Consider the following 115,343-nt stretch of genomic DNA (forward strand, 5'->3'; position numbering starts at 1 on the left):
AATCTGATCCTTTTACCCAACCGGCTCCGGAACGAAACTCATTACCAGGTAAGGCATGTGTGCAATCATTACTTTTTCGTCCGGTAGCAGCAAGAATAAAACGGACAATAGGCTCAGGATTATTAAGAGAATGAGGATGATGACCGATTCCGGGTTTATGAATTACGGTAATGGGAGCATTAAAATTTTTCATACGCTCTTCAAAAACAGCCGTATTTTCATCAACAGGAACCACTACATCAGCGTCACCTACTACATGGATAATCGGAATTTTTGCTTTTGCAATAATTTCCGCCCAATCTAACGGATTATGCTTCCATTCAATCGCTTGATTTTCATTCATAAAACCGTAAGCTGTGAAAAGTTTTTTTGTATCGTCTTCAGACTTGGTTGGTTTACCTTTACCCATTGGCCAGCTTTTAAAATCCATTACCGGGGCATCGGCATAAATACAAGCTACTTTATGTGAGTTTTTTGCTGCCCAGTTATAAACAATTAGACCTCCCCGACTCATTCCTTCCAAAACTACCTTTTTGTTTAATCCGGCTTTGACCATTTTTTTATAAAATCTATTCCATCGCTCAACAGCTTTATTTGAACCATAGAGATCAGCTACGTCACAATACGTAATATAGAAACCCTGCTCAAGAAGATCAATATCTGTTTGGGGTTCATGCCCCCAGAAACGTGCACGAATCACCCATGGTTTTCCATTAGCATCACGATACGGTCTAACAATTTTACATAGGACGCCTCTATCATAGAATTCATAACCTTGGTACCCATGAAAATTAAATTTCTTGGCGTTTTGAGGAATGAGTGATTTGATAGGTTTTGTTTGAGTATAATGTGGTAAAGAAAGATAATTATATATTTTTTTTGCCATTAATCCAGCCCCAATGGAAGAAGGATGGAGCTTATCGGGAGTAAGATAATCCTTAAACTCATCACCGAATATGTTAAACATATTGATGATCTCCAGATTATTTTTCCAGGCTAATTCTTCAACCATTGGCCTTACCTCTTTTTCAATGAATTGTGCATTAATAGATGAACCTTCCGGCAGGAAGCAACGTATCGGTGTGAGCAAAATAATACGAGGATGTGAACTTAGCATTCGATAACTGTCAATAAGCGCTTGATAATCTTCCAAGAAATCATCTTGATATTTCCAATTCTGAGGTTTAGTGTCGTTAGTACCCAGTTTAATCAAAACAACATCCGGTTGATATGCGAGGGATTGTTTATAAACATCCGTTTCTACATAAGGATAATCGCCTTTGATTAATACTGTCCGAGCAGATACCCCAAAATTTTTCACTTCATAATTATCGCCTAAATATTCCTGAAGCTGTGCCGGATAGGAGTTCTTCTCTCTGTTTACAATGCCAGCACCGTAGGTAATACTGTTTCCCACGCAGGCTACTTTAATTGTTTTTTGGGCAAAAATTGTTTCAGTAGAAAATGATAATATTGCAAAGAATAAGTAAAGGATATTTCTTTTCATTTTGATTAGATAGTATATTTTATGAAATCCACCAATTCTTCTATGGTGTATGTCTTCAACCTTAAGTTTACCCCTGCAAGTTTAGTTAAATTATTTTTAATAGATTGGTTTTAGGATAATTTTCTTTTCAAAACCCTCTTTTTTTGTGTGAGAGCGTTCGAAAAGAGAAATATTAGTGTTACGAGCATGACACAGTTTATCCTGTTCGTAAATTTTTCTCCTTAAAAGTATCGACTCTTTTTTATTTGTTTCCTGATTGTTAAAATCTTCTCTCCTCTGCCCAGATAAACGTCGGCAGACTTGAACAGCGATATCCGGGTAATATGGAAATTCCGGAATGAGGGATGACTTAGTATGTTTTTAGGAAGATAGATAAGGTAACCCGATGAGATATCGGCTACCGGCTCAAATAATTAACGTTTTTTAATTTACTAATTCATCCATAAATTACTAAAATAGTATCCATTTGCATAAAATGTAAACAAAATTAGGGATGAAATCGGAAAACCAAGAATCGTTTCCTGTAGTTTTTCATTTACACAATTTTTCGGATAGTGTCTTTAAAACATTAATTATCAACTATATAAAATTTCTATTATATATAGTAGGGTGCTTTCTTAATACACTTTTACTTCACAAAGGGGTAATTAATAGCGTTGAAATGTTTACCGGATACTAATCAATATTTATTTATCAACGCAAATAATTTACAAAAGAGGACACATTTTGTACATTACTGCAAAATATTTATGAGTCTCTTTTATTATTCTTATTTCCTTTGATTCTCTTTATTTCTTTATCAAAGTCGGAAAGATAATATTCGTCTTGAATCTTTCGGAACGTTTCATATTCCTGTTCTGCTTTTAGCTTTGCTTCTAAAGCAGAGACCTTACCTTTGTCCTGTAAAATAGGATATTGAGACAGCTCCAAAAAGAGATTTAAAAAGTTAGCCCAATCCTGCATATTTGTTGTTATTCCCCGTTCCGCTCTGTTTTCCGCCAAATCCAGATAAGCAGATACTATCCGGTTTAATTCCCTGATGTGTGCTTCATTGAGGTAATTTTTAGCAATGGTAACATCCGATTTTAATATTTTTCCATCAGGAGCTTGTTTCCAGTTGGTTAATCCCATGTATAGTTTGGTTGCATCAGCTGAAGTATAAATAATTTCAGCAGCCGTTTTTCCTGTGATTGCCCAATGTAACTTATTCTGTACAGTGGCAAAAAAGTCTTTGGTTACAGGAGCGTTTTTATCATAATCCGCAGCAGTAGCATAGATATCTGTAATTTTCTGATAAAACCTGCGTTCACTTGCCCGAATCTCCCTGATACGTTCAAGCAACTCGTCAAAATAGTCTTTACCAAACGAACGTCCGTTCTTCAGCATCTCATCGTTTAAAACAAAACCTTTGGTAATGTACTCTCTAAGCGTATTCGTAGCCCAGATCCGAAATTGTGTTGCCTGATAACTATTGACACGATAACCAACAGCAATGATTGCATCCAAATGGTAAAAGTCCAGTTCACGGGAGACTTCTCTGGAACCTTCCCGTTGAACTATCCGGATTTTCCGGATAGTTGACTCTTTAACTAATTCTTCTGAGTTGTAAATATTCTGTAAATGTTCATTGATCGTTCTCACATTTACTCCAAATAGTTCTGCCATACGCTTTTGCGTAAGCCAAAATGTATCATCTTCGAATTGAACTTGTACATTCACATATCCATCAGGAGTCGTGTAAAGAATAATATTATTTTCCATATTATTTTCTCAGTTTATTGTAATACCTATTTCTTTGCTTGAACATCTTATCAAAGTAATCTATTTTAGAATCCCGGTAATCAAATATTACAGGAGGTTTACCGGAACGCTGTATACGACCTATGTATTGCACTAATTTCCCTTCAAACGCAAAAGGATAAACGATAAATAAGCATTCTAATGCATTGATATCTATTCCCTCTCCAAAGTATTGTCCGGTAGATATAATAATTTGAAAATGTCCTTGTTCTATTTGTTCCAACTTGCTTTTCCGACTTCGCTCCGGATCATCACCGGATATGGCAATTGTTTCGTACTTTTCCTTCAGATATAAATTTAGAACGTTTACATGAAATTTCCTTTCCGTAGGAATCAAAATAGACTTAAACATTCGTTTGGGATATCATCACTGCTTGTCTTTTAATTGTCGAGGTTTAGATTCTCCCACCCTTTACCCGCTCCCTTTTGGAGTGATTTTTAAGAGAATTTTTCCTCTTTAAGTGATAAGGTAAAGATAGGAAAATTAGTTGAAATAAGTACTCATTTATTTTAAAAGTGTCGCCAAAGTAAACGATTTTATTTATGTGTATTTTTGCCAAAAGAGCTAAATTTATGGATAGTCGTATCAACATACTAAAAGGCATTCATCCCGGAAAACTAATAGAAAGGGACTTGAAGAAACAGGATATTACCCAACGCAGTTTGGCAGAGAAAATAGATGTTCCCTATCAAGCCATCAATGCAATTATTATGGGAAAGCGTAATCTTACAACAGAGTAAGCGTTAAAAATAGAAACAGCTTTGGGATATGAAGAAGGATTTTTGTCGATTCTTCAATCCTATTATAATATAAAGTTTAACCTATGTTTAACCCAAAGAAAAAAGCACTCACCGAAAATTATCGATAAGTGCTTGATCATTAGGTGTGGGCGTTGACGGATTCGAACCGCCGACCCTCTGCTTGTAAGGCAGATGCTCTGAACCAGCTGAGCTAAACGCCCGGTTACTTCTTCTGCTTTTTGTCCGCTCCCGGAGGTTGCTTTCTGAAAAAGTGATGCAAAGATAAGTCGTTTTTCGTTTGCTGCAAAATAATTCGTAAATATTTTTACAAAAATTTTTACGGCACTGTATTTATCACTACTTTTGTACTCTCAATAAAAAGAAAGATAAAAATTTACTGATTCGGCACGTACTGAAAATCAAAATTATGATGAGTGAAGCAGGGTAGGAAGTGATTTTTCGCCTGTTTCGAAATCTATAAAACCAATGCGTTAACAATGAAACTCGACGAACTTTCCGCCATATCTCCTATTGACGGACGATACAGGGATAAAACCCGCGAATTGGCTCTTTATTTCTCGGAATATGCACTGATAAAATACCGCACGCAAGTGGAGGTGGAATATTTTATTGCACTTTGTGAACTGGGCATCTCCCCGCTCGATAAAGTGGAAAAGCCCGTTTTCGGTGTGCTGAGAAAAATGGCGGAAGACTTTTCGGAACAGGACGCGCAACGGATCAAGGAGATAGAGAAGGTTACCAACCACGACGTTAAGGCAGTGGAATATTTTCTGAAAGAGAAATTCGACGAGCTGCACCTTGATGCATTCAAGGAGTTCATCCATTTCGGGCTCACCTCGCAGGACATCAACAATACGGCTACGCCGATGATGTGGAAAGAGGCGCTACAGAACACGTACATCCCGCAACTGGAGGAGCTGACCGCACTGATCGGCAAGTTTGCCGAAGAGTGGAAAGAGGTGCCCATGCTGGCACGCACACACGGGCAACCGGCATCGCCTACACGGCTGGGAAAGGAAATACAAGTTTTTGAATATCGGCTGAGGAACCAGACCGAAGTGCTGAAACGAATCCCGGCGAAAGCGAAGTTCGGCGGCGCGACAGGGAACTTCAACGCTCATCGGGTGGCTTATCCGCACATCGACTGGAAAGAGTTTGCAAACAGTTTCCTGTCGAACAAGCTGGGACTGGTACGCGAGGAGTATACCACACAGATATCCAATTACGATGCGCTGGCGGCCTCCTGCGACGCCCTGAAGCGGATTAACACCATCCTCATCGATTTCACACGCGATGTGTGGCAGTATATATCGATGGAATATTTTAAACAATGTATCCGGGAAGGGGAAGTGGGCTCATCGGCCATGCCGCATAAGGTAAATCCCATCGATTTTGAAAATGCCGAAGGGAACCTGGGGATTGCCAATGCATGGCTGGAACACCTGGCGGCTAAACTCCCGATCTCGAGGCTGCAACGGGACCTGACCGACTCAACGGTGATCCGCAACATCGGAATGCCACTGGCGCACGGATTAATTGCGATAAAAAGCACAACAAAAGGGCTGCATAAATTGTTGTTAAATGAGGAGGCGATAGAGCGGGATCTGGAAAACAATTGGGCAGTGGTGGCAGAAGGGATTCAAACCATCCTGCGCCGGGAAGGCTATCCAAAACCTTATGAGGCACTGAAAGCGTTGACGCGCACAAACCGGCACATAACGAAAGAAAGCATTTCGGACTTCATCGATACGTTGGAGGTAAACGAAGAAATAAAAAAAGAACTCAAGGCGATTTCGCCAAAAAACTATACAGGTATTTGATTGACAGAAAGACTTTTTTCTGCAAGGAACATGGAAACGAAAAAGTTTTAGGTATTGTTTAAAAGGAAACCGTGAGGTTATTGAAAATTAAAATTTAAAAAAGAAAAATGGCAACGAACAACAACGATTCGCGACCCAGCCGGAGTTATGGCAACGCGAACAATGAGAGACACTCTTCTTCAAACAGAAATTACAACGTAGAAAGAAGACCACAGCGGGAAGATGGCAACTATCGCCCATCGTATGAAGAAAATTACAACAGAAACTATGAAAGCAACCCCAATAGCCCTGAAGGTAGCAGAAAACGCCGTCCGAGAGTGGGGGAGAGAGTCTCTTCGGGTGCCCATGGCGGAGGAGGTGAAAGAAATTATAACGCTTACGGCAACGCGCCGGGAAGGCCCCGTAACGCACAACCTGTGAACCAGGGACCGAAAAAGCTGGTGAAGAAGAAGAAAATCTTCAAGCAGATCAAATACAAGGAAAATGCCGATCCAACGGCACCGATCCGTCTCAACAAATACCTGGCCAATGCCGGAGTTTGCTCGCGCCGTGAGGCCGATGAGTTTATCCAGGCTGGAGTTGTGAAGGTGAACGGCGAGGTGGTTACCGAGCTGGGCACAAAGATCACCCGTGCCGATGAGGTGATGTTCAACGACCAGGTAGTATCGTTGGAAAGCAAGGTTTACGTGCTGCTGAACAAACCCAAGGGTTTTGTCACCACTACCGATGATCCCGAGAACAGGAAAACGGTCATGGACCTGGTGAAAGCTGCCTGCAAAGAGCGGATTTATCCTGTTGGCCGCCTCGATAGGGCTACTACCGGAGTACTGCTGCTGACAAACGACGGCGACCTGGCATCAAAGCTGACCCACCCCAAGTACGAGAAACGGAAAATCTACCAGGTATGGTTGGATAAACCCGTGGCTATGGAGCATATGCAAGCTATCGCCGACGGTATTGAACTGGAGGACGGTGAAATCCATGCTGACGCCATCAGCTACGTTACCGAAGAGGACCTGAGCCAGATAGGCATCGAGATCCACTCGGGAAAAAACCGCGTTGTACGCCGTATTTTTGAAAAGCTGGGTTACCGGGTGCTGAAGCTCGACCGGGTGTACTTTGCCGGACTAACAAAGAAAAACCTGTCGCGTGGAAAATGGCGTTACTTGTCGGAAAAAGAGGTGAACATGCTGAGGATGGGTGCATTTGATTAGCTCCCGGCCTCCTGCAGGCCGGCTCGCCAGATGGCGGGGAGATATCTGTAAAACGAATATTTAAATTATATTCCCTTGAATCTGACGAGGATACAAGGGATTAGGAGTAATATGAAACAACTGAAAAGAACAACGATTGCCGATGCGTTAAAATCGGCGCAAACCGGAACAGAAGTAAACGTAAAGGGATGGGTGCGTACCCGCCGCGGAAATAAAAATGTGAGCTTTGTAGCGTTAAATGATGGGACGACCATAAACAACATACAGGTAGTCATAGATATAGCCCAGTTTGGTGAAGAATACCTTAAACCTATCACCACCGGGGCCTGCCTGAATGTGAACGGCAAACTGGTGGAATCGCAGGGACAGGGACAGTCTGTGGAGATCCAGGCAACCGGGATCGAAATCTACGGAACGGCAGATCCGGCAACGTATCCGCTACAGAAGAAGGGTCACTCGCTGGAGTTCCTGCGGGAGATCGCTTACCTGCGCCCGAGGACAAACACGTTTGGAGCTATTTTTCGCATGCGTCACCACATGTCATACGCCATTCACAAGTTCTTCAACGACCGGGGATTCTACTATTTCCACACGCCCGTCATCACGGCTTCCGATGCCGAGGGTGCCGGCTCCATGTTCGAGGTGACCACACTGGATATGAACAATGTGCCCAGGACGGAGGAAGGAAAAATTGATTATTCGCAGGATTTCTTCGGCAGGCAAACGAACTTGACGGTTTCCGGACAGCTCGAAGGCGAGCTCGGTGCGATGGCGCTCGGTGCCATTTATACGTTTGGGCCCACTTTCCGTGCCGAAAACTCCAATACGCCGCGCCACCTGGCCGAGTTCTGGATGATTGAACCCGAAGTGGCGTTCAACGACAATACCGATAACATGAACCTGGCGGAGGATTTCCTGAAATACCTTATCCGGTACGCGCTGGATAACTGCATGGAGGATATCGAGTTTCTGGCAAAGATGTATGACAATGAGCTGATAGACCGCCTGAACTTTGTGGTGAACAACGATTTTGTACGCCTTACCTACACCGAGGGTGTGAAGATCCTCGAAGAATCGGGCCACTCCTTTGAGTTTCCCGTGTACTGGGGAGCCGACCTGCAGTCGGAACACGAACGTTACCTGGTGGAAAAACATTTCAAGTGCCCGGTGATCCTTACCGATTATCCCAAGGAGATAAAATCGTTCTACATGAAACAGAACGATGACGGAAAAACTGTCCGGGCCATGGATGTCCTTTTCCCGAAAATAGGTGAGATCATCGGCGGGTCTGAACGTGAAGAGAACTACGACAAGCTCATGCAGCGTGTAAAAGAAATAGATATGCACATCGACCCGATCTGGTGGTACCTGGAGATCCGTAAATTCGGCACGGCACCGCACGCCGGCTTTGGCCTCGGCTTTGAAAGGCTGATGCTTTTCGTTACCGGCATGACAAACATCCGCGACGTGATCCCGTTCCCGAGAACACCCAATAACGCAGATTTTTAAGAATAGGTTTTTAAATGAAGAATATACGTAATTTTTGTATCATCGCTCATATCGATCACGGGAAAAGTACCCTGGCCGACCGGTTGCTCGAGTTTACCAAAACCATCGATAGCAAGGACCTGCAGGCGCAGGTGCTCGACAGCATGGATTTGGAACGCGAGCGCGGCATCACGATAAAGAGTACCGCCGTTCAGATGATTTACGAGTATGGTGGTGAAAAATATACATTGAACCTGATTGATACTCCGGGACACGTGGACTTTTCGTACGAGGTGTCCCGATCCATCGCCGCCTGCGAAGGCGCTTTGCTCATTGTGGACGCTGCCCAGGGAATCCAGGCGCAAACCATCTCCAACGTCTACATGGCCATTGAGCATGATCTGGAGATTATTCCCATCATCAATAAGATTGACCTGGAGAGTGCAATGCCCGATGAGGTGGAAGATCAGATCGTGGAGCTGCTCGGCTGCCCGCGTACCGATATCCTTCGCGCAAGCGGAAAAACGGGAGTCGGCATTGAAGAGATTCTGGCGGCCGTTATCGAACGTGTCCCTGCGCCAACAGGCGACCCCGATGCTCCGCTCCAGGCTTTGATCTTCGATTCGGTTTTTAATCCGTTCCGGGGAATCATTGCGTACTTCAAAATCATGAACGGCAGCATTGCCAAAGGTGACCTGGTGAAGTTCGTAAATACCGGGAAAGAGTACGATGCTGACGAGGTGGGTATCCTACGCCTTGGCATGGATCCCCGCCAACGGGTTGAGTGCGGTAACGTGGGATACATCATCTCGGGAATCAAAACGTCGAAAGAGGTAAAGGTGGGGGATACCATCACGCACGTGAAGAATCCCTGCGACAAGGCCATCGCCGGCTTCGAAGAGGTGAAGCCAATGGTTTTTGCCGGTGTTTACCCCATCGAAAGCGAGGAATTTGAAAACTTGCGTGCGTCGCTGGAAAAACTCCAGCTGAATGATGCTTCGCTCACTTTCCAACCCGAGTCGTCGGTCGCCCTGGGATTTGGGTTCCGCTGCGGTTTTCTCGGATTGCTGCACATGGAAATCATTCAGGAGCGGTTGGAGCGCGAGTTCGATATGGACGTAATAACCACTGTCCCCAACGTTTCGTACAAGGTGTACGACAAGAAAGGCAACATGAAGGAGGTGCACAACCCCGCCGGATTGCCCGATCCCACACTGATCGACCATATCGACGAGCCTTATATCCGTTCGTCCATCATTACAAGCACGACATACATCGGCCCGATCATGACCCTGTGCCTGGGCAAGCGGGGTATCCTCATCAAGCAGGAGTACATTTCGGGAGACCGGGTGGAGATTATTTTCGACTTGCCGCTGGGAGAGATCGTTATCGATTTTTACGATAAGCTGAAGAGCATCTCCAAAGGGTATGCATCGTTCGATTACCACATCCACGATTTCCGGCCTTCGAAACTGGTGAAGCTCGATATCCTGCTCAACGGAGAGCCGGTGGATGCACTTTCCACACTCACCCATGCCGACAACGCACAATCTTTCGGACGCAGGATGTGTGAGAAGCTGAAAGAACTGATCCCCCGACAGCAGTTCGATATCGCCATACAGGCGGCGATCGGGGCCAAGATTATTGCCAGGGAGACTGTAAAGGCAGTCCGGAAAGATGTAACGGCCAAGTGCTACGGTGGGGACATCTCCCGTAAGCGCAAGCTGCTCGAAAAACAAAAGGAAGGGAAGAAGCGCATGAAGCAGGTAGGTAACGTGGAAGTTCCGCAAAAAGCGTTTTTAGCGGTACTGAAGCTCGACTAACCGTTGGATTCAGCGGTTTTCTTTGTCTTTTGCCGATGAAGGGGGGGAGAGGGTTGCATGGATAGATTTCCGTTGTACTTTCCTCCCATTTCTATTTCAACATTGTCTGCCTGGATGTTGCCGTTCACGGTTCCCGAGCTTTTGATGTTCAACTCTTTGCATTCGATGTCGCCGGAAATGCTTCCGTAGATGATGATGCGGTCGCTTTTCAGGTTCCCGGTCACCTTGGCTTTTTCCCCAACAACAATGCCTTTCGACAGGGAGAGGTTGCCCTCCACGGTTCCATCGACGCGGATGATGCTTTCCCCCCGTATGTCTCCCTTGAACAGGATATCCGTGCCAATCACCGTGTCTATCGGTTGTGACTCAATGGAATGATCGCTTTTGCTTTTGCTTTTGCTTTTGCTGTTTCTCATCGGATATTCCATTCGTGAAAATTAATGTAGTCGCCCGGGTTCACTTTCTCGTCGTCTTTTATGATCTCGTAATGCAGGTGGGGGCCTGAGCTTCGCCCCGTGCTCCCGAGTCTGCCGATAACCTGTCCGCTCTCTATCTCATCGCCTTCGCGGACGGTTATCTCCGATAAATGGCCGTACAGCGTTTTCAGCTTGTTTTCGTGTTTTACAATCACGCATTTTCCGTATCCTCCGTACCATCCCGCAACTTCTACCTTGCCGTTTGCCGTTGTTTTAACCGGAGTACCCCTTTCGCCCTTGATGTCGATCCCGGAATGATACTCTGCACCGCGGCCGGTGAACGGGTTCCTCCTGTAACCGTAGGATGAAATGATCTTGTCGGATGGGGTGGGGTTCCCGATGGGAACATTCTTCAGTGTCTTCTCCAGGTTATCGAGCTGCTCCCTGTAAAAGTCCGCCAGCTCGTTTATTTTTACCACTTCTACGTTTTCCGGGCCGCCCAGGTTCTCAACCTCCATCTGGACCAGCCCCCTCGATTTCAGCAGTTCGTTTATACGGAAAATACTTTCATCGATCGACTGGAAGGTCTGTTGCGCTTTGGGGACGTCAACGAGGCTCTTGATCTTGTCTGCCTTGGCGATCTCATGTTGGTAGATTTTGCTTGTTTTGTGAAACACCGTCACCCCCAGGGCGGCAATGAGGCAAAGCACCACAAGCACCGCTACGGCTGCGTATTTTTTCCAGTGCAGAAGTATCCTGGTTGGAACAAGAAGGGTTTTGTTTCTTTTTCCCTCGGTATTGATAATCAGAATGGATGTTTTGTGACTACGCATGTTGATTTTCCGGAAATAGCACAACGATATTGCAAAGATAAATTTTTTTTTAAAAGAATGTTAACTTTTAGGATAAAAAATGCGGGATCCCCTCAAAGCAGTTCCGGTTTAACGTATTGTTTTTTTGTTTACTTTTGTTCCAGGAACGGCCGGCTTAACCCATTGATTCCCGGCCCTGATCATTTTAATTATTACGGACATGAAATCAAAACTTTTTCTACTGACACTTTTTCTTATCGGCAGCGTATCGTTTGTCGAAGCACAGTACGTGAATGAAGTAGCCATAAGCGATATTGACGCGGACTACGTCATGATCTGGTCGGATTCGGGCCCGATCCTGACATCGAAGATCACGGTGCGGGTAGACTATGGGCAGGGCGGCAGAACGCCGCAGATAACTGATGAACGCCGACGTCCGATGTCGTTCAACGGAATGCTTGCTGTGCTTAACCTGATGAGCCGCAACGGTTTCGAACTATTTGAGATCATGCGCAGCGAAAAAGACAACCGGGAATTCTTCCTGCTGCGGAGGAAAAATTCGTTTTCCGGTAACGGCAGCCGGGACGCTGTGGATTATGACACAAACGTCCGGAGCCGGTAACCGTTAGTTCAGAAACAGCACCCTGTTAGGCAGGTAACCCGGGTTCTCGAGCGTGAACTTACGCTTTCCTGTTTTGTCGTAGCAGTAGACATTTCCCAATATCTTCACGTATTCAACGGCGTCGGTCAGGTAAATATCGCCGTTAAAGGGGTCTACGGTAATGGAGTAGGGAATAGCTATCGATTTGTCGGCAATGAGCTTGCCGGTGAGTAGCTTGTCGTTCAGGCAGTCAAAAACAGAAACCACGGTTTCAGAGGTGGCGTAATCCTTGTAATAGATAAATGCCTTGTCGCCGGACAGGGTGAAATCCATTATGTTCTTCACTTCATCAAAAGCGGCTACCTCGCCTTTTGGGGTGATCTTTTGAAACGTTGCCGGCACCGTTGTATAGTTGCCTACCGAGTACACATAAACGTCGCCTTCCTTATCGGCATAGACCCTTTTGGGATTTAAACCGACCTCAATCTTTTTCGTTTCCGTAAAGCTCTTCAGGTCGATTACGCTAACGGTTTTGTCGTAGTTGGGAAAATTCATCCCTCCCGAGTTTGCCACGTAAATGTTGTTGTTGGCGATACAGATGCCTTCGGGATCTGCTCCCACCTGCACCGAACCGTCTATGCTCAGCGTTGTGGTGTCGATGCGGGTGACGGTGTCATCGTGTGAAGTGACATACACTTTTCCTCCGTAAGCCGCGGCATACCGGGGTTGCTTTGCCTGGTTAGTAGCGGTTTTCATCGGGATCTGTTTCAGTGATTTCCCCGTGTTAGCGGCAATCACCTCAACGGTGCTGGACGAGTTGACCACAACGTAGATTTTGGCTCCGTACCGGATGGCGTCGTTGGCTGTGTCGCCCAAACCCCTTTGGTTGACAGACGTGAAATAATCCTTGGTCAATACCTGTTTATCAAAGTCGTAATGCGCAAGCGACGCGCTGTTGTCTCCGTAAAATCCTTCGGAAAGGATCAGAATACGCTTGGCTTCCTTTGCCGGAAGTTCAGTTTCATCGATAACGGTCTCGGGCGTGCAGGCCGTAAAAAACGCAGTTGTGAGCAGCAGAATAAATACAAAATACTTCTTCATTTATTTAAATATTTAAAAGTTTATGGAAATGGTTCCCCTGAATGACCGTCCCGGCATCGGGAAGTTGCGGACGATCTCGTAGTTCTTGTTTCCCAGGTTGAGGGCCTCGACCGACAGGCCGATCCTGTTGTGTTTTATCTCAACACTCTTCGACAGCGAAATGCCGTGATCGGCATACCCGCTCAACCTGTTCTCCGGCATGTTCTGTGCCGAGGTGTACCGTGTTCCCGACCACAGCAACGTGTAAGCCGCGTTTAGCCAGGGCGTTTCCACAACAGCCCGGCCCGAACCCGAGAAGCGGGGCGTATAGGGCAATTGATGGTTATAGGCTGGGCTGCCGGGGTTGGACTTGTTTCGGGAATCCTGAAAGGTGAACGAACTTCCGGCAAGCAGCTTTACCTTGGAGGAAAGCGCAAAAGCACTTTCCAGCGCAATGTCCACGCCGCAAATCTCCACCGAGCCAAAGTTCATCATGCTCCACTCGAAGATGTTCCGGTTGGGGTAGGCGACAATCTTGTTGTTGATCTTGTTGAAATAGGCATCTGTGGTCATTGTCAGCAGCAGGAGCCGGTCGCCCGCGGACGTGGAATAAGTGAACCCTATGTTGACCTGATGCGTATCTTCGGGTTTCAGGTCCCGTTTCCCCACGCGCGAATAATACAGGTCGTTGAAGGTGGGTAGCCGGAAAATATTTTTGTAGAACGCCCTCAGGCGGAAATCGATCGCTTCGAAAGGCTGGAACGTTAGGCTGGAGTATGGGGAGAGCCTGTGCCGGTTGTCTGCAGCCGTACCCGACCGTACGTGCTCCGATGTCTGTGTGTAAAGGAGGCTGGCCGTGGCCAGGAGCCGGTCGGAGACGTACTTCGCGGCAAGGCTCGAGAGTGAGGTGTAGCGGGTGGGGTAGGCAAAATCCGGCAGATTGGCCGACATGTTGTTCATCACGACATCCGTTGATGCTGAGAAAGAGAGGTTCTCCAATGCCCTGAACAGGGCCGAAACCGATCCGTAAAACTCGTTTTGCCGGTACCTGTTTTCCAGTTTCCCTTCCGCATTTAAAAATTCCGGATCGAGGTAATACACATAGCCGTGGTTATACTTGGCATTTGCCTGTAAGGCCCACCGCCCGGAGAGGTTGTTGAGGTAGTGTGCCTGCGTGAAAAAGGTGTTGTCCCGGAGCCGTTGTTTGGAAAAGCCGGACGTGTTGTAGAGGATGGTGGCTCCGGGCAGTCCGCGTTCCGACTGGTAGTAGTAGGTGCGCAGGTTTCCGCTGCTTTTATCGGAAAAGTTGGCGAACAGGGCACCCTCCAGCCGGAGGTTCTTCACATCGGTATTTTCGCGTTTCTCTACCGATGAGCTGTCTCTTCCGGCCTCACCGTAATGCAAGATGTACGGGTACTCACCGTTAGCGGACAGCCATTCGCCGCTCAGCGATGCCGATAGCTTTTCGTTAAGTTTCAGGTTGGTGGAGACTGCCGGGTTGAACATGCCGAACGATCCGGCTTTGAGCGAAGCCCTCCCGTTGACCTTTTTTCCCGGGCCTACCTGTGGTGCGGCGCTCTGGATGTTCAGTACCGAGGCTGACGCGAACAGCCGGGCCGGTTGAAAGATGTTATCGCTTTGTCCCGAGTTCAGGGAGATCATATCGACGTTGTCCAGGGCAAACCGGCCGATATCTATTTGTCCCGTTTGTATGTCGTTTATGGTAAAGCCGTTGTAGTTCACCGCCGTGTGGCTGGCACCGAGGCTACGTACCGATACGGCCTTGAGCCCGCCGATACCCCCGAAGTCCTTCACGGTAACGCCGGGAAAGTGTTTAACCACGTCGGACAGCTGCAACGCATTGAGGTTCCGGATCGATTTTCGCAATAAAATACGCATCGGAGCCGATGAGCGGATTTCCCGGTCGCCATACCTCTCCGTCACGACCACTTCGGGCAGGTGCTGCAAGCTGTCGAGGCTGGTCTGCGCCAGCAACGGAGTAGTTACCGCATAAAGTGCGGCAACGATTACTGCATTTCTTTTTAAAACATTCATCTTATACCGAATTTTTAATTCCGGTAAAGCATTCTGAAAATGAAGCGCGTAAATAAAAAAGATTCTGTTCGCGAGTCGTTTTCAAGCTCTATCCCCCGAAAGCCATTAACAGGTGCGAAACGATGGCAGGTCTTCTGACTTACTTCCGTGTCCTGAACGCCTTCCCAAAACCGGTTTTCGAGCTTCTTTCCGAAGCTAGTGCCTCCCTTGTGGGGAAGCAGGAGCGGGTTTTAGTGGCAAAAGGTGATCTGTTCAGCACGTGAAACGAAGCTTACAGCAGCGGGTCTGTTCAGGATTTTCACCTGATTCCCTTTTCATTACGGTTCCGAAGCCAAATCTGGAACGCGTAACACCAACATTTCGAGGACAAAGATAGGTAAAAAAAAGTGGAAAGAAAATAAAAAAATATATCTTTGTGTTGAGTTATGAATGAGAAACTTAAATACAGTGTGGCCGGGCATCTATTCTGCATAGAAACCCCCGACAGGGCACGTACTACCGGAATTATGCCGAATTACACCCCTTTCCGGGTGGAAAATAGTTCCGGCGATGATTTTTTGTTCAGTTTAAGAGGCCACCGGGAGGTTCATCTGCCCGAATTTCCGCCGGACGATACGATGGAGTGGAACGGCGTGGACTATCGGGTGTACCACTCACCGGAAGGGATGGTTGTCTCCATGAAACAGGGGGAGAAGGAACACCGGTTCTTTGCTCCGGCAGACTGGAAGGAGGTGGTTTGCGATCTCTCGTTTACCGATAAAAACGAAGCCGTCTTTCTCAATAGTTTCCTGAGGCTGGCCTTTGGCGTGACCTCCATCCTTGCGAACCGGACCATCAAGATTCATGCCTCCGTGACGGAACTGAACGGCAAGGCGCTGGTTTTTTTAGGTAGGAGCGGAACGGGAAAAAGTACCCACAGCCGGCTGTGGAGAGAGTTTGTGCCTGGCTGTACGCTGCTGAACGATGATGAACCGCTGATACGCGTGTTCGAAGACGAGCCGGTAAGGGTTTACGGAGCTCCCTGGAGCGGAAGCACGGCCTGCTTCAGGAACGCGTCCGCGGAGGTTGCCGCTTTCGTCCACCTGTACCAGAGCCCCGAAAATCGGTTGACACGGCTCAGGAACGTTGAAGCGCTCTCTTCGTTGTATGCTTCGGCGGCGATGCTCCGGTCGGATGCCGGTAATAAAGACCGGGTGCTGGATGTTGTTGCGGCTGTTTTGCAACGTGTACCGGTTTACCGGCTCGATTGCCGGCCGGACTATGAAGCTGTGTCATTAACCCGCTCGTTATTGCCGTAAGAATGGAATCCCTGATTGTCCCGAACGAGGTCTTCTTTTCGCATATTCTGGAGGAAATTGAAGCGCGCCGTGCGGTGAGGATTCCGGTAAAGGGAAACAGTATGCTGCCTTTTATCCGCCCGTTGACGGATCAGGTCGAACTCTCGGAATTAACCGGGCAATCGGTGACAAAAGGGAATATCGTGCTGGCCAGGACGAACGGGAGCAACTATGTTGTTCACAGGATCGAGAAGGTTGAAGGGGAGGTGGTGACGCTCAGGGGCGACGGTAATCTGTCTGTCCGCGAGCGATGCGACAAGGGAAATGTCGTTGCGGAGGTGACGGCTGTTTATAAGAAGGGAAGGAAAATCAGCAAGGGAAGCCTTGAATGGAACCTGGCAAGAGATTGTTGGTTTACGAGCCCGTTGTTACGAAGGTTTTATCTGGGAATTAGCAGAAATATGAAAAAAATATTTTTTTTATTCACCGTTCTCGCATTCCTGGCAGCCTGTTCAGGGCCAAAAGGGATGGTGAAAATTGAACCGCCGCAGGAAGATTCGGTGGAATACGAGCTGATTGTATTTGATCCGGGATTTGAAACATGGTACACACTCCAGAATTCCCCGGCCAGGTATCGTTCTCAGGAGTACTACGAAGGTTGGAACCAGCAATATGTGTCGGAATGGAATTACCTGGCGACCCAGCCCCGGAGAAGATCGTTCTTTGAGTCTATCATAGGGTATGAGCCGGGTGTGGATTATGGGTTTGAACTGAACCACAAACTGTTCTACTATTTCCAGTACGTGGAACATGTGCTGCGGATACCGATATTGCCCAACGGCCCTTCGGGAGTGATATACTGATTGAAGGGCGTATGCCGTAAACGGCTTTAATAAAAATAACAAGTCAAATGAAGATAAAAGAGAACATCAGAATCAAACAGATAGGGGATGAGTCCATCCTGGTTTCCCACGACGGGGAGAACATGAACTACACCCGCGTAATATCGCTCAACAAATCCGCGGAATTTCTGATAGCCGGAAGCTTCGGTGTGGACTTTACCGTTCAGGACTGGGCGGAAAGGCTGACGGGGAGATACGGTATCGACAAAACACAGGCCGTGGCTGATGCTCAGGTACTGGCCGATAAACTGATGAAAGCCGGTGCGATCTATGAATGAACCGGCTGTTTCTCTTTTCCTGGAGTTGCTCCGATCTGCCATCTGGAACAGGTCGGCCGATGAAGACCTGTTCCGGCATGTTGGCTCTACGGTTTGGGAAGAGGTGATCAGCCTGGCGGAATCTCAACGGGTGAGTGCCTTGTTGTACGACGGAATCATGACGTTGCCTACAGCCCTTCGGCCGGGAAAAAAGGAGGTGTACACGCTTTTTTTGCAGGCTGAAGCTATTGAGAAACTGAACAAAGGGCTGAACGACGAACTGGGGAACCTTGCGATGGAATACGGGAAGATAGGTTGCCCCTTTGTGCTGTTAAAAGGACAGGCCAACGCTATCCTTTATCCCAGGCCGGAGCATCGTGCTCCCGGCGATATTGACCTGTTTCTTTATCGGAAGGGAGATTACGAAAAAGCGAACGAATGGGCCAAAAAAAAAGGATGCCGGATGGATGCGGAAAATATCCATCATCAATCCTATGAAATCAACGGTATTCATGTTGAAAACCACAAAAACATCTGCTATTTCGGGATCAGGAAATACGACGGACTGCTGGAAGAAAAGATGCAGGAAATTATACGGAACCATCGCTTTATCGAGCTGGAAATCGATAGCTTGAAAGTGAGTGTCTTGCCCGTTGAGTTCAATGCTTTTTTTCTCTTTTATCACCTCTTTCATCATTTTATCCACCTGGGTGTCGGTGTCCGTCAGTTTTGCGATTGGGTACTGTTCATGCATACCCACTCACCGCAAATGGATAAAGAGGCGCTTACAGGCCTGGCGAGGCAGTTCGATTTGTTAAACGCCATGGAGGTATTCGCATCGGCAGCCGTCAGGTACCTGGGTGCAGATCCGGGTGTTTTCCCGTTTACTACCGATACGGAAGGAAAATTTGTGGATGTGGTGATGGATGACGTGTTGAGGGGAGGTAATTTCGGATTTTCTACCTTCAGGAACAAGTCTTTCCGGGGGAAATGGGATGCAAAATGGCACAGGTTCACCTATTCGGTAGCGAGAACGAAAAAAATATCCGGTATTGCTCCCCGGCACATAAACCCTTTGCCGGTAACTAAAATAACAACCAACCTGAAACTGCTGTTCAAAAAATAGATGTTACGTTTTCTGAAGTTTCTGACCGATATTTCCAGGGGCCATCGTAAAGCGCTGATGGTGATAACGCTGATTGGAGTGTTAAGTGTGGCCGTGTCGCTGAGTTTCGTGTGGGCCCTGAAGCTGGTTATTGATGTCGCGTCGGGAGATGCCACAGGCTCGCTGTTGCATTATTCACTGATTCTCGTCATGCTTACGTTGTTCAGGGTATTGCTGAACGTGGTGGATGTGCGCTACGTGAACATGACCGAGGTGAGGGTCGGGAATTCTATCCGTCAAAAAGTTTTCGCAAACCTGCTCTATACAAGGTGGACCGAGGCCAGCTCACTGCATAGTGGCGATGTGCTGACCCGAATGATCAAGGATACGGACGATATCATAAAAACATTGATATCCGCGATCCCGATGCTGATAACGGCTGTTTTGCAGCTGGGAGGGGCATTTCTGATTCTGCTGTTGATGGATCCGCTCCTGGCCCTTGTCTTGGGCATTGCCATGCCGGTTCTGCTTCTTTTCAGCAAACCCTATTACGTGAAGATGAGGGATTACAGCCGGCAGATAAAAGAAAGCGAAAGCTTCATCACTTCCATGATGGAGGAAAATTTACTGAATCAGTTGGTGGTGCGGACGTACGAAAGGCAGGAGGATGAGTTGGACAGGCTGGGGAACCTGCAGCGGGAACTGCAGCGGAAGGTGGAGAAAAAAACCACGGTATCGGCCTGGGCACGCTTTGTCTCGGGATTGGCATTCAGCGGCGGGTACATCACTGCATTTATATGGGGTGCCTGGGGAATTGCCGGTAAAACGATTACGTTCGGTACCGTTACGGCTTACCTGCAGTTGGTCAATCAGATACAACGTCCGCTGTACGATCTGATGCGCCTGTTCCCAACCCTGATTTCTGCCCAGGCGGCCAGTGAACGGCTATCGTTCCTGAAAAAGCTGGAGAGCGAGGAGATTGGGGAAAAACAATTCCTGGCAGGCCGTGTCTCGTTGCGTGTAGAGGACATCACTTACGCGTACGGAGACGAAAGCAGGCCGGTCATTTCCGGATTTTCACTGGATGCCGTACCGGGAGAGATGGTTGCGGTCATGGGAGAAACCGGTACGGGGAAGACCACGCTGATCAGGCTGATCCTTGCCCTGATTGAGCCGCAGAAAGGGTCGATCTCGATAAGGAATGAAGAGAGGGCGGTGACGGTGTCCCCGTCCACCCGTTCGAATTTTGTGTATGTTCCGCAAGGCAACACGTTGTTCAGCGGCACTATTCGGAGCAACCTGCTGATAGGAAATCCGGATGCCGGCGAGGAGATGCTCGTGGAAGCGCTCGATGTGGCTTCCGCAGGTTTTGTCCTGGAGCTGCCCGAAGGACTGGATACGGTTCTTGGTATGGGCGGTTCGGGGGTTTCCGAAGGCCAGGCTCAACGGATTGCTATTGCACGCTCGTTGCTTCGCCCCGGAGGAATTCTGCTGCTGGATGAAGCCACATCGGCCCTGGATATTGAGACCGAAAAAACGTTTCTGACTAACCTTAAAAAACACATTGGCAGCAGGACGGTGCTGTTCATCACCCACCATGCGGAGGTAGCCAGGTATTGCGACCGCATTTACAGAATTTAGAAACAGTTTCTTAATCCGTTTTCCTGCTTTCCAGGTAGTTTATCAGTGCTTCACTGCGCCCTTTTTCATACTTGAGGTTTTCTATGTCGAGCAGGAGTGTGGAGAGCTCGAACGACTGCGCAATGCCTTTCTTTGCCTTTTCGGGCAGGGGAATCGAGGTGGTCCTACTTCCGATAAAGCTGAGGGTAAGGGGTGAATCTTTAAATGTGTAGATGAATTTAGCCACGCCGTTGTCATCGTTTCCCGAGAAGCGGACAATCTCGTATGTAGTGTTGAGCGTGCTGAACCGGTAGTTCAGTCCATCGGTAGTGACGGGCAGTGACTCCGCAAAGGAGCCGTCTTTTGTAGCCACTTTTATCCGGTTGTGCTTCAGCGAGCCACCCGAAAGCACACTCTCGATATACATCTGTCCTTTTTCGCTTACGGCTGAACGGAGCCCGTTCTGGTGAAAGGAGCTGCTCAGCGGATATATTTTGGGGACATAATCTCCAAACTCCTGATACCTGGGGTCCCTGACGTAAGTGAAGTCGTTCAGCATTTTGGTAAGCAGCTGGTAGTTGACCGCAAGCATCGAGTCACAATAAACAATGTTCCTTTGGTTTTCTGCCATCCGCACACGCTGCATCAGTCCGAACCCCTTGTTTATCTCGTCGAACGATTGGGGATAAAGCACCTTGATGCTGTCGATCTTGAGCTTTGCCAGCGAATAGTTGCCTGCGCTAAGCGCTGATTCGGCTTCGGCAAGGTAGGTTTTGGCATTTTTACCTTTCCCTGAACAGGAGAAAAGAAGAAGTCCAAAAACACAAACAGCCGTAAAGACAAAACAATAACCGGATAACGGTCTGGGATATAATTTATTTGATAGAGTCCCTTTCATAATCAGTATACAAAAATAAGAAATAAAATTCAACGTTAAAATGGTTTTCACGCTCAATTATTGTAATTTTGCAAATCATAACAGAATTTGATTTGCTAATGGATATTTCTCGCGAAGAGATACAGGATTTTCTAAACAGAAACATCTTTAAACTTATTTCGGAAGTGGCCGACCGGATGGAGCTCGATTGCTACGTGATCGGCGGTTACGTTCGTGATTTCTTTTTATACCGCTCGTCAAAAGACATAGATATTGTTGCCGTTGGCAAGGGGATTGCCTTGGCCGAGGCCGTTGCTTCAGCGTTGGGGCCACGCACGAAGTTGTCGGTTTTTAAAAATTTTGGTACGGCACAACTGAAATACAAGGATTTTGAAATCGAGTTTGTCGGTGCCCGCAAAGAGTCTTACACCCACGATTCCCGAAATCCCGTCGTGGAGGATGGTACACTGGAAGATGACCAGAAACGCCGCGACTTCACGATCAATGCAATGGCTTTCTGCCTGAATAAAAACCGTTTCGGCGAATTGCTGGATCCGTTTAACGGACTACAGGACCTGCAGGACTTGATTATCCGCACTCCACTCGATCCCGATATCACGTTCAGTGACGATCCGTTGCGGATGATGCGGGCCGTGAGGTTTGCCTCGCAGCTGGGATTCGACATTTTCCCCGAAACGTTTGATGCGGTTGCCCGGAATAAGGAACGCATAAAAATCATATCCAAGGAACGTATTGCGGATGAGCTGAACAAAATCATTCTTTCCCCCAAACCGTCTGTCGGCTTTGTTTTGCTGGAGAAGACGGGCTTGTTGGAGATTATTTTACCAGAACTGGTTGCGCTTAAGGGAGCCGAAACCAAGGAAGGGGTGGGGCACAAGGATAATTTTTACCACACGCTTGCCGTTCTCGATAACATCTCGTTAAAGACGGACAACCTCTGGTTGCGGTGGTCGGCTTTGCTGCACGATATTGCCAAGCCGGTTACCAAACGCTGGGACAATAAGCTGGGCTGGACATTTCACAACCACAACTATGTGGGTGAAAAGATGGTGCCCAGGATCTTCAGCCGCATGAAATTGCCGTTGAACGAAAAGATGAAATACACACAGAAAATGGTGTCGATGCACATGCGCCCGATGCAGCTGGTGGAGGAGGAGGTGACGGATTCTGCCGTTCGGCGTCTGTTGTTTGATGCCGGTGACGATATAGACGATTTGATGACTCTTTGTGAAGCCGACATCACATCGAAAAACGCCGAGAAAGTACGGCGGCACCTCCAGAATTTCAGGATCGTCCGCAGAAAGCTTACGGAGATTGAAGAAAAGGACCGTGTGCGAAATTTCCAGCCCCCGATCGACGGCAACGAGATCATGGAGATCTTCGGTTTGGGGCAGGGACGGGAGGTAGGTGAACTGAAATCATTTATCAAGGAAGCTATTCTGGAGGGAGAGATTCCCAACGAACGTCATGCGGCCTATGACTTCCTGATCCGAAAAGCAAAAGAAACCGGGTTGGAACCGATAAAAAAAACCAAATCATGAAAAGTATTATTTTTGTTGTCAGTCTTTTGTGCACAGTTGCTTTGCCTGCACAAACCCAATGGCATGATCCGTTGAAAGAAGAAGCACACGTCATCCAGAACCAGGGTTGGACCCGTGAGATCGGAAAAACCTATCAGCGCCTGCCCGACCGCGCAGAGAAGAAAGTGAGAAAGGCGGTTTGGAATTTATCGGAAAACTCAGCCGGGCTGGCCATTCATTTCTACACGAACGCCGCGAAAATTGAAGTGCGGTACGGTGTGGCTGGCAGCCACGCCATGCTACACATGCCGGCCACCGGAAAGTCGGGAGTCGATCTCTATGCGATGGATTCCGATGGCAAATGGCGCGTAGCAACCGATAAATACAGCTTTGGCGATACCGTTACCTACACGTTCAACAACCTGTCTCAGAGCCGCTACCACAAGCAGGGTTTTGAATACCGGCTTTTCCTCCCGCTTTACAATTCGGTAAAATGGATGGAGATTGGAGTCCCCGATTCGGCGGAATTCAAGTTTATTCCCGTGCTCAGAGAGAAACCGATAGTGGTTTACGGGACGTCCATCGCACAAGGTGGATGTGCTTCCCGCCCGGGAATGGCCTGGACCAATATTTTATCGAGAAAGCTCGATTATCCGGTCGTCAACCTGGCTTTTTCCGGAAATGGCCCGCTGGAAAAGGAATTTGTAGATTTGATAGATGAAATAGACGCATCGCTCTACGTTTTTGATTGTCTTCCCAACATGGGGAGCTTGTCATCCGAAGAAGTGATAAAAAGAACCGTTTACGGAGTTAAAAAACTCCGGGAAAAGCACGATGTGCCAATTCTTATCGTGGATCATATCGGGTATAGGAACGATGAACTCAACGAGTTGTCCAGGGAAACGGCAGACCGGATGAATGTGGCATCGCGCCAGGCATTCGATTCGCTGGTTGAGCTGGGTGTGAAGAACATTTACCACCTGCACAAGGACTCCATTAACATGCCTGCTGACGGATGTGTGGATAACATCCATCCCAGTGACCTTGGAATGCAGGTCTACGCCGACGCATACGAGAAAATAATCCGGAAGATACTGAATATGCCTGTCGGAAAAATCAGCACTACCAGGCCTGTAAGCCAGCGAAGGGAACCTTATATTTACGAATGGAAAGAACGGCATGCCGGTATCCTGCAAAACATTCAGTTGCTGCGTCCGGAAAAAGTGATTATCGGAAATTCCATTACCCATTACTGGGGTGGGGAGCCCGGACGGGAGAACGGGAGCCAAAGCTGGAAAAAACAGGTACAGCCTGCCGGGTATTTAAACCTGGGATACGGGTGGGATCGGGTGGAAAATGTGCTTTGGCGCGTGTATCATGGCGAACTCGATGACTACCGGGCTAGCGAAGTGGTTCTGATGATCGGGACCAATAACTTGGGATCAGTTTCTGATGAAGAGATTGTTGAGGGGCTGGAGTTCCTGCTTGAGCAGATAAAGATTCGTCAACCGGAGGCCAGGATAAAAGTCGTCGGATTGCTTCCCCGACGCAATAAGGAGTCAGAAGTGACAGCTATCAACCGGCAGATCTCCAAGATGGCCTCCCTGAACAATTACCGTTACCTGGATGTTGGTAACAAATTATTGACGAAAAGCGGAAAGATAGACGAGAGCCTGTTTCTGGATGGTTTACATCCGAATGAAAAAGGCTATTCGCTGATCGTTAACGATATAATAGAATAGTTTTTAGAATTACAAGAGTAAACGATATGGAAGTAAGTGCTTCTTTTTGGATAGGTTTTATCATCCTTGTGGTGATTCTCCTGTCGCTTGATATGTTTGTTTTTAATAAGAAAGGTACGGTTATCGATGTGAAAAAAGCGTTGTGGCTCAGCCTTTTCTGGATTTCACTTGCCTTGGTCTTCAACGCGGGAGTTTACGTTGTCTTCGGCAAGGAAAGCGCCCTCGAGTTTCTTACGGCTTATCTTATCGAGGAGTCGCTGAGCATTGATAACTTATTTGTTTTTATCATCATTTTTACGGCTTTCAAGATTAAACCCGAGCATCAGCACAGTGTTTTATTCTGGGGAATTTTGGGAGCGATTGTTTTTCGGGCGGTCTTTATTTTTGCCGGTGTGGCCCTGATTGAACGATTTGCCTGGATCATGTATGTGTTCGGTGCATTCCTGTTGTTCACCGGTGCCAAGATGGTGGCGGATGAGTTCAGGGTGTTGGATCACGAAAAGGAAAAAGAGAAGAAAGATCCGAACAACAACGGGTTGGTGAAAATTTTCAAAAGGGTTATGCCGGTAACCGATGATATGTCGGAGCCAACATTTTTCAAAAAAATCGATAAAAGACTATACGCCACCCCTTTCTTTCTGGCATTGCTCGTTATAGAGTTTACCGATCTTATCTTTGCCATAGACTCCATTCCGGCAGTGCTCTCGGTTTCGACCAATACGTTTATTGTTTACACGTCGAATATTTTTGCGATCCTGGGACTTCGGTCGCTCTATTTCGCATTGCGGGGCATCATGGATTTGTTTTATTACCTGAAGTATGCGTTGAGCGGAATTTTGATATTTATCGGTTTTAAAATGATTATCAATCATTATGCCCATACCGTTGCCTGGGATTTCCATATCTCCAACGTAACGTCGCTACTTGTTATTGCCTCGTTTTTACTCATCTCAATTGCGGCATCCCTTGTCAGGAGCCGTGCTCATAAGCAAACGGTGGTAAGAGAGCCAGTAACCGTCCGGGAAGTTGTTGAAAAAACGGGCCGCGAAAACGAGATTTTGGAAAATTAATCTTTCTTGTTGATTATTACCGGAGTAAATTTCCAGTTTTCGCAATATTTTTGTTACTTTGCAGCCAATTTGGAAAAAACCGTTTTTTTTATTGAGAGCAATCGGGTTTTTCTTGGTGTAACCCTTTTTTATGTCGAAAAAGAAAAAGATATCCACTGCGCGATTTGTAAATGCAAAAATTACATCCACCATCAGTATATCGCTGGTGTTGGTCTTATTGGGCCTGACTATCCTTATTCTGTTTATGGGCAACGGGTTGTCGAAATTCGTGAAAGAGAACATGAGCTTCAGCGTGATGCTTGATAGCGATGTTACCGATGCCGGGATTCAGCGGTTGAGGAAAAACCTGGACGGCCAGCCGTTTGTAAAATCTTCCCGGTTCATTAGCAAGGATGAGGCAAAAGAACAATTGATCAAAGACTTGGGCGAAGATCCCGAAGAGTTGCTGGGGTATAATCCGGCACAGGACGCCATAGAGGTTTATCTCCATTCGGAGTATGCCAACAGCGACAGTATCGCGGTCATCAGTCAGGTGATCCGGCAGCAAAACAATGTTCGGGACTTGCTGTACCAGCAGGAAGCCATCGACCTTATCAACGATAACCTATCGAAGGTTACCCTTATTTTACTTGTTTTAGCGGCTGTTTTAATGTTTATTTCCTTTACGCTGATCCGAAACACCATTCGGTTGAGTGTTTACTCCAAGCGATTTATTATCAATACGATGAAGCTTGTTGGCGCCAACGGGAGTTTTATCCGCCGGCCGTTTATCCTCGGTAATATTCTCACGGGAATCGTTTCGGGAATTTTTGCAGACGGCATCATCTTTCTGGTCCTTGCGTATTTTAACAAAGAATACGCAGAGTTGCAATCCATCATCGGTGCGACGGAACTGATCGTTATTTTTGTTGTCGTCATCTTGCTGGGAATTCTGATTTCGACCGTGGCGACTTATTTTGCGGTGAACCGCTACCTGAAGATGAAAACCGAGAACTTGTATTATGTATAATTTAATAGATTTCAAACAAAAGATGTTATATACAATCCAAGAGTCTTCATTCAGTATAGCGATCTGACATCTTACACAACACGCATAAAACTCCAAACTCATAATTTAAAAAGTATGTCTCACAAAAATCTTGCTTTCCATAAAATAAACCTCATCATTTGCGGGGTTGCCGTGCTTGTTATCATCGCAGGCTTTCTGCTGATGAGTGGCCCTGCAACAACTTTTGACGGTTTTGAACCCGATATATTCAGTGCGCGACGCATCAAAGTAGCCCCACTTGTTTGTCTGGCCGGCTTTGTGCTGATGATTGTCGGAATTTTGTATCCGGCAAAGGACAGGAAAAAGGAAGAAATAAAATAATTCCCTGATAAGTTAGATGAGTATTTTAGAAGCAATTATTATTGCTGTTGTAGAGGGCTTGACAGAGTTTTTGCCCGTTTCTTCGACCGGGCATATGATCATAACTCAGGCGCTGCTTGGGATTGAGAGTACACCGTTTGTAAAGGCATTTACAGTGATTATTCAGTTTGGAGCCATTCTGTCGGTGGTGCTTCTTTACTGGAAACGGTTTTTTCGACTGAATCCGGTGGTGATTTTCGATAAGAGCGCCGTAGCAGGAAAGGGGTTCGTACAGAAAGGGTGGACATTTCTAAGGCGGTTTCTGCATAAGTTCGATTTTTACTGGAAATTGTTTATCGCTGTTGTCCCGGCAGGAGTGTTGGGGTTGACTTTTGGAGACCAGATCGACTTGCTGCTCGAGAATGTCTTTGTCGTGAGCGTGATGCTTGTCGCAGGCGGTATCGTGATGCTTTTTGTGGATACGTGGTTCAATAGACCCGTTGAGAATCAATCGATATCGTGGCAGCGGGCGTTGAAGATCGGTTTCTTTCAGTGTATTGCGATGATTCCGGGTGTTTCCCGGTCGATGGCTACCATTGTGGGAGGTATGAGCACCCGGCTCGACCGGAAAAACGCCGCTGAATTTTCGTTTTTCCTGGCTGTACCTACCATGGCTGCAGCAGCCGGTTACAAGCTGTATCAGCTGATAAAGGATCCTGCCAGTGCAGCAATGTTGCAGGAAAATATAGGGGTGTTGATTATCGGAAACGTGGTTGCTTTTGTGGTTGCCATCATTGCTATTCGGTTTTTTATCGATTTTCTGACCCGACACGGATTTAAGGCATTTGGATGGTACAGAATTATCGTAGGTGTTCTGCTGATCGTGTTGCTGTTATCCGGAACCGTATCAAACGTAGCGTGATATGGATTTTATTGAAGGAGAGATCTTACACATCGATAAACCGCTGCATTGGACTTCGTTCCGGCTGGTGAGGGTAGTACGGGCGAAGTTGTGCCAGAAACTGAAAATTAAAAAGCTGAAAGTAGGGCATGCGGGAACACTCGATCCGCTGGCTACAGGCGTAATGACCGTTTGTACGGGAAAAAAGACAAAAGAGATTGAAAGGTTACAGGCTCAAACAAAAGAGTATATTGCCGAGATCCGGCTGGGAGCAACTACTCCCTCTTTTGACCTGGAGACGGAAATTGATGCCGAATATCCGGTGGAACACATCTCACGCGAAAAGGTGGAAGAGTGCCTGAAGCAATTCACCGGAAAAATTGAACAGATCCCGCCTCTTTTTTCGGCAGTCAAGATCGACGGTAAAAGAGCGTACGAGTTTGCCCGGAAGAATGAAGAAATTGAACTAAAACCAAAGATATTGGTTATAAAGGAAATTGAATTGTTGTTTTACAATTTACCAACGATAACTATCCGGGTTGTTTGCAGTAAAGGCACGTATATACGTGCCCTGGCGCGCGACATAGGTGAAAGCCTTCAGTCGGGTGCACATCTTCTTGCTCTCCAACGAACGAGGGTGGGAGATGTATCATTGAATGATTGTTTAAAGGTTGAAGAGCTGGACGATTTTTTTGACCGGCAGCTAGCCAAAGGGGAGGCTTAACAATAAATTATTTCACGATAGTATTATAAAGAATCAGTTTAATCACATATGAAACTTTCTCAGTTTAAATTTAATTTACCGGAGGAATTGATTGCCAAGTATCCGAGTAGACATCGCGATGAATCCAGATTGCTTGTGGTTCATCGAAATTCCGATAAAATAGAACATCTTGTTTTTAAGGATATTCTGAATTATTTTGACGCCCACGACTTTTTCGTTTTCAACGACACCAAGGTCTTTCCTGCCCGGTTGTTCGGAAACAAAGAAAAGACCGGAGCCAAAATAGAAGTGTTTTTGCTCAGGGAGTTGAATCCCACGCAGCATCTGTGGGATGTTTTGGTTAATCCCGCCCGGAAAATAAGGATCGGGAACAAGTTGTACTTTGGCGAAAATGAAGAGCTCGTAGCTGAAGTGATTGACAACACCACCTCACGCGGACGTACGCTTCGTTTTCTTTACGACGGACCGTACGAAGAGTTCAAAGACCTGCTTTTCTCCATCGGTGAAACGCCAATTCCCGAATACATGGAGCGGTCGGTCGTGCCGGAGGATGCGGAGAGGTACCAGAATATTTTTGCCAATAACGAAGGAGCTGTCGTTGTTCCTGCGGCAGGACTGCATTTCAGTCGGGAGTTGATCAAACGTATGGAGATTAAAAATATCGATTACGGCTTCCTTACGCTTCACCACGGATTAGGTGCCTACCGCGATATAGACGTGGAGGATTTAACCAAGCATAAAGTTGATTCGGAGCAGATGATCATTACGCAGGAGTTGTGCGACAAGGTGAATACGGCAAAAGACAACGGGCACAAAATCTGTGCCGTGGGTACGTCGGTTCTGCGGGCTATTGAAACCACCATCAGTACAGACGGGCACATCAAGCCGAGGGAGGGATGGACGAACAAGTTTATTTTCCCGCCTTATGACTTTACACTACCCGATGCGTTGGTTACCAACTTCCACCTGCCGTTCTCCACGCTTTTGATGGTGACGACTGCTTTCGGCGGATACGAAAGAATTATGGATGTGTATCAGACGGCCATCAAGGAGAAATACGAGTTTGGTGCGTACGGGGATGCTATGCTGATAATTTAAAACGCGCACTTTGTGCGATGATGCTACGCTGAAAAATGCCTGATAACGATATTCATGTTGTTTTTTTGGGATTGGGCTCCAACCTGGGAGACAAGGAAAAAAATATCGAGCGTGCCTACAGAGAAATTAACAAGCGGATAGGGAGAATTATTTCCAAATCCGCTTTTTATGTGTCCGATCCGGAGGGTTTCGAGTCTGAAAACAGGTTCGTTAATTCCGTTTGTGAACTGGTCACAATCCTGGAAGCCAGAGAGGTACTGCGGGTAACTCAGGCGATTGAAAAGGAACTGGGGCGGACAAAAAAATCTCCGGATGGTGGGTATGCCGATCGCACCATCGATATTGACATCCTGATGGTTGATAACCGAATCGTTGAGGAACCCGGATTAATCATTCCGCATCCCCGCTTTCATTTGCGCGACTTTGTGTTGACCCCTTTTGCCGAAATCTCGCCAGACACCGTTCATCCGGTGTTTGCCAAAACCATTTTGCAATTGAAGAATGAACTTGGCAACCAATACCTCTGCCGGACTTCGAAACCGTACCAATCAAGGCGGTAGCTATTTTTCCTTTTCTCTCATTTATTTCTTTTATTTATATTTAACATTATTTGTGCAGCTTTTTCTCAGATTCTACGTCTTACGTAAAAGAACAGTCAATTAGAATCTTTAGACAATCATTACAATGAGAAAATCTGTATTGAAAAACAGCTGCCTGCTCATAGTAGCTATCCTTTTCGTGTCGCTTGGGTTGACAAGTTGTGAAAAAACAGAACACGAATCACTCTCTTTCTATTACGATTATCGCGAAGTGCCCGTGAATGGAACGGTCTTAATCGGGCCGAAAACAGGCAGCGGAAATTACACGCTGGAAGTAGAAAACCCGCTTCTGTTTTCGGCAGAAATGCAAACCGGCTGGTCGAGTGCGGCGGGAATGATTGCCATTCAGGGGAGGCTCAAAGGAGATGCCCGGCTCACGGTTACGGATAACCTAACCAAAGAATCGCAAAAATTGAAGATTAAGGTGACCGATAACTATGAGGTGATGCGCATATCCAAAGCTAACAAAACAGATAACGGCGAAGTGCCTCCTTTCCCCGCTTCCTTGAACACTATAGAATGGATTTGCCTGGTAAACAACACGGAGCGGGATCTCTACCTTGTCAACAGGGAGAGCACATCGTCAACCGATTACGTGTTGAAAGTACGGGGTAAAGGAACTTACACGATTGACACAGAGGAGGGTAATTGCTTTATGACCTTTTCATACGGGGTTGATGAAAAAGGGCAGCCAACGCTGGATGCGGAATCGGCAAAAACCGTCTCATACCGTTTTCGCATGTCGATAAATGATTTGGCCCTGCACCGGTTAAATCAGAATTTGAATTTGGGCCTCGAGACCTCCATGCCGGGCAATTGGAAAGAACTCATCAGGTATGATTGGGAAATAGGCATCCCAATGGAAGGGATGGGCACAGCGTATAAAGTGTTCGGCACGCTGTTGTCTTCCTTTGAAATGCCCGTCGGGGTTTTATAATAAAATAATTTTAATCGAATGCAGATGAACAAGCCACTTGGTATTGCGGTATTGGTTTTTGTCGCATTAACCATGGTTTATTTGTATAAAAAAACATAAATAAACCATTTGATAACGGTTTTATTTTTGACAATCATCAAATTTTTTAGCATATTTGTAGTACCATTAAGGGAACCGTCGTGGCAATATTTGGGAAAAATTTTCAATATTATTTGGGTTATGCGCTAAGCGGTGGCGGTGCAAAAGGGTTTGCTCATTTAGGCGCTTTCAAGGTATTTGAGAGTTATGGCCTGAAACCCGATGTAATTGCAGGTACCAGTGCCGGTGCGTTAGCTGGAGTTTTTTATGCCGATGGTTTTTCTCCCGACGAGATTAGCGAGCTCTTCCGAAAGAAAGAATTCCATGAATTTATCGGATTTTCCATTCCCAAGACGGGTTTTTTTAAAACTTCAGGTGTCGGGAAATTTCTGAAAGACAATTTGCGGTCGAGCTCATTCGAACAACTGAGAATTCCTTTTAAAGCAGTTGTAACCGATTGGGAAAAGGCCCGGACTGTAGTTTTTTCGGAAGGCAGATCGTTGGTAGATGCCGTGGTGGCATCCTGTTCGGTCCCCATCGTTTTCACTCCCAAGGTTATTGGTGGTGTGCCCTATGTTGACGGTGGATTATTGAAAAATTTTCCGGTTTCTGTTATTCGGAATGAGTGTAAGTACGTTATCGGCGTGAATGTTTCGCTGATGACGCCTTTATCGGACAAAGTCAATATCAAAACTACCGCCGAACGTACGTTTAAACTGATGTCGAATTCAAATACGTTGGTAGATAGGAGTTTATGTGACATCCTTGTAGAAGCGGAGGAAGCGCAAAAATACTTTATGTTCGATTTGAACAACATCGACAAAATAAGGGAAATAGGCTACGAGTGTGCTTCAACAGCGCTTGGTGAAGAAAAATCGCTGGGCATTATCAGAAGGTGTCACCGACATTACGAACTCGAGAAGAAAGTGAGGCAGCGAATAGGTAAATTTAAAAAAACAACATTATGAAGCCACGTAAAATATTCATCTATCAACTGTTGCCGCGTCTGCTGGGGAACACTCAGGCCAACAACATTCAAAACGGGACCCTGGAAGAAAACGGATGCGGAAAGTTTAACGATATAACAGGTAAGTTTCTCAATCAGTTAAAGAAGGGTGGTTATTCTCATGTCTGGCTTATCGGCGTATTGGCGCATGCCTCAACAACGGATTACACCCAATACGGCATTCCCCGTGAATATCCGGAAATCATTAAAGGCAATGCCGGGTCTCCGTACGCCGTGCGGGACGTTTACGATGTTGATCCTGATCTGGCGATGAACGTGAACGGCCGGATGCGCGAATTTGAAGCGTTGGTTGAACGTATCCATCGTGCCGGGATGGAGGTAATCATTGATTTTGTGCCGAATCACCTGGCAAGGAACTACAAATCGATTAACCGTCCGGAGGGAGTTGACGAATTTGGTTGCAACGACGACACTTCTGTGGCTTTTTCTCCCGGCAACAACTTTTATTACCTTCCGGGTGAGGAGCTGGAAATTCAATTCCCGGTAAAGAAAATGGCGGACGTAACCTACAGGGAGTCGCCGGCAAAAGTCACCGGGAACGATTGTTTTACCAATAAACCCACCCCATACGACTGGTATGAGACGGTTAAGCTTAACTACGGCATCGATATACAGAACGGTTACATAAAACACTTCTCCAAAATTCCCGATACGTGGAACAAGATGAGGGACGTATTGATCTATTGGTCGAAGAAAAATATTGACGGTTTCCGGGTAGACATGGCAGAAATGGTCCCGCTGGAGTTTTGGCGATGGGTGATTCCGCAAGTAAAAAAAGAGTTCCCGAAAATTCTCTTTCTGGCGGAGATATACAATCCCGACGCCTACCGGTTGTTTCTTGCCCACGACAACTTTGATTACTTGTACGATAAAGTAGGGTTATATGACGTTTTGCGTGATGTGGCCTGCGGGTATCGTCCGTCGTCGGACATCACGTTTGCCCTGAATAACGTGGGCGATATTCAGCACAAAATGCTCAATTTTATTGAAAACCACGATGAACAACGCGTAGCTTCGGATTATTTTCTGAAAGACGGAAAGCATGGACCCGCTGCGATGATTGTTACTGCCTGCGTGAACGTAAATCCTGTAATGATCTATTTTGGCCAGGAGCTGGGCGAGCGGGGAATGGATGAGGAGGGTTTCAGTGGCAAGAACGGGCGTACCTCCATTTTTGATTATTGGTCGCTAGACACGGTTAGACGTTGGAATAATAACGGGAAATGGGACGATACCTTGTTGACAGGAGAAGAAAGGGCGTTGCAGAAATTTTATGCCAAACTCCTTACCTTGTGTAACCGGGAGAGAGCGTTGAGTGAGGGACTCTTTTACGACCTGATGCCAGCAAATTACGACAATTTTGAGTTTGATTCCACCAAGCAATTCGCATTTCTACGGGGTACTGGAGATGAATTAATTCTGGCGGTGGTTAATTTTGACAACAAGGAGGTTGATGTTGTGGTAAATATTCCCACCCACGCTATGGATTTCTTCGGGATTCCTGACAACGGGAGTTTTAACGCTTTTCCGTTGTTGTCGGATAGCAAGTTCAATACCGTTTTTTCGATAGATAGCCCGATTCGGATAAAGGTTGGGGCAACCTCGGGCGAGCTGTACAAAATTTCCTCTTGTTAAGAAAGTATTTTGAACTTTCCTTTCTTTCGTATATCCTGCCATAGGATGCGAAACGAAAATCCAAACCCATCAAAAAATGACTAAAAACAGTACATGAAAAAATTCAAAACACATTTTAAAGGTTTTTTTAGAATTTAGTTTGTACTTTTGTCCGTGGAAAGACTATTACAAAGAGAGAATCAACCAATAATTTACTAACTCAATTATAATCAACAAGTCATGCAAGATAAGCCGTTTAAAATCTTCTCGGGAACAAAATCACGTTATTTTGCCGAGAAGGTTTGCAATAGTTTGGGGTGTCCGTTAGGAAATATGATTATCGAGCATTTTGCCGACGGAGAATTTTCAGTTTCATACGAGGAATCCATTCGGGGAAGACAAGTATTCCTTATCCAGTCCACTTTTCCCAATTCAGACAACCTGATGGAGTTACTGCTTATGATTGATGCGGCCAAGCGTGCGTCGGCGAAGTCCATCATTGCGGTTATTCCCTATTTCGGATGGGCCCGTCAGGACAGAAAAGATAAGCCCCGTGTGAGTATCGGAGCGAAGCTGATTGCCGATATGCTCAGCACTGCCGGCATCAGCCGATTGATTACCATGGACTTGCATGCCGACCAGATTCAGGGTTTCTTCGATGTTCCTGTTGACCATTTGTACGGATCGGGAGTTTTTGTGGATTATATGAAAACCTTTAATCAGGAAAATTTGGTGATTGCCACGCCCGATGTAGGTGGAACCAAGCGTGCCAGTGCTTATGCCAAGTTCTTGGGTTGTCCCATGGTTATCTGCTATAAGATCAGGAAAAAAGCAAACGTTATTTCGGATATGCAGATCATCGGGGATGTGGAAGGGATGGATGTGTTGTTGATTGACGATATCGTGGATACTGCGGGAACCATGACCAAAGCTGCCGAGTTGATGATGCAGAACGGCGCCAGATCTGTAAGAGCCATAGCCAGTCACGCCGTCATGTCGGATCCGGCCAGTGAACGTGTGGAAAATTCTTCGCTTAACGAGATTATATTTACCGACAGTATTCCTTATACAAAATCGTGCAGTAAAGTGAAAGTCTTGTCTGTCGCCGATATGTTTGCCAATGCCATCATGAGGGTGTGCAACAACGAGTCGATAAGTTCATTGTATGTTGTATAGCAAGAGTATGAAGAAAATTGTTGTTTGTTGTGTTGTTGTGTTGTGGTTCACTGCAGTAGAAGCACAAAAATTAAATTTCAACAAGGACGGTTTGTTCAAGATAGCACAGTTTACGGATGTGCACTACGTCCCCGGAAATTCCAAATCGGATACGGCCTTGTTGGCTATTCAGCGCGTATTGGATACGGAAAAGCCCGATATGGTTATTTTCACCGGGGATATTGTAACCGGAAGGCCGATAAAAACAGGATGGGACACCGTTACAAAATTAGTTGTCGACAGGAAAATACCGTTTGCCGTTGCATTGGGAAATCACGACGATGAGAGCGGCACAACCCGCCTCGAACTCGAAAAGATTATCACGGATTACCCGTACAATTGCAACTATCCTGCCGGTGGACAGTTGAGCGGCGTTATGAATAATGTCCTTCCCGTTTACGGAAGCGAAAAAGATATGCAGGTGAAAGCGTTGATTTACTGCTTCGACTCGGGAGCCTATTCAACCGTAAGCGATGTGTCGGGATACGGATGGATAACCTCTGAGGTCATCGACTGGTATAAGAAGCAAAGTTTTCATTTTACCCGGCAAAATAATTTTCAGCCGTTGCCAGCCCTGGCTTATTTCCATATTCCCCTTCCGGAATACCGCCTGGCATTTGACGACGATACGAACAAAAGGGTGGGGGTGCGTAAGGAAAACGAATGTTCCCCCGGTTTAAACTCGGGGATGTTTCTCGCGATGAAAGAGATGCAGGATGTTATGGGTACATTTGCCGGGCACGATCACGTTAACAATTATATCGTGAATTATTTCGGTATTGCATTAGCGTACGGCCAGTTCTCGGGATGGAGAACCACTTATGTACCTGGAATCAACGGTGCGAGAATCGTACAACTGACGGAGGGAAAACGTGAATTTGACACCTGGATCAGGTTACTCGACGGAAGCGTCGAATACAATGTAACTTTTCCGGCTGGACTGAAGGGGGAGTGAAATTTTATTCTCGTCCTTGATAGGCCGGTATATACTCTTTCTTTAGTCGTTTGGCAAGCACGTTGTTTTTTTGTGTTTTCTTATCGAGCTTTTCCAGGGACTTTATTTTGTCTTTCCCCGGGTCAAAGTTATCGGAAAGCAGGATGATCGAAAGAGTTTCTTCATCTTCTCTCTTGACTTTGAAAGCAACCGTCTGGTTTTCAATAACGTTGTTTCTGGCAAGTTTTACTAAAAAATCTTTTCCCTGCTCAACCTCAAAGGCAACATCATCGTAACCCAGGTTGGTTACCTTTATCCTTTTAATTTTTTGATCTTTGGGATGTTGGGATTTGCCCAGGTCATCTGTAATATTTCCACGGATAATTTTGTTGGATTCCGACAGAAACTCCGTCAGCGCTCCCTGGACAGGGTAATTATCCGGGCCGACTACCTTTACAACGATGGAGTCTTTTTTCGTACCGTTGATGGATTCGAACACCGATTTTTCACCGGGATAGCCGGAAGTGTGTACCAGCAAATAATTATCAACATATTCATATTTTCCTTCGCCAACCATTCGGGTAAACAGGGCTCCAAAACCGCTTAGGCTAAACAATGCTTGTCCGTTGGAAAAAGAGAATGAATCGGTCTTATCCTTGTAGTTCCCATCAAAGTCTTGAGACAGAAGAGAAAGCGATAGGGATAGTAAAATAAGAACGGTAAAATATTTTTTCATGTTGTCAGCCTGAGTCATAAATTTGTATAACGATACAAAAATAACATTTTTTATGGTCGGAAAGTGTTAAATCCCCGACTATTTTGCCAGTTTCAGTATCCGGAGCGCCCCTCTTATAACAACTCCAAAGACGACAACACCTACAACAAGATCAGGAATGGCAGAATCGAGTAAAAAAACCAGGATTCCACCCACAATGACGCCCAGGTTCATGATTACATCATTTGATGTGCATATCATGCTTGCCCGGATGTGTGCTTCATTGCTTTTGGCTTTTTCCAGGATGTAAAGGCTGATTCCATTTGCGGCAAGTGCAAGAATAGAGATGCCGATCATAAATTGAAAGTCGGGAGTGGATTCGTTGAAAATGAAACGCCTTGCAACTTCAAACAATCCGGTTGAGGCAAGTAAAATTTGGAAATAACCAATGGCTCCGGCAACTTTTTTCTTCGTGCTTACGGCTTTGCCAACAGCAAATAGGCTGATGGCATACATAAAAGCGTCTGCAAGCATATCCAGGCTGTCGGCAACTAGCCCCATCGAACGGGAAACGAGGCCGGTGCCCATTTCAATAACGAAGAATCCGAAGTTGATAAAAAGCACTGTCCAGAGAATTTTTTTCTGTTTTCTGTTTTTATTCTCGTCTGCGCCGGAAAGTTTCTCTTCAACAACTTCCGAAGAAACAAGCGACGAGCCGAGTTTTAACTCGTTCAGCAGCGTTTCTATTTCGGCCGTGTTGGCCCGGTGAAAAATGGTTGCTTTTCGATCTTGTATATTGATGTCAATTCTGGCAATATCCGGAATTTCGTCCAGTTTCATGCGGACCAGTTCTTCTTCAGACGGACAATCCATCTCCTTGATATGAAATATTGTTTTTTGCATAGCTGTTATGTTTCATGTCTCTAACGCTCGGAGAACGGTTTTGTTTTGTATCTTTGTCCCCCAAATTTGAGAAATGAACTACAAACACATTATATTTGACATAGACGGCACCATGCTGAATACGGAAACGGCAGACATGCTTGCCACGCAGGAAACTTTTTTTCAGCTTACCGGAGAGAAAAGAGAGTTGGATGAATTCCGGTTTTCATTTGGTATTCCCAACTCGGTAGTGTTTCCCCGGCTGGGAATTGAAGATGCCGGAAAAGCGAGCTTGATGTGGGCCGAAAATTATCGTAAATACCACTCATCCATACGCCTTTTCGATGGAATTGAAGAGGTTTTGAAGGAGTTGAAAAAAAGGGGATACATCCTGGGAATTGTTACTTCCAAAAGCCGGCAGGAATTTAATGCTGATTTTGCTACTTTCGGGTTGGAGCATTTCTTTGGTACGGTTATTTGTGTGGATGACAGCCCCCGCCCAAAGCCCCATCCAGACCCTATTCTGGAATACCTTAAGCGGTCGAATGCAAAGAAACCGGAATCCATTTATATAGGTGATACCCTTTACGATAAGCAGTGCGCACATTCTGCCGGGATAGATTTTGCCCTTGCTGTTTGGGGAACACACAACCGGGAAGAGATAAAAGCCGACTATTTCCTGGAAGCACCTCTCGAAATATTGGAGTTGTTCCGATCCAGATAGCTCATTCTTTGGAAATTCTTAGAGAGGTATCCGAATAGAATGAGGGTGTAATCACATTGTGATACACCCTCCTGTAAAATATTGGAGATTCTCCCCGGGTTTTTACTCTTCCTTTTCTTCCGCCTCGTATTCTTTCAGGAGCTTATCCTGAACATCGGACGGAACGAGTTCATATTCCGAAAACTTCATGGTGAACGACGCACGGCCACCGGTAAGCGAACTTAAAGAAGTGGAATAACTCGACATCTCTTTCAACGGAACGCGGGCTTTCAGTTTTTCAAACCCTTTCTCGCTTTCCATACCCATGATCATGGCACGACGCCCTTGCAGGTCGCTCATCACATCGCCCATATAGTCGCTGGGAACAGAAACAACCACATCGTAAATCGGTTCCAGAATCTTTGGCCCGGCATTTTTAAATGCGGTGCTGAACGCGTTGCGTCCGGCAAGCATAAAAGAGATTTCGTTGGAGTCAACCGGGTGCATCTTACCGTCGTAAACGATAACACGTACGTCACGGGCATAAGAGCCGGTCAGCGGGCCTTGCTCCATACGTCCCATGATTCCTTTCAGGATGGCCGGGAGGAAACGGGCATCGATCGCACCGCCCACGATACTGTTCACGAAAACAAGCTTTCCACCCCAATCAAGGTCGATAGTTTGTACGTCGCGCGATTGTATCTTGAATTCCTGGCCGTTAAAACGGTAAATTTCCGGCATGGGCATACCTTCGGTGTAGGGTTCCACAATCAGGTGAACTTCGCCGAACTGACCGGCACCACCCGACTGTTTTTTATGGCGGTAATCGGCACGGGACTGTTTGGTGATGGTTTCGCGATACGGAATCTTAGGTTCGAGGAAATCAATTTCAATTTTATCGTTGTTTTCGAGTCTCCATTTCATGGTTTTCAGGTGGAACTCGCCTTGTCCTGAAACGATGGTTTGCTTCAGTTCTTTTGAAACTTCAATAACCAATGACGGATCTTCTTCCCGCATACGGGTCAATGCTTCGCTCAGTTTTTCGGAGTTGGCTTCCGTTCTAGCTTTTACAGCCCTGCGGTAACGCGGTTCGGGGAACTGGATAAAGTTGAACCGGTTGTCCGATCCTTTTGCATTCAGTGTATTGCCGGTACGGACATCTTTCAGCTTGACAGCAGCGGCAATGCTTCCTGCCTGCAGTTCTTCCACCTTGTTACGCATCTGTCCGGCAACCAGGTACATCTGAGCGATACGTTCCTTCGAACTTCTGTTGGTATTGGTCAGGTCATCCCCTTCTTTTACTTTTCCGCTCATCACCTTGAAGTAAGAAACTTCGCCGATGTGCGGTTCAACAGTAGTTTTGAAGAAGAACAGGCTTGTCGTGGCGTTCGGATCGGGCTCTACGGTTTCTCCGTCGCTGTTTTGAGGAGACGGAACCTGATCGGGTGAGGGTGCCGCCAGGGTAAGGAAATTCATCAGCCTGTGGACCGCCATGTTTTTTTCTGCCGATACACAGAACACCGGAAAAAGATCCCGGCTGATCATCCCTTTCTGGATGCCTTCGAGCATCTCTTCTTCGGACAGTGTGCCCTGATCGAAATATTTTTCCATCAATGTCTCATCGTTTTCAGCTGCTGCTTCCAACAATACTTGATAATATTCGCCAGCTTTTTCTTTTTCACTGTCGGGTATCTCCAGCACGTCGGGCGCGGTGGCTCCCGGCTTCCATTTATACAGCTTCTGCTTGAGAACATCCACTATTCCGTCGAATGCCAGGCCGCTCCCGGTAGGATACTGGATAGGGGTGACCTTGTTCCCGTAAAATTCTTTCAGGTTGGTAATCGTGTTTTCGAAGTCGGCTTTCTCATGGTCAATGCGGTTCATAACAAACATTAGCGGCTTATCAAGAGATTCGATCTGGCGGAATTGGTTGATTGTTCCCACTTCTACTCCGCTGGTAGCATCAATCAGCATCACGGCTAAATCGGTTACTCCAAGCGCCGATGAAATGTTTCCAGAAAAATCGTCCGACCCCGGACAATCGATCAACGTCATCAGCTTGTTTTTCCATTCGTAAGAGAATACGGTTGAGAATACCGAATATCCATACTCTTTTTCAACAGGGAAATAGTCACTCACGGTATTTTTACCATCTATCGTGCCGCGTCGTTTTATAAGACCACACTCGAAAAGCATTGCTTCAGCGAGAGTGGTCTTGCCCGATCCTGAATTGCCAACAATAGCAATATTCTTGATTTCGTTTGTTTTGTAAACTTTCATGATTAGTAAAATTTATGTTTCTTGAATGTATAAGTTTCTACAACAAAACGACTCTGCTCTTTATTAAAGATACAGAGCCGTACTACAAAAATAGCGACGCAAGTTAGCCATTTTTAACGATATCTTCCCTTGTACAAAATATGTTTTATAACATATATTTGACCTGTTTTTGAGTGAATTACTATTTTCTGAATTTTTAGGTAAAAAAGAATTATAAATTTTTTTCTGTATGCTTTTATTCAGCAATGTGAACAGATAAACTATAAATAATTTAAGAATAATTATAAAAAATGTTTTATTTTTGTGAATAAAACGGACGATTTGTTAATTTTGTAGCCTAATCACATTGTTTTCCTTGTTGCTTCTTGAAATTAAAAAAGTTCGGTGTCAGCACGTTAAACTCTGACGTAATTGTATGAAAAAGTTTTTTCTCTTTCTCCTGGGTTTTTCAGCCTTATTTTTTACTGTTGTTTCGTGTTCCAAAGAAGAAAGCAATAACGAATTGTCGGAACAGGAACAAAAGGAAGTTATACTGGCCATGTTTAATACCGGTACCAAAGGTGTGAATCAAGGCATGAACAACGAAAGCGGTACGGGCACGAAATCTACGTTGCGTGCTGATTTTCGAAGCGCGAGTTATCCTGTTAAATACGATGGGACCTACGATTATCCGGATGGGAAAGGGGGTAATATACATCTCGCGATTAACCTGGGTGGTGTTATCAATTATAACCTGGAGCCGTATCAATGCCTGGGAGGATTTATACTGATTAACATAGCTGAGACAATAAATCATTTTAGGGTACCCCTGACCAACGGCAGGGAGGTGTATCTGGACACTGACCAGAGTGTTACCTTTGCGGGAACATTTAAATTACAGCCTGGTTGTTCAACGTTCGATCCGTCTGGCTCACACTTTCGGATAGAAGGCCGTTATCGCTGCAACGGCATTGAATATGACGTTCTGTTGCTCGGATCCATCAAAGCCGACGGAACGTGCGACAGCATTAGCGGAACCGTCAACGGAATTATCCTGAGTTTTGATTTTTGACGGATTGGCCGTATCGGTTGACAGAGGCGTCATTTATGGCGCCTCTGCCGGTATTTGTCCGGTTGTCGCACGGCTTAAGGGCATTCCAAACAATTTATCCTCCGGTTTGTTTTATCAGGTACGGTGCTTTCGACTGGAGCGGAGTGAAAGCTGAATAAGTAATTTCTTAATGACCGCAAACAAAACAAACAACTATGAAACCATTTTTCAACCAACCTGTCGGGGAGGTGTTGCAACAGTTCAATGTATCTCCAGATCAAGGCCTTTCTTCTGCCGAAGCAAAAAAGAAACTCGAAGAGGCAGGGCCTAATCAGCTGGCGTCCAAGAAACAAAAATCCATAGCGGTAATCTTTTTTGAGCAGTTCAGAAGCAGTATGGTGGTTATATTGCTTATAGCCGCAGCTGTGTCGGGTGTTATCGGCGTGATGGAGGGAGAGGGGCTGACCGAAACCTTCATTATCCTTGCTATCCTTATCGTAAATGCTATTATCGGCGTGATGGAAGAAACCAAGGCTCAGTCATCGCTCGATGCCCTGAACAAGATGAGCGCACCGCGGTCAAAAGTATTGCGGGACGGTGAAGTGACGGAAACGGTATCTACGCAGCTTGTTCCGGGCGATATAGTGATTCTCGACACCGGTGATATTATCCCTGCGGATATGCGCCTTATCGAAGCGGTAAACTTGAAGATTCAGGAATCGGCACTTACGGGGGAATCGGTGCCGGCGGAAAAAAGTACGGAGGCAATTGATACGGAAGATGTTCCGTTGGGAGACCGTGACAACATGGCTTTTTCTACCGGTGTAATAACTTACGGTCGGGGAAAAGGAGTGATAGTTAGCACGGGAATGGATACCGAGGTGGGTAAGATTGCCGGTATGCTGCAAAGTGCACAAGAGACGGAAACTCCGATGGGAAAAAGATTGGAGCAGCTCGGAAAAATTCTGGGTTATGTGGCGCTTGGCATCTGTGTGTTGATTTTTGCCGTGGGTATGCTGTATGGAAATCATTGGCTGGAGATGTTTATGATGGCTGTAAGCCTTGCCGTGGCAGCTATTCCTGAAGGTTTGCAGATCGTATCGACCATTGTGCTGGCCATTGGTGTCCAGCGTTTGGTAAAGCTCAATGCCATCGTGCGTACACTGCCGTCGGTTGAGTCGTTGGGAAGTACCACCGTGATCTGCTCCGATAAGACGGGAACGCTCACACAAAATAAAATGACCGTGGTGGAAGGAATGGTAAGCGGAAATCGATGCGATTTCAGAAATCCGCCCGTTCCTGAAGAGTTAAGCGACGATGAGAGAATCCTGCTGAACTCATCGCTCCTTTGTACCGATGCCCACCTGAAAATGTTGCCCGACGGTACACACGAAAACGCCGGTGATCCTACCGAGACAGCTATTGTGGATATTGCTCTTGCCCTAAACCTGAACAAGAACGAAGAGGATCGGAAGTATCCGCGTGTTTCGGAAGTGCCTTTCGATTCGGAACGGAAGCGGATGGCTACCGTCAATCAGATGGCCAATGGGAAGCTGCGTGTGAACGTCAAGGGTGGCCTCGACGAAGTGCTGGCGGTTACCACGCACATCCTGATGCACGGGAAAGTCCGTACCATTACCGAAGAAGACATAACCACGATCCGGAACGAAAACAACCGGATGGCTAAATCTGCGCTGCGGGTTCTTTCCGTGGCGTATAGAGACATTGACCGGCTCCCAGACCGTGTAGATGCAGAGACCATTGAAAGAAACCTGGTGTTTATCGGTATGTTGGGGATGATCGATCCGGCCCGTCCCGAAGTGGTGGAAGCCGTAAAGAAATGCAAGACCGCAGGAATACGCCCGGTGATGATAACGGGTGATCATAAGGTGACAGCCGTGGCCATTGCCGCTGAGATCGGGATTTATACCGAAGGCGATAAGGCAGTGGCCGGAAATGTGTTGCAGGAAATACCCGACGAGGAACTTTATCGTGACATAGAGAAATACTCGGTTTATGCGCGTGTGGCACCCGAGCACAAGGTGAGGATAGTAAAAGCATGGCAATCACACGGAGATATTGTGGCAATGACCGGTGATGGGGTAAACGATGCACCTGCGCTTAAGCAGGCTGATATTGGCGTCTCAATGGGGATTGTGGGAACCGAGGTGGCCAAGGACGCATCGGATGTAGTGCTTACCGATGACAATTTTGCCACCATTGTTGGGGCTGTGGAAGAGGGCCGCCGCATTTACGATAATATTCTCAAAGCCATTCAATTCCTGCTCTCCGCTAATGTGGGCGAAGTATTGCTGATTTTTATCGCTTCTGTCTTCAACCTTGGAAATCCGCTTACGCCTATCATGATCCTCTGGATAAACCTGGTTACCGATAGCCTGCCGGCACTGGCGCTGAGCATGGACCCGGCAGAAAAAGACATTATGACCCGCCATCCGCGTGACCCGAAGCGGGGCTTCTTCACCCGGGGAATGACCTGGCGCATTTTTTACCAGGGAATGACCATTGGTCTGATCTCGCTGGCCGCTTACCGGATAGGATTCAACGATGGCGGACAACAGCTGGGGCAGACCATGGCGTTTGCTGTACTGGCTTTTTCACAGCTGCTGCACGTGCGTAACCTACATTCCAACAGGCGGTCGTCTTTCAGAACAAGCCCGATGAGCAACAAGGCGCTAGTGCTTGCCATTCTCGCGTCAGCTGTTTTGATGCTCATTGTATTGTTTTTACCCGCCATCCGTGACATCTTTAAGATTGTCGAAATGGATGGAGTTCACTGGCTGTATGTTGTCGGGCTGTCGTTTGTTCCGATTGTTGTGGTAGAAGCGGTGAAATTACTGGGGATAAACCATACCCGGGATGAGTATTAATACAACTTGACTTATTCTTACTATTTTTTGTAATAAATTGTAAAATGAGATGAAGATTTTATATCTTTGCGTTCGAAATTTGAAGTCATTTGTTTCAAATAATAAAAACATCTGCTCGTCGATAGTAATTCTCTAATTAACAATAAATAATGGGTAAGTACAAGATTAAAACCCTGAACGGAATTTCCGAATCGGGGTTGGAAAAATTCGGACAAAACTTTGAAGTAGGTGAAAAAATGGATGCACCGCATGGGATCATCTTACGCAGCGCGTCGTTGCATGAGATGGAATTTCCCGATAGTTTGCATTGTATAGCACGTGCCGGAGCCGGAGTTAATAATATCCCCGTAGACAAATGCGCGGAAAAAGGAATCGTTGTTTTCAATACGCCGGGGGCCAATGCCAATGCGGTAAAGGAACTCGCAATTGCTGCCATGCTTTTGTCGTCGAGAAAGATTGTGGAAGGGATTAACTGGACACGGTCGTTAACAGGGGACGATGTGCCCAAGCAGGTAGAGAAAGGAAAAGCGCAATTTGTAGGACCGGAAATTCGCGACAAAAAGCTAGGTGTAATTGGACTTGGAGCTATTGGAGTAATGGTTGCCAATGCAGCGGTAAACATGGAAATGGATGTTTACGGATACGATCCCTATATTTCTGTTGATCATGCATGGGGTTTATCGCGTTCGGTGAAAAAAGCTAACGATCTGAAGAAAGTTTTCAAGCACTGCGATTACATCACGTTGCACATCCCTTTGACGGATGAGACAAAAGGTATGCTCAACAAGGAGGCGTTTGCTCAAATGAAAGAGGGAGTGCGGATAATCAATCTTTCCAGGGGAGAGCTTGTGAACGATGCGGACATGATCGATGCTTTGGAGGCCGGTATTGTGAGCGAGTATGTAACTGATTTTCCCAACGAAAAGATGATCAATGTCCCCGGTGTTATTCCTGTCCCGCACTTAGGTGCCTCTACTCCGGAAAGCGAAAACAACTGTGCCGTGATGGCCGTACTGCAGACGAAGGATTTCCTGGAGAATGGGAATATCCGGAACTCGGTGAATTTTCCGGTCTGCGACATGGGTATCAGTATCGTAAAACACCGGTTGACTATTGCACACAAAAATATTCCCAAAATGCTGGGGCAGATTTCTGCCGTACTGGCTGAACAGGGCACCAATATTGCCAATATGATCAATCGCAGCCGCGGTGATTACGCTTACACGATGGTGGACCTGGAGGAAGAGATTACCGACGAAAACGTGAAACGCATCAAAGACATTGCGGGTGTCTTAAAAGTGCGGGTTATCTAGCTGTTTCTTACCGGTTACTCGTCTATAGAAGTAATCTCTACCAGCAGTTCGTCCTGCATGATCGATTGTCCCGGTGCAACATGTATTTTGCGGATTACACCGTTGCAACAAGCAGTGATTTCGTTTTGCATTTTCATTGCCTCGAGCCTCAATACCGGTTCGCCTTCGTTCACCAGATCGCCCTCGCTGACAAAAATATCGACAATTTTTCCCGGCATGGGCGATTTCAGGTTGTTGCCGGCTTGTACTTCAACTCCTTTATTGAGCAAATTACGTCGCAAGTAGGAGAAGATAGACTCGATGCTGAATTTGTATTCCACGCCGTTTACCTTTACCATGATCCGGTGCTGGTCGCGTTGGGTTATTTCGCACCGGTATGTGGCATCGCCCATACTGAAGGACGAAAAATTATTTTTGTGTTCAATGAAAAAAACGTCCTTTTCTTCACCGTTGATGATTGGTTTTGACTCTTTGGGCAAGTAGATTTTATACCTGTCGCCGTTGTCCCGCATGGCGATAAACAAGCGGGTGGCATCTCTTTTGTATACGTATGATGTTGCCATTTTGTTAATTACCGTTTATTTGTTAATTCTCTTGTTGAGTACCCAGACGTTGAGTGATTCGCTTTTGAACATTGGGGAATCGGACGAGTATTGGAGGTATTCTTTCGCATAAGTGATGGTCGCTGCCAGCGCTGCCATCATGGCTTCGTCTTCCGATTCGAGCATGTCGGTGGTGAAAACCGAGTCTATCCAGTGTGTGGTATACGTAGCTTCCCTGAATTCCTTGCTGCGCAGGACAGTCCGGCAAAACGGCACAGTTGTTTTCAATCCCGAAATTGAAAATTCTTTTAAAGCATTCAGGGTTTTATCGATACAATCGTCCCGGTTTTCGCCGTGAACGATGATCTTGGCAATCATTGAATCGAAGTAGGGGGTGACCACTGAGAAATCCTTAACGCCGGTTTCCACGCGTATATGATCTCCGTGTGGAAAGAAAACCCTTTCAATAAATCCGGTTTGCGGCGTGAAGCGGTTTTGCGGATCTTCCGTGTTTACCCTGCATTCGATGGCCCATCCGTTAAGCCTGATCTCTTTTTGTTTCAGCCGGAGTTTCTCGCCCAGGGCGATCCGGATCTGCCATTCGATCAAGTCTACCCCGGTTATCATTTCTGTGACAGGGTGTTCAACCTGGATGCGGGTGTTCATCTCCATGAAATAGTAGGATCCGTCTTCGTCGAGGATAAACTCGATGGTGCCGGCAGAGTAGTATCCAATGGATTGGGCAAACTTCACGGCCAGCTTGCCCATTTGTTCCCTTGTCTTGGAATCGATGCTGGCCGAGGGTGCTTCTTCGATCAGTTTCTGGTGTTTTCTTTGCAAGGAGCATTCCCTTTCACCCAAATGAATGACGTGCCCGTATCTGTCTCCAAGGATTTGAAACTCCAGGTGTTTGGGGTTCGTCAGGTATTTCTCGATAAAAATATCGCCGTTACCGAAGGCAGCCACCGCTTCATCGTAGGCCGATTTGAAGTGGCGCTCCATGGTTTCGGCTTTTTCCACGATGCGCATTCCGCGTCCGCCACCACCCGCTGATGCTTTAAGAATGACCGGGTACCCGATTGTGTCGGCGAACTCTTTGGCCACCTGTGCATCGGTAATGGCGCCTGCACTGCCTGGGACGAGCGGCATTCCGGCCTCGGCTGCCATTTTCTTCGCAATGGTCTTGATGCCCATGTTTCGTATCAAATCGGAGGAAGGGCCGATAAACGTAATACCGTTCTGTTGGCAGAGGGCGGCAAAATCCGGGTTCTCCGAAAGGAATCCGTACCCGGGATGGATCATGTCGATCTGATGCTCAAGAGCGAGCCTGACGATCTCTTCGGGATTGAGGAAAATGATGCTGCCGGTCAGGTTTTCCCGCACGGGAATGATTACATCGGCATATTCCAGGTACATGGCATCGGGCTCACGGTTACCCTGAATAACGCAGGTAGTTAAGCCTAGTTTTTTTGCCGACCGGATAATGCGTATAGCTATTTCACCTCTGTTGGCGATAAGAATTTTTTTGTTCATGCTGTGATTCAGTTTTTTGCAGAGGCTGTCCAACAAGCCTCTGCGTCATATTACAACGGTATGTTTCCGTGCTTCCTCTCGGGTTGGGAATACTGTTTGTTGGCTAAAATATCAAAGGCGGTGATGAGCACCTGCCGGGTCTTCGAAGGCTTGATCACATCGTCGATCATCCCCAGTTCTTCTGCCTTAAACGGGTTGGCAATCTCGTCCTTGTACTTTTCCACCAGCTCCTTTTCAACAGCTTCCCGGTCGGAAGCTGCGGCAAGCTCGGCTTTGTTTACTATTTTAATGGCTCCGGCGGGGCCCATCACTGCAATTTCAGCCGTTGGCCAGGCGAAATTAAAATCGCCGCCGATACCCAGGCTGTTCATCACGATAAATGCTCCGCCGTATGCTTTCCGGGTAATGACGGTGACCCGGGGAACCGTAGCTTCACAAAATGCGTATAGCAGCTTGGCCCCGTTGCGGATAATTCCGGTATGTTCCTGTTCAGACCCGGGCATAAATCCGGGAACATCTTCCAGCACCAGAATGGGAATGTTAAAGCTGTCGCAGAACCGAACAAAACGGGCGCCTTTTATGCTGGCGTTTATGTCTAATGTCCCTGCCATTACCTTAGGCTGGTTTGCCACTATTCCAATTGTTTTCCCATCCAGTCGCGCAAAACCGACGAGTATGTTTTGTGCAAATTTCTCGTGAATTTCGAGAAAGGTATTGTTGTCTACCAGGATATTGATGATCTCCTTCATGTCGTACGGACGGTTCGGATCATCGGGAACAATCCTGTTCAGATATTCCTGACGCTCCGCATTGAAACTGACATCCATGGAAACAGGGACTGGATCGAAATTGTTCAGGGGAAGGTAGGCCAGCAGTTTGCGAACCTGTATGATGGCGTGTTCTTCGTCTTCGAACACGAAGTGGGCTACGCCGCTTTTCTCTGCGTGGATATTCCCTCCGCCCAGCTCATCCATACTGATATTCTGGTTAAGGACTTCCTTCACCACATCGGGTCCCGTAACGAACATGTACGACGTTTTGTTGGTCATAATCACAAAATCGGTCATGGCGGGAGAGTACACCGCACCGCCAGCGGACGGGCCAAGAATAACGCTTATCTGCGGAATAATTCCGGACGAACTGACGTTGTTTCTGAAGATCCGCGCGTAAGCCGATAAACTGTTGATGCCTTCCTGAATCCGCGCGCCGCCGCTATCGATCAGGCCTACACAGGGAGACCCGAACTTAAGCGCCATCTCCTGAACCTTGGCAATTTTCATCCCGTGCGCAAAACCCAGTGATCCGCCCATTACGGTAAAATCCTGGGCATAAGCAAACACGCTGCGTCCCTGTATCAATCCACGCCCTACCACAACTCCATCTCCGAATGCATTTTGAGTTTTTTTAATCGCTTTAGCCGGCTCAACGAAAGTATTGAGTTCGAAGAAGCTCCCTTCGTCGAACAACACGTTTAATCTTTCGCGTGCAGTAAGTTTGAGCTTGGCATGCTGTTTTTGTACGGCAACCTCTTCCATTTCCTGCAAAAACTGCCTCCGTTGCTCGAATATTTTTCTTTTGTTCATATGATTTTATTGACGGTATAGCAAACAATAAACAGCTGGATAAAAAAAAAGTTTCTTAATGCGTATCGAAAAGCTTGAAATGGATAATATTTGGTTTAATCCGTGCCGGGGAAATTTTTTTAATAAAAATTATTACCTTTACCGGGAGAACAACCTTTTTCCTTCTCCGAGCATTGATACGGGCGGAACTCCGGGACCCGTATCCGGAACAGGAAGCTATAGTGGCAGAGAGAACATGAAACAATACCGGAAAGGAATCGAATAATCAACTCTATTCAAATGAAGAGGATCCTGCTTTTTTTTATCGTGTTAATACATATTACAGCCGTAAGTTCCCAACACAATTCATGGCCCCGGCCTTCCGTCGAATGTAAGCCGTGGACACGCTGGTGGTGGTTGGGAAGCGCGGTAGACCCACCCAATTTAAGCTATAATCTCGAAGAACTGGCCAGAGCGGGCATGGGTGGAGTAGAGATCACGCCGATCTATGGGGTAAAGAACGGTGAACCCCAGTACATAAACTATCTCTCTCCGAAATGGATGGAAATGCTTTCCCATACCGTATCCGAAGCGCACCGGCTGGGCATGGAGGTAGACATGAATACGGGAACCGGATGGCCTTTCGGGGGCCCCGGTGTAACGGTTGAGGATGCAGCAACAAAAGCACTGTTTCAGGAATATAAAGTGAAGGGAGGTACAAGAATGGAGATGAAAATCACGATCGGGGATGAAGAACAGAGAAAAGTGGCATACCTGTCTAAGCTGTACGCTTTTTCCGATGACGGCCAAAAAACAGACCTGACTTCCTCCGTGGGTCAGGACGGCATTTTAGATTGGCTGGCACCGGCGGGGAACTGGAGGCTGATTGCGTTGTTTATCGGGAAGACATTTCAGCAGGTAAAGCGTGCTGCGCCGGGTGGCCTGGGGTATGTAATGGATCATTTCAACAAAAGTGCCGTAAAAAATTACCTCAACAGGTTTGACGATGCTTTTTCTCGCAGCGGCGCCCCGTGGCCGAACGCATTTTTCAACGATTCTTACGAAGTTTACGGAGCAAACTGGAGTCCCGGCTTTTTGGAGGAATTTGAACAGCGAAGAGGATATAAGCTGGAGGAATACCTGCCCGAGTTATTGGGTAAAGGACAAACAGATACCTCCCGTAGAGTGATTTCCGATTACCGGGAAACGATGGGAGAGATGTTGCTGGAAAATTTCACGGTTTCCTGGACGGAGTGGGCAAACAGGCACGGTGCTACCACTCGGAACCAGGCACACGGATCTCCGGCTAATATCCTGGATCTTTATGCTACTGTGGACGTTCCCGAATGCGAGATTTTTGGAATAACGGGTTTTGATATTCCCGGATTACGAAAAGACAGCCTGATTAAAATAAATGACGGGGATCCGGTAACCTTGAAATTTGCCAGTTCGGCTGCCCACATTTCGGGGAAAAATTATACCTCATCGGAAACGTTTACCTGGTTAACGGAACATTTCAGGACTTCACTGGCGCAATGCAAGGCTGAGATAGACCAAGTGTTCACTTCAGGTGTAAATCATGTTTTTTTTCACGGAACACCTTATTCACCCCGGGAGGCTGCCTGGCCGGGCTGGCTTTTTTACGCATCGGTGAACCTGTCGCCTACCCAACCGATCTGGAAAGATGCACCTGCTTTTTTCTCCTACATAAACCGGGTGCAATCGTTCCTTCAATACGGAAAGCCGGATAACGACCTGTTGGTCTATTTTCCGGTTTACGATATCTGGTACGAGCAGCAGGACGATTTCTACTTCGCTTTTTCCATACACGGCTTACGCGAAAAACTTCCCCGGTTTTATCAAACGGTTGAGAAAATAAGAACGGGCGGCAGGGACGTGGATTATATTTCAGACCGGTTTATCCGGTCGTCGTCAGTCGAAAACGGACTTATTAAAACGGCTGGCGGTGCTACATACCGGGCGCTTGTCTTGCCTGCTGTAAGATTTATGCCGCATGAGACCCTGGAGAAGATTTACGAATTGGCTACCGAGGGTGCAAAAATCATTTTCGTTGATCAATACCCCGGCGATGTTCCCGGTTTAAACGACTTAAGCGGCAGAAGACAAAAGTTCATGCGATTGATCTCCCGGTTTCCCCGGGCTGATTTTCAGAAAACAGCCCGGAAGAAAACCGGTAAGGGTGAATTTATTACCGGTACGGATTACCCAAAACTGTTTGAAACGGCGAAGATCGGTCACGAAAGTTTTGTACAGGAATTCAGGGGGCAGCTGGTTCGAAGAAAGAACGAAACAGGTCATCATTACTTTTTTACGTTGTTGACCGATAACGAGATCGACGGTTGGGTACCCCTGGCCGTCGAGGCCCGGTCGGCCATGTTTTTCAATCCGATGGACGGCAAATCGGGAAAAGCGTTGTTGCGTAAAGAAAAAGGAAAAGCCGAAGTATATATGCAGCTGAAACCGGGTGAATCCGTTGTTTTGAAAACCTTTGCCCACGATGATGTGGTTGTCCCGGAATGGATGTATTCCCGGGATTCCGGGAAAGAGTTCAGGATTACGAACGGTTGGAGTCTGGAGTTTATGGAAAGTGAACCTGCCATTCGGGGCGTTTTCGGAATAGACAGCCTGATGTCCTGGACGGAAATCGGAGAAGAACGTGCGAAAAGAAATACGGGAACAGCACGTTACCGCGTGAAATTCACGATAAACAAAGTTCCCGGAAGGGAGTATCTGCTTAACCTGGGTGATGTGAGGGAAAGTGCGCGCGTGTATGTGAACGGAAGGGAAGTAGGAACCCTTTTTGCCGTTCCTTTTACAACCCGTATCGGCAGGTACCTGAATAACGGTGAAAACTTGCTTGAAATCGATGTTACGAACCTGCCCGCAAACCGGATTTCGGATTACGACAGGCGGGGAGTTCAGTGGCGTATTTTCAACGATATCAATGTGGTGGACGTAAATTATCAACAGACACTTTACGATAAATGGGAAACGGTACCTTCGGGTTTACCGGGGCCGGTTACTGTAAAAGAAGTTTTACTAACCCATGACCCTTCCGACAGCGTCGTCTACCTGGGCAATGGATTCCAACCCTAACGTCATGCAATGGATGTTGGCCTCGGTAAGCGCAAACTTCAACGACTGTTCGCGTTCACCGTCACTTACGTGACGGCCTTCACCGAAAATCTTCATGCCTATAACCCCTTTTCCGTTCTTCCGGGCTTTTCCCAGAAGTTCTTTTACCGCGTCGGGAGTCCCGTCCATGAGGCTTTGAAACGGATTGATGCGCGCCATGATGACATCCACCCACGGGTTGTCTACTGCTTCAACCATGGCATCCCAGTTGTGGCAGGAGACTCCCACCGCTTTGATTATACCGTCTTGTTTGGCTTTCGACAATCCATCCATATAATGCCTGCGGTTCTGGCTCCAACCTCCCTGCATCAGGCAATGCATCAGTACAATATCTATATACCCGGTGCCGAGCTCCTGGCGGTAACGGTCCAGGGATTCCTGTACCGGAATGTTTTTGTCCGATCCGTCTTCATACGTCCAGATCTTTGTCAGCAGGGTGATTTTTTCACGGGGGAGGTTTTTTATTGCTTCACCGACATACGGGTGCGATCCGTACGAGTCGGCCATATCGAAGAACCGGATACCTCTTTGGTAGGCATGGTGAGCTATCTCGACAAATTTCTCCATGCCTAACCGGGTTTGGTTTGATGCCTTTGATCCTCCCCGGGAACCTGTACCCAAAGCAATACGTGACACGTTCAGCCCTGAGTTTCCCAGTTTAACCCGGTCAACGGTAATTTCGGGGGTATATGATAATTTCAATAAACCCGGTCCGCCCACGGTTAACCCGGCAAAGCCTGCCAGCCCGGTACGGATAAATTTTCGACGCGATAAATTTTTCATGAGTTTGTCCGTTTTTCTTTTGCTTTTAAAATGTTCGACGTCTCAAAAATACACAATAAATTCATAAATGCAAGCGTTAAAGGGTTTTTATCGTGAATTTTAACCCTGATCTGCACTGTTTCGTTTGCTTTGATCTCCTTTTCATTTGGAGGGTATATAAATTTTTTTTTACCTTTGCGGACATACTCAAGGATGAAAAGAGCAATTGGAATAAGTTTGATGTTTTTAGCCAATATGGTTTTATTGGCTCATGTGTTTATTCCGCATCACCATGCGCTTTCTGAATCCTGCAGTATATCTTATCATCAAAGCGATGCGGCGCATCATTGCCGGCACCTGGATAGCAAAGCCAATTTCTCTGAAAACGACAGGAATGCTCACCGGGAGTTAGGGTTGAAAGATTGCCTGCTGGACAATATCTACATCCGCTTTGTCAATGACAGCCACACTCTTCACTCCGGAGGAGATGATGTGGAGGGTGATTCTCCGTTTTCAGTACTGTACCTTCCCGCAGATTATTCCAACCGGATTGAACCGGAAAGTACACCGCTTCCTTTCCTGCGAAAACCGCATTTAATCTCTTTATATACCGGCCATATAGCTCAATCCAAAGGATTACGAGCTCCTCCTTTCTGCTGATTTTTACCGTTTTTTTACGATCAACTTCCGGAATAACTCTTTCCGGTTGATTATTCATCTCTTTTTATATTCCATTAAAATCAGTTACAATGAAATTAACTTATTTGGTTTCAGCGTTGTTTCTGGCGGTTGCAACCTTGTCTTGTAACCGGAACAACGATCAGGACCTAGACCACGGCCACGTGGATAATCTGCAGCTGCTTTCCTACAGTGACGACTTTGAAGTGTTTGCAGAGGCAACTCCCTTTGCTGTTGGTCACGAAAGCGAAATCCTTGCTCATTTCACTCGTTTGGAAAATTTTAAACCGCTGGAAAGCGGAAGCGTAACGGCAAACCTGGTTGTCGACAATGATACCGTAAGCCAGACCCTCGATTCACCCACGCGCCCGGGAGTTTTCAGATTTATCCTGAAACCCGGGGAGAAAGGAGAAGCAAAGCTGCTGTTCAACGTGAAAATATCCGGTAAAATATCGCAGCTTACCGTTGAGGGAATCACCGTGTTTGCCGACCTGAACGACGCTATACATGCGGCAGAGGATGCGGTGATTACAAGCAGCAACGGTGCTGTTTTTACCAAAGAACAAAGCTGGAAGGTTGATTTTGCTACCGAAGAGATCCGGAAGGAGCCTTTCGGACAGGTCATCCGGACGATCGGGCAAATCCAGCCGTCGCCGGGCGATGAACGTATTGTCGTGGCAAAAACTGGAGGTGTGGTGCTCTTTCCCGGAGATGACGTGGTGGAGGGGAGAGCTGTGGGTGCGGGAGAAACGTTGTTTACCATCGATGGCAGCGGCATGGCCGACAACAACCTCTCCGTCCGTTTCTCAGAGGCTAGGAACGAGTATAGCCTGGCCAGGGCAGAATACGACCGCAAGGCTGAACTGGCGAAAGACCGGATTGTTTCGCAACGCGAGTTGCGGAGGGCAGAAACCGAAATGGAAAATGCCCGGGCAAATTTCAATAACCTGCAAAAGAACTTCTCTGCCGGGAAACAATCGGTGAATTCACCCATCGGCGGGTTTATTGCGGCTGTCCTGGTACGCAACGGAGAGTATGCAGAAGCCGGACAGCCTGTTTTAAGGGTTTCTCAAAACAGGAACTTATTTGTTAAAGCGGAACTGCGGCCCAAATATTTTGAAGAACTCAACCGTATTTCCACCGTTACTTTCCGCTTTATGGAAAACAAAGCAACCTACACGCTGGAAGAGCTGAATGGCCGTGTAGTTTCGTTCGGAAAATCGGCCGACACGGGCAATCCCCTTCTTCCGGTACTGTTTCAGGTTGACAACCGGGCCGGTTTTATTCCCGGTAGTTTTATCGAAATGTTTATCCGGACGCAGGCGGGAGAAGAGGTGTTGACTGTTGCCAATGAAGCGGTAGTGGAGGAGATGGGCAATTATTTTGTGTATGTTCAACTGACTCCCGAACTTTTTGAAAAACGTTTGGTGAAAAGAGGACGGACCGACGGGCTTCGCACAGAAATCACGACGGGCGTTTCGGAGGCTGAACGTGTTGTCAGCAAGGGAGCTATCCTGGTCAAGCTGGCACAGGCTGCGGGTGCAATCGATGTTCATTCCGGCCACGTTCATTAATTAAAGATCCTGAATTATGCTGAATAAGATAATAAACTATTCACTCAATAACAAGCTTTTTGTGTTGTTGGGTGCGGTTCTTCTCATTGTGGGCGGTTTATTCACGGTCCAGAAGATGGATGTGGATGTGTTCCCTGATCTGACTGCCCCTACTGTTGCTGTTATGACGGATGCCCACGGCATGTCTGCCGAAGAGGTTGAGCGTTTGGTGACTTTTCACATTGAAACTTCCGTAAACGGTGCTACCAACGTACGCCGCGTACGCTCGGCGTCGATGCAGGGATACTCCTTTGTCTGGGTTGAATTTGACTGGGGTGCCGATATTTTTAAAGCGCGCCAGGTGGTGAGCGAGAAAATGGTTACGTTGGGCAGCGTATTGCCCGAAGGTATTGTTCCGGTACTCGCCCCACAGTCGAGTATTATGGGCGAAATCCTTTTTATCGGATTGAAGTCTGACAGCACCTCGCAGATGGAATTGCGTACGTTGGCGGAGTGGGTGGTGAAGCCGGCAATCCTGGCGACGGGAGGCGTCTCACAGGTTACGATTATTGGAGGGGATTACAAGCAGTACCAGCTCCTGGCCGATCCGCAGAAGATGGATTTTCTGGGAGTGAGCATGAATGAACTGGCTCAGGCCGGGAGAAGTTTTAGCGCTAACTCATCGGGAGGTGTTGTCCGCGACTTTGGAAACGAATACATGATTCGAGGAATGGCCCGTTCCAACGACCTGGAGGAACTGGGGAACACGCACATTAAAACCGTGAACAACCGGCCCGTTGTAGTGTCTGATGTGGCAGAGGTAGTGATCGGGAGCGCGGTGAAGTACGGATACGCTTCCGAGAATGCTGAACCTGCTGTGATAATAGCCGTTTCCAAACAACCCAACATCAACACGTTAAAAGTAACTGAAAATATTGAAAAGAACCTGGGGGAGATTGGAAAGTCGTTGCCTCGGGATGTGGTTATGAATACCCGGATATTCCGTCAGGCCGATTTTATTGAATCATCTGTCAGAAATGTGGGGAGCGCTATGTTAGAAGGAGCGCTGTTTGTGGTTGTCATCCTTTTTCTTTTTTTAGCGAGTTTTCGCACGACGATCATCTCCATCGTGGCCATCCCGCTTTCATTGTTCGGAACGGTTATCGTCCTGCACTTTCTGGGGATGAACATCAACACGATGACATTGGGAGGAATGACTATTGCCATCGGTTCACTGGTGGATGATGCCATTATTGATGTGGAGAACGTGTATAAGCGGTTAAGACAAAACCATCGAAAGCCCCGGGAAGAGAGGAGGCCGGTATTCGATATTGTGTTGAACGCGTCCATTGAAATTCGCGCATCCATTCTTAATGCGACATTGATTATTATGGTGGCCTTTATTCCGTTGTTCTTCCTTACCGGAATGGAAGGACGTATGCTGAAACCGCTTGGTGTTGCATTTATCGTCGCGCTGTTTATGTCGTTGATTGTCGCCATGACAGTCACTCCGCTGATGTGCAAACTGTTGCTCTCCAACGAAAAGTACCTGGATAAAAACAAAGCAGACAGCTGGCTGACGGTCAGGCTGACAAGCCTTTATGAAAAATCACTCGAATGGGTGCTCCGGAACAAGAAGAAGGTGCTTTATCCTACGATTGGCTTGTTTCTGGTTTCGGTTGGCTTGTTCTTTACCATGGGGCGAAGTTTCTTGCCGGAATTTAACGAGGGAGCCCTGGTAATAACGGCAGTGACCAAACCCGGAGTTTCGCTGGAGGAAACCAACCGGTTGGGAGACCTGATGGAAACAGAGTTGCTGAAGATCCCGGAGGTGGCCAGCACTGCACGCCGTACCGGACGTGGTGAACTGGACGAACATTCGCAGACGAGCAACAGCTCCGAGATTGATGTGCAGTTCAGATTGACAAAAAGGAGCAACGAGGAGTTTATGAAGGAGGTCCGCAACGTGTTGGCGGCTGTCCCCGGAATGGCGGTGACCGTGGGACAACCGCTCGGACACCGCATTGATCATATGCTCTCGGGAACGCGGGCAAGCATAGCCATAAAACTTTTCGGTACCGACCTGAGCGATTTGTTTATGCTGGGCAACCAGATTCAACACTCGATAAAAGGGATTGACGGCTTGGTGGATGTTTCGGTGGAGCAACAGACGGAGACGCCACAACTGCAACTGAGGGCTAACAGGGGAATGCTCTCGAAGTACGGTATCTCGGTAGAAGACTTTAACCGGTTTGTGGAACTGGCCTTTGCCGGGGAGAAGTTAGCCGATATTTACGAAGGGCAGCGTAGCTTTGAGCTGATCTTGCGGCTGAACGGGAACTACACCGAAAGTATAGACCGGGTCCGTTCGGCGTTGATTGATGTGGGCAGCGGCCGCAAAGTGCCGCTGGAAGAGATTGCCGATATTGTTTCAGTTGGCGGCCCAAGCAGTATTTCGCGTGAAAATGTGCAGCGCAAGATTGTCGTTTCCGCAAATACGTCGGGACGCGACTTGAAAAGTGTGGTGGATGATATCCGGCAAAACATTGAGGAGAATGTCGTCTTGCCCGAAGGCTATAGGATTGAGTACGGTGGGCAGTTTGAGACAGCGGCAAACGCTACACGCACGTTATTGATTGCATCGCTTCTGGCAGTTTGTGTCATCTTCTTGCTGCTGTACGGAGAATTCAAGGACCTGACTCTCTCGGCCATCGTTTTGCTCAACCTTCCGCTGGCATTGATTGGTGGGGTCCTGGCTGTGTTTTTTACTTCCGGTGTTATCAGCATACCGTCCATCATCGGTTTTATTACCCTTTTTGGTATTGCCACGCGAAATGGAATCTTGCTGATATCGAGGTATCAGCACATGCAGCAGGATGGGGAGCCTCTTCACCAAAGGGTGTTGCACGGTTCCACCGATCGTCTTAACCCCATTCTGATGACTGCGCTCACGGCTGCTCTGGCTCTTGTACCCCTTGTTTTTCAGGGTGGGAAACCCGGAAATGAAATCCAAAGCCCCATGGCTGTAGTTGTGCTGGGCGGTTTGCTTACCTCCACTATCCTGAATATATTTATTGTTCCCATCGTGTATGAAACAATAGAGAAAAAAAGAAAAAAATGAAAGCTTTTATTTTTATCATCCTTTATATTGCTCCTTTTGTGGCTCTTGCCCAAGATAGATATGCCGCTGTTTTGCAGCGTATTGAAACAAATAATATCACCTTGGCTGCATTACGGGAACAAACGGAAGCGCAGAAAATCGAAAACCGTACCGGGATCTATATCTCTAATCCGGAAGTTGAATTCAATTACCTTTGGGGAAATCCCGCGGCTATCGGCCGTCGTACCGATCTTGCGGTTACTCAGTCCTTTGATTTCCCAACGGCTTACGGCCATCGCAGAAACATTGGCGACCTGCAAAGCAGGAATGCCGATCTCGCTTACAAGGCAGAACGAACTCGCTTGTTGCTTCAAGCCAAGCAAACCTGTATTGATCTGGTGCATTACAATGCCCTGGCAAAAGAATATGGGATACGCCTGGAGAATGCACAAAGGATTGCGGACACTTACCGCATCAGGTTGGATAAGGGTGATGCGGATATTCTCGAGTACAATAAGGCCAAGCTGAACCTGACCGCCATACAAACCGAACGGGCAAAGGTAGAGGCTGAACAGGTAGCTTTGCTGGCTGAACTGAAAAGAATGAACGGCGGAAAGGAAATCTTTTTTACACAGGATGAGTTCACTCCTCCGGTACTTCCTGCAGATTTCGAAGAATGGTATTCGAACGCGGAAGCGAAGAATCCCGTATTGCAATACGTAAAGGGAGAAGTCAATATAGGAAAGGAACAGGTAAAGCTGAGCCGTGCCTTGTCGTTGCCTAAGTTCACAACCGGGTATATGAGTGAAACAGTGGTTGGAGAGCAATTCCGGGGTATTACGCTGGGAGTCTCCATCCCGCTTTGGGAGAACAAGAACAGGCAACAGCATGCACAGGCCCGGGTAAAGGCTTCGGAAACGGCACTGGAGGATACCCGGCTACAGTTCTATACCCGGCTGCAGGGCCTTTACCATAAAGCATCGATATTGCAGCAAAACGCATTGGAACTTCGCCGGTCGATAACGGAAAACAGGAACGACGCGCTCCTGAAAAAAGCGCTGGACAGCGGAGAAATTTCCTTGCTGGATTACCTGATGGAGATCGGGTATTATTACGATGCCGTTATACAAGCGTTGGTAGTTGAGCGCGATTACGAGCAGGCTTTGGCGGAATTATCCGCAGTGGAACTATAATACGTGGTTCCTGTGTCCAAAACAATTTATTTGATCGATTGTTTTATAGTAAAAACCAAGTATCATGAATCTATTTAAAAAAACGGGCATCATCATTGCCTTAACAACTGTTGTTTTTATGGGTGTAAATGCACAAAGTGTTTCAGGAGACTGGAAGGGAACCTTATCGGTTCAAGGAATGAACCTCGATCTTATTTTTCATCTGGCCGAAGAAAACGGAAGTTATTCCGGCACGCTGGATGTGCCCGTGCAGGGCGCAACGGGAATTCCGGTGGACAAGGTGGAAACTGACGGAAAAACAATTAAGCTGGGAGTATCGGCGGCGCAAATCATCTATAACGGAGCACTACAAGGCGACAGCATCGTTGGAAATTACGAACAAGCCGGAATGTCGTTGCCGCTGACCTTAAAAAGATTTGAGAGCAAGCTACCTGGAATTACGTCCTTGGTTTCGTCCGAAGAGGAACTGCAAGCCTTGAAGCTATCCGACAAGGGAGATTACAAATACAGGGTGGAGGATTATTTCGCCAAGCCGAAAGCCTCTTCTTTTCAGCTTTCGCCGAACGGCAAATATTTGTCGTATATGGAGAAGGATGGGTTGAAAAATCACGTGTATATAAAAGAGATCGCCACCGGCAAGGTCACCCGGGCCATTGAAGAGAAGGAGGAGCCTATTAAGGGTTACGGGTGGGTAAACGACAGCCGTTTGATATTTGTCATGGATAAGGGCGGCAACGAGAACTACCATATTTATGCGGCAAATACCGACGGTAGCAACCTGATGGACCTGACTCCCTTTGAAGGGGTAAGAGCGATGATGTTGAATGAATTGAAAGACCAGAAAGATTACATCATCATCTCGATGAACAAAGACAACAAACAGGTTTTTGAACCCTATAAATTGAATGTAAACACCGGAGCTCTGGAGAAGCTTTTTGAGAATAACGATCCGGCCAACCCCATTCAGGGATATGATTTTGACAAAGACGGCACTTTGCGCGGCTACACCAAAATGGTGAACGGTGTTGAAATGGAATATTATTACAAAGACTTACAGTCGGGGAAGTTTACTTTGCTGAAGAAAATGAAGTGGGACGACACCTTCGGGATCATGAGCTTTAATTATGCGAGTAACCATCCGGATGATGCGTATGTGATGACAAACCTTGATTCCGACAAAACGGAAATTGTGCTGTACGACCTGAAACAAAACGAGGTAATCAAAAAAATATTTTCCAATCCCCATTTTGATGTCTCGGGGATGAGGCTTTCGCGGAAGAGGAATTACGAAATCGATTACTTTGCATACGAGGGAGAAAAATACGTGATTCTGCCCCAGAGCACGTTCTTTAAAGATTTTTCCAGGAAGATGGCTAACGAATTCAAGGACGTGGAATATTACGTGACTGACTTTGACGACGATGAAACGAAGTTCCTTATTGTGGTACAAAGCGACAGGGTGTATGGGAAGTACTACGAGTACGATGTCCGGACCGGAGAATTCAGCCTGCTGTACGACCTGATGCCCCAGCTCGATCCCGACGACATGGCGGAAATGAAGCCGATCACTTTTAAAAGCCGTGACGGACTTACGTTACACGGATACATTACCTTGCCGAAGGCAGCGCTGGAAGGAGAAAAAGTCCCTTTGGTAGTGAATCCGCATGGCGGTCCGCAGGGAGTCCGTGATTCGTGGGGCTTTAATCCGGAGGCCCAACTTTTTGCCAGTCGTGGGTATGCCACGTTGCAGGTTAATTTCCGAATATCGGGCGGATACGGGAAGGAATTTCTGCGTAACGGCTTCAAGCAAATCGGCCGGAAGGTAATGGACGATGTGGAGGATGGCGTGAAGTATGTGATCGGCCAAGGATGGGTGGATCCTGCTAAAGTTGCCATTTACGGAGGTAGCCACGGCGGTTACGCCACCTTGATGGGGTTGGTCAAGACTCCCGGTCTCTACACGTGTGGCGTGGACTACGTTGGGATTTCCAATATAGAAACATTTTTTGCCTCTTTTCCCGAGTACTGGAAACCACTTACAGAGATGGCTAAAGAGATTTGGTACGACCTGGATAATCCCGAAGAGGCAAAAATTGCCCGGGAGGTTTCGCCGATTTACCAAACCGACAAGATCATCCGTCCGGTTTTTGTGGTGCAGGGGGCGAATGACCCGAGAGTGAACATCAACGAATCCGACCAGATTGTTACTGCGTTGCGGGCCAAAGGCCTGTATGTACCTTACATGGTGAAGTACAATGAAGGACACGGATTCTACCGGGAGGAGAACCGGATGGATTTTTACGGTGCGATGATGGGGTTTCTGGCCAAGTATTTGAAATGAAGCTTTTAGTGTACTGCTCTGTTTAGGAAATCGTTGAACGGATACTGCACTTTGAATAATTCCATCAACCGTCCAATGACATCCGCCTTCTCGAAAAATTCATTGTCGAGTGCCCGGTGCGTCACAAAGTGTTTGTTTTTCAACAGCTCAACCTCCTTGAAATCCTTCGGATACCCTTTGGGCGGGTTTTTGAGCTTTTCCTCGTTCGAGAGGGCGGGGAAAAGTTCACAAAACCGTTTGTCGTCCAAAATCCTGCGTATCTCTTCCGGATGTTGATAGATCGAGTTCCGTATAGATTCCAGCACGGTAGGGTCGGGAGCATAAATACCCCCGGCGATAAATGATTCGTCGGGTTGCAGGTGGACGTAATACCCGGCCATGCGGGTTTTTCTTCCGCCATTGGCGATAAAAGCGCTGAAATGGGTTTTGTAGGGTGTTTTATCGTTCGAGAAACGAATATCCCGGTAAATACGGAACATGCATTCACTAGCAGTTATCGTTCCGATGCTCGGGTCGAGCTGGCTGAGCGGCACGATAAGTGCGTTGACAAATGCTTCGAACGATGCACGTGCCTGGTTGTAATCGCTTTTATGTTCGTTGAACCAGTTTCGGTTGTTGTTGGCCTCCAGGTGGACCAGGAAGTTGAATATTTGGTTGAAGTTCATTTTTTTACGGATTTTTTTTAAGAATACCTTCTTTTACACTGTCGTTTATCAAGTTCTCCGCATAGTTCCAGAGGGCGGCAGATCCTTCTTTAATGGCTTTTTTCTTTTCGTACACTTTCCGGTAATCCACATTGAATTCCACCCACGTCCCGCCCTTGTTGGAGATGTTTTGCAGCAAAGGTTCGAGCCGGTCCATCGATCTGGCAAACTTTGCTTCATCACTGGTTCCTTCTTCGAATTCTTTCCATATTTCTACGAATTCTTCGGCTTGTTTTTCAGGTAACAGGCCGAAAATGCGTTTGGCTGCAGCCAGCTCTTCCTGTGTATTGGTGTGATTTTTTGATGTGTCATAAATGAATGTGTCGCCTGCGTCAATTTCCACGATATCGTGAATCAACACCATTTTCAGGACTTTCAGCATATCAACCGGCTTGTCGGAATGTTCTGCCAGGATAAGCGCCATCATGGCCAGGTGCCAGCTGTGTTCAGCATCGTTTTCCTGCCTGTTGCTGTTGAACAGTCTCGTTTTACGTTGAATGTATTTTAATTGGTCAATCTCTTTTATGAAACTGATTTGCTTCAATAAGTGATTTTTTTCTGTTTCCGTTTGATTTTTTTGTTTTTCAGACTGCATGGCTGATAATGCTTTATTCAAAACAGTTTTTCCGTTTTTTTATTTTTTCTCCAGATCTGGTAGGAATTTACCAAATTTTGCCACAGTACGTATAGTCCGGGACCGAGTGATGCTACCGGGTTCAGATAGGTTTGGGTAAGCCAGATAGCAAGAATTGTGTTTTTTTGCCCCAATCCCTGCCCTCCGGCAATGGTCCTGTCAAATCTAGACCCGATCATCCGTCCTGTTCCAAATTGCAATAGGCAAACGGCTAATGATATGAGCCCGATAACAATCTCAAGGGTGTATTTCCCATCGTCTTGCGCAATTACAAAATTGGCCACGTTCCCGATGACTACTGTAAGGGCTGCCGCCCAGATATAAAAGGAAACGATTTGCGCCGAGCGGACTTTCCGGTGGAGGTCGGGCGATGCTTTCTTTAAAAACAAGGCCACGAAAAAGGGGAGAACAATTATGGGAACTACTTTCCGGAAAATGTACCAAAACGAAGTGATAAACGGAACCTCACTACCCGTCTGGCCAATCAGCGACAGGTAAAGCGGGGCTACAAAGGCCACGGAAAGATTACTGAACATGGAGAACGCTGCAACAGAAGCAATGTTTCCACCCAAGATGCTTGCAACAACCGGAGCCGAAGTGGCTGTAGGGGCAAGTACGCAAATCATGACCGCCTGTGCCAGTGTTTCATTGAACGGCCTGACGGCAAGATAGATCAATGCGCTTCCGATGTATTGGATAGCCAGCAAAATATAATGGAATTTAGTCAACCGTATATCGCTCCAGGAGATGCGACAGTAGGTGATAAAAAGCATCAGTGAAAGGAGATACGGGGTGATGGGCGACAGTATAGCCAACAGGTTGTGAAAGACTATCCCGATGATCATCGCTATCGGAAGCAGGTATTTTTCCAGAAATTTTTGCATATGAAACGTTCGGGATTTATTTGTAATAACTTCCCGGATCAGTCGAGGTATCCGATTTGCGAAACTTATCTTTCAAATAAATTTCGAGCATCCACTGTTTTTTATCGAAAACAAAATTGCGGATAAACTGCTCAATTTCCGGTAGAAATTCTGTCATGGGGTATTCCGACACATCGTGCCCGATACCTTCCATGGTGTAAAAAGTGTAGGGGTATCCCTGCTCCTTAAACCTTTTTGCCAAAGACTTTGAGCCAAAGACGCCCAATTTAAAGAACCGGGTTTTGTTGTAGGGAACCAGCTTGTCTTTACTTCCGTGGAAAAACAGGGTGGGGGCGGGAGCCGTGTCGTAGGAAGGAGTCCCTTCTTTACTGAAAACTGATCCCGCGAAAGCAATCACGCCGGCATACTGGAAGCCATCCGGCAATACTTTTGTTGTCTCCCGGTGGTCACGCTTCTCGTAATCTGCCTGTAAAACCGTCATCGCGCCAGCACTTGAACCACTGATGATAATTTTTGAAGTGTCGATATTCAACTCACCGGCATGCTGAAGCAAATAATTGGTGGCGGAGTAAACATCCTCTACTGCCATGGCAATAGCATGCTGCAACGGTTTGTTATTGAATATGCCGGGTGCTTTTTGCCCTTTCATTCCCAACCGGTAATCGATGGAAACCACCTGGAAGCCTTTGTCTGCAAAATAACGGAAGTAATCGGTGTACAGTGCGGCATCGCGTGTTCCTTCCTTAAACCCGCCCCCGAAAACAAACAGCAGGCACGGCTGGGCGGATACCGATGAGGTACAGGAAGAATAAATATCCATCTTCAGTTCCTGCTGATCTTTTACGGCGAAAATCCGGGTTTCTTTCCTTATCTCCTCAGGATAAAGAAAAAGCGGAGTGAGCAGGACGATAAATAGTGCTGTTAATTTTCTGCGGTTCATACGGATTTTTGTTTATTGTCTTTTGACTTCCGGTTTTCCGTACCTTAATCCTTTTCTATAAACGCTTTAATGGCTTTGTATGCTTCTTCTTTTGCCCTGTCGAAATCATCGTTCAGGACAATCAGGTCGAACCGGGAGGCATAGCTCATTTCAAATTCGGCTTTTGCCAGGCGCCCTTCAATGATTGCGGGAGAGTCGGTTCCGCGTTTCTCCAGTCGTTCGCGGAGGACCTGTACAGACGGTGGCATCACAAAAATACTCAATGCACGGTCTCCGTATATTTGCTTTACGTTAAGCCCGCCGATACAGTCGATATCAAAAACCACGTTTTTCCCTTCAGCGAGAATACGGTCTACTTCACTTTTTAACGTGCCGTAGAATTTATCGGGATAGACCTCCTCGTATTCCAGAAAATCACCTTCAGCAATCTTGTTTTTAAATTCCTGGGGGGTGAGAAAAAAATACTCCACGCCATTTTTTTCTTCACCGCGCGGTAAGCGGCTGGTAGCCGAGATAGAAAACTGCAAGTTTAAATCCTGTGCCAGCATGTATCGTACGATGGTGGATTTACCTGCTCCCGATGGTGCTGAAAATATAATTAGTTTTGACATAACTATAAAACATTCAATATCTGTTCTTTTATTTGCTCCAGTTCGTCTTTCATCCGGACTACGATCCGCTGCATATCGCTATGGTTTGATTTTGAGCCTAATGTATTGATTTCGCGTCCCATTTCCTGTGCAATAAATCCCAGCTTTTTGCCTTGAGATTTTTTCTCGTCCAGTGTTTCTATAAAATAATCCAAATGGTTGGTTAAGCGCGATTTCTCTTCGTTCACATCCAGCTTCTCGATGTAATAAATCATTTCCTGCTCAAACCGGTTGGTATCGTATTCCTTGTTTTCGAGTGTTGCCAGCCCGTCGTGAATGCGTGATTTTACTTTTTCGATCCTTTCACTTTCGTAGGGTTCTATTTCCTGTAGCAATTGGCGGATATTTTCTATTTTTTCCTCCAGCAGGTTTCGAAGCATCTCTCCTTCCTGAACCCGGAATCCGATCAGTTCATTTACTGCTTTTTGAATAGTTTTTTCGATGATGGACCATTCCTCCTCGTTCAATTCTTCCGCGTCCTGTTTCATGACATCGGGCAAACGCAGCAAGGTCTGGAACCAATCCTGAGGGAGGCTGATATTGAGTTCATGCGACAGCGCGGTTATTTCCTGGTGATATTGTTTTAAAAGCGTGTGATCGATAGTGGCGGAAACATCTTTTGAAATATGTTCCACCGTAAACGACAGGTCTATTTTACCGCGTTCCAGTTCTTTCGACAGCCAATTTCGCAAACCGATTTCTTTTTCCCTGTAAATCATTGGAATTCGGGTGAATAAATCGAACTGTTTGCTGTTCAGAGATTTAATCTCTATGGTCAGTTTCTTGTGCGGAAGTTCTACAGCGGCTTTTCCGTAGCCGGTCATTGAGTGTACCATTTCAAGTTTTTTACAAAGGTAGTTATATTCATCGGTTTTTGGATGAAAGAGCACAAAAAAAGCCGTTCCTGAGAACGGCTTTTTTTCGTATTTCATTCGGGATCAAGCATTTTCGTTTTCATCTTCGGTGGGCACAATAAGTTTGTATCCTTTGCCGTGAATGTTAATGATTTCGATGTTCGATTCGGGTTTCAGTAATTTGCGCAACTTAGTGATATACACATCCATACTGCGAGCGTTGAAATAGGTGTCTTCCTCCCAGATCTGTTTCAGCGCATGGTTGCGTTCCAGAATATCGTTGGCATGTGAGCAAAGTAGGGAAAGCAGCTCCGATTCTTTCGTTGTGAGCTTGGTTTGCTCGTCTCCGATGTAAAGAATTTGCTTTTGCGTATCAAAAGTCATTTCGCCGAATTTATAAATCTGCTGTTCTTTTGACTTTTTGCCTTTCACACGACGGATGATGGCTTCGATGCGAAGTACCAGTTCCTCCATGCTGAATGGCTTGGTAATGTAGTCGTCCGCACCCGCTTTAAATCCTTCCAACACATCGTCTTTCATGTTTTTGGCCGTCAAAAATATAACGGGAATCTCGGTGTTGATGCTTCTGATTTCCTTTACCAGCGTGATACCGTCTTTCTTGGGCATCATTACGTCAACAATGCACAGGTCGTACTTTGTTTTCACAAATCCCTTGAAACCTGCTTCTCCATCGGGGAAAAGGTCCGTTTCAAATCCTTTTGCCTGCAGATATTCTCTGAGCAACATGCCAAGATTTTCGTCATCTTCGCATAAAAATAGTTTTAATTTTTCTTCCATTTTATTTCTGTGTTATTACGGGTAAACTTATTAAAAATTTTGTTCCTTTGCCCAATTCGCTTTCTGCCCGAATTGAACCTCCCAAGTCGGTTACGATTTTCTTCACGTAAGCAAGTCCCAATCCAAATCCTTTCACGTCGTGAATGTTTCCGGTGGAAACGCGATAAAACCGGTCAAATATCTTTTTCACATCTTCTCTCTTTATCCCAATTCCGTTATCTTCTACCCATATAATGACTTTATTTCCTTCATTCCGGGTACGAATCATCAATACAGGCGGCACATCTTCTCTTTTGTACTTCAGTGCGTTGTCGAGCAGATTAAAGAGCACGTTGGTAAAGTGCATTTCGTCGATATTGACCATCGTATTTTCTGCCTGCAGGTCGATATCGAGTTCTCCATTGAATTTTTCTACCTTCAATATATGGGTGTTGGCCACATTTACAATGATATCATTCAGATCTACTTCCTTAATTTTCAATGTGGCTTTCTGTTTATCGAACAGCGACATTTGCAGTACCTTTTCTACCTGAAAACTCAATCGTTTTGTTTCGTCGTTTATCACACCTGCCACGTGTTTGAATACTTCGGGCGATTTGGTGATGGATTCGTCCTTCAACATTTGTGATGCCAGTGAGATGGTTGAAACGGGCGTTTTAAGCTCGTGAGTCATGTTGTTGATAAAATCGTTTTTCATTTCTGACAGCCGTTTTTGCCTGAACAGACTCACAATCGTAAAAATGAACGTAACCAAAAGGATGAACGTAAAAATCATGGAGGGCACAAAAAATGAGAGTTCGCTGTACACAAAGTCCCTTTTTGTTGGGAAATATACTTTCAGCGAGTTCAGTCTCGACGGTGGATCGTTTGGAAACAGAATCTGAGTATAGGTTGATTTTTCATCCCTGGCTGAAAATCCGGGTGAAGAATAAACTATCCTGTTGTTGAAGTCGATGACCTGAAAACTGTAAGGAACGTTTAAAGCGCTGTTTAGCAACTCTGACCGGATATATTTGTCCAAATCGTAAAAGTTTATCCGTTCCTCAATCGGATCGCTGCTTGCCCTGTACAGGAGTTTTAAAATAACCTCATTCATCAGCGCCTGTTCGTACAGGTAACGTTTTGAAAACGATTGTTGCAAGTCAAACGAAGTTTTTGAGATCGTGTTCACGCCGTGCCGTGGCGATAAAAATACTCCCCCTCTTCCTATTTCGTCTATTGAACTTTGGTTTTGAATGATCTGCTCAATCCTTGTTTCACTTCCATCGGGATTCGTAATGGTTGCCCGGGTTTGTTCGGTAACGATGTTGGTTGAAGATCCGGACTGTTTGTACTGAGAGTACCTGTTTTCCGATTCCAGCATATCTTCCTCCAGGTATCGCCGGGTTTGTTCCTGTTCCAAATCTCTCGATACATTAATAAGGCTTCTCTTCACCATCTCGTTAAATTGCTGCTCCCTCACAGACATACTTGCTTTCATATATCTTACCTGAAGGAATAGCAACGAGAAGAAAGCTACGAACATAACTACTGCAAGCAACCAGATAGTCGATTTTTTCATACTTTTGCTTTACCTATCTCCGTTTTTTTTAGTTGACAAATTTAAAAATATTAAAGATCGTTTTTAGTTATCAATTTAACAAATAAACGGCTTTTTTGTTTAACATATCCCCTTAAAATTATAAAAAATCGTAAAAGTAGTTGGCTTACAACATTATTTAAGAGAATAGTTAAAGCGCAGCTTTCTTTTTAGGGAAAATTTGCGTTGGCTGAGGCAGTCAATGCCTGCCGAAAATTTTATTGCCAATAAAAAACCCGATAGGATGATATCGGGGTCTTGCTGGTGTTGCGGAGGATCAGGCGTTTTCTCTTTGCCGGTTTTGAAGATCCTCTGCTTTAATTCTTTTCTCTTCCACATCACGTTTATCGGCAAGTTTTAGTAATTTTTTTGCTTCCACGAAATTTGAATAGAGCAAAAAGGCTGTTGCCAATGTAGTGAGGTAATATATGGAATGGGGAATAAATGCTTCCAAGGTAATAATTGCTCCCAGGATGATGCGGACTTCGGTGGGCCCGAATATGCCCGAATCGATGGAATATTGTCCGCCTACCTTATACCTCAGTTGTGCCGTGATCATCTGCCATCCGTACAGAACGACGAACAGAAAGCCCAAGTATTTCCAGACACCTTCTGCATAAACCGTAAATCCGAGTCCTATTAAGATGGTACCTACCCAATCGACGGTAACGTCCAACGAAAATCCGTACCATTTACGTGGATTGTTCCGGTAATAGGCAATTCTGCCGTCGAGTGAGTCGCCAAACCAGTTAATCGCAAATCCAACGATGGATAGCAGTAGCCAGTAGCGGCTGAAAAAAGCACCTAACACAATACTGGATGCGACCATGACATTTCCAAAAAAACCGATGGCGGTCAGTCCATCCGAATTTATCCATAACGGAACTTTTTGAACCAGGTATGCTATTAATTTTTGCTCCGAGCTTTTTAATATATTGGTTCTTTTTCGGTCTTTCGCTATGATATTTAGCGTTTTAACCATTTTTTCTCTTGTTTCTTTTTTCATTTCCGTAATTTTTACACGTGGAAATACAGTATAGTCACGAAGTAATTAATCTACAAATTTAGCTTTAAAAATGGATGTTTCGAATTTGTTAAGGACAATTTATCTTTAAAAAAAGTTAACAATTTGTGGCAAAACAAAAAAAATGCGCCGGTCAGGCGCATTTAAAAAGGTATGTGGTAGACTGATTATTCCGCTTTTGGCTCTTCAGCCGGAGCTTCATTAGCCGGAGCTTCTGTTTTTGGTTCTACGGATTCATTTTCAGTTGTTTCCGTAACTTCAGTTGTTTCTGCAGCCTCAACGGTCTCTTCTACTGTTTCTTCTGCAACCGGATTGTTTTCAGCTTCCGCTTCGGCTTTTTTCTTCGCCAATGCTTCCGCTTTTGCTTTGTTCACTTCTTTTTCAGCATCCAGGCGGGCCTTTTCTGCTGCACGTTGTGCTTCTTCGTCTTTGTTTTTCAGCTTTTGGCTGGCTTGCAGTTTGGAGTTCATCCATGCTTCGAATCTCTTTTCAGCTTCTGCCTCATCGAAAGCGCCCTTTGCTACACCTCCCAGGAGATGTTTTTTCATTAATACTCCTTCGTCCGACAAAATATTACGGACGGTGTCTGTGGGTTGCGCACCCACTTGCAGCCAATACAAAGCTCTGTCGAAATCTAAAGTGATAGTAGCAGGATTTGTGTTCGGATTGTAAGATCCGATCCTTTCAATGTACTTTCCATCACGTGGAGCTCTGCTATCTGCAACGATAATCTGGTAGAAGGCGTAATTTTTACGGCCTCTTCTTTGTAAACGCAGTTTTGTTGCCATTTAGTAGTTTTTGTGAATGTTAGAAATTTTGTATGTATGAAATAAAACTCCTGTTTTTTTGTGCAGGAGTTCAGTATTTGTGATCCGCCTGGGGCTCGAACCCAGGACCCCATCCTTAAAAGGGATGTGCTCTACCTGCTGAGCTAGCGAATCAGCCTAAATGCTTTCTTTCAAAAGCGAGTGCAAAGGTAAATCAAAATATTTTAATAAGCAAAACTTGTGGAAATAAAATTGCAATAAATTTTTAACAGTTCTGCTAACGTGTTAATACCTATAATGTTCCGGCTTGTATGGCCCGTCGATATTTACCCCGATATAGCCGGCCTGTTCGGGGGTAAGTGTTGTCAGTTTTACCCCGATTTGTTCCAGGTGAAGCCGGGCAACTTCTTCATCCAGCTGTTTGGAAAGCCGGTATACACCTGTTTCGTAATCGTTTTTCCACAAATCAATCTGTGCCAGGGTTTGGTTGGCAAACGAATTACTCATCACAAACGAAGGATGGCCGGTTGCACAACCCAGGTTCACCAGACGGCCTTCGGCAAGCAGGAATATGGAGTTCCCTTTAGGGAAAGTATATTTGTCTACCTGCGGTTTGATATTAGTGTGAGCGATCCCTGGAAAACTGATCAGTTTGTCCACCTGTATTTCGTTGTCGAAATGCCCGATATTGCACACAATGGATTGGTCTTTCATGTTGTGCATATGCTCGATGGTAACCACGTCCCGGTTTCCGGTGGTGGTCACAAAGATGTTGCCTTCTTTCACGGCTTCTTCCATGGTGGTTACCTGAAATCCTTCCATGGCGGCCTGCAGGGCACATATGGGATCGATCTCCGTAACGATAACCCGGGCTCCGTAGGAGCGCATGGATTTGGCACAGCCTTTTCCCACGTCGCCGTAACCCAGCACGACCACTACTTTTCCTGCAATCATCACGTCGGTGGCTCGTTTTATGCCGTCGGCCAGTGATTCGCGGCAACCGTACAGGTTGTCAAATTTCGATTTGGTAACCGAATCGTTGACGTTGATGGCGGGAACCAGCAGCTCCCCTCTTTCCATCATCTGGTACAACCGGTGAACGCCGGTTGTGGTCTCTTCCGAAATACCCTTCAGTTCGGCAACAGTGCGGTGCCAGCGTTGGCTGTCTTCTCTCAGTATACGGTTTAACGTATCCAGAACTACCTGTTCTTCACGATTGGCCCCTTTTCTATCAATGGTTTTCGCATCTTTTTCTGCCCGATAACCCAAGTGCACGAGCAACGAAGCATCTCCTCCGTCGTCAACGATCAGGTTCGGACCTTTCCCGCCGGGGAATCGTAGTGCCATCTCCGTACACCACCAATATTCTTCCAGCGTTTCGCCCTTCCATGCATAAACGGGGATTCCGGCTGCGGCAATCGCAGCAGCAGCGTGGTCTTGAGTGGAGAATATGTTGCAACTGGCCCACCGTACGTCGGCTCCTAAATCAACCAGTGTTTCTATCAGTACGGCAGTCTGTATGGTCATGTGCAGTGAACCCGTGATGCGGGCCCCCTGGAGAGGTTTTTCCGATGCATATTTTTTGCGGATTGACATCAACCCAGGCATTTCGTGTTCAGCAATTTCAATTTCCTTCCGTCCGAAACCGGCCAGGGAGATATCCGCTATTTTATAAGGTAAATCCAAAGAAAAATTTTTATCCATTTCCGTTTTATTTATTTTTAAGCCTACAAAGTTACAAAATTTACAGAATGTTTTTACCTTTGAAACCAGTAATCACTGAATTTGTTACTGAATTTTAGCATGTGTTACGGTATCAGCAAATATTGACAGCTTGAAGATTATCTATTCTAAATACCTTCCTGTGAAGGGTTTTCGCGCGATCAATCTTTTTGGGATCATTTTTGCCAGAAAGGAACAGCCGGAGTTAAGCAGGCAGATTATCAACCACGAGTTGATTCATACCCGGCAGATGCTGGAGTTATTGGTTATCGGATTTTATGTCTGGTACATTACGGAATGGGTAATTAAATGGATTATTTACAAGGATCGGCTTTTGGCGTACAGAAACATTGGATTTGAGCGTGAAGCATTTGATAACGATGCGAATTTAGATTACTTGAAGTATCGGAGACGGTATGGATTTGCAGGTTACGTTTTGTAACAAGATACATTTCACTTAAAAATCACAGAAATATGGAACCGACAAAAATTCCACCTGACTTTCATGCAAAAAACAAGCAGGTGAAATGTCTGCGGATATTTTTTTTACTGGCTCTTGTCAGCACAACCTTCACCATGTGCGCGCAAAAAAGTAAAAAGGAAATCAATTTAAAACAATATACAACTATGGGATATAATCAATTGACTCCTGAAGAAGAGTTTGTTATTTTACATAAAGGAACCGAACGCCCTTTCACGGGAGAACTGTTGGAAAACAAAGCCAAAGGAACCTACGTTTGTAAACGGTGCGATGCGCCGCTCTACCGTTCCGAAGACAAGTTCGAATCGAATTGCGGGTGGCCGTCTTTCGACGATGAAATTGTCGGTGCTGTAAAACGCGTCCGGGATGCTGATGGACGACGTACCGAAATTCTTTGCAACAATTGCGGAGCACACCTGGGTCACGTTTTTCTGGACGAGGGTTTTACGGCCAAGCAGACGCGCCATTGCGTGAACTCCATCTCCATGAAGTTTATTCCTGCAGGCCATACGGATCTGCGAAAGGGTTACTTTGCCTCCGGCTGTTTCTGGGGGACTGAATATTTTTTTATGAAAGCCAAAGGCGTGAAAGAGACCCATGTCGGATTTATGGGCGGCCACGTGGATAATCCCACCTACGAACAGGTTTGTCAGAAAAATACTGGACACCTGGAGACGACTGAAGTGGTTTTTGATCCGGCGGAAACAACCTATGAAGAAATGGTTAAGCTGTTCTTCGAAACCCACGATTTCACACAAACCAACGGACAAGGCCCCGATATTGGCCCGCAGTACCTGTCCTGTATCTTCTATTCAACACCTCGGGAGAAAGAGATTGCTGAAAAATACATCGCCCTACTGACAAATAAAGGATACAAAGTGGCTACAACACTTAAGCCGGCTTCTACATTCTGGAAAGCAGAGAATTACCACCAGCAGTACTACGAGCATAAGGGAACAAAACCGTATTGCCACAAGTATACCAAAGTTTTCTGAATTTATTGTTTTTTATAAAACTTTTCGATGATCCGATGCGTTTATTACATGTATTGTTTAAATATAAAATGATCAAAAGTTTAACTAACTAAAAACAGTAAATTATGAAAGTATTTCGTTTGGTATCGATGCTCGCATTGATCCTTGCAGTTGGGGTTGCAACAACCTCCTGCAAAAAAGTAAAAGACGCTGATGTGCAAGCTGCTGCCCAAATGGCGTTGGTTGCTAATCCCGATTTGGCAGATGTTTCAGTGGCTGTATTGGATCAGGTAGCCACACTCTCGGGAACGGTAAAAGATGATGCATCCAAAGCTTACGCAGAAACTACTGTGGCAGCGGTTGAAAATGTTAAATCGGTGGTTAATAACATCGAAGTTGTTCCTCCTGCCCCTGATTTTACAGCTATTGACGCTGCCCTTAATTCCGGCTTGGCTGATGCGTTGAAGGACCACGCAACCGTTAAGGCAGAAGTAAAGGACGGTGTGGTTACGTTGACAGGTGAAATTCGCAAGAGGGATTTACAGAAGTTGATGGAAAAGGTAAATGCGCTTAATCCGCAGCAAGTTGTCAATAACATTACTGTAAAATAACCGGAGATATGGCATTACAGGAAAAATACAAGGAACTGGTTGACCTTGCCCGACAATATGGCGCAACCGTAAGTGATGAAGGCAACGTGTTAAGAGTGAGGGGAGAGGTCCCCTCGGGTGCTTTGAAAGACAAAATGTGGGAAATCTACGACAGGATTGATCCCAATTTTAAAAACAACGACCTGATACTCGACGTAAATGTTAAAGCTACCGAAGGTGGAAAAGTAAAAGTGGTTACCCGTGAGAGCAACCTGAATATCCGTAAAGGCCCTGGAACAGACCAGCCGATTGTGGGAAAAGCAGCTCACGGAGATGTGATCACGCTTATCAGCAAAGCGAACAATCAATGGTGGTTGGTACGTGACAACGACGGTGAAGAGGGGTATTGCTACTCCCAGTACCTTGAACCCGTACAGTAGGCTGAAGGCATTTGATGGAGAAAAGCTTCCGTTCCTAAAAGGAGCGGAAGTTTTTTTATGGAAAAATGATGCTTGATTCATGTATAAACTTTGCGGTAAACATTCCGGCTGAACAGAAAAATAACTACATTTGCAGATTAATTTATCGTAAAGTCAACGATTACTTTTGAGTTGATTTAAAGTTATGCAGACCAGTACAAATCAAACGGGGCAGTACACCTTTACCATTATTGTCCCTGTTTATAATGAAGAAGACAACATTGCCCGGTTAGAAGAAAAACTCAGCAATTATTTGCCTCAGTCGCTTTATAAAACGTGTGTCTTGTTTGTGAACGATGGTTCAACGGACGATAGTGGAAGCCGCATACACCAGATGTGCGACAGACATCCCGGTTTTTTCTATATTGAGATGAAAAGAAACGGCGGGCTCAGTGCCGCGCTTAAAGCTGGCTTCGATCACTGCTTTTCGGAATACGTAGGGTACATGGATGCGGATATGCAAACCGATGCGGATGATTTTAACCTTCTGCTCCCCGGTTTGGCTAATTGTGAATTTGTTACGGGTATTCGTGCCAACCGCAAGGATTCTTTTTTCAAAAACCTGCAATCGAAGATAGCGAACGGTTACCGGCGGATGATGACGGGAGATGGTGTTTCTGATACGGGGTGCCCGCTTAAAGTGATGTATACAGATTATGCCAAGCGTATTCCTATGTTCAGGGGGATGCACCGGTTTCTTCCGGCGCTCATTTTGTTGCAGAACGGCAACGTGCAACAAATTCCTGTAAGGCATTATCCACGTATAGCGGGAAAATCGAAATATCATTTGTGGAATCGCCTCACCGGGCCTTTTATCGACTGTTTTGCCTATCGGTGGATGAAGAAAAGGTACATAAACTACCACATCGTTGCCAGTAATTTACATTGATTATGCAAGGAAGTCCGGCCTGGGTATACGCGATTGGTTTTCTGGCGCAAGCTTTTTTTTCGGCACGGCTGTTGTACCAATGGATTGTCACCGAAAAGGCCAAAAAAGTACTTTCTCCTGCTGCATTCTGGATACTAAGTATTTTTGGATCGTACCTGCTGTTTATTTACGGTGTGCTCAGGAATGATTTTGCGATTATTCTGGGGCAGTTTATTTCGTATTACATCTATTTGTGGAACCTCGATCTGAAAGGGCTCTGGAAGGGCCTCCCTTTTGCATTAAAATCCATTCTGTTGCTCACCCCCCTCGCAGCTACGTTTTTCCTGATGCGGGATATTCCGGCCTTTGCCGCCGCATTTTTTCAGAACAAGAATGTTCCTTTCTGGTTGTTGGTCTTCGGTTCTGTCGGCCAGGTCCTGTTTACTTTCCGGTTTATTTATCAATGGATATATTCGACACATCGTCGTGAATCTGCACTGCCCATTGGATTCTGGGTGATCAGCCTGTTGGGATCGGCCAGCATCATTGCCTACGGGATTTTCCGGCTCGATCCGGTATTGATTCTCGGACAATCGTTTGGTTTCGTGGCGTATATCCGGAATATAATGATTGATTATTCAAACAAAAAACATATATCGGATGAAGAATAAATACCTGTACCTTATTTGGTTTGTTGCCTTACTTCCGGTAATGATTCTCCGTGATTATACGCCCGATAACGAACTGCGGTATTTAAGCATTGTGGATGAGGCATTGCAAAACGGTGATGTTTTCACGTTTACCAACCAGGGTGAAATTTATGCCGATAAACCGCCGCTCTATTTTTGGCTGATGATGGCCGGAAAAATATTGCTTGGAGGGCATCGGATGTGGTTTTTGTCCTTGTTGTCGTTTGTTCCGGCGGTAATAGTTCTCACGACTATGGCAAAATGGGTCCGGAAAGAAAACGCAGAAAATCAGACCGAAGCTTTGCTGATGTTGATGACGGCGGGGTTGTTTACCGGCCTTGCTCTTGTGGTTCGGATGGATATGCTGATGTGCATGTTTATCGTATTGGCGCTCTATACGTTCTTTAAAATATATAAAGGGGAAGGAGGAAAACGCGACTCTTTTTTGTTTCCGGTATATGTTTTCCTCGCACTTTTTACGAAAGGGCCTGTGGGAATCCTGGTCCCGTTGTTGTCGACACTTGTCTTTCTTCTCTATCAACGGAAAATTCATACGTGGAGACAGTATTGGGGCTGGAAAAGCCTGCTTGTTTTGTTGTTGGGATGCGGTATCTGGTTTGCCGGAGCTTACATGGAATCGGGGAGTGAGTACCTCAATAACCTGTTGGTGCATCAGACGGTGGGCAGGGGAATCAACGCCTTTCATCACAAACGCCCGTTTTATTATTACGTCCTGTCTGTTTGGTACTCGTTGGCACCGTGGATGTTTCTCTCCGTCGGATTGATTGCCTTTGGGGGAGTACGAAGAAAAATTCAAACCGAAATTGAGCGTTTCTTCTTGATTATTATACTGACAACGTTTGTCATGCTGTCGGTTATCAGTTCGAAGCTGGCCGTTTACCTGCTTCCTTCTTTTCCATTTTTCATTTTCCTTCCGGCACTTCTGTTGAAAAAATTTGATCCAACGAATATCTGGTTGCGTATTTCATTAGCTGTTCCGGCAATAATCTTTACATTGGCCTTACCTGCTGTGTTTTATCTTTCTGGAACAGATGATGCTTTTTTTGCCGGTGTTTTTCTGGTTTATCTTGCTGCGGGCATCATCACGCTTAGCGGGTTAATAGTTTTATACCTGTTGTTTTTTAAAAAACAGTTGCAACGCCCGGTTCGGGTGATGGCTGCCGGGGTGCTGCTGACGGTATTTGTTGCCGGGTTGGCCATGCCGCAACTGAATCCCTATTTGGGGTGGAGCCGGTTGTGTGAGAAAGCCTCTGCCGTGGCATCCGAAAAACGAACAACGGATTATTACGTTTATGGTATTTCACGTGCCGAAAGCATGGATGTTTTTTTGAAAAAAGACGTGATTTTTGCTGATAAGGAGGAAATCGTGAAAAATAAGCTGGACGGACAACTTCTTTTGATTTCCGATAAGGCTATAAAAAAAGACGAGGATATCCGGTCGTTTCTTTTCGGTAAAGAGCAATATGCGGTTGGTAAGTATTTAGTTGTAGCATTATAAGTGTAAAAAAATGAAAGTATTGGTCACCGGTGCTGCCGGATTTATTGGTTACCACGTTGTCAAAAAACTGCTTACTCAAGATCTAGAGGTGGTTGGGCTCGACAACATCAACGGTTATTACGATGTAGGATTAAAGTTTGCCCGCCTGGCAGATTCAGGCATTCCGAAAGAAAAAATAAAAAAAGGCCAATGTGTACAAAGCCATAAATTTCCGGCCTATCGTTTTATCCAACTCGATCTAGCCGACCGGGAAGATGTTTTTTTACTTTTTAGAAATGAAAGATTTACTCATGTGATCAATCTCGCCGCACAGGCGGGTGTCAGGTATTCGCTCGAAAATCCGTTGTCTTACATTCACTCAAATATTGTCGGTTTTACCAACTTGCTTGAGGCTTGCCGCACATCGTCCATACGGCATCTTGTGTATGCCAGCTCAAGCAGCGTGTATGGTGAAGATACGCCCGTCCCCTACAAGGAGTCTGCCCGGACCGATCATCCGATAAGCTTATATGCCGCAACTAAGAAATCCAATGAGTTGTTGGCGTATACTTACAGCCGGTTGTATAAACTGCCGGTAACCGGCATCCGTTTTTTTACCGTTTACGGGCCGTGGGGCCGTCCCGACATGGCACCCTGGCTGTTCATGTCTGCTATATCGAAAGGTATGCCCATAAAAGTATTCAATAAAGGGGAGATGCAGCGTGATTTTACATACATTGATGATGTAGTGGAAGGTGTGATGAAAATTATCCCTTCCCCTCCGCAAACCGGAATTCCGAGCATGGTTTATAACATGGGGTGCTCGTCACCGCTGCAATTGATGGATTTTATCGGTATTATCGAAAAGACAACGGGGAAAAAGGCCATTGTCGAAATGGCCGATATGCAACCCGGCGACGTTGTTTCCACTTTTGCCGATACGTCATTGCTAGAAGCCGACTTCGGGTACAAACCTTCCACGCCGGTTGAAACAGGGATCCGGAAGTTTTTTGAGTGGTTCGGCGATTACGAAGCGAAAAGACCGAGATAGACAGGGGATTATTTTGCCAGTAGCTTTCCCAAAATGGCCGAAGAGATAAAATCTGCCGCTTTTGTATTCAACCCTCCGCCCATCACCAGCATATCGGCACGTTCCCGCGATGGTTTTATGAACTCCTCGTGCATTGGCCGCACCGTTTGATAGTAACGTTTTATTACCTCCTGAGCTGTTCTTCCGCGCGACTCCATGTCGCGTTCGATAATGCGCGAAAGCCGGTAGTCCGACTCTACCTCCAGGTAAATACGCATATCCATTTCGTCGCAGAGTTCGGGTTGCGTGAGAATCAGGATTCCCTCAATCAGCAGTATCTTATTGGGTTTTATGTGGATCGTTTCGGGCTGTCGGGTACAGGTAAGGTAGGAGTAGGTGGGGGAATCTATCTCCTGTCCCGATTTCAGTTTTTGGATATCGCCCCGCATCAGCTCCCATTCAATGGAGTCGGGATGGTCGAAATTCAGCACCCGACGTTGCTCGATGGGCAAATGGCTGCTGTCTTTATAGTACGAATCCTGCGTGAGCAGTGAAATCTGGTCGTAAGGAACTCTTTCGAGGATGGAGTTAACCAAAGTGGTTTTTCCCGAGCCGGAACCCCCGGCAATACCAATAATGAACATATATATAAATTTGGGCTTGAATGCTTGTTGGGTTTATTCCCTGGCAAATAGCAGTTTAAGTGAAAGGATGATATCGGCTTTGTTGCTGTTTTCACGAAGAATTACAAGTACCGTATCGTTGCCGGCAATGGTTGCCATGATACCCGGGATGTTGTTGGTGTCTATGTCCTGGGCCACGCCTCGGGCATATCCTCCGGGGGTTTTCAGGACAGCAAACTGGCCCGAGAATTCAATATTGATAATGCCGTGACGGAAAAAAGGAGAGGTCATCCCAAACTTTTCCGATTTTGGCTGGGGCAACTGGATCCCGGGTAGCCGGTAAAAATAGTTGCCGGCGGCATCGGGCGTTTTAGCCACCTTCATCTCCCGGAAATCGCGCGACAACGTGGCTTGTGTCAGTTCAAAACCTCTGTCGGAAAGCTGTTTCAAGAGCTCCTCCTGGCTTTCGATAGAGCTATTGCCCAAAATCTGAGCAATAGCTTCCTGACGTTCCTCTTTACCGGGTTTCTTCATAGACGGTGTGGTTGGCTCACGGATTACTTCCCCCAAAAGTAAAAACAACCGGTATGGGTGCCGGAACTTTGACGGGCCTGTTTCCCACCATAAGCTTAGGCCAAAGTTTCACCGTCACCTTTGTTTCATCGGACGACAAACCTAAAAAGCCACTCATCTCACGGGCGACACGATCGCGGGAATACCTGTTTATCAGGTTTTTTAGATCCACCCCGATGGATAAGGGCAACACGGCTGTTTGTCCGGGTTCAACGCGAAGAGGAACATCCATTTTCCCGGTTGTAAACTCCATTTCATTGATTTCAATGGCATACTCGAGTGCATTTAGAAATGCGGCCGCCTGATTGGGATTTTTTACATCCATGTTGAGGGTCATGCTGAAAGGGATGGTTTGTAAATTTCCTCCGGTCAGGATACTCGAAATGGAAGCAAAGTTAGAAAGTGAGATGGTTGAACCATTCCCCAGGTTTATTCCGGCCAACTGTATATCGGTGACGGAGTTATACGTGTATTCACACTGCGATAACTGAATGGCTCCGCCAATCTGATTAAGCACGTCACAGCTTGATAACGAGAAAATCAGCAGTATAATAAGCACTGTTTTTTTCATCTCTCCAGGGTTATTTTGTTATTTGTTTAATTACCGGATAGTTACCATGGTTGCTCCGAATCCGTATTCGCGGAACGAAGCGTCTTGATAGTAACAACTTTTGTATTTATTTTTTATCTCCTTGAGTAGCGTATTTTTTAATACGCCGTCGCCCTTCCCGTGAATAAAGACTATTTTCTGGCCTTTTCGTTTAAGGTTTTCCTGCATCACCTCGTTAAATTTCGCGAGTTGATATTCGAGTATTTCGGCATTGTTCATGCCTTTTGTGTTGTCTATAAGTTCATTGATGTGTAAATCCACTTCAATTGCGGGTTGGTGCTCTTTCTTTTCTATTCTTTGTATGCGGGGACGTTCTTCTGAAACAGTTTTTTCTTGCATTGCACGCTGGATTTCTCCTGCAGAAACCAGCATTTCCCGTTCTGGAATATCGTTCCGGGTAATGTAATAGACAAGTGCATTTTCGTCAAAATAATCGTTCTCCGTAAAACTGTGCAGCTTGTAAAACTTTACCGTATCGATACGTAATTCAACCGAGACCGGACTCTTGAAGCGGAACGTTTTGTTGTGCTTAAACGATACAAACTGAACACAAACTTTTTCCAGATCGTTCAGTTGGGATTTGTCGAACTCTTCGATAAAAATCTGTGTGTTGGGTTCTACGATACCGTTGAAACGACTTTTCCAAGAGTTGTTCTCCCGGCTCATGTAATTGAGGAAAAGGTAGTAATTGCTGTCGTTCACGAAATAGCATTCAAACGAAGTCTGAGTCATGTTCCGGGCATCGGCAGGCAGGTAAACCAGGCAGGTGGTGATCTTCTCGCCTTCGGCGGTTTCGGTGACCGGCCCCGTTTCATCGAGACGGGCAGAAGGCTTCGGTTCCTTAACCGGAACTTCGGTTTCGGGTTGTCCCAATTTTTCGTTTCCTGCGGCTTCCACAACCACACATTCCGAAACAAGAACAGGTACGTCGAATCCGTTTTCGTCTTCTACAATAACCAGTTGTTTGTTTAAAAACCCTTTTACCTGTCCTCCCCCCACGGTGTTCAGAAAACGAACCTTGTCGCCGATTTGTAATTTTTTCATTTGAACGTGCAGTTTCTTATATGCATTTTTTGATGCAAACACAAAGTTGCCTAATTTTGTCGGATTATTTACAGAAATTGTAATAAAAAAAAGACTAATTTTCTTAAAAATGAAAAAATGCGACGCGGAAAAGATCAGAATTGCTGATTATAGCTATACGCTTCCTCCCGAAAAAATAGCCAGATATCCGTTGGAAAAAAGAGATTCATCGAAACTGTTGCTCTTCAGAAACAATACGATATCTACCCGGCCTTTCTCCGGGATTGGTGCAGAAATACCCGAAGGCAGCTTACTGGTTTTCAACGACACCCGTGTGATTCATGCCCGGTTGATTTTCGAAAAAAGTACGGGTGCCGTTATTGAAATTTTTTGCCTTTCGCCGCATGCTCCAAGGGACTATTCGGTAAATTTTCAACAACGAACATCCTGTTCCTGGCATTGTATGATTGGCAATGCCAAACGCTGGAAAGATGATGTGTTGCAGATGAAAGTTTCTGTAAATAATGAAAATGTGTTGCTTTCTGCACGAAAGATAGAGAGTAATGCGGACGATGTGATTGTTGAGTTTTCGTGGAATAATCCGGGTTTTACGTTTTCCGAATTACTGGAAATTGCCGGAAAACTGCCCATTCCTCCTTATTTAAATCGTGCTTCGGAAGCAAGGGATGATGAAACGTATCAAACGGTTTATTCTGCGGTGGAAGGGTCGGTAGCTGCTCCAACGGCAGGGTTACACTTCACCTCCGAAGTAATGAGGTCTTTTCGGAAAAAAGGAATCCAATCTGCCCGGGTTACCTTGCATGTGGGAGCGGGCACCTTCAAGCCGGTGAAATCCGAAACCATCGGTGACCACGATATGCATATGGAGTTTATCTCCGTTTCAAGAGAAACGGTTCAGGCCTTGTACGAAAATGAAAATAACCTGATTGTCGTAGGGACCACGTCTATGCGTACCGTGGAGAGTCTGTACTACCTGGGGAAAAAAATACTTCTTCAGCCGGATATTCAACCGGAGGAATTAGTGGTTTTTCAATGGGAGCCTTACGGTGAAGAAAATCCGGTTTCTCCTAAACTAGCCCTTAAATCCATCATCGATTATCTTATTAGAAATAATGCAGATCAATTGCTTGCCTTTACTCAGGTTATGATTGTTCCCGGTTACACGTTCCATTATCCCCAGGCGCTCATCACCAATTTCCACCAGCCTCAGAGTACATTATTGTTGTTGATTGCTTCGGGTATCGGCAAGTATTGGCGGGATGTTTACGATTACGCGTTACAAAACGATTACCGCTTCTTGAGTTATGGCGATAGTTCATTGCTGTGGCTTACAGCCAATCAAGCGATATAGCTGCTATAGTCCTATGCTTATTGAACGATCAGGGGTAGAGGTGGATTATTGGATATGATAAAAAGAAGATAGTATAACGCTTTTTGTTTTGATTTGAAAGGTTTGGTGCTATTTTAATAAAAATATTTTAGTATATTTGTACCTTGGATTTATACTTCGGAAGCATAAATCATCTTTCCTAATATATGTATTAATAGGTTATCAATTTGAAAATAAGATAATTTTATGGAAAATATAAACGAAGCATTGAGCCTTTTACTGGTAGGTTTAACAACTGTATTGATTATTTTGTCTCTGGTAGTTTTGATCGGTAATGGGGTTATTCGTTTTACCAACCGGTTTATTCCGGCAGAAACCATGGCCGTGAAAAAGGAGTTTGCCACCGGGAAAGCCAAACCTACCAATCCCGCGAAGATTGCTGCCGTTATTGCTGCTGTTGAAGCCATAACCGGAGGCAAAGGGAAAATAGAGAAGATCGACAAAATAGAAAAATAAAAATAATCATACAAAACATGGCAAAAGAAATAAAATTCAGTTTACTGTACAGAGACATGTGGCAATCGTCGGGCAAGTATGTCCCGACGGTTGAACAACTGCTGGAGGTGGCTCCGGCAATCGTGGATATGGGGTGCTTTGCGAGAGTTGAAACCAATGGAGGAGGGTTTGAACAGATCAATCTTCTTTTCGGCGAGAACCCCAATGTGGCCGTTCGGAAATGGACACAACCGTTTAACGACGCAGGTATTCAGACGCATATGCTGGAGCGCGGGCTGAACGGTATCCGCATGAGTCCTGTCCCGGCTGATGTTCGCCGGCTGATGTTTCAGGTAAAGAAAAAGCAGGGGACCGATATCGCCCGGTCGTTTGACGGCCTTAACGATCCGCGTAACCTGGAGAGTTCCATCAGGTTTGCCAAGGAGGCTGGTATGATTTCACAAGCTGCGCTTAGCCTTACGGTATCGGAAGTACACACTGTAGAATACTATACCGAACTGGCTGACACGCTGATTGGAATGGGTGCCGATGAAATTTGTGTGAAGGATATGGCGGGAATTGCCCGTCCGGCAACCGTTGGGAAAATAATTAAAAACATAAAAGAGAAGCATCCGGATATTCCTGTTACTTATCATGGACACGCAGGACCCGGATTCCAGATGGCTTCCATACTCGAAGCCGCTTACGCAGGCGTCGATTACGTGGATACGGCCATGGAACCGCTGGCGTGGGGAACCGGACATGCGGATGTGCTGGCTATCCAGGCCATGCTTAAGGATGCAGGCTTTAAAGTGCCGGACATCAATATGAAAGCGTACATGAAAGTTCGCTCCCTGACACAAAAATATATAGATGATTTTCTAGGATATTACATCAACCCGAAGAACAGGTTGATGAACTCGTTGCTTATCGGACCCGGACTTCCGGGCGGTATGATGGGTAGTCTGATGGCTGATTTGGAGAGCAACCTGGAGTCATTGAACAAGTGGCTGTCAAAAAATGGCAAAGAAGAAATTACTCTGGATGATTTACTGATCAAGCTTTTTAACGAAGTGGCTTATGTATGGCCTAAGATCGGAAATCCACCTTTAGTCACTCCGTTCAGCCAGTATGTAAAGAACCTGGCACTGATGAATGTTATGCAGATAGAAAGAGGCAAGGAGCGCTGGTCGGTCATTGCTGATAATATATGGGACATGATCCTGGGCCGGTCGGGAAAACTGCCGGGAACGTTGGCACCTGAAATTGTTCAGTTGATAAAAGAACAGGGCAGGGAGTTTTACAATGGAAATCCGCAAGACCTTTATCCTAATCAGCTGGATGAGTTCCGTGCTGAGATGAAAAAAAACAACTGGGATTTTGGGCAGGACGATGAAGAGTTGTTTGAGCTTGCCATGCATCCCGAACAGTACAGAGCCTACAAGTCGGGCGCTGCAAAAAAAGCTTTTGAAGAGGATCTGGCCAAGCGAAAGGCTGCGGCACAAGTTGAAAAAACTCAGCCTTCACCGGTTGAAGTTCCGGCAAACGGTGCAACAAACAATTTCCAACCCCGGCAGCTAGTGATCAACGTAGATAACGAAGAATACAGGGTCTATATATCCTATCCCGAGAACGACGGTATTCCGTTTCACCCCGTAAACAAAGATGTTCCGCCTCAGCCGAAAGTTGTTGACAGTCCTTCCGCTGTTCTTCCCGGTGGAAAAGTAAAAGAGGTAATCTCTCCCCTCGAAGGGAAGTTCTACTTAACCAAAGATTCTTCTGAAACACCATTGAAAGTGGGGAGTGAAGTGAAAATAGGAGAAGTTATCGGCTACATTGAATCCATGAAAACCTACAATGCCGTATCTGCTGAGGAAAGCGGTAAAGTGATTGAAATCTGTTTCTCAAACGGTGATTCGGTGGAAGAGGACGATATCCTTGTAAAATTGCAATGAAGCTATGAATGAGATTTTTTCGAACTTAGTAGATATGACGGCTTTTGGAAGCATTTCCTGGGGTACCTTACTTATGTGGATCATCGCTTTCATCCTGTTGTATCTGGGTATAAAAAAACAATATGAGCCGTTGCTCCTTGTTCCTATAGGGTTTGGTGTGCTGCTGGCAAACCTCCCCTTGGCTGGTTTGGGCATAGTGGATAACTCGCTCGTTCAATCGCCTGACGGAAGCTATATGAACCTGCTTGATATTGCCAGTGAGTACGGGATTATGAATTTCCTTTATTATGCGCTTATCAAGACTGGACTGCTGCCACCCATTATTTTTATGGGAGTAGGTGCATTGACGGATTTCGGACCCATGCTTCGTAACCTGAAACTTTCGTTGTTCGGTGGTGCTGCGCAATTGGGCATTTTTACCGTGCTTATTATAGCCGTACTTGTTGGTTTCAATATGAAGGAAGCCGCATCGCTAGCCATTATCGGTGGTGCAGACGGGCCTACGGCCATTTACACTACCATCAAGTTAGCACCCCATTTATTGGGTCCCATAGCTATTGCCGCTTATTCTTATATGGCGTTGGTTCCGGTGATTATTCCGTTGGTAGCCAATTTGCTGATGACCAAGAAGGAATTTCGTATCCACATGAAGAAAATGGATAAGCAGTTTCCCCCCAAGCACGAAATCAAACACCTGAAGACGGTGAAAATTGTTTTTCCAATAGTTTTGGGTGTTGTGGTAGCTGTTTTTGTACCTTCTGCGGCTCCGTTGGTGGGGATGTTGCTGTTCGGAAACCTTGTGAAGGAAATCGGGGCCAACACCAGCCGGCTCGCAGATGCAGCTTCCGGGCCCATTATGAATACGGCAACCATTTTCCTCGGATTAACAGTCGGGGCAACCATGACCTCTGAAGTGTTCCTGTCGCCACGGACGCTGGGAATTATCGTGGGTGGTTTTCTGGCGTTTGCTATCTCCGTTGCGGGAGGCATACTGGCCGTGAAACTGTTTAACCTGTTTTCGAAGAAAAAGATCAACCCTCTCGTGGGTGCTACGGGGCTGAGTGCTGTCCCAATGGCCTCACGCGTGGCCAATGAGATGGCGTTAAAATACGATAAATCCAACCACATCCTGCAGTATTGCATGGCCAGCAACGTGTCGGGAGTTATTGGGTCGGCTGTTGCTGCGGGTGTATTGATATCATTCTTGGGGTAAGATCACTCGCTCACAAACAACCGTTTACTGGAGAATAGCGGGTCGCAGGTTACGTTGATTTTTAATTTACGTAACCCGGCTTCATCTCCCGGAGTAGGTATATGAGTGGAGTGCATTTCGCAATTGTTCAGTTCGGTCAGTTTCTGCAATGCCATTTGTGCTGCAGGGTTGGATATCGCGCTAATCGCCAATGCTATAAGGGTCTCTTCCACATCAAGGCTGGCATTCTTCCCGTTCAAGATATCTTTCTTCAGGTGGGTAACCGAGTCGATAATATTTTCGGGCAGGAGAATCATGTTGTCGGGTAACCCTGCCAGGTGTTTGATAGCATTCAGGATCATACTGGAGGAGGCGTGCAGCAACGATGAATTCTTTCCGGTAACAAGGGTGCCGTCGTTCAGTTCAATGGCAGCGCCGCAATAGATTCCCCCGTATCCCTTTCCGTTCGTTTCGGCATCCTTGGCCGCTCTTCGGGCAGGTTCAACCACAAGACGATCTTCATCTTTCGCCCCGACTCTTTCCATGATCTCGGCGTTACGTTCGAGTGTTTCCGTGTCGATCTGGCCCATTGCGTAATCAACAAATCCCCGTAAATGCCGGCGGATAATTTCCTGATAAGCCGCCTCTTTGCATCGTTCATCATCAATAATCCCCGCACTGATCCGGTTTACCCCCATGTCGGTGGGAGAGAGATAGACGGAATTATTGCCAGTGATTTTCGTCAGAATCTCTTTCAGAAGATTGAAAGCCTCTATATCGCGGTTGTAATTCACCGCTTCCAATCCATATGCCTTCAGGTGGTAAGGGTCTATCATATTAACATCGCCTAAGTCTGCGGTTGCTGCTTCGTAGGCAATGTTGACCAGATGGTCTATAGGTAAATCCCAAATAGGGAATGTTTCGAATTTAGCGTAGCCGGCATTCTTTCCCTTTTTATAATCGTGATAAAGGTTGCTCAGGGCTGTGGCAAGCTTCCCGCTGCCGGGTCCGGGTCCGGTAACCACCACGATGGGTTTGGTGGTTTCGATGTATTCATTGGAGCCGTATCCTTCGTCGCTCACAATCAAATCGATGTTTTTCGGATAACCTCGCGTAGGATAGTGCAGGTAAACTTTAATGCCTTTCAACTCGAGTTTGTTCTTGAAGATTACTGCGGCGGGTTGTTTTTCGTACCGGGTAATAACAACGGCAGCTACATTGATGCCATACCATTTCAGGTCGTCGATGCTCTTCAATACGTCCACATCATAGGTGATGCCGAAATCGGCCCTGATTTTGCTTCGTTCGATATCTCCGGCATACACGCACATAATAACCTCTACCTGGTCTTTCAGTTTTTGCAAAAGACGCATTTTAACGTTCGGAGTGAAGCCGGGCAAGACCCGTGCTGCATGATAATCATACAAAATTTTTCCTCCGAATTCGAGGTATAATTTATCGTTGAACCGGCTTACGCGTTCGAGAATAGCAGAGGTTTGTTCTTGCAGGTATTTTTCATTGTCAAAACCAACACGACTAAAATTTTCCATCTTTTAATTTTCCGAATAATAAATAATAGATACAACTTACTTTCGGGACTCAAAATTACTCAAAATTTAGGAGAAATCCGCCTTAAATCGAGGAAAAGTAAGGGAGCAGAAGGTAAAACGGATAAGCCTTCTATCCAATTTTCAGCGCAGTCATTACCAATGATCCGCCGACAAATCCCCGGTTGAAGAATTCAACTTTTTCGTTATCTGTCTGTAATGCGAGCGCATAGAGCATGGGCAGGTAATGTTCGGGAGTAGGAATGGAGAGCCGGAAGTCTTCACCCTGGGTAAAATAATCGATAAGCGGAGCGTGATTATTTGCGGTAATATATCCGTACATTTTTTCTGCAGCGGAAATTGCCCATCCAAACCCGTAATCATCATCGTTGATCCTTCCCCAATCCAGCAGGTGCAGGTTGTGAACCATATTTCCGCTTCCCATGATCAAGATGCCGCGATTACGAAAATCCGACAAGCATCTGGCCAGGGAGTAATGCTCCTGCGGTGTTTTAGAACGGTCGAGGCTTAGCTGAACAACCGGTATGTCCGCATCGGGATACATGTGTTTCAGTACGGTCCACGTTCCGTGATCCAGCCCCCATTGATAATCGGGGCCAACCGAATACTGGCGGAGCGTATCGATTATCTCTCCTGCCAGTTCCGGATTTCCCGGGGCAGGATACTGAACTTCGTACAATTCCCGGGGAAACCCTCCGAAATCGTGAATGGTGCGAGGTGTTTCCATCCCCGTGACGAATGTTCCCTCAGTTTCCCAATGAGCTGAAATGCAAATAATGACATCGGGTTTGGGTATTTCCGCCGTTACTTGCCGGAACCCCCGGGTGAAGTTGTTTTCTTCCAAGGCAATCATCGGACTGCCGTGTCCGACGAAAAGAACGGGCATTTTAGTTGACATAAGGCGATTTTGTATATAATTTTATTAACCGTTGAAACAAAAGGCTCTGCGCAAGGATAACCGGACAACAGTAGTATGTGTCTGTCCATTAAAAAGTAAACCGGTATACGTTGGTCTCTCTTTTCCTGAATCCTAACTTTTGGTAAAGCCGGTTAGCCGCTACGCGGACAGGAGTGGAGGTCAGGTCTACTTTTTCGATGCCTTTTTCGCGTGCGACTTTCAACGCATGATATACCAATGACGCAGCTACTCCTTTTCCCCGGGCGTTCTCATCCACCACTACGTCTTCGATCCACGCTTTTTTCCCCGTGGGGATTTTATAAACGACAAGCGATAGTGTTCCTAAAATTTCATCGTTTTCCCGGGCTATGAAAAGAAAAGTATTTCCGGCTTGCAGAATTTCCTGCAACTCTTCCCGGGAAGGATAACTGTTTCTATCGATAAGCTGGGGTATCAATATTTTGAACGCTTTCAGAACAGTGTCGTCAATATTTTTTAATTGTTCTATGTGCATGTCCTCGTTTTTTGACTGTGTGGAATTTTACGGATATGTTTTTTTAAGCCTGAAGGCATAGGTTGAATGGAAACATAAAGGTAATTATAAATATGGCAACAAATCATAATTTGCTACAAGAAAATAATCGGCGTAAATGCCTGTTTACGCCGATTATGTATTTACATAGTGAGTTTTATGCCAGCAAAGAACGTGCGAGGAAGTGAAGGCCCGTACATGTATCCGGCATCACGAAGCGGTCCCCGGTCGAAATCTTTTTGAAAACTGTTGAGTATATTTTGAACACCCCCGTTGAGTTGCCAGGTTGTTTTGTCCGTTGCAAAAAAGTTATAAGCGAGTTTAATCGTGGAATCAAAAAAACCGGGTGTGCGAAATTCGGTATCTTCCGGTACGTAACCGGCAAAATGTTGTACCAACATGGGACCTGTGTATACACCGGATAGCGAAATGTTGAATGCTTCAGTCGGTGTACAGGTTGCTGTGAAATAGCCGTAGATATCGGGAGTGCGAAACATCTTGCGTTGCGGGTCGACGTTTGGATTGTTGCTCCACGATTCCGGTTTGTTATACATGCTTTCCTGGATTGTTCCGCCCATCTGTAATTGAAACTTTCGGCCCGGAGCAATTTTTCCTTCAATGTTTACACCTTTCACGACGGCTCCCGACCCGTTCCGCCTTTCCTTTAACAGGTTGCCCTGCGGATCTTTTCCAATCTCTTCCAACAGAAATACGTCTTTGAGATGTGTATAAAAGCCTTCGATCAGTAAATTCGTTTCTACAGGGCCGAACGCTTTGTACAAATCGGCAGAAATACTGACTGTTTGTGAGTATTCAGGTTTCAGACCAGGCGATAGCTGAATGATGCTTACTTCTCCGCCCACAGCGGTAATGTGAAGGTCTTCGTCGAAGGCTTGTGGGGCGCGAAACCCGGTGGAATAACCGCCGCGGAGGACAACAAGGGGGGTAGGAGCGTAGCGTATGTTAATTCTCGGACTCAGAATAGCTTTTTTGATCAGGTTGTGCTTATCCAGTCTCACTCCTGTTAAAATACTCCAAGCCGCATTTTTCCATTCGTTTTGCAGGAAAGTGCTTTTTGTGTTCACCTCTTGGTCCAACTTTCGGTTATAACCCAGCATTTCATCACTCATCGTATTGTAATTCAGTTCTACTCCTGTTGTAACTACAGACGGCATAAACAAAAACCTTTCCGAGGAATAACTGTATTGTACTCCTCCCATCATGCTGTTGTCAGCGGTTGTTCCGTAGGCGTTCGGATCTCTTTGGGTCCCGTAATAGCTTTGACGGTAGATAAATTGCCCGGACAGGTAAGCATTTATTTTGTGCTTGTAATTTCGCGAAAGAAAGTTGTAATTGGTGTTTGCCGAATGAATGTTGTGTTCCGTTTGTTCGGTAATGTCGGTAGTATGAGGAGGTTTGTCGAGCATGTTCCCTCCGCGCCGGAATTCATTGATAAAATGATACTCTATAGTTAGTTTGTTGTAATTGTTAAACTTGTAGAATCCGCGCAACCCCATGGTGTTGCCTCGCAGTTTGCCTATCTCCGTGAAGCCGTCGTCGTCGTAATCCAATGCTTCGCGTTGGCGATTGGATGCAAAAACAAGCAGGCCGGTCTTTAGGCTGTTGTCCACCAGCGAAGCGTGGAACGATAGGTTGTTGTCGGGAGAAGATGCACCGATAATGTTTGTTACGTTACTCACGGAAAGGTTGTTTGTTTTGGGTTCTTTTGTGATAATATTGATGGTCCCTGCTATGGCATTGGACCCGAAAAGGGCGGATCCTCCACCTCGCATCACCTCCACGCGCTCTATCATGTTGGCCGGTATTTGTTCGATACCATATACGCCAGCCAGAGCGCTGAATATCGGACGGCTATCGATGAGAATTTGGGAGTAGGGGCCGTCGAGCCCATTGATGCGAACTTGTTGAAATCCGCAGTTCTGGCAGTTGCTTTCAATCCGTAGTCCCGGCTGAAAATTCAGTCCTTGTGCCAGGGTCACCGAATTGGTGTTCTCCATCAGCAAGGGGGTTATCACGCTGACCACCGAGGGAGCTTCTTTCCTTTTTGTTTCTGTCCGGTTTGCCGAAACAACGACGGTTTCAAGCAATACCTCATCATCTTCCATTACAAAGTTCACTTCGATGGTTTTCCCGCCCTCCAGGGTTACGGGGCTCTCTACAGATTTATATCCTACCCCAGACGCAACAAGTATGAAGTTGCCTTTGGGAAGATCCTTCAGGTAGTAATGTCCCGTTTCATCGGTGGCGGTGGCATGCGAAGTTTCTTTTAAAGAAACGGTTACGAACGGGATATGTTCTTTTGTAGACTGATGTAATATGTGGCCGACTATGTTAGCGTCGCTTCTTCCATGCTGGTGCCTGTGTTGCATACGCACCTGATTTTTTTGTTGGGGAAAAACCGCAAGAGTATATACAATTGCGAACAAAACCCATATAAGTTTCTTCATTTCAATTTTTTAATTAATTACACGTGTTTGCCTGGACATGCACATGAGTTGTGCTGCCCGTGTTGTGGCCAAGAAAAAAAATATTCTTGCCGAAAATCTATGTGTGTAATTGAATTGGAGGCGCACGCCACCCATTTGCCCGGATGAGCATGCGTTTTAGGGCGAAATGTTCTTGCTTGGGACGGATATAGCCGCTTATCTGCTTGCTTAGTGCAGCATATGCAGCACACAGGAACAAGCCCGTGAAATAGAAATGCGAGAGTGCCTGGATGAGGTTAAGTGAGGAAGTACCGTGCTGGTGATCGGTTTTGTTTCCGTCTTGAGCCAAAAAATTAAAGTGGGAATGGACAATGCGTTCGCCGTTAACTTCATGGGTATGAATAAATAAAGAAATATTTCCGTAATAACTTACGAAAAGCACCAGCAGAAAATATCCCGATAGTATGCTGAACCGTTGTCTCATTGCTATAACAAAGATACGGCTATCCGGAATTCTGTTTAAACAGTATTGATAAAATTGATTATTCGGGAAAAGCTATAATACAGTCAAGTGAAGTTATTCCTCCCTTATGATATTCTCAATCTCCTTCATTACCAGCGGTAATGCTGGATATACCATGCCGTGATCGTAGCCGTCGAGTTCGAGAAGGCGGGTTTTCTTGTGTCCCGCCACTTTCATCATTCGCGCAAGATATGCGTTTTCTTCGTACCTGCCAAGCATCTCCAATTCCCTGTCTCCGGTAATGAGCAGGAGTGGCGGAGCATCGTGACGGACGTGAAAAAGAGGAGCAAATTCATCCACAACGGGTTGTGTGTTTTTTATTCCCCGCTGTTCGCGGATATTAAAGTGTGTGATGGTTTGTGCGCTGAGGGGAATAAGCCCTGCAATGCGGTTGGCATCAATATTGTGCGCTGCCAGGTATTTTTTGTCTAAACCCGCCATACAGGTAAGGTAACCGCCGGCAGAATGTCCCGATACGAAAATTTTGGATGCGTCACCACCGTATTTTTCGATGTTTTTGAATGCCCAGGCTATTGCAGCAGCTGCATCTTCTATATAGGCGGGTGCCTTAACTTTTGGTGAGAGCCGGTAATTAACGCCGATGATGCAGGTATTTTTATGTTTGAACCCGTCGGGAAGTTCTTTCTCTCCGCCTGTTAATCCGCCACCGTGAAACCAAACGACGGTGGCAAAATCTTTTTTGTCGGTTGGATAGTAAATATCGAGAATACAACGTTCCCTGATGTATGCATCTGACTCCATCTTCGCATCATCGTAATAGGGGATATTCCTGATGATTCTGTAGTTCGTTTCCTGCGCAATACCACTCAGTGAAGTGCTGATTAACAAAGAGATAAGAAGACTCTTTTTCATTACCAATTATACTTTATGAATTGTTAATTATAAATATTATCTTGATTAGAACACCCATTCTTCGTTTTGGGGAGATGACGTTTGGGATTTACCTGTTCCGAAACTCAGTAGCCGGCCTTTTAAATCGAAAGACAGCCATCGATCGGAAAGTTGCAGTTCTGAACGGTGGGTGTAGAAACCCTCTCAACAATCATTCCGGGTTGCAATTGATTCCATCTTTCACTGAAACGATTGTTCGCCAAGGCTGTAGTCCTCCGTATCATATCGTCTGCATGGTCTAGGTAATTGTTTTTGGCTTCTTCGTTTTGGAATATTTTTATCACGTATGTACGTTCGCCTTCATCCAGAAGATAATTGGATTGAAACAGCTGCACATAATTTTTGTACCGGTACCTGTTGAGTATCTCACGGATAAAAGCTCTGAATTCCCGTTCAACATCCGCTTCCGAAGAATTTACATCCCACCGGATGGTTTGATAAGCCACGTCATTCTTTATTTTTACGACCGTTTTTCTACCGAAAGTCAACGTCTCACAACTGCTTAACGAAATAAGCATCACACCTGAGATGATGAGTTTAAGAATCGTTGTTTTCATCTGCCTGTTTCTTTAGTTTACGTTAAAAAGCACCTTTTTTAGAGTGTGCAAGTGCGAGAATGGTTATAAAAAAGCTAAAAATCCGGTAATCATCAGCACGTTGATAAAATCGATAAAGAACGCTCCCACTACAGGAACAATAAAATAGGCCACACGAGAATAGCCGAACTTATCGCAAATGGAATCCAGGTTCGCCATTGCGTTGGCGGTGGAACCCATTGCAAAACCGATCAGTCCCGATGTGGAAACCGCCGAATCGTAATTTCGCCCCATCGCCGGAAAGGCTACGAACCGGGGGAAAACATACATCAACATTACCTGTGCGAGCAACAAAACCATCAGCGGTAATGCCAGACTGCTCAATTCCCAGAGGCGCATTGTCATAATGGCTATGGATATGAAAATGTTCAGGCAGATATCGCCAATCAGTTGGATTTCGGTGTTGAGTGTAAAATCTTCCCTAGTATCCATAATGTTACGGATAATGGCTGCCACGATCATTGGTCCGATATAAATAGGAAATTTTACCGTACCGATAAACATTCCCATAAAATTATTCAGTAAATCGGTAAAAATTACGCCGATACCCATCGAAACAAGGATAAGGAACGATGCTTTGGTAATTCGTTCTCCGTCCATTGGGACCGGGTGAGCTTGCATCGCATCGATTTTCTGTTCTTCTTCATCGGCTTTTCGAGTGCTCAGCAGCTTCTTTCGCACAATCAGGTTATTTCCAATGGGAGCACCCATCAGTGACCCCATCAGCAAACCGAAAGTGGCGGATGCTATTGCCACGGCGTGAGCACCCGAAATACCTGTAGCTTCCACTTCGGGGGCAATGGCCGCCGAAGTGCCTAGCCCGCCCATCAGTGCGGTAGAACCGGTCATCATCGCCAGTTGAGGCGAGAGATTGAGCGGTTTTGCCAACCCAATAGCTACAAGGTTCTGCAACAGGCTGAAAATCGTGGCCAATCCGAGGAAGATAAGCAAAACCGTACCACCTTTCCTCAGCAATTTAAGGCTTACGTTGAAGCCTATAGAAGTAAAGAAAACGGTCATAAAAAAAGCCTGTAATACGTTGTCGAACTGTAAAAAAAGGATCTCTGACGAATGAAGTGCCAACGATGCCAACGCAAACAGCAATCCGCCGATTACGGGCGAAGGAATGGCATATTTACGAAAAAAATAAACTTTTACTTTCAGGAATTTCCCCAGCAACAACAGCAAAACTGCCAGGCCAACGGTCACATACATATTTATGGTTAAGGTCATTGCCGGAAAAGTATGGGTTAGAAATTGTCGGGTGGGGTGCTCAGTGCGGTTATGGTAACCTCCTGAAAATCCGTATCAAAATTAGCCAGTAACATTTCAACGAATTTGGCATGAAAGAATGTATACAGTTTTGAGGTTACGTGTCTGCGGTCTTTTCGCTTAAGCAATCCGAATCGCAATTCATTCTCCTCCACCCATATCTGCGGTTTCAAAAAGGCTTCGTTTTTCCACAACAAAGGTGAAGGGGTGATGCGTCCGTCTGTCATAACAGTCCATTTCTCCACTTTTCGGGTTGCAATACCTTCGTATATTTTGTCGAGCAGTAAATTGGGGTTGTGGGTCTTTATGATGATAGCCATTGGAACGGTTATTTTTGTTGATTTTTATATATCTCTATCGCTGTTTTTACATTTCCATGTAGCAGGAGCAGGTTTTTTGCCTGCTCATAAGATAACCCGAGTTCGTCAACGATCATCCGGGTTCCCCTGTCCACGAGTTTTTGATTGGTCAGTTGCATATTTACCATTTTGTTGCCTTTTACTCTTCCCAATTTTATCATTGTGGCTGTGGTAATCATGTTGAGCACGAGTTTTTGTGCAGTACCCGATTTCATTCGGGTACTTCCGGTAACATATTCAGGACCTACGACTGGTTCAATTTTTATCTCAGCTTCCGCGGCTACGGGCGAGCCCGGATTGCAGCTTATTGCCCCGGTAAGGATTCCTTTCTCCCTTGCTTTACGTAATGCTCCGATAACGTATGGAGTGGTGCCCGATGCGGCGATGCCTACCAGCGTGTCGTTTTGATTGATTTTGTATTCCAACAGTTCTTCCCAAGCCTGGTCGTAGTTATCCTCCGCCGCTTCTACCGGGTTGCGCAGAGCGGAATCACCACCTGCAATCAGCCCGATAACGTATGTGTCGGGCATTCCATATGTGGGGGGAATCTCCGACGCATCCAGCACGCCAAGCCTTCCACTGGTTCCGGCCCCTATATAGAAAAGCCTCCCGCCTCGTTTCATGCGTTCCACAATTCCTGTAACGAGCTTTTCTAATTCGGAAAGGGTCTTTTGTACGGCAAGAGCTACTTTTTGGTCTTCCTGATTGATTTCTGCAAGAATTTCGAATATCGGTTTTTTCTCCAAATCGTTGTAAAGCGAGGGTTGTTCGGTTATTTTGATGAAAGTCATACGGGTTATAAGTTACGAATAAAATTTTATTAATCCTTCCATGGGCGATTGTTCAATCTTTCCGATCTTTATTTTTTTTTCTTCAGCAACTTTGCGTAAAACACCGGAAAAATACCAGGCGATTGAGCCTACAAAATTAACCTTATTTTTCTGATAATTGTATTGCATCACATTTCGTTCGAAGAAATCGGAGAAACTTCGTTCAACAATACGCCGAATGGATTGCTCTTCGATATGTTTCCATAAAAAGGGTGCAAGTGTTGCCAGAAACCTGCTGGGGAAAGGTTGTCTATATACTTTATCGATAATGGTTGCCTGGTCCAGATCGTATTCGGCGAGGAGTTTCTCTTTTAATCCTTCCGACAACTGATTTTTCAGCGCATCGCTGACCAATTGCTTGCCCAGTACTGCGCCACTTCCTTCATCGCCCAGGATAAACCCCAGTGGAGATACCTGTTTGACCATGTTGTAGCCATCCCATTCACAGGAGTTGCTTCCGGTACCCAGGATACAGGCGATCCCGGCATTATGCCCGCAGAGGCTGTGCGCTGCAGCCATCAAGTCGCTATATATACAGATGGCATCGATGGGAAACGAACGGTATATGGCGTTCTTCACAAAAACGATTTTTTCCGGGATACAGCCGGACCCGTAAAAATGGATCGACTGAACCTTTTTTCCCTTCAGGAGAGGGTAGGCATGTAACCTGATTTCTTCTGCGATCTCCTCCTCGGTCTGATAGACCGGGCTGATTCCTTTTGTGGAAAACCGCTGCACGATCTCTCCTCCGTATGTCAGGCACCAGTCGGTCTTGGTGGCGCCGCTGTCGGCGATCAGTATGTTACCTCCTGATTGTGAATGATCCATTTTGATTGGTTGTTTATAGTTTAATATAAATCTTTTTTCTGTACAGTATATATCCGAACAGCCAACAGAACGTAATGAACAGCAGCGCATAGAGCAGCGATCCGAAATAGTCCCCCGCCCACGGGCGCAGCAGCACTTCGTAAATAAACCCTTTTACAGAGATTATCTCTCCCTGCCAGTTAAGCCGGATGTTGGCGACCAGGTTGGCCATTACGCCTGCAAAAACATATACGATGAGTGGATTTACCCCGAAGGCGTGAAAGAAACGGCTCCATCGCTCTTTTTGATGGATATCGATGATCCAGATCAGCAGTCCCAGCAGTTGCGCGGCAAAGCCGGTGGTAGTTAGCACGAATGTGGAGCTCCATATCTTCTTGTTAATGGGGCATCCGTACTGCAGGAGTAATCCCGAAAATGCCAGTATCGTACCCCATATCAGCAGTTTCTCCACCCGGGTGTGGTTGTCTTTGTTCTCCACAATCAGTTTTCCGGAAAGAAAACCGATCAGTACGTGGGCGACGGAGGGGAGGGTGCTGAGCAGCCCTTCGGGTTCGAATGCGATGCGTACTCCTTCCGGTGTAGTGTCCTTGTACATATGGGAAGTACCCATGAGTGCTTTGTCGACCACCGCTATAATATTCTCTTCCGACATCTCAAACCCTTTTCCGAAACGAAGAATCAGGTAATACCCCAGGAGCAGGATGCCAACCACCCACGGGAGCAGTTTACCCTTCACAAGAACAGCAGTCAGGGCGGCAAAGCCGTATGCCAACGCCAGCCTTTGCAGTACTCCGAGTATGCGCAGGGTGTCGAAATGGCTTGCCGCCACACCGAAGGGTTCTCCGGAAGCAAGACCCCGCGTAAGTTGCCCAAACCATCCCAGTGCCAGTCCGATCACGAAGATGAGGAAGGTACGCCGTACAATTTTCCAGACGGCTGTTTTGGAGGGTTCAAAGTTAAATTTTCGCAGTGACATAAAGGTAGATACCCCCATGATAAACATGAAGAAGGGAAATACCAGGTCAGTCGGTGTGAGTCCATGCCAGTGAGCGTGTTTGAATGGCGCATAGGCGTAAGTCCACGAACCGGGGTTGTTGACCATGATCATACCGGCAATGGTAATGCCGCGGAGGATGTCGAGTGACAGGAGGCGGTTGTCCTGTCTGGGGGAAAGAGTCACGTTCATAGATGATTGTTAATAATGTTAATTTCTTAGAGGTTATCAACTTGTAAGAATATCGCTACAGATTCTTTAGATTATGATTCCCAGGAAGAAAGAACAAAAATTGATACAGATTTATATGTATGTGTCTTATGCGACCAGGAACTGAAATATTATTGCCAAAGATACAGCAATAATTCGAATCCTGCTTTTACCGGTCAGGAAATAATGACCATCTGTCTGTTTCATTCTGTCTCACTCCATGATATTCGTGCTTCAGGTAGTGTTATCCCTAAAACCGCATTGAATGTTTTTGATTAAAACAAGCAATGCGGTGAAAGTTCAATCCCGGTATGATGATTACCGTGGATGGCTATGGAATGAAGGGCCGGCAAGAACTATAAGGCAGCCTTCACCGAATCAGCCAGGGGAGTGGTAGGCCTGCCAATCAATGCAGAGAGCTGATGGGAATCATCAAACAGATCGTCCTTCGATGCCGAAACATCCCAACTGGCGATGGCAGCTGCAAATCCCGCAGGAATCTCAAAACTTTCCAGGATTTTGGTATATTCAGCTTCAGTCAGGTTTCTGTAGGGGATGTTTGTCCCGGTCTGGTTTGAGATTTCGGCCGCTAAATCAGCTAGTGTATAATAATCGTCTCCGGCTAATTCGTACACTTTTCCCTTGTGTGATTCGTCGGTTATAGCCACTGCTGCTGCTTCGGCATAATCGACACGGGCGGCAGATGATATTTTTCCGTTGCCGGCACTTCCGATGAAGGCACCTCCTGCTAATGCACCTCCAATGGAACCGGTATAGTTTTCGGTATACCATCCGTTGCGAAGGATAGTATAATTGATACCGGAAGCTTTTAACGCTTCTTCCGTGGTCATATGTTCCCCAGCAAGATTCAACGTGGTGGAATCCGCATGCAACAGGCTGGTGTATACGATCCATTCCACACCGGCTTTACCGGCTGCCTCTATCACATTGAAATGCTGACGGGCACGCTGGCCAATTTCGTTGCCTGAGATAAGTACCAGCCGGTCTACTCCGGCAAGTGCTGCTGTCATCGTTTCGGGTTGGTTGTAATCAAAGGCTCGTACCTCTACTTCCAGGGCAGATGCTTTCCCCGGTGTGCGGACAAGTGCCACGATGTTTTCATTGGAAACCCTCTTTTTTAACTCTTCCACAACAAAGGTTCCTAAATGCCCGGTTGCTCCAGTGACTGCTATTTTCATACGATTATTTTTATTTTTATGTACGTTTTTATTTCAGAACCAGTTTGATGTCCAGCGTGAATATGTCGTCAATTACTTTGTCGCCCAAGTTGTTAAAGAATGATTTGGAACCGTATCGCACACCAAATTTAGAGCGGTCTACCTTCAGTTGTGTCGAATAAACATTGTCTTTTCTGTTTACCACAAACGATACCTTCTCTGTCTTTCCCTTGATGGTCAGCAAGCCCGTGACCAGTGCTTTATCCGAATTGAATTTACCCGCTCTGGTTATTTTAAACGTAGCGGTGGGGTGATTGTTCACACCAAAAAAATCGTCCGATTTCAAGTGATCCACCAACTGCTTGTTGTAACCTGCATCTTTCAGGTCGTCGTTGGTGAGGCTGTTCATGTCGATCACCACATTTCCGCTTACAACCTCACCGTTTTTTAACTCAAAAGATCCGCTCTGTATCTGAATTTTTCCATTGTGAGAGCCCCCTATTTTTTTCCCGGTCCATAGAACCTGCGATTTACTCAGGTCGATTTCACTTTTTTGTGCCGATGCTGATAAAGTTCCTATCAATAAAAGGATTGCCAATAAATTAATTGTTTTCATACGTTTTTTAGTTTTTTTGTGGGTGAAACTACTCAGATATGACTGTCCGTTTCAACCGGTCTGATTTTGAATTGTTTCTTTAATTATTACGGCACAAAGGTAGCGTAGTGCCGTGCCTCCAACACTTGATCTATGGTAAGAAATGAAACGCATCTGAATTAAATTCTCTTCCTGATGCGGCTCAAACTTTCCGGAGTGATGCCCAGGTAGGAGGCAATGTAGATTAAGGGAACCCGCTGAAACATCATGGGATGTTCCTTCAGCATGTCGCTGTAACGATCCATGGCCGTTTCCCACATGTTTGCATTGAGTCGTTTCAGTGCGTTGATGTACGCCTTCTGAAAAAGGATGCGAAAATATCTTTCCAGTTTCGGCACTTCCTCATACAGCTGCTCCAGTCGTTGAAAGGAAATGCGGAGCATCTGTGTGTCCTCCAATGCCTCAATGTTGTACTTGGAAGGTGTTTGCGTGAAGAAACTCTCCAGGTCACTGATCCAGCTATTGTCCATCCTGATCTGGTAGATGTGTTCTGTCCCCTTTGAATCGATATAAAAAGAGCGCAAGCAGCCTGTGGTAATGAAATATAAGTATTTGCAAGTTTTGCCAGACACCAGCAGGTCTTTTTTTTTCCTGATGGAACACGGTTCAAAAGCAGACAGGATAACCGATTCATCTTCAGGAGTTATTTCCGTCCACTTTTTAAAATAATAGAGCAGCTTGTTATCTTTTGTCATTTGGTTTTCAGTCATTCATCATCTGTATCATGCAATAAACAACTGCTTTTTTGAAATGTTCACCGTTATAAACCCGCTGTTAATAATGTCTGTCAGAGCCATTACCGTCTTAGTGAAGATTGTTGCAAGGGTATATCCCTTATTGATTCGCATTAACTGATGTTTCGCAGTTAAAAATGAAGTTGATAATCAGAGGATAAGAGATAAAAAAAGCAGCATATTTTAGCTAATATATCATTGAAAATGATTATCTTAGCGATGGAAACCAAACCATTAAAATATGCTGCAGGACAAAGATATTAAAAAGATTCAAGAGTTGAAAGCGGACTTTACCCCCGGCAGGGTTTCCGCTGAAGATATTTTTAGCCGCTTCAAGGCGTTGAAGCTAAGCGAAGGTCTTTCTGAGTTCAAATGGTTCAAGACCCGGGGATATGATTTTAAAATGGTCCTGGCCCTGCTGGTCTCCATGGTGGTCAGTTCAGACAAGACGGTCAACTCCTATCTGAACAGCCCCACAGGTGAAGGTTCCACCATGGGCAAGGATGTGTTCTATCGCTTGAAGAACAGTTCCATCATATGCTGGCGGATGCTTATGTGGCATCTTGTGCATCGTTTTCTGACGGTGACGTCCAAAGATAGTGATGTAGATGATACCTCATCCCGTTACCTGATCTTCGATGACACCACCCTGTCTAAAACCGGGAAGCGTATAGAGAAGATCGGGAAGGTATGGGATCATGTAACCAACAGCTACGTGCTTGGATTCAAGCTGTTGGTGATGATGTACTGGGACGGTAAGTCCTCCATACCACTGGATTTCAGTCTTCACCGGGAAAAAGGGAAAAAGCAGGAACGCCCGTTTGGGATGACCAAAAAGCAGATCCGCAAGCAATACAGTTGCAAGCGTATCAAGGACTCGTACACCGCTAAACGTGTGGAAGAACTGGACACGAACAAGATTCAGATGGTCCTGCGGATGTTTTTCACGGCCATCTATCGCGGGCTTCGTGTTGATTACGTCCTGGTGGACAGCTGGTTTACTTGCGATGCGTTGATACAGGCTATCCGGAGTGTGAAGGACAAGGAAGTTCACCTGATCGGGATGTACAAGTTTGCAAAGACTAAGTTTGAGTATCAGGGTAAGAGCCTGACTCACGCCCAGATCAATAACATGCTGGGCAAACCCAGGCGCTGCCGTTCCCTGGGTTACCAGTACAAACAGGCCAGGGTGCTGTACCAAGGTGTTGAGATCTGCCTTTTCTTTAGTCGTCGGGGCAAAAATGACAAATGGAAGGTTTTGTTGACGACGGACACGAAACTGACGTTCAAGGGATTGATCGGGCATTACCAGGTAAGATGGGTTGTGGAGGTGTTCAATCGAGAATCGAAGCAATTGTTGAACCTGGGAAGATGTCAATCCAGTAACTTTGACGCCCAGGTAGCAGAAACGACCATCAGCATGATAGCCTATCTGTTATTGACACTGCGTTTCCGGTACGATAACTACGAGTCGAAAGGGGCACTTTATCGGTCAATGAACGCCGATGTGCTCAGGGAAACACTCGACAGACGGCTATGGGGGCTGTTCATCGAGTTAGTCTGCTCAGTATGCGAGGTATTGGAGATGGATGCCGATGATTTACTTGAAAAAATGTTGGCCAATCCAAAAGCAGAATCCATGATCATTGCACTGTGTTGTTCGGTGATGGTTAAGGACGATTGAGAAATTGTAAAATATAAAATGTTATAGTACAGAGATATAGATAATAATGCATTTCCCTTCTATTTCTTTGTCAATGGTTTGAGGGAAGTGCGAAACATGAGGCATTAACAATCAGTCTGTTTTTCTTTTTTTGATCTGCCAAATTCCGGATCCACTTTCATGAAAGGGATCAGTACCAATGTGGGTATTGTGAGAATCATAATCAGGATAAAGAAATGCTGGTATCCCAGTTGCTCCTGTATCCATCCGGCAGCCATACCAGGTAGCATCATACCCAGGGCCATGAATCCCGTACAGATGGAATAATGAGCTGTTTTATGCTCACCCTGAGAAAAATAAATCAGGTAAAGCATGTAGGCCGTAAATCCGAAACCGTATCCGAATTGTTCAACAGCCACTGCCGTATTCACCCAGATCATGTTATCGGGTTGATAAAATGCAAGGTACAGATAAGCCGCATTGGGAAGGGTGATGGCTAGTGCCATGGGCCAAAGCCAATACTTGAGCCCTTGGCGTGAAGCTAAAATTCCACCGATGATTCCGCCGAGTGTAAGGGCGATCACTCCCACTGTACCATAAGTAATGCCGACTTCGGAGGTATGTAATCCCAATCCGCCCACATCACGGCTGTCGAGTAGAAAGGGCGAGGTAAGCTTGACAAGCATCGCTTCAGCCAGTCTGTACAGTAACATGAAAGCGATGGCCAATCCTATCCCTTTTTTTGTAAAAAAAGATTGGAAAGTATTTCCAAATTCTGTTACCACTTCATGGGATGTGCGGGCCGATTTTCCGGTATCTGTGTTTGGGTAGGGCAGAACAAAACGGTGATAGACAAAAAATGCCAGAAAAATGCCTGCCAGAATGAAGAAGGTGAGGCTCCAGGCATATGGAATTTTGCCGGTCGATTTTTCCAGAAATCCTGCCAGTACTACCAACAATCCCTGACCGGTGATCGAAGCAAGGCGATAGAAGGTGCTGCGAATGCCTACGAAGAAGGATTGCTGCGAATCGTCCAGCGCTAGCATGTAGAAGCCGTCTGCAGCGATATCGTGTGTGGCTGAACTGAAAGCCATGAGCCAGAAGAAAGCAAGTGATGCCTGCAGGTAGAACGGCGTGGGTAGGGTAAATGCTACGCCCGCCAGGCCGGCACCAATCAGCAATTGCATCGAGACGATCCACCACCGTTTGGTTTTCAGGATATCCACAAACGGGCTCCAGAAAGGTTTGATTACCCAGGGGAGGTATAACCAGCTTGTGTAGAGGGCTATTTCCGTGTTAGAGAGTCCGAAACGTTTGTACATGATTACCGAAACGGTCATTACGGCTACATAGGGCAGTCCTTCAGCAAAATAGAGCGTCGGAATCCAGCTCCAGGGAGAGCGTATTGTTTTTTTCATCGTGATGGTTGTTTAGTATTTCTTTTCAATGGTTGTGTGTGGAAAATAGTGACGGAGAATCGCTTCATGACTGTAGCCCTTTTCCGCCATCATGGCAGCTCCAATCTGGCACAATCCCACACCATGACCCCATCCGGCACCGGTGAACGTGAACTTCTGCGGGATCCCCCTGTCGTTCTTCTCTTCAGCATCTACTACAAAAGCGGCGCTGTAGAGGTGTGAGGGAGAGAGAGTACGCCGTATTTCCAGTTCCTTTCCGATAATCATGGTGCGTTTTGTCCCGATGATCCTGAGTCGGGTGATGCGTCCCGAAGTACCCCGTCCGAGCGGTTGCAGATCGATGATCTCACCGTAGTTGGTACCCGAGCGCTCTTTGATCAGGCGGCCGAGTTCCTCCTGTGAGTAGGTCACCTTCCAGCGGTAGAAGTCGGCTGTTTCCCGGTCGTAATCGTTAAGCACCTGCCTGAGCACCTGTTTGTCTTGGGTATTGCAGAAGGCGGGAGGCACTGAGCGGATCCACGTTTCGGCCTGCTTTTCGAGGGTGAGGTCGGGCAGGGGAGCATCGTTGGTGAAATCGACTTTCCCTTGCAGGTAAGGATGCGCGATGGGTTCCCATACATTCTCGAAAGCCTCCATCCCGCCTCCGCAGCATTTTGAGAAACGGGCGTCGCAAATGGTCCCGTTATATGTGAGCACTTCGCCGCGTGTTTGCTCGACAACCTGTTTCACCAATGGCGTCGATTGTTTTGTAACTCCCTGATAACGTTGACAATGATCGTCAGCGCAAACATCGAAACTGGCATGGTCTTCACGGTCGTACCAGCGGATGATCTCGGTAGGAGTGACAAAAGAGGTTTGGTAGTTGCTTTTGACTTCCTTTCTCTTCTCCATCTGCGCCAACAGCCAGCTGCGGGAGATGACGGCGTGTGCCTTCAGCAGTTCTTCAGAGCTGGTGGCGCTCATTTCGGACGAGATGACGCTTTTGAGGTAATCCTCCAGGAAGACGATGTTGATGGCAGTGATGCCGTTCTTTTCGGTGATGAATTTCAATCCTCCCTGAAAACGTTGATTTTCGGTGCGCTCCCAGTGAAAGTTAACGCCGATAATAACATTCTTCAGTTCAAAACGATTTTCCTGCGGACGATCTGCCTCGAAAGAAATTTCATCGTATAATTCGCCATTGAAGAGAATTTCTCCACCCGAAATCTCAACCGAATAGTCGCCTGGTGCATATTCCTTTCCTTTAAATTTATAGGCTGTCAACAGCGAAAAACTGATCATTGGCTGCTCCAGTAAAACGCCGGCGTGAATAAACGGTTCATTTATTTGAGTTTTTTTCTGGCCTGTAGTTCCCATGTTCTTATTTTGTCTTTGTAAAGGTTATTTGTATTCATCTTCACAATGTCGAGCGAGGCGTCGCTGTTATCTTCCCAGCGACGGCAAAGGTACAGTACATCATAGATCCGCCCGATCTGATAACGACGGGAGATGCTCAGTCCCAGGGCATAATCCTCGCCGTAGCTGGTGTTGGGTACCTTGATTTCCCGCAGCACCGGCGTATAGAAAGCCCGCGGAGCACCGAGCCCGTTTATGCGCAGTGCGTTGTTCCGTCCGTTTTCGGGAGTCCACTCCCGGTGATCGATGATGCCGGGAGGGATCGTCTCCATGTTGAAGTTGGTCATCCGGTAGGTACCCACCACCATGGCGCACTGCTGCTCGTAGAAGGCATCGACAATCTTTTGCAGTGTGTCATTTCCGCTATATACATCATCGCTGTCGAGCTGCACGGCAAACTTGCCACATTGTCTGTGGTGTACGCCCATGTTCCAGCATCCGCCGATCCCCAGGTCGTCTCTTTCCGGGACGATATGTATCAGCCGTTCGTCATTTCTGAATTCTGCGATGGCTTCCGTAGTGCCGTCGATGGAGTGATTGTCTACGACGATCAGGTTAAAAGGAAAACGGGTTTTTTGTCTCAATACCGAGGTGATGGCGTCACGGATGGTTTTGATGCGGTTGCGCACCGGGATGATGACCGATGCCTCCACTGCAAAGGTATCTTTGTTGAATTCAATGTTCCCGAATTTGGGGTCCAGGTAGCCGCCGACATCTTTCAGGTGCTGTGTGCAAGCCTGTTCCATTTCCAGTTGTACTTGTCTGTTTTTGGGATCCACATAGTCGAATATTTTTTCTCCCGAGGCACGCGTATCCTCCTCTATCTCTGAATAGAGGAACTCGTTGATATGCACCAACGGATGTTTTTGTGACACTTTAAGCCTGAGGTCATAGAGTCCGGCATAGGTATATTCTCCTGCCTTCATCCGCCGGGCGGCTTTCTTCAACGCTCCGGCATGGTAAAGGAGCAATGAGCCAAAATTGAAATCGTCGCGTAAACTGCCTTCCTGGTAGTCGATTACCGGATGGTTGCTTTTTACACCCTGGATGTTTGCGTAATAATCGGAATAGACCATCCCTGCGCCGCTGTCCTCAGCAATGCAAATCATCCTTTCGAGAGCGAAGTAGCCGGGTTTCAGCGGGGTTGGCTTCTGATAGATCAGCGTATAATCGGCATTCGATTTCTGTGCGATCTTTTTTACCGTGGCGCTGCTGTGAAGGGTGTCAATGGGTATGGTTACGCATCCTTTTAGTTTTTCTTTGTTGTTCTCCGGTGTCAGCAAGAAAATTTTGCTGATTGAATCGGACTGTCTCAATTCGTCCACTGTCTTCTTTGCCTGTTCTGGATCGGAGAAAAGGATAAAAGCGTTTATTTTTTTCATATATTTTTATTTATTTGCTATTGATTATTCCTCCCACGCTTTCATGATGTTTTTAATCAGTCTGTTCCTGCTTTCCTGGTCTCTGATTGATTCGACCGGGAAGCCCAGTATGCACGTGCCGTATTTTTCGCCTTTGTAGAGAATGCCTGCGCTCAAGTTGTTCTCCGAATAACGAAACACGGTGAAGGCATGATTGTCTGCCGGTTCTATGGCGTCGGGATGTTCCACCACGTAGCTCTCGCTGTTCAGTTCATGGTAGTATTGATAATGCCCCGTGAGGGAGGGGAAGGGAGAGGGTACGGCCTTGATATGTCCGGTCACTGCACCATTGTTGTTGCGCCATTTGTATTTGAGGGTGTTTTGGGCCCACTCCCGGTCTTCTTTTGTTGCGTATGGGTTGTCCCACAGGTCGGTGCCGACAAAAGCACCGCTCACGATGATGTTGCCACCTTCGCTGCAAAAGCGGGTGATGGCCTGTTGTTGTGTTGGGGAGAAAGTTTTAAATTGGGGTGGTTTAGCACCGCGACCCACTTTCCATTCCCGTTGTTTTCCCAGTATCCAGTCAACCGTCTCATAATCGTTCAGGTTTACTGATCCGTTCTCCACAGCGGATGCGGCACAGGAAACGAACGAATAGCCTCCTTCCGCGAACGCTTGCCCGTGGAGGTAGGGATAATCGAAGTTGTTGCCCGCGATAGCAGTGGTTTCGTAGTTGGCATTGCTGTCGCCGAACCCTGATGCATCGTCGTCCATCCAGGGAATAACACGCCGAAATTCGTTTTGCTGACCAATAAAATGGTGGTCAGCCATATAGGGTACGCCATTATCCACGTTACCGGCGAAGCCTGCGAGGCTGTCGCAGGAAACGGTGAAGCTGTGAGGTGCAGAAACCCGTGTAAACCCGTTCACAATGAGTACTTCTCCTTTTTCTTCTGATTTTCTGCAGAGGGAGAGCGTTTCCGACGGGAAACTTTTGCCTCCCCCGTTCACGGCCTCAACGCGGAAGCTGTAGATGCTGTTTTTTTGAATTGTTGTGCTGTAGCTGTTGCTCTCAACCCTTGTGCCATTGTCGAAGCCGCCGTTATTGATACGGGTGTAGACAATGTAATACGAAGGGGTGGCAGTGGTTTCTGCAGGGTCAGCCGTAGGCTGCCAGTTCAGCGTAACGCCTGTCTCACTGGTGAAACGAGCGGAAAACTCCCGTACCGGCAAGGGTTGCACCGCATAGGGGCGGTTGTACTGCGATGCCAGGAACTTGAGTATTCCCTTGTAGATGGAGCGGCTTACGGTGAAGCGGAAGGTGGGGTCCAGGCCATACCGCATGTCGGCGAAGTTCTGGTGGGAAAGAAGTTCCAGTAGCATTGTGGGGACGTTGGGAATACGTGCTTCTGCATAGGAACGGTTCCAGAGGGGGCGGCGTGTCCATTCCGGTTCGAACTCCCTTCGTATATCTGAGGTGATCTCCTCCATTATCAATTCCGATAGGTCTCGTGATGCCCATCGCGACCTTCCGTTTTCGAATCGTTCGCCGTTGTGGTGTGTCATGTAGATGCCCAGCGTGCCGACGATGGTGTCGCCCCAGAAAGTACCTGCATCGGTATGGAAAGCAAAGGCCAGATCCAAGGGAATGTTCAGCCCTTTGGCATCAGGCAGTACCGACGACCCTCCCGCCAGCCAATTGACCCATACGCCGCGGCTGGCGTAGTCGTCAGTATAGTCATTTTTCCCTTCTGTTCGATTGTAAATTGTGTCGGGGACTCCTGCCCACTGCATCCAGTAGCGTGCTCCTTCGGCATATCTCGGGTATCCGCTGGGGGATGAGAACCGGGCAATATTACCCATGCCACCTCCTATTTTTACAGCATCAGCCGTTACAACTTTACCTGTTCGCTTGCTCCTGTTGGAGAGGGTAATTCTGTGGGAGGTACCCTCTTCAAAATCAAAATTGCCAAGAAAAATCCATGTGCCGCCACCCATCTGTTGATTTACCCTGAAGTCGGTTTTGCCGCCGGCATGATATACACTGTACCGTGCATCGTCGCTACTGTTTTTGACCGTCTGATAAGAGACAAACACCGCATATCGCCCTTTCTCCGGAATATCGGGTGTCCAGGAGGCGATGCTTTCCTCACCCCGTGAGACGGTTTTTGTTTGCCTTGCCGTGCCCATCCGGAAGGGATTTTCGCCATTCAGCCAGATCTCGCGAATGTTTGCAAAACCGGCTGAGTCGCTATTTCGCCAGGTTTCTTTGCCATTCATTTCACTATAGGTAGAGCCTCCTTTGCTGCCATCGTTATCGATGATAACCTCCTGTTTATTGTAATCACGTTCACGTGGAAGCAACACATTGGCCCCGGCATTTTCCAGCATCGGCACAAGAAATGGCAGCACGTAACTCTGTGTATAGAGATCTTCCACCGTTTGAAAAATACGTGCCCGCTGCCACTCCCACCGGCCGAGTTTTTGTTCGTAATACCATCCGTGGCTTTGCCAAAGAGCGATATGATTGTTTGTGAGACCCTTATCGAATGAGTTTTCGGGTGCGGAAACGTTGGTTACGAGGGGGGGCTTCACTTTGTGCAAAATCATCCGGTTTTTATCCTTCCTCGATTGACGGTAAAAATTGGGCACAAGTGTGCTTATTTCCTGTTTATCAGAAAACACGCTGATGCGATATTTCTTTTGTGCCGAAGGCAAGTGATATCGTATGCTATCGTAAATTTGGCGTACGGTATTTTCGCGCATCGGCAGGTAGGAGAGGGAAAGGTTGGTATGCAACTCAAAACTTTTTTTATGTTTATTCAGTGCGATACTATCTACCGTTACCCTTCCAGGGCGCAGCAATACCTCCCGGTAGATATGGCTCAACGATTTGTCGAGTTTGTGTCTCAGAGAATCCTCCTGAAGATTTTGTGAAAAAGAAGAATAGGACGCAGCCAGAATGAATGCCATAAAAACATATTTCTTCATTGGACGCTCGGTTTATTTTTTCAATTTTACATTTCAACACGTTATCCTTCACCAAAGATCTGTTTGTCTTCAACGCACAGGCAAAAAAGCTCCTGTTCTTTGCCCATCGCTGTATGACTATTTTTTGTTATAAGTTAAAAATGTATATGCATATGGATGTTTATCGTCGTCCTCGTGCGACTCTTTTTCAACGAGTTCCCATTCCTTAAAAGGGATTTCCGGAAAAAAAGTATCCGCATCGTCAAAGGTGTGATGGATGCGTGTAAGGTAGAGTTGGGTTGCCAGGTGAAGCGTGGATCGATACAATTTCCCGCCACCTATGATGAATGCTTTTCCCTGATTGCTGCAACGAGAAAGCGCCTCTTCGACAGAGCGAACAACCGTGCATCCGGGGTAGTTCTCCGGTTCACCGGAGGTAATCACGATATTGGTACGGTTGGGTAATGCTCCTTTGGGTAAAGATTCATAGGTTTTCCGGCCCATGATCACAGCGTATCCGGTGGTGATCTTTTTAAAGTGCTTCAGGTCGCTGGGTAGATGGCAGAGCAGATCGCCGTTGCTACCAATGGCATTTTGTTCATCGAGAGCGACGATGATGGCAATGGTTTGAGAAGTGTCTGTCATACGGCTACTTCACCTTTTATATGTGGATGCGGATCGTAATTTACCAGTTCAAAATCGTCGAAACGGAAACTGAAAATATCCTTCACATCGGGATTGATCTTCATCTCGGGTAACGGACGCGGTTCGCGAGAAAGTTGCAGCTTTACCTGTTCCAGGTGGTTAAGGTAGATATGGGCATCGCCGAAGGTGTGGATAAAATCACCTTCATCCAGCCCGGTAACCTGTGCCATCATTTTCAACAGCAACGCATAGGACGCAATGTTAAAGGGTACACCCAGAAAAATATCGGCGCTGCGCTGATAGAGTTGCAGGCTCAGTTTTCCATCGGCTACATAGAACTGGAAGAAGGCGTGACAGGGCGGAAGGTTCATGTTGGGAATATCGGCCACGTTCCACGAACTTACAATGATGCGGCGAGAATCAGGGTTATTTTTAATGGTGTTGACTACCTGAGTTATTTGATCGATATGTTCCCCATTGTAGTCCGGCCATGAACGCCACTGGTAGCCGTATATATGTCCGAGATTCCCATCCTCGTCCGCCCATTCGTTCCATATACGCACGCCGTTGTCGTTCAGGTATTTTACGTTGGTATCCCCGTTAAGGAACCATAACAATTCATGTATAATCGATTTCAAGTGAAGTTTCTTGGTAGTGAGGACGGGAAATCCGTCGCTCATCCGGAACCGGCTCTGGTGCCCGAAAATGCTGATGGTACCCGTTCCAGTACGGTCTTCTTTCCGCACGCCTTCATCCAGCACGCGCTGAAGTAAATCTAAATATTGTTTCATTCTTAAAAGAGTTTCACACAAAAATACAAGTTTATTTTCTTATCTCAAACTGTATTATTCGAAAGATAGCCGGATGAAAATTCCAAAATAGCCCTGTCAAGACGGATTGTTGATTTTTTCCACGGATTCTTATTTTTACAAAACTAAATGGGTGTTACGGTGTTAAATAAATATCTTTATAAAATTCTTAATCAATTTAACAACATGGACTTATCGGAATTATTAAGCGGTCCAATCGGACAAACGGTTATAAACAATGTATCCAAACAGTTGGGTATGGATGAAAGACAGGCTGCAAACGCTATTAGTGTTGCTCTGCCGGCTATCTTGGGTGGACTGCAAAGAAATATTCAATCCCGGGAAGGTGCACAAAGTCTGGACAATGCCTTGAACGATGCAAGGCATGACGGAAGCCTGTTGGAAAACCTCGCTAGCCTTTTAGGCGGCGATACTCAGCCTATCAGTCAGGATGGCGGAAAAATCCTGGGGCATATTTTTGGAGACAACAAACCGGCTGTGGAACAGGGAATCTCTCAAAAGACCGGGCTCAGTTTACAAAAGATAGGCCCCCTTCTGGCTCTCCTGGCACCTGTTGTGATGGCCTATCTGGGAAAGGAAAAACGTCAGTCTAACACCAACGCTGGCGGGCTTGAAGACCTGCTGGGCGGTTTATTGGGCGGAGGTCAATCCCAAAGACGTGGCGGAGGCGGATTAATGGATATGGTTGGAGGCTTGCTGGACAAAAACCGTGACGGTAATGTGCTCGATGATATTCTGGGAATGATCAAATAAAAGACACCTCATCCTGTTTTTTTCTGTAAAAAGTCCTGAATAAGGACTTTTTTTGCTTATTTTTGAAGCAAATAAACAATTGATTTAAAAAATACGTTTTAACAGTTAAACGAGTGCAGTTTTTTTCAGTCAATGAATCAAGAAAAAACTCTTAATGCTTACACTTATGAAAAGAAATTTTTTTACTTCTCTCCTTGCCGTTGTTCTTTTTCTGGGAGTGGCCTTTGGTGCTGCTTCCTGTTCAAATAACGATGATCTTGCCGAGACACAATGGAAAGTGGTCCCCATATTGATAAAAAAAGCCGATTGGGTATGGAATGCTACGGATGGCCAATACGAAGCCATTGTAAACTTACCCGAGCTGACTCCGTTTATTTTTAATGAGGGGGCTGCTATTGCTTATATAAAATTCAATGCTTCCACCAAGGCTCCCCTCCCGTATTCCAAATCGTATTCATACGAATATACCGGAACCGATGGTAAAACATATACCGGATTTTATACCGAGCATATAAAATGCGATTTTCAGGTAGGCAGCCCTTCCACGGTGGCTTTTTATATCGAGGCATCTGACTTGGAGAGAGTAGATGATTATCTGGAAGACAGAGAATTTCAGGTAGTATTGATCTGGTAAAAATTGATAGAAAATGAAAAGAAAATTTTTGTACGGTTTTTCGTTGCTTTTTCTCTTTCTTACAGGGATTTCCTGCACAAGTTCTCCTTCACAGGATTACCTGGATGAATACGAGGTGCAAAAAATGATTGAGGATGCGATCAGGCAAAACAATGAAAAACTTGAATTTACCCAGTGGAAGATTGTAAATATCTCAGCCAAGAAAGCAGACTGGGTGTGGAATGAAGATATTGGCAGGTATGAAGCCATATACGACCTTCCTGAATTGACGGAGTTCATTTATGAAAATGGGGCCGCTCTCGGTTATGTTTTTATCGGAACCCAGGGAGTGGATGAAGTGCAAAAACTTCTGCCGTTTGTTCATACGTATTCCGAAACAGATGGAGAGGGGAGCACCATAACCTATACTGAAACAATCAGTTGTGACTTTCAGTACGGTAGCCCGAGTACTGTGGCTTTCTTTATTCAGGCTTCCGACCTATTCAGGGCGGATGATTATCTTGCCGACTACAATTTCAGGATTGTGTTGATCTGGTAATTATTTAAACAACGGCAGTGCATCTGCTACAATGAACGAACTTCCGCCGATGAAAATAAAATCGTTTTCGTCGGCATTTTCTTTGGCTGCATTTATGGCCGTAGACACATCTTCGAAAGTGTTTCCTTTCAACCCGAAGGAAGCAGCCTCCCTGGCAAGCGTCTTTTCGTTCAATGCTCTTTCTACCGATGCCCGGGTGAAATAATAGACGGCTTGTCGGGGCAACATAGCCAACACGGATGTAATGTCTTTATCGTTGACCATTCCAAAAACAACGTGTAACCGATTGTATTTTTCCTGCTTCAGTTGTTCCACGACGTATCGGATTCCGTGTGCGTTGTGTCCTGTGTCGCAAACAATTTTTGGTTTCTCCTGCAGTACCTGCCAACGCCCCTTCAGCCCGGTTAATTCCACAACCTGGGCAAAGCCGCTGTAAACTGCTTCCTTCGGGATCCTGTAACCTATTTTTTTTAATTCCGCTACCGCCGCCAGGACTGTTTTTGCATTTTTCTCCTGAGCGAAGCCACCCAGCTTGTTTTTTAAGTCAGGGTATTCGTGTGTGTTTATTATCCATTCGTCGTCAGCCCTGTGAGCAGAGAAATCGTTTAAAACTGCTTCGGCAAAAATGATGGGTGCATTTTCGGATTCAGCTTTGACGGTAAAAACTTTTTTCACCTCTTCATCATCGGATTCGCCAATCACCACAGGTGTATGTGGCTTTATAATACCGGCTTTTTCTGCAGCAATTTCGGGTAATGTGCTCCCGAGGTACTGCATGTGGTCAAACCCGATATTGGTGATGACGCATAGGTCGGGCGAGATGATGTTAGTGCTGTCGAGCCTTCCACCCAAACCAACTTCAACAACGGCTACATCAACTTCTTGCTCTTCAAAATAAAGAAAAGCCATTTCCATTGTCAATTCAAAAAAGGAGGGCATTACAGGCTCAAACCGTTCACGGTATTTCTTTACGAAATCAACCACATACTTTTTGGGAACCATCTCCCCGTTTACCCTGATCCGTTCACGGAAATCCACCAAATGGGGCGAAGTGTACAACCCGACTTTGTAGCCCGACTGTTGGAGGATGGCTGCCAGCAAATGCGATGTGGAACCTTTGCCGTTGGTTCCTCCGATG

At 46.2% G+C, this 115,343-nt stretch carries 104 protein-coding genes, 2 tRNA genes and 1 riboswitch (2 of these 107 cut by a window edge); of the genes, 52 read left to right on the plus strand and 54 right to left on the minus strand.

Annotation, left to right across the window (positions count from 1 at the left end; all coding sequences use genetic code 11):
* The 3 genes from AACM02_RS07810 to AACM02_RS07820 all read right to left on the minus strand — a co-directional run.
* Window positions 1-1,507: the 5' portion of a GDSL-type esterase/lipase family protein gene (locus AACM02_RS07810; protein ID WP_286879758.1), read on the minus strand. It extends 614 nt beyond the left edge of the window; the window shows 1,507 of its 2,121 coding nt (coding positions 1-1,507); the start codon lies at window positions 1,505-1,507; the stop codon falls past the left edge of the window.
* A gap of 747 nt (window positions 1,508-2,254) precedes the next feature.
* On the minus strand, window positions 2,255-3,268 hold the full coding sequence (locus AACM02_RS07815) for a virulence RhuM family protein (protein WP_339116604.1): 1,014 nt from the start codon (window positions 3,266-3,268) through the stop codon (window positions 2,255-2,257).
* Between the two features lies 1 nt (window position 3,269).
* Window positions 3,270-3,659, minus strand: coding sequence for a DEAD/DEAH box helicase (locus AACM02_RS07820; protein ID WP_339116605.1), 390 nt, complete (start codon window positions 3,657-3,659; stop codon window positions 3,270-3,272).
* A 221-nt stretch (window positions 3,660-3,880) separates the two neighbouring features.
* Between AACM02_RS07820 and AACM02_RS07825 the strand changes: the two genes are divergently transcribed.
* Window positions 3,881-4,048 carry a helix-turn-helix domain-containing protein gene (locus tag AACM02_RS07825; RefSeq protein WP_286879760.1) on the plus strand — a complete coding sequence of 56 codons (168 nt, stop codon included), beginning with the start codon at window positions 3,881-3,883 and terminating at the stop codon, window positions 4,046-4,048.
* A 146-nt stretch (window positions 4,049-4,194) separates the two neighbouring features.
* Here AACM02_RS07825 and AACM02_RS07830 read toward each other — a convergent pair.
* Window positions 4,195-4,269 (minus strand) — tRNA-Val (locus AACM02_RS07830).
* Between the two features lie 276 nt (window positions 4,270-4,545).
* Between AACM02_RS07830 and purB the strand changes: the two genes are divergently transcribed.
* From purB to lepA, 4 genes are all read left to right on the plus strand, one after another.
* On the plus strand, window positions 4,546-5,889 hold the full coding sequence (gene purB, locus AACM02_RS07835; RefSeq protein WP_339116606.1) for an adenylosuccinate lyase: 1,344 nt from the start codon (window positions 4,546-4,548) through the stop codon (window positions 5,887-5,889).
* A gap of 107 nt (window positions 5,890-5,996) precedes the next feature.
* Complete coding sequence (locus AACM02_RS07840; protein ID WP_339116607.1) at window positions 5,997-7,103, plus strand: pseudouridine synthase; 1,107 nt, start codon at window positions 5,997-5,999, stop codon at window positions 7,101-7,103.
* A 111-nt stretch (window positions 7,104-7,214) separates the two neighbouring features.
* Window positions 7,215-8,612: an asparagine--tRNA ligase gene (gene asnS, locus AACM02_RS07845; protein WP_339116608.1), complete on the plus strand. Its 1,398-nt coding sequence runs from the start codon at window positions 7,215-7,217 to the stop codon at window positions 8,610-8,612.
* A gap of 14 nt (window positions 8,613-8,626) precedes the next feature.
* The gene (lepA, locus tag AACM02_RS07850) at window positions 8,627-10,414 is read left to right on the plus strand and encodes a translation elongation factor 4 (protein WP_332457260.1); all 1,788 of its coding nucleotides are present in this window, start codon (window positions 8,627-8,629) and stop codon (window positions 10,412-10,414) included.
* Here the strand turns inward: lepA and AACM02_RS07855 are convergent.
* Window positions 10,411-10,830 (minus strand): polymer-forming cytoskeletal protein, encoded by a 420-nt coding sequence (locus AACM02_RS07855; RefSeq protein ID WP_339116609.1) that lies wholly within the window; start codon window positions 10,828-10,830, stop codon window positions 10,411-10,413. The genes lepA and AACM02_RS07855 overlap by 4 nt on opposite strands.
* The gene (locus AACM02_RS07860) at window positions 10,827-11,663 is read right to left on the minus strand and encodes a peptidoglycan DD-metalloendopeptidase family protein (RefSeq protein WP_339116610.1); all 837 of its coding nucleotides are present in this window, start codon (window positions 11,661-11,663) and stop codon (window positions 10,827-10,829) included. The genes AACM02_RS07855 and AACM02_RS07860 overlap by 4 nt, the downstream gene beginning before the upstream one ends.
* A 199-nt stretch (window positions 11,664-11,862) precedes the next feature.
* On the opposite strand from AACM02_RS07860, the gene AACM02_RS07865 reads away from it, so the two are divergent.
* Complete coding sequence (locus AACM02_RS07865; protein ID WP_332457257.1) at window positions 11,863-12,264, plus strand: hypothetical protein; 402 nt, start codon at window positions 11,863-11,865, stop codon at window positions 12,262-12,264.
* Window positions 12,265-12,267: 3 nt separating this feature from the next.
* Here AACM02_RS07865 and AACM02_RS07870 read toward each other — a convergent pair whose 3' ends face one another.
* Window positions 12,268-13,344 carry a YncE family protein gene (locus AACM02_RS07870; RefSeq protein WP_214062264.1) on the minus strand — a complete coding sequence of 359 codons (1,077 nt, stop codon included), beginning with the start codon at window positions 13,342-13,344 and terminating at the stop codon, window positions 12,268-12,270.
* 12 nt (window positions 13,345-13,356) lie between these two features.
* Entirely contained in the window at window positions 13,357-15,378 is a 2,022-nt protein-coding gene (locus AACM02_RS07875; protein ID WP_339116611.1) for a TonB-dependent receptor plug domain-containing protein, read from the minus strand.
* Window positions 15,379-15,484: 106 nt separating this feature from the next.
* Window positions 15,485-15,750: riboswitch (cobalamin riboswitch) on the minus strand.
* 53 nt (window positions 15,751-15,803) lie between these two features.
* Here AACM02_RS07875 and AACM02_RS07880 point away from each other — a divergent pair.
* The 5 genes from AACM02_RS07880 to AACM02_RS07900 are packed head-to-tail and all read left to right on the plus strand — an operon-like array spanning window position 15,804 to window position 20,560.
* Window positions 15,804-16,676, plus strand: coding sequence for a hypothetical protein (locus tag AACM02_RS07880; RefSeq protein ID WP_339116612.1), 873 nt, complete (start codon window positions 15,804-15,806; stop codon window positions 16,674-16,676).
* Between the two features lie 2 nt (window positions 16,677-16,678).
* Window positions 16,679-17,518, plus strand: coding sequence for a DUF6146 family protein (locus AACM02_RS07885; protein WP_339116613.1), 840 nt, complete (start codon window positions 16,679-16,681; stop codon window positions 17,516-17,518).
* Window positions 17,519-17,565: 47 nt separating this feature from the next.
* Window positions 17,566-17,835: a PqqD family peptide modification chaperone gene (locus AACM02_RS07890; protein WP_332457253.1), complete on the plus strand. Its 270-nt coding sequence runs from the start codon at window positions 17,566-17,568 to the stop codon at window positions 17,833-17,835.
* Window positions 17,828-18,940, plus strand: a complete 1,113-nt coding sequence (locus tag AACM02_RS07895; protein ID WP_339116614.1) for a nucleotidyltransferase family protein — start codon at window positions 17,828-17,830, stop codon at window positions 18,938-18,940. Before AACM02_RS07890 ends, AACM02_RS07895 begins: the two co-directional genes overlap by 8 nt.
* Window positions 18,941-20,560, plus strand: coding sequence for an ABC transporter ATP-binding protein (locus AACM02_RS07900; RefSeq protein ID WP_339116615.1), 1,620 nt, complete (start codon window positions 18,941-18,943; stop codon window positions 20,558-20,560).
* A 10-nt stretch (window positions 20,561-20,570) separates the two neighbouring features.
* Here AACM02_RS07900 and AACM02_RS07905 read toward each other — a convergent pair whose 3' ends face one another.
* A complete protein-coding gene (locus tag AACM02_RS07905) occupies window positions 20,571-21,437 on the minus strand; it encodes a hypothetical protein (RefSeq protein ID WP_214063735.1) in 867 nt (288 codons plus the stop codon).
* Window positions 21,438-21,535: 98 nt separating this feature from the next.
* Between AACM02_RS07905 and AACM02_RS07910 the strand changes: the two genes are divergently transcribed.
* The 14 genes from AACM02_RS07910 to AACM02_RS07975 all read left to right on the plus strand — a co-directional run bounded on the left by AACM02_RS07910 (window position 21,536) and on the right by AACM02_RS07975 (window position 36,265).
* On the plus strand, window positions 21,536-22,978 hold the full coding sequence (locus tag AACM02_RS07910) for a CCA tRNA nucleotidyltransferase (RefSeq protein WP_339116616.1): 1,443 nt from the start codon (window positions 21,536-21,538) through the stop codon (window positions 22,976-22,978).
* Complete coding sequence (locus AACM02_RS07915) at window positions 22,975-24,699, plus strand: SGNH/GDSL hydrolase family protein (RefSeq protein ID WP_339116617.1); 1,725 nt, start codon at window positions 22,975-22,977, stop codon at window positions 24,697-24,699. Before AACM02_RS07910 ends, AACM02_RS07915 begins: the two co-directional genes overlap by 4 nt.
* A gap of 26 nt (window positions 24,700-24,725) precedes the next feature.
* Window positions 24,726-25,769, plus strand: a complete 1,044-nt coding sequence (locus tag AACM02_RS07920; protein WP_339116618.1) for a TerC family protein — start codon at window positions 24,726-24,728, stop codon at window positions 25,767-25,769.
* Between the two features lie 130 nt (window positions 25,770-25,899).
* Window positions 25,900-26,778 (plus strand): ABC transporter permease, encoded by an 879-nt coding sequence (locus AACM02_RS07925; RefSeq protein WP_332457247.1) that lies wholly within the window; start codon window positions 25,900-25,902, stop codon window positions 26,776-26,778.
* A 114-nt stretch (window positions 26,779-26,892) separates the two neighbouring features.
* Window positions 26,893-27,138 (plus strand): DUF3098 domain-containing protein, encoded by a 246-nt coding sequence (locus AACM02_RS07930; RefSeq protein ID WP_332457246.1) that lies wholly within the window; start codon window positions 26,893-26,895, stop codon window positions 27,136-27,138.
* 16 nt (window positions 27,139-27,154) lie between these two features.
* Window positions 27,155-28,039, plus strand: a complete 885-nt coding sequence (locus AACM02_RS07935) for an undecaprenyl-diphosphate phosphatase (RefSeq protein WP_339116619.1) — start codon at window positions 27,155-27,157, stop codon at window positions 28,037-28,039.
* 1 nt (window position 28,040) lies between these two features.
* Window positions 28,041-28,742: a tRNA pseudouridine(55) synthase TruB gene (truB, locus tag AACM02_RS07940; protein ID WP_339116620.1), complete on the plus strand. Its 702-nt coding sequence runs from the start codon at window positions 28,041-28,043 to the stop codon at window positions 28,740-28,742.
* 48 nt (window positions 28,743-28,790) lie between these two features.
* On the plus strand, window positions 28,791-29,840 hold the full coding sequence (queA, locus tag AACM02_RS07945; protein WP_339116621.1) for a tRNA preQ1(34) S-adenosylmethionine ribosyltransferase-isomerase QueA: 1,050 nt from the start codon (window positions 28,791-28,793) through the stop codon (window positions 29,838-29,840).
* Window positions 29,841-29,875: 35 nt separating this feature from the next.
* Window positions 29,876-30,400, plus strand: a complete 525-nt coding sequence (gene folK / locus AACM02_RS07950; RefSeq protein WP_339116622.1) for a 2-amino-4-hydroxy-6-hydroxymethyldihydropteridine diphosphokinase — start codon at window positions 29,876-29,878, stop codon at window positions 30,398-30,400.
* Window positions 30,401-30,524: 124 nt separating this feature from the next.
* Complete coding sequence (locus AACM02_RS07955; protein ID WP_339116623.1) at window positions 30,525-31,376, plus strand: hypothetical protein; 852 nt, start codon at window positions 30,525-30,527, stop codon at window positions 31,374-31,376.
* 179 nt (window positions 31,377-31,555) lie between these two features.
* Window positions 31,556-32,422, plus strand: coding sequence for a patatin-like phospholipase family protein (locus AACM02_RS07960; protein ID WP_339116624.1), 867 nt, complete (start codon window positions 31,556-31,558; stop codon window positions 32,420-32,422).
* Complete coding sequence (locus tag AACM02_RS07965) at window positions 32,419-34,116, plus strand: alpha-amylase family protein (protein ID WP_332457238.1); 1,698 nt, start codon at window positions 32,419-32,421, stop codon at window positions 34,114-34,116. The genes AACM02_RS07960 and AACM02_RS07965 overlap by 4 nt, the downstream gene beginning before the upstream one ends.
* 219 nt (window positions 34,117-34,335) lie before the next feature.
* Window positions 34,336-35,271 (plus strand): ribose-phosphate pyrophosphokinase, encoded by a 936-nt coding sequence (locus AACM02_RS07970; protein ID WP_214062847.1) that lies wholly within the window; start codon window positions 34,336-34,338, stop codon window positions 35,269-35,271.
* A gap of 7 nt (window positions 35,272-35,278) precedes the next feature.
* Window positions 35,279-36,265: a metallophosphoesterase gene (locus AACM02_RS07975; protein ID WP_214062846.1), complete on the plus strand. Its 987-nt coding sequence runs from the start codon at window positions 35,279-35,281 to the stop codon at window positions 36,263-36,265.
* A 4-nt stretch (window positions 36,266-36,269) separates the two neighbouring features.
* Here AACM02_RS07975 and AACM02_RS07980 read toward each other — a convergent pair whose 3' ends face one another.
* Together AACM02_RS07980 and AACM02_RS07985 are read right to left on the minus strand one after the other, a co-directional pair.
* Window positions 36,270-36,998, minus strand: a complete 729-nt coding sequence (locus tag AACM02_RS07980; RefSeq protein WP_332457237.1) for a hypothetical protein — start codon at window positions 36,996-36,998, stop codon at window positions 36,270-36,272.
* A gap of 60 nt (window positions 36,999-37,058) precedes the next feature.
* Entirely contained in the window at window positions 37,059-37,862 is an 804-nt protein-coding gene (locus AACM02_RS07985; RefSeq protein WP_214062844.1) for a cation transporter, read from the minus strand.
* A gap of 73 nt (window positions 37,863-37,935) precedes the next feature.
* Here AACM02_RS07985 and AACM02_RS07990 point away from each other — a divergent pair, with 73 nt between their 5' ends.
* Window positions 37,936-38,565: an HAD family hydrolase gene (locus AACM02_RS07990; RefSeq protein WP_339116625.1), complete on the plus strand. Its 630-nt coding sequence runs from the start codon at window positions 37,936-37,938 to the stop codon at window positions 38,563-38,565.
* Between the two features lie 102 nt (window positions 38,566-38,667).
* Here AACM02_RS07990 and AACM02_RS07995 read toward each other — a convergent pair whose 3' ends face one another.
* Complete coding sequence (locus AACM02_RS07995) at window positions 38,668-40,824, minus strand: elongation factor G (protein ID WP_339116626.1); 2,157 nt, start codon at window positions 40,822-40,824, stop codon at window positions 38,668-38,670.
* A gap of 415 nt (window positions 40,825-41,239) precedes the next feature.
* On the opposite strand from AACM02_RS07995, the gene AACM02_RS08000 reads away from it, so the two are divergent.
* From AACM02_RS08000 to AACM02_RS08010, 3 genes are all read left to right on the plus strand, one after another.
* Window positions 41,240-41,875, plus strand: coding sequence for a hypothetical protein (locus AACM02_RS08000; RefSeq protein WP_339116627.1), 636 nt, complete (start codon window positions 41,240-41,242; stop codon window positions 41,873-41,875).
* A gap of 194 nt (window positions 41,876-42,069) precedes the next feature.
* Entirely contained in the window at window positions 42,070-44,742 is a 2,673-nt protein-coding gene (locus AACM02_RS08005) for a calcium-translocating P-type ATPase, PMCA-type (RefSeq protein WP_339116628.1), read from the plus strand.
* Window positions 44,743-44,891: 149 nt separating this feature from the next.
* Window positions 44,892-46,055 (plus strand): phosphoglycerate dehydrogenase, encoded by a 1,164-nt coding sequence (locus tag AACM02_RS08010; protein ID WP_214063438.1) that lies wholly within the window; start codon window positions 44,892-44,894, stop codon window positions 46,053-46,055.
* A gap of 14 nt (window positions 46,056-46,069) precedes the next feature.
* Here AACM02_RS08010 and AACM02_RS08015 read toward each other — a convergent pair whose 3' ends face one another.
* The 3 genes from AACM02_RS08015 to AACM02_RS08025 are packed head-to-tail and all read right to left on the minus strand — an operon-like array spanning window position 46,070 to window position 49,713.
* Window positions 46,070-46,618: an acetyl-CoA carboxylase biotin carboxyl carrier protein subunit gene (locus AACM02_RS08015; protein WP_214063439.1), complete on the minus strand. Its 549-nt coding sequence runs from the start codon at window positions 46,616-46,618 to the stop codon at window positions 46,070-46,072.
* 15 nt (window positions 46,619-46,633) lie between these two features.
* The gene (locus AACM02_RS08020) at window positions 46,634-48,130 is read right to left on the minus strand and encodes an acetyl-CoA carboxylase biotin carboxylase subunit (protein ID WP_339116629.1); all 1,497 of its coding nucleotides are present in this window, start codon (window positions 48,128-48,130) and stop codon (window positions 46,634-46,636) included.
* Window positions 48,131-48,180: 50 nt separating this feature from the next.
* The gene (locus tag AACM02_RS08025) at window positions 48,181-49,713 is read right to left on the minus strand and encodes an acyl-CoA carboxylase subunit beta (RefSeq protein WP_339116630.1); all 1,533 of its coding nucleotides are present in this window, start codon (window positions 49,711-49,713) and stop codon (window positions 48,181-48,183) included.
* 58 nt (window positions 49,714-49,771) lie between these two features.
* On the opposite strand from AACM02_RS08025, the gene AACM02_RS08030 reads away from it, so the two are divergent.
* The gene (locus AACM02_RS08030; protein ID WP_332457231.1) at window positions 49,772-49,978 is read left to right on the plus strand and encodes a hypothetical protein; all 207 of its coding nucleotides are present in this window, start codon (window positions 49,772-49,774) and stop codon (window positions 49,976-49,978) included.
* Window positions 49,979-49,992: 14 nt separating this feature from the next.
* On the plus strand, window positions 49,993-52,809 hold the full coding sequence (locus AACM02_RS08035) for a glycosyl hydrolase (RefSeq protein WP_339116631.1): 2,817 nt from the start codon (window positions 49,993-49,995) through the stop codon (window positions 52,807-52,809).
* Here AACM02_RS08035 and AACM02_RS08040 read toward each other — a convergent pair.
* Window positions 52,753-53,631 carry an aldo/keto reductase gene (locus AACM02_RS08040; protein ID WP_339116632.1) on the minus strand — a complete coding sequence of 293 codons (879 nt, stop codon included), beginning with the start codon at window positions 53,629-53,631 and terminating at the stop codon, window positions 52,753-52,755. The genes AACM02_RS08035 and AACM02_RS08040 overlap by 57 nt on opposite strands.
* Before the next feature lie 192 nt (window positions 53,632-53,823).
* On the opposite strand from AACM02_RS08040, the gene AACM02_RS08045 reads away from it, so the two are divergent.
* The 5 genes from AACM02_RS08045 to AACM02_RS08065 all read left to right on the plus strand — a co-directional run bounded on the left by AACM02_RS08045 (window position 53,824) and on the right by AACM02_RS08065 (window position 62,475).
* Window positions 53,824-54,270 carry a hypothetical protein gene (locus AACM02_RS08045; protein WP_339116633.1) on the plus strand — a complete coding sequence of 149 codons (447 nt, stop codon included), beginning with the start codon at window positions 53,824-53,826 and terminating at the stop codon, window positions 54,268-54,270.
* An 89-nt stretch (window positions 54,271-54,359) separates the two neighbouring features.
* Window positions 54,360-55,862: an efflux RND transporter periplasmic adaptor subunit gene (locus AACM02_RS08050; RefSeq protein WP_339116634.1), complete on the plus strand. Its 1,503-nt coding sequence runs from the start codon at window positions 54,360-54,362 to the stop codon at window positions 55,860-55,862.
* A gap of 16 nt (window positions 55,863-55,878) precedes the next feature.
* Window positions 55,879-58,962: an efflux RND transporter permease subunit gene (locus AACM02_RS08055; RefSeq protein ID WP_339116635.1), complete on the plus strand. Its 3,084-nt coding sequence runs from the start codon at window positions 55,879-55,881 to the stop codon at window positions 58,960-58,962.
* Window positions 58,959-60,134, plus strand: a complete 1,176-nt coding sequence (locus tag AACM02_RS08060; RefSeq protein WP_339116636.1) for a TolC family protein — start codon at window positions 58,959-58,961, stop codon at window positions 60,132-60,134. Before AACM02_RS08055 ends, AACM02_RS08060 begins: the two co-directional genes overlap by 4 nt.
* Window positions 60,135-60,198: 64 nt before the next feature.
* Entirely contained in the window at window positions 60,199-62,475 is a 2,277-nt protein-coding gene (locus AACM02_RS08065) for a S9 family peptidase (RefSeq protein WP_339116637.1), read from the plus strand.
* Between the two features lie 5 nt (window positions 62,476-62,480).
* Here the strand turns inward: AACM02_RS08065 and AACM02_RS08070 are convergent, their stop codons facing one another.
* The 12 genes from AACM02_RS08070 to ahcY form a co-directional block, all read right to left on the minus strand.
* Window positions 62,481-63,140, minus strand: a complete 660-nt coding sequence (locus AACM02_RS08070; protein WP_339116638.1) for a DUF2461 domain-containing protein — start codon at window positions 63,138-63,140, stop codon at window positions 62,481-62,483.
* A gap of 4 nt (window positions 63,141-63,144) precedes the next feature.
* The gene (locus AACM02_RS08075; protein WP_339116639.1) at window positions 63,145-63,795 is read right to left on the minus strand and encodes an HD domain-containing protein; all 651 of its coding nucleotides are present in this window, start codon (window positions 63,793-63,795) and stop codon (window positions 63,145-63,147) included.
* A complete protein-coding gene (locus AACM02_RS08080; protein ID WP_339116640.1) occupies window positions 63,792-64,697 on the minus strand; it encodes a bile acid:sodium symporter family protein in 906 nt (301 codons plus the stop codon). Before AACM02_RS08080 ends, AACM02_RS08075 begins: the two co-directional genes overlap by 4 nt.
* Before the next feature lie 16 nt (window positions 64,698-64,713).
* Entirely contained in the window at window positions 64,714-65,637 is a 924-nt protein-coding gene (locus AACM02_RS08085) for an alpha/beta hydrolase (protein ID WP_339116641.1), read from the minus strand.
* A gap of 44 nt (window positions 65,638-65,681) precedes the next feature.
* Window positions 65,682-66,248 carry a guanylate kinase gene (gene gmk / locus AACM02_RS08090; RefSeq protein WP_332457219.1) on the minus strand — a complete coding sequence of 189 codons (567 nt, stop codon included), beginning with the start codon at window positions 66,246-66,248 and terminating at the stop codon, window positions 65,682-65,684.
* Between the two features lie 2 nt (window positions 66,249-66,250).
* Window positions 66,251-67,123: a YicC/YloC family endoribonuclease gene (locus AACM02_RS08095; protein ID WP_214063105.1), complete on the minus strand. Its 873-nt coding sequence runs from the start codon at window positions 67,121-67,123 to the stop codon at window positions 66,251-66,253.
* 102 nt (window positions 67,124-67,225) lie between these two features.
* Complete coding sequence (locus tag AACM02_RS08100; protein ID WP_214063106.1) at window positions 67,226-67,939, minus strand: response regulator transcription factor; 714 nt, start codon at window positions 67,937-67,939, stop codon at window positions 67,226-67,228.
* A gap of 1 nt (window position 67,940) precedes the next feature.
* Entirely contained in the window at window positions 67,941-69,500 is a 1,560-nt protein-coding gene (locus AACM02_RS08105) for a HAMP domain-containing sensor histidine kinase (RefSeq protein ID WP_339116642.1), read from the minus strand.
* Between the two features lie 295 nt (window positions 69,501-69,795).
* Window positions 69,796-70,524 (minus strand): CDP-alcohol phosphatidyltransferase family protein, encoded by a 729-nt coding sequence (locus AACM02_RS08110; RefSeq protein WP_332457217.1) that lies wholly within the window; start codon window positions 70,522-70,524, stop codon window positions 69,796-69,798.
* Between the two features lie 185 nt (window positions 70,525-70,709).
* A complete protein-coding gene (locus AACM02_RS08115) occupies window positions 70,710-71,330 on the minus strand; it encodes a 30S ribosomal protein S16 (RefSeq protein WP_339116643.1) in 621 nt (206 codons plus the stop codon).
* 80 nt (window positions 71,331-71,410) lie between these two features.
* Window positions 71,411-71,483: transfer RNA gene (locus tag AACM02_RS08120), tRNA-Lys, on the minus strand.
* Between the two features lie 111 nt (window positions 71,484-71,594).
* Window positions 71,595-73,013 (minus strand): adenosylhomocysteinase, encoded by a 1,419-nt coding sequence (gene ahcY / locus AACM02_RS08125; protein ID WP_339116644.1) that lies wholly within the window; start codon window positions 73,011-73,013, stop codon window positions 71,595-71,597.
* Window positions 73,014-73,173: 160 nt separating this feature from the next.
* Between ahcY and AACM02_RS08130 the strand changes: the two genes are divergently transcribed.
* The 8 genes from AACM02_RS08130 to AACM02_RS08165 all read left to right on the plus strand — a co-directional run bounded on the left by AACM02_RS08130 (window position 73,174) and on the right by AACM02_RS08165 (window position 79,661).
* The gene (locus AACM02_RS08130; RefSeq protein ID WP_339116645.1) at window positions 73,174-73,473 is read left to right on the plus strand and encodes a hypothetical protein; all 300 of its coding nucleotides are present in this window, start codon (window positions 73,174-73,176) and stop codon (window positions 73,471-73,473) included.
* Window positions 73,474-73,658: 185 nt separating this feature from the next.
* Window positions 73,659-74,507, plus strand: a complete 849-nt coding sequence (locus AACM02_RS08135) for a bifunctional methionine sulfoxide reductase B/A protein (protein ID WP_339117446.1) — start codon at window positions 73,659-73,661, stop codon at window positions 74,505-74,507.
* A gap of 104 nt (window positions 74,508-74,611) precedes the next feature.
* On the plus strand, window positions 74,612-75,097 hold the full coding sequence (locus tag AACM02_RS08140; protein WP_214062955.1) for a BON domain-containing protein: 486 nt from the start codon (window positions 74,612-74,614) through the stop codon (window positions 75,095-75,097).
* Between the two features lie 8 nt (window positions 75,098-75,105).
* Window positions 75,106-75,516, plus strand: coding sequence for an SH3 domain-containing protein (locus AACM02_RS08145; RefSeq protein ID WP_339116646.1), 411 nt, complete (start codon window positions 75,106-75,108; stop codon window positions 75,514-75,516).
* Between the two features lie 184 nt (window positions 75,517-75,700).
* Window positions 75,701-76,444, plus strand: a complete 744-nt coding sequence (locus tag AACM02_RS08150; RefSeq protein WP_339116647.1) for a glycosyltransferase family 2 protein — start codon at window positions 75,701-75,703, stop codon at window positions 76,442-76,444.
* Window positions 76,445-76,446: 2 nt separating this feature from the next.
* The gene (locus AACM02_RS08155; RefSeq protein WP_214062952.1) at window positions 76,447-77,094 is read left to right on the plus strand and encodes a lipid-A-disaccharide synthase N-terminal domain-containing protein; all 648 of its coding nucleotides are present in this window, start codon (window positions 76,447-76,449) and stop codon (window positions 77,092-77,094) included.
* Window positions 77,084-78,631, plus strand: a complete 1,548-nt coding sequence (locus tag AACM02_RS08160; protein WP_339116648.1) for a glycosyltransferase family 39 protein — start codon at window positions 77,084-77,086, stop codon at window positions 78,629-78,631. The genes AACM02_RS08155 and AACM02_RS08160 overlap by 11 nt, the downstream gene beginning before the upstream one ends.
* A gap of 10 nt (window positions 78,632-78,641) precedes the next feature.
* Entirely contained in the window at window positions 78,642-79,661 is a 1,020-nt protein-coding gene (locus AACM02_RS08165; protein ID WP_339116649.1) for an NAD-dependent epimerase/dehydratase family protein, read from the plus strand.
* An 8-nt stretch (window positions 79,662-79,669) separates the two neighbouring features.
* Here the strand turns inward: AACM02_RS08165 and udk are convergent, their stop codons facing one another.
* From udk to AACM02_RS08185, 4 genes are read right to left on the minus strand one after another with little or no spacing between them, the layout of a single operon-like run.
* The gene (gene udk, locus AACM02_RS08170) at window positions 79,670-80,284 is read right to left on the minus strand and encodes a uridine kinase (RefSeq protein ID WP_339116650.1); all 615 of its coding nucleotides are present in this window, start codon (window positions 80,282-80,284) and stop codon (window positions 79,670-79,672) included.
* Window positions 80,285-80,317: 33 nt separating this feature from the next.
* A complete protein-coding gene (locus tag AACM02_RS08175) occupies window positions 80,318-80,797 on the minus strand; it encodes an arginine repressor (protein WP_214062948.1) in 480 nt (159 codons plus the stop codon).
* Between the two features lie 16 nt (window positions 80,798-80,813).
* Window positions 80,814-81,407: an LEA type 2 family protein gene (locus tag AACM02_RS08180; protein ID WP_339116651.1), complete on the minus strand. Its 594-nt coding sequence runs from the start codon at window positions 81,405-81,407 to the stop codon at window positions 80,814-80,816.
* 30 nt (window positions 81,408-81,437) lie between these two features.
* Window positions 81,438-82,490 (minus strand): DUF2027 domain-containing protein, encoded by a 1,053-nt coding sequence (locus AACM02_RS08185; RefSeq protein WP_339116652.1) that lies wholly within the window; start codon window positions 82,488-82,490, stop codon window positions 81,438-81,440.
* A gap of 109 nt (window positions 82,491-82,599) precedes the next feature.
* On the opposite strand from AACM02_RS08185, the gene AACM02_RS08190 reads away from it, so the two are divergent.
* The 4 genes from AACM02_RS08190 to AACM02_RS08205 all read left to right on the plus strand — a co-directional run bounded on the left by AACM02_RS08190 (window position 82,600) and on the right by AACM02_RS08205 (window position 87,483).
* Complete coding sequence (locus tag AACM02_RS08190) at window positions 82,600-83,841, plus strand: S-adenosylmethionine:tRNA ribosyltransferase-isomerase (protein WP_339116653.1); 1,242 nt, start codon at window positions 82,600-82,602, stop codon at window positions 83,839-83,841.
* Between the two features lie 225 nt (window positions 83,842-84,066).
* Window positions 84,067-84,336, plus strand: coding sequence for an OadG family transporter subunit (locus AACM02_RS08195; RefSeq protein WP_339116654.1), 270 nt, complete (start codon window positions 84,067-84,069; stop codon window positions 84,334-84,336).
* Window positions 84,337-84,353: 17 nt separating this feature from the next.
* Entirely contained in the window at window positions 84,354-86,270 is a 1,917-nt protein-coding gene (locus AACM02_RS08200) for a biotin/lipoyl-containing protein (protein ID WP_339116655.1), read from the plus strand.
* 4 nt (window positions 86,271-86,274) lie between these two features.
* Window positions 86,275-87,483, plus strand: coding sequence for a sodium ion-translocating decarboxylase subunit beta (locus AACM02_RS08205; RefSeq protein WP_339116656.1), 1,209 nt, complete (start codon window positions 86,275-86,277; stop codon window positions 87,481-87,483).
* 2 nt (window positions 87,484-87,485) lie between these two features.
* On the opposite strand, the gene AACM02_RS08210 is transcribed toward AACM02_RS08205, so the two are convergent.
* From AACM02_RS08210 to AACM02_RS08280, 15 genes are all read right to left on the minus strand, one after another.
* Window positions 87,486-89,012, minus strand: a complete 1,527-nt coding sequence (locus AACM02_RS08210) for a DUF1846 domain-containing protein (protein WP_332457207.1) — start codon at window positions 89,010-89,012, stop codon at window positions 87,486-87,488.
* A 130-nt stretch (window positions 89,013-89,142) separates the two neighbouring features.
* Entirely contained in the window at window positions 89,143-89,928 is a 786-nt protein-coding gene (gene ygiD / locus AACM02_RS08215; RefSeq protein ID WP_339116657.1) for a 4,5-DOPA dioxygenase extradiol, read from the minus strand.
* Window positions 89,929-90,016: 88 nt separating this feature from the next.
* Window positions 90,017-90,442, minus strand: coding sequence for a GNAT family N-acetyltransferase (locus AACM02_RS08220; RefSeq protein WP_339116658.1), 426 nt, complete (start codon window positions 90,440-90,442; stop codon window positions 90,017-90,019).
* Between the two features lie 161 nt (window positions 90,443-90,603).
* Complete coding sequence (locus AACM02_RS08225; RefSeq protein WP_339116659.1) at window positions 90,604-92,850, minus strand: TonB-dependent receptor; 2,247 nt, start codon at window positions 92,848-92,850, stop codon at window positions 90,604-90,606.
* Window positions 92,851-93,025: 175 nt separating this feature from the next.
* Window positions 93,026-93,391: a hypothetical protein gene (locus AACM02_RS08230; RefSeq protein WP_339116660.1), complete on the minus strand. Its 366-nt coding sequence runs from the start codon at window positions 93,389-93,391 to the stop codon at window positions 93,026-93,028.
* 93 nt (window positions 93,392-93,484) lie between these two features.
* Window positions 93,485-94,303: an alpha/beta hydrolase gene (locus AACM02_RS08235; RefSeq protein WP_214063490.1), complete on the minus strand. Its 819-nt coding sequence runs from the start codon at window positions 94,301-94,303 to the stop codon at window positions 93,485-93,487.
* Between the two features lie 119 nt (window positions 94,304-94,422).
* Complete coding sequence (locus AACM02_RS08240; protein ID WP_339116661.1) at window positions 94,423-94,899, minus strand: hypothetical protein; 477 nt, start codon at window positions 94,897-94,899, stop codon at window positions 94,423-94,425.
* Window positions 94,900-94,962: 63 nt separating this feature from the next.
* Window positions 94,963-96,171, minus strand: a complete 1,209-nt coding sequence (locus AACM02_RS08245) for a sodium/glutamate symporter (protein ID WP_339116662.1) — start codon at window positions 96,169-96,171, stop codon at window positions 94,963-94,965.
* Window positions 96,172-96,188: 17 nt separating this feature from the next.
* Window positions 96,189-96,530, minus strand: a complete 342-nt coding sequence (locus tag AACM02_RS08250; RefSeq protein ID WP_321716212.1) for a hypothetical protein — start codon at window positions 96,528-96,530, stop codon at window positions 96,189-96,191.
* Window positions 96,531-96,538: 8 nt separating this feature from the next.
* Window positions 96,539-97,360, minus strand: coding sequence for an N-acetylmuramic acid 6-phosphate etherase (gene murQ, locus AACM02_RS08255; protein WP_332457201.1), 822 nt, complete (start codon window positions 97,358-97,360; stop codon window positions 96,539-96,541).
* Window positions 97,361-97,372: 12 nt separating this feature from the next.
* Entirely contained in the window at window positions 97,373-98,227 is an 855-nt protein-coding gene (locus AACM02_RS08260; RefSeq protein WP_332457200.1) for an ATPase, read from the minus strand.
* Window positions 98,228-98,240: 13 nt separating this feature from the next.
* On the minus strand, window positions 98,241-99,413 hold the full coding sequence (locus AACM02_RS08265) for a DUF5009 domain-containing protein (protein ID WP_339116663.1): 1,173 nt from the start codon (window positions 99,411-99,413) through the stop codon (window positions 98,241-98,243).
* Window positions 99,414-99,787: 374 nt separating this feature from the next.
* Window positions 99,788-100,630, minus strand: coding sequence for an SDR family oxidoreductase (locus AACM02_RS08270; RefSeq protein ID WP_332457198.1), 843 nt, complete (start codon window positions 100,628-100,630; stop codon window positions 99,788-99,790).
* Between the two features lie 28 nt (window positions 100,631-100,658).
* A complete protein-coding gene (locus tag AACM02_RS08275) occupies window positions 100,659-101,225 on the minus strand; it encodes a YceI family protein (RefSeq protein ID WP_339116664.1) in 567 nt (188 codons plus the stop codon).
* Between the two features lie 158 nt (window positions 101,226-101,383).
* Window positions 101,384-101,959 carry a Crp/Fnr family transcriptional regulator gene (locus AACM02_RS08280; protein WP_339116665.1) on the minus strand — a complete coding sequence of 192 codons (576 nt, stop codon included), beginning with the start codon at window positions 101,957-101,959 and terminating at the stop codon, window positions 101,384-101,386.
* A 280-nt stretch (window positions 101,960-102,239) separates the two neighbouring features.
* Between AACM02_RS08280 and AACM02_RS08285 the strand changes: the two genes are divergently transcribed.
* Window positions 102,240-103,682: a transposase gene (locus AACM02_RS08285; protein WP_339115938.1), complete on the plus strand. Its 1,443-nt coding sequence runs from the start codon at window positions 102,240-102,242 to the stop codon at window positions 103,680-103,682.
* A 104-nt stretch (window positions 103,683-103,786) separates the two neighbouring features.
* Here the strand turns inward: AACM02_RS08285 and AACM02_RS08290 are convergent, their stop codons facing one another.
* From AACM02_RS08290 to AACM02_RS08315, 6 genes are all read right to left on the minus strand, one after another.
* Complete coding sequence (locus tag AACM02_RS08290; protein WP_339116666.1) at window positions 103,787-105,079, minus strand: AmpG family muropeptide MFS transporter; 1,293 nt, start codon at window positions 105,077-105,079, stop codon at window positions 103,787-103,789.
* 12 nt (window positions 105,080-105,091) lie between these two features.
* Window positions 105,092-106,405: a SpoIID/LytB domain-containing protein gene (locus tag AACM02_RS08295; protein ID WP_339117447.1), complete on the minus strand. Its 1,314-nt coding sequence runs from the start codon at window positions 106,403-106,405 to the stop codon at window positions 105,092-105,094.
* Entirely contained in the window at window positions 106,402-107,856 is a 1,455-nt protein-coding gene (locus tag AACM02_RS08300) for a glycosyltransferase family A protein (RefSeq protein ID WP_332455593.1), read from the minus strand. The genes AACM02_RS08295 and AACM02_RS08300 overlap by 4 nt, the downstream gene beginning before the upstream one ends.
* Before the next feature lie 24 nt (window positions 107,857-107,880).
* Window positions 107,881-110,826, minus strand: a complete 2,946-nt coding sequence (locus AACM02_RS08305) for a fibronectin type III domain-containing protein (protein ID WP_339116667.1) — start codon at window positions 110,824-110,826, stop codon at window positions 107,881-107,883.
* A 117-nt stretch (window positions 110,827-110,943) separates the two neighbouring features.
* Complete coding sequence (locus AACM02_RS08310; RefSeq protein ID WP_339116668.1) at window positions 110,944-111,450, minus strand: dihydrofolate reductase; 507 nt, start codon at window positions 111,448-111,450, stop codon at window positions 110,944-110,946.
* Window positions 111,447-112,241, minus strand: a complete 795-nt coding sequence (locus AACM02_RS08315) for a thymidylate synthase (protein WP_339116669.1) — start codon at window positions 112,239-112,241, stop codon at window positions 111,447-111,449. Before AACM02_RS08315 ends, AACM02_RS08310 begins: the two co-directional genes overlap by 4 nt.
* A 204-nt stretch (window positions 112,242-112,445) precedes the next feature.
* Here AACM02_RS08315 and AACM02_RS08320 point away from each other — a divergent pair, with 204 nt between their 5' ends.
* The 3 genes from AACM02_RS08320 (at window position 112,446) to AACM02_RS08330 (ending at window position 114,205) form a co-directional block, all read left to right on the plus strand.
* On the plus strand, window positions 112,446-113,033 hold the full coding sequence (locus AACM02_RS08320) for a DUF937 domain-containing protein (protein ID WP_339116670.1): 588 nt from the start codon (window positions 112,446-112,448) through the stop codon (window positions 113,031-113,033).
* 166 nt (window positions 113,034-113,199) lie between these two features.
* On the plus strand, window positions 113,200-113,667 hold the full coding sequence (locus AACM02_RS08325) for a hypothetical protein (protein ID WP_339116671.1): 468 nt from the start codon (window positions 113,200-113,202) through the stop codon (window positions 113,665-113,667).
* 13 nt (window positions 113,668-113,680) lie between these two features.
* Entirely contained in the window at window positions 113,681-114,205 is a 525-nt protein-coding gene (locus AACM02_RS08330) for a hypothetical protein (RefSeq protein ID WP_339116672.1), read from the plus strand.
* Here the strand turns inward: AACM02_RS08330 and AACM02_RS08335 are convergent, their stop codons facing one another.
* A protein-coding gene (locus AACM02_RS08335; RefSeq protein ID WP_332455600.1) for a folylpolyglutamate synthase/dihydrofolate synthase family protein crosses the window boundary here: on the minus strand, window positions 114,206-115,343 show its 3' portion. The gene runs 149 nt beyond the window's last position; 1,138 of the gene's 1,287 nt are visible here — the last part of the coding sequence; its start codon lies beyond the right edge, outside the window; the stop codon is at window positions 114,206-114,208.

Origin of the sequence: Petrimonas sp., from assembly GCF_963921705.1 — a bacterium.
GTDB lineage: Bacteria > Bacteroidota > Bacteroidia > Bacteroidales > Dysgonomonadaceae > Petrimonas > Petrimonas sulfuriphila.

Bases quoted from the DNA above. Each gene is read 5' to 3' on its own strand.
- AACM02_RS07815 (WP_339116604.1), bottom strand. From the start codon at position 3,268: ATGGAAAATAATATTATTCTTTACACGACTCCTGATGGATATGTGAAT.
- queA (WP_339116621.1), top strand. From the start codon at position 28,791: ATGAAACTTTCTCAGTTTAAATTTAATTTACCGGAGGAATTGATTGCC.
- AACM02_RS08020 (WP_339116629.1), bottom strand. From the start codon at position 48,130: ATGAACAAAAAAATTCTTATCGCCAACAGAGGTGAAATAGCTATACGC.
- AACM02_RS08205 (WP_339116656.1), top strand. From the start codon at position 86,275: ATGAATGAGATTTTTTCGAACTTAGTAGATATGACGGCTTTTGGAAGC.
- AACM02_RS07905 (WP_214063735.1), bottom strand. From the start codon at position 21,437: ATGAAAGGGACTCTATCAAATAAATTATATCCCAGACCGTTATCCGGT.
- purB (WP_339116606.1), top strand. From the start codon at position 4,546: ATGAAACTCGACGAACTTTCCGCCATATCTCCTATTGACGGACGATAC.
- AACM02_RS08200 (WP_339116655.1), top strand. From the start codon at position 84,354: ATGGCAAAAGAAATAAAATTCAGTTTACTGTACAGAGACATGTGGCAA.
- AACM02_RS07930 (WP_332457246.1), top strand. From the start codon at position 26,893: ATGTCTCACAAAAATCTTGCTTTCCATAAAATAAACCTCATCATTTGC.
- AACM02_RS08265 (WP_339116663.1), bottom strand. From the start codon at position 99,413: ATGAACGTGACTCTTTCCCCCAGACAGGACAACCGCCTCCTGTCACTC.
- AACM02_RS07865 (WP_332457257.1), top strand. From the start codon at position 11,863: ATGAAATCAAAACTTTTTCTACTGACACTTTTTCTTATCGGCAGCGTA.
- AACM02_RS08330 (WP_339116672.1), top strand. From the start codon at position 113,681: ATGAAAAGAAAATTTTTGTACGGTTTTTCGTTGCTTTTTCTCTTTCTT.
- AACM02_RS07985 (WP_214062844.1), bottom strand. From the start codon at position 37,862: ATGCAAAAAACAATATTTCATATCAAGGAGATGGATTGTCCGTCTGAA.
- murQ (WP_332457201.1), bottom strand. From the start codon at position 97,360: ATGACTTTCATCAAAATAACCGAACAACCCTCGCTTTACAACGATTTG.
- AACM02_RS08235 (WP_214063490.1), bottom strand. From the start codon at position 94,303: ATGAAAAAGAGTCTTCTTATCTCTTTGTTAATCAGCACTTCACTGAGT.
- AACM02_RS07885 (WP_339116613.1), top strand. From the start codon at position 16,679: ATGGAATCCCTGATTGTCCCGAACGAGGTCTTCTTTTCGCATATTCTG.
- AACM02_RS08240 (WP_339116661.1), bottom strand. From the start codon at position 94,899: ATGAAAACAACGATTCTTAAACTCATCATCTCAGGTGTGATGCTTATT.
- AACM02_RS08180 (WP_339116651.1), bottom strand. From the start codon at position 81,407: ATGAAAAAAACAGTGCTTATTATACTGCTGATTTTCTCGTTATCAAGC.
- AACM02_RS08225 (WP_339116659.1), bottom strand. From the start codon at position 92,850: ATGCAACACAGGCACCAGCATGGAAGAAGCGACGCTAACATAGTCGGC.
- AACM02_RS08045 (WP_339116633.1), top strand. From the start codon at position 53,824: ATGAAAAGAGCAATTGGAATAAGTTTGATGTTTTTAGCCAATATGGTT.
- AACM02_RS07920 (WP_339116618.1), top strand. From the start codon at position 24,726: ATGGAAGTAAGTGCTTCTTTTTGGATAGGTTTTATCATCCTTGTGGTG.
- AACM02_RS07955 (WP_339116623.1), top strand. From the start codon at position 30,525: ATGAGAAAATCTGTATTGAAAAACAGCTGCCTGCTCATAGTAGCTATC.
- AACM02_RS08165 (WP_339116649.1), top strand. From the start codon at position 78,642: ATGAAAGTATTGGTCACCGGTGCTGCCGGATTTATTGGTTACCACGTT.
- AACM02_RS07965 (WP_332457238.1), top strand. From the start codon at position 32,419: ATGAAGCCACGTAAAATATTCATCTATCAACTGTTGCCGCGTCTGCTG.
- AACM02_RS08305 (WP_339116667.1), bottom strand. From the start codon at position 110,826: ATGAAGAAATATGTTTTTATGGCATTCATTCTGGCTGCGTCCTATTCT.
- AACM02_RS08050 (WP_339116634.1), top strand. From the start codon at position 54,360: ATGAAATTAACTTATTTGGTTTCAGCGTTGTTTCTGGCGGTTGCAACC.
- AACM02_RS08325 (WP_339116671.1), top strand. From the start codon at position 113,200: ATGAAAAGAAATTTTTTTACTTCTCTCCTTGCCGTTGTTCTTTTTCTG.
- AACM02_RS07935 (WP_339116619.1), top strand. From the start codon at position 27,155: ATGAGTATTTTAGAAGCAATTATTATTGCTGTTGTAGAGGGCTTGACA.
- AACM02_RS08115 (WP_339116643.1), bottom strand. From the start codon at position 71,330: ATGGCAACAAAACTGCGTTTACAAAGAAGAGGCCGTAAAAATTACGCC.
- AACM02_RS08040 (WP_339116632.1), bottom strand. From the start codon at position 53,631: ATGAAAAATTTATCGCGTCGAAAATTTATCCGTACCGGGCTGGCAGGC.
- AACM02_RS07840 (WP_339116607.1), top strand. From the start codon at position 5,997: ATGGCAACGAACAACAACGATTCGCGACCCAGCCGGAGTTATGGCAAC.
- AACM02_RS08035 (WP_339116631.1), top strand. From the start codon at position 49,993: ATGAAGAGGATCCTGCTTTTTTTTATCGTGTTAATACATATTACAGCC.
- AACM02_RS08245 (WP_339116662.1), bottom strand. From the start codon at position 96,171: ATGACCTTAACCATAAATATGTATGTGACCGTTGGCCTGGCAGTTTTG.
- AACM02_RS08030 (WP_332457231.1), top strand. From the start codon at position 49,772: ATGCGTATCGAAAAGCTTGAAATGGATAATATTTGGTTTAATCCGTGC.
- AACM02_RS08175 (WP_214062948.1), bottom strand. From the start codon at position 80,797: ATGAAGAAACCCGGTAAAGAGGAACGTCAGGAAGCTATTGCTCAGATT.
- lepA (WP_332457260.1), top strand. From the start codon at position 8,627: ATGAAGAATATACGTAATTTTTGTATCATCGCTCATATCGATCACGGG.
- AACM02_RS07825 (WP_286879760.1), top strand. From the start codon at position 3,881: ATGGATAGTCGTATCAACATACTAAAAGGCATTCATCCCGGAAAACTA.
- ahcY (WP_339116644.1), bottom strand. From the start codon at position 73,013: ATGGATAAAAATTTTTCTTTGGATTTACCTTATAAAATAGCGGATATC.
- AACM02_RS07990 (WP_339116625.1), top strand. From the start codon at position 37,936: ATGAACTACAAACACATTATATTTGACATAGACGGCACCATGCTGAAT.
- AACM02_RS07870 (WP_214062264.1), bottom strand. From the start codon at position 13,344: ATGAAGAAGTATTTTGTATTTATTCTGCTGCTCACAACTGCGTTTTTT.
- AACM02_RS07875 (WP_339116611.1), bottom strand. From the start codon at position 15,378: ATGAATGTTTTAAAAAGAAATGCAGTAATCGTTGCCGCACTTTATGCG.
- AACM02_RS07820 (WP_339116605.1), bottom strand. From the start codon at position 3,659: ATGTTTAAGTCTATTTTGATTCCTACGGAAAGGAAATTTCATGTAAAC.
- AACM02_RS07910 (WP_339116616.1), top strand. From the start codon at position 21,536: ATGGATATTTCTCGCGAAGAGATACAGGATTTTCTAAACAGAAACATC.
- AACM02_RS08105 (WP_339116642.1), bottom strand. From the start codon at position 69,500: ATGAAAAAATCGACTATCTGGTTGCTTGCAGTAGTTATGTTCGTAGCT.
- AACM02_RS08185 (WP_339116652.1), bottom strand. From the start codon at position 82,490: ATGAAAAAATTACAAATCGGCGACAAGGTTCGTTTTCTGAACACCGTG.
- AACM02_RS08280 (WP_339116665.1), bottom strand. From the start codon at position 101,959: ATGACAAAAGATAACAAGCTGCTCTATTATTTTAAAAAGTGGACGGAA.
- AACM02_RS08190 (WP_339116653.1), top strand. From the start codon at position 82,600: ATGAAAAAATGCGACGCGGAAAAGATCAGAATTGCTGATTATAGCTAT.
- AACM02_RS08275 (WP_339116664.1), bottom strand. From the start codon at position 101,225: ATGAAAACAATTAATTTATTGGCAATCCTTTTATTGATAGGAACTTTA.
- ygiD (WP_339116657.1), bottom strand. From the start codon at position 89,928: ATGTCAACTAAAATGCCCGTTCTTTTCGTCGGACACGGCAGTCCGATG.
- truB (WP_339116620.1), top strand. From the start codon at position 28,041: ATGGATTTTATTGAAGGAGAGATCTTACACATCGATAAACCGCTGCAT.
- AACM02_RS08025 (WP_339116630.1), bottom strand. From the start codon at position 49,713: ATGAACAAAAGAAAAATATTCGAGCAACGGAGGCAGTTTTTGCAGGAA.
- AACM02_RS08210 (WP_332457207.1), bottom strand. From the start codon at position 89,012: ATGGAAAATTTTAGTCGTGTTGGTTTTGACAATGAAAAATACCTGCAA.
- AACM02_RS08195 (WP_339116654.1), top strand. From the start codon at position 84,067: ATGGAAAATATAAACGAAGCATTGAGCCTTTTACTGGTAGGTTTAACA.
- AACM02_RS08290 (WP_339116666.1), bottom strand. From the start codon at position 105,079: ATGAAAAAAACAATACGCTCTCCCTGGAGCTGGATTCCGACGCTCTAT.
- AACM02_RS08315 (WP_339116669.1), bottom strand. From the start codon at position 112,241: ATGAAACAATATTTAGATTTACTTCAGCGCGTGCTGGATGAAGGCGTG.
- AACM02_RS07980 (WP_332457237.1), bottom strand. From the start codon at position 36,998: ATGACTCAGGCTGACAACATGAAAAAATATTTTACCGTTCTTATTTTA.
- AACM02_RS08110 (WP_332457217.1), bottom strand. From the start codon at position 70,524: ATGAAAAAAGAAACAAGAGAAAAAATGGTTAAAACGCTAAATATCATA.
- AACM02_RS08160 (WP_339116648.1), top strand. From the start codon at position 77,084: ATGAAGAATAAATACCTGTACCTTATTTGGTTTGTTGCCTTACTTCCG.
- AACM02_RS08270 (WP_332457198.1), bottom strand. From the start codon at position 100,630: ATGAAAATAGCAGTCACTGGAGCAACCGGGCATTTAGGAACCTTTGTT.
- AACM02_RS08310 (WP_339116668.1), bottom strand. From the start codon at position 111,450: ATGACAGACACTTCTCAAACCATTGCCATCATCGTCGCTCTCGATGAA.
- AACM02_RS08150 (WP_339116647.1), top strand. From the start codon at position 75,701: ATGCAGACCAGTACAAATCAAACGGGGCAGTACACCTTTACCATTATT.
- AACM02_RS08055 (WP_339116635.1), top strand. From the start codon at position 55,879: ATGCTGAATAAGATAATAAACTATTCACTCAATAACAAGCTTTTTGTG.
- AACM02_RS07880 (WP_339116612.1), top strand. From the start codon at position 15,804: ATGAATGAGAAACTTAAATACAGTGTGGCCGGGCATCTATTCTGCATA.
- AACM02_RS08085 (WP_339116641.1), bottom strand. From the start codon at position 65,637: ATGAACCGCAGAAAATTAACAGCACTATTTATCGTCCTGCTCACTCCG.
- AACM02_RS08250 (WP_321716212.1), bottom strand. From the start codon at position 96,530: ATGGCTATCATCATAAAGACCCACAACCCCAATTTACTGCTCGACAAA.
- AACM02_RS07890 (WP_332457253.1), top strand. From the start codon at position 17,566: ATGAAGATAAAAGAGAACATCAGAATCAAACAGATAGGGGATGAGTCC.
- AACM02_RS07975 (WP_214062846.1), top strand. From the start codon at position 35,279: ATGAAGAAAATTGTTGTTTGTTGTGTTGTTGTGTTGTGGTTCACTGCA.
- AACM02_RS08155 (WP_214062952.1), top strand. From the start codon at position 76,447: ATGCAAGGAAGTCCGGCCTGGGTATACGCGATTGGTTTTCTGGCGCAA.
- AACM02_RS08010 (WP_214063438.1), top strand. From the start codon at position 44,892: ATGGGTAAGTACAAGATTAAAACCCTGAACGGAATTTCCGAATCGGGG.
- udk (WP_339116650.1), bottom strand. From the start codon at position 80,284: ATGTTCATTATTGGTATTGCCGGGGGTTCCGGCTCGGGAAAAACCACT.
- AACM02_RS08230 (WP_339116660.1), bottom strand. From the start codon at position 93,391: ATGAGACAACGGTTCAGCATACTATCGGGATATTTTCTGCTGGTGCTT.
- AACM02_RS07900 (WP_339116615.1), top strand. From the start codon at position 18,941: ATGTTACGTTTTCTGAAGTTTCTGACCGATATTTCCAGGGGCCATCGT.
- AACM02_RS08285 (WP_339115938.1), top strand. From the start codon at position 102,240: ATGCTGCAGGACAAAGATATTAAAAAGATTCAAGAGTTGAAAGCGGAC.
- AACM02_RS07860 (WP_339116610.1), bottom strand. From the start codon at position 11,663: ATGCGTAGTCACAAAACATCCATTCTGATTATCAATACCGAGGGAAAA.
- AACM02_RS08220 (WP_339116658.1), bottom strand. From the start codon at position 90,442: ATGCACATAGAACAATTAAAAAATATTGACGACACTGTTCTGAAAGCG.
- AACM02_RS08060 (WP_339116636.1), top strand. From the start codon at position 58,959: ATGAAAGCTTTTATTTTTATCATCCTTTATATTGCTCCTTTTGTGGCT.
- folK (WP_339116622.1), top strand. From the start codon at position 29,876: ATGCCTGATAACGATATTCATGTTGTTTTTTTGGGATTGGGCTCCAAC.
- AACM02_RS07995 (WP_339116626.1), bottom strand. From the start codon at position 40,824: ATGAAAGTTTACAAAACAAACGAAATCAAGAATATTGCTATTGTTGGC.
- AACM02_RS08080 (WP_339116640.1), bottom strand. From the start codon at position 64,697: ATGCAAAAATTTCTGGAAAAATACCTGCTTCCGATAGCGATGATCATC.
- AACM02_RS08070 (WP_339116638.1), bottom strand. From the start codon at position 63,140: ATGAACTTCAACCAAATATTCAACTTCCTGGTCCACCTGGAGGCCAAC.
- AACM02_RS08140 (WP_214062955.1), top strand. From the start codon at position 74,612: ATGAAAGTATTTCGTTTGGTATCGATGCTCGCATTGATCCTTGCAGTT.
- AACM02_RS07970 (WP_214062847.1), top strand. From the start codon at position 34,336: ATGCAAGATAAGCCGTTTAAAATCTTCTCGGGAACAAAATCACGTTAT.
- AACM02_RS08135 (WP_339117446.1), top strand. From the start codon at position 73,659: ATGGGATATAATCAATTGACTCCTGAAGAAGAGTTTGTTATTTTACAT.
- AACM02_RS08065 (WP_339116637.1), top strand. From the start codon at position 60,199: ATGAATCTATTTAAAAAAACGGGCATCATCATTGCCTTAACAACTGTT.
- gmk (WP_332457219.1), bottom strand. From the start codon at position 66,248: ATGTCAAAACTAATTATATTTTCAGCACCATCGGGAGCAGGTAAATCC.
- AACM02_RS08000 (WP_339116627.1), top strand. From the start codon at position 41,240: ATGAAAAAGTTTTTTCTCTTTCTCCTGGGTTTTTCAGCCTTATTTTTT.
- AACM02_RS08260 (WP_332457200.1), bottom strand. From the start codon at position 98,227: ATGGATCATTCACAATCAGGAGGTAACATACTGATCGCCGACAGCGGC.
- AACM02_RS07915 (WP_339116617.1), top strand. From the start codon at position 22,975: ATGAAAAGTATTATTTTTGTTGTCAGTCTTTTGTGCACAGTTGCTTTG.
- AACM02_RS07925 (WP_332457247.1), top strand. From the start codon at position 25,900: ATGTCGAAAAAGAAAAAGATATCCACTGCGCGATTTGTAAATGCAAAA.
- AACM02_RS08320 (WP_339116670.1), top strand. From the start codon at position 112,446: ATGGACTTATCGGAATTATTAAGCGGTCCAATCGGACAAACGGTTATA.
- AACM02_RS08005 (WP_339116628.1), top strand. From the start codon at position 42,070: ATGAAACCATTTTTCAACCAACCTGTCGGGGAGGTGTTGCAACAGTTC.
- AACM02_RS07855 (WP_339116609.1), bottom strand. From the start codon at position 10,830: ATGAGAAACAGCAAAAGCAAAAGCAAAAGCAAAAGCGATCATTCCATT.
- AACM02_RS08095 (WP_214063105.1), bottom strand. From the start codon at position 67,123: ATGGTACACTCAATGACCGGCTACGGAAAAGCCGCTGTAGAACTTCCG.
- AACM02_RS08145 (WP_339116646.1), top strand. From the start codon at position 75,106: ATGGCATTACAGGAAAAATACAAGGAACTGGTTGACCTTGCCCGACAA.
- AACM02_RS08015 (WP_214063439.1), bottom strand. From the start codon at position 46,618: ATGGCAACATCATACGTATACAAAAGAGATGCCACCCGCTTGTTTATC.
- asnS (WP_339116608.1), top strand. From the start codon at position 7,215: ATGAAACAACTGAAAAGAACAACGATTGCCGATGCGTTAAAATCGGCG.
- AACM02_RS07895 (WP_339116614.1), top strand. From the start codon at position 17,828: ATGAATGAACCGGCTGTTTCTCTTTTCCTGGAGTTGCTCCGATCTGCC.
- AACM02_RS08100 (WP_214063106.1), bottom strand. From the start codon at position 67,939: ATGGAAGAAAAATTAAAACTATTTTTATGCGAAGATGACGAAAATCTT.
- AACM02_RS08300 (WP_332455593.1), bottom strand. From the start codon at position 107,856: ATGAAAAAAATAAACGCTTTTATCCTTTTCTCCGATCCAGAACAGGCA.